This window comes from Mesorhizobium sp. WSM4816 (assembly GCF_055811535.1).
On the sequence record NZ_JBVVQR010000002.1, the window covers coordinates 283,529 to 394,753 of the forward strand.

Consider the following 111,225-nt stretch of genomic DNA (forward strand, 5'->3'; position numbering starts at 1 on the left):
CAAATACTTCGCCGGCCAGTCGGGCTCGGCCAAGGAATCGCTCGACGCCCTGAAAACCCAGGTCGACGATCTCGTCGCCAAGGGCTGAGTCTTCCCCCGGGCTGGCTGCCCGAAGGCCGCCAGCCCGGGGTATCTACAATTTCGATTGAGGAAAGCCATGGCTGGAAAACAGCTCGTAGCAGTGACAGGAGCCAGTTCTGGTATCGGCGAGGCGGTCGCCAAGGCGTTTTCGCGCGCCGGCCACCCTGTTCTGATGATGGCCCGCCGTCTGGAGCGCATGGAGGCACTGAACCTGCCCGACAGCATGGCCCGGCAGGTCGATGTCCGCGACCGCGCCGCGATCGCAGCCGCCGTGAAGGAGGCGGAAGCCGAGTACGGACCGGTCGACATGCTGTTTGCCAATGCCGGCATAGCGCGTCTCGCCGACATAGGCCGCCAGCCGCCCGAGGAATGGGACGAGATGATCGACATCAACACCAAAGGCGTGCTGAATTCGGTCCACGCCGTGATGTCGGGCATGATGGAGCGCCGTCATGGAACGCTGTTCATGATGAGTTCGATCGCCGGCCGAAAAATCTATCCGGATCATACGGTCTACTGCGGGACGAAATTCTTCGTTCACGCCGTGTCGGAATCGCTGCGCGACTATCTTTCCGACTACGACGTCCGCGTCGTCGTGCTTTCGCCCGGGGTGATCGAAACCGAGGTTCTGAGCGGCGTCCTCGATCCGCAGACGCTCGCCAACTACAAGGCCAACAAGCTCAAGATCGGCGGCGGCATCGGCCCGGAGCACGTCGCAGACCTCATGCTGCACACCTACCAGCTGCCACAAAACGCTCTCGTGCAGGAAATCGTCATCACGCCGACCAGGCAGAAATACTGACGACCCTGACCCGGGCGTCTGGAGACAGAGAATGGCCACCGTAGAATATAAGAACATCGCCAAGAGTTTCGGCCATGTCGAGGTGATGAAGGATATCTCCTTCGGCATTGCCGACCGCGAATTCGTCGTGCTTCTTGGGCCGTCGGGCTGCGGCAAGACCACGCTCCTGCGCATGACGGCCGGGCTCGAGCGTGTGACCAACGGTGACCTTTTGATCGGCGACAGGCGGGTCAATGACGTTCACCCGCGCGATCGCGACATCGCGATGGTGTTCCAGAACTACGCGCTCTACCCGACAATGAAGGTGTTCGACAATATCGGCTTCAGCCTCGAAGTGGCGAAAGTGCCAAAGGCGGAGATCAGGAAGAAGGTCGAATGGGCGGCGGAAATCCTGAACCTTACGCCCTACCTCGGGCGCTATCCCAAGGAACTGTCGGGTGGCCAGCGCCAGCGCGTCGCCATGGGCCGCGCCATGGTGCGCAATGCCGCCGTCTTCCTTTTCGACGAGCCGCTCTCCAATCTCGACGCCAAGCTGCGCACGCATATGCGCGTGGAAATCCGTCAACTCCACAATCGTCTCGGCACGACTACGATCTACGTCACCCATGACCAGATCGAGGCGATGACGATGGCCGACAAGATCGTGCTGATGCACGCCGGCAGGATCATGCAGATCGGCACGCCCGACGAGGTCTACGAGCGCCCGAACTCGAAATATGTCGCTGATTTCATCGGCTCGCCGTCGATGAACTTCATCGCCGGCGCTGTCGAGACCGCAGGCGGCAGCCCTTGCTTCGTCGCCGAAGGCGTGTCGATCGGCCTGTCACCGCAGATCAAGGCGAAGCCAGGCCAAAGGGTCATCATGGGGGTGCGGCCACACGATCTCGGCATTTCGGATACGGGTGAGATCAAGGGCGAGGTCGTGCTGTCCGAAACGACCGGCGCCGATGTCCAGATTCATTTGCGCGTGGCCGGATACGACGCCGTCGCCGTGGTGCCGCGTGACGAGCGCCGCAACGCCGGCGCCGCGATCAATCTTTCGGTGCTGCCGGGCAAGGTGCACCTCTTCGATGCGGCCACGGAACTGCGTGTCGCCTGAGATTAGCGCCGACGGCGTCGATGCGACCTCGGCAACGACTACGTGTTCGCTGGCACGAAGAAGGGTCAGGCGGTCGGCGAGACGGCGCTCAACGACATGATCACCAAGAACCGCTCGCGCGGCGGTCTGCTGGCCCTGCAGGGCATCGCCACCCAGCATGGGCATGCGCGCCTCGTTCCGCCCATGGGCGAAGGAGCACAAGTTCGATAACGATGCCGCCGAGCTTTGCCTTGCGCACGTCGTCGGCACCAAGACCCAGCAGTCCTATGACCGCGCCGAAATGTTTGGGGAGCGCATCAAGATCATGCGGGCTTGGGGCAATTACTGCACGGGCGTTTCGAACGTCGTGCCTCTGCAAGTGGCGGCATGATGAGCACCCCCAAGCGCGAAACGGTCGAGATGCTCGACGTCTACTCGGACGACAACTGGGCGACTGGTCCATCTAGGACCAGGTCGCAGAGAGGTCTGCCCAACAGCGGACGTTGTGTCGGCGGCCAAGTGAGGTATCGTCCAAATCCAACGTCCCGCAACACTGGAAATTCGATACTTAGATCAATGCTTTCATTACCTCGCGTTTGCCGGTTTCTCATCTTTGTCGCGCTGACAATCGTGACCCAGATCGGTGGCCTTGCCTATCTTCTGGCTTTGCTCGCAACCCACGCTTTGGGCACGCGGCGCCTCGCGGCAAAATTTGGGATGTTCATCCTTTTCTACGCCGCTACAGCATTTGCAGCGAGTTTTGTTGCACCGATATTCGGGCGGGTTCCTCTATCCTGCTTTCCAAACGAGAAGGTCCGTCTTGTCGTGAAGTCGCCGATCTATTGCTTGCTCAACCGCAACTACGTGGCGCCGCCGATGCATGATCTCGTCACGGCGCTTGCGGAAGATGTGGACCGCGAATTCCCTGGCACTGCCACAGTCGCACTGGATGGAAACTTCCCCTTTTGGGACGGTTTTCCGCTGCTTCCGCATCTTTCCCATGCCGATGGCAAGAAACTCGATCTCGCATTCTACTATAAGACCCCGCAAGGCAACTTCCTGAATGGCGTAGCGAGGTCCCCGATCGGGTATTTTGCCTTCGAGGAACCGGCGGCGGGCGACGAACAGCCCTGTGAAGGAAGGAACGACTTCATCACTGCGCGATGGGGTCTCGAGTGGCTGCAGCCATTCTTTCCCGGCTATCAAATCGAAAAGCGGCGCACGGCCTTTTCCCTCCATTGGCTTTCCACGAAAGGCGTCGAAAGGTTCGGGCTGGATAAGATCTTCCTGGAACCGCATATTAAGAATGCGCTGGGCACCACCGACAGCCATATCCGGTTTCAGGGATGCCGCGCCGCCCGCCACGACGACCATATTCATATACAGATCAGGTAGTGATGATGGCGGGCAGATGGCAGCGGCAGAGCGCGCTCTATTGGGCTGAGCTGAGCTGGTCTGGGGGAGCAACCAAATGTCGAAAAGAGAGCCAACTGAGTTGAGCCCGCAAAAAAGAATTGAACTCCAATTCCAAGAGGACTTCCGCATCGATCCACAGCGGGCATACGAGAAACACGGACTCACTCCAATTCTAAAACGTGGCGTCGCTATTGGTTTTGTTCTGTGGTTCGGGCTTCTCATTTGGACAGCCCTCCATCACTGAGCGCGACATGGCCGCATGCGCCTTTCCGTCGTCAAGGATGTCGACGAGCTTCGTTGCTGTTGTGTTACAGTTGCGGGTTTTGGCGGTGGCGCGGATGCAATGCTAGTCGGCTACAATCCACCCTTCACCTGCGGCGGCAATACCCCAAGGGTAGATCAAATCGAACGCGGTTAGCGCTCTCGCCAAGCTGGCATCAGGTGCGAAAAAATCAACGTAGGACCAGCCGGTTCCAGGATCACCGCGTCGCCAGACTCTCAGAGTGCCACCCTTCCAACGGCCCGCGTACTCATGTCCACCCACAGTCACATAATTGATCAAGCCATCGTTCCCAGGATGCCCACCGCTCCCAGAACTTCCGAGTTGGAATGCTGACTGCTGACCATCAGCAGTAAAACAACCGTGATTAGTCTTAAAATCGAACAGCCGGGTGCTATCCGCTGCACCCTTCAAGTCAGCGTTCGCCTGCGGTGGATGCCAGAGAGTTACATGCAAACCCTCGCTGACCAGGGATTTGACAAGGGGAACGAAATCGGAATCGCCTGCAATCAGTGTTGCTTTCGATATGTTGCCCCGAAAAGCGTGGGTCATCATATCAACCGCTAGTCGAACATCGACGCCCTTTTGTCGCCTATCAGCCCCCACAATTTGCCCGAGGGCAACGTGGACCCGATCGAGCGCCTGAATTTTCGCAAACCGATCATGGTCCGGCTGTACGCGGGCTTCATATGCGGCCTGGTTTTCTTCATGCTCCTTGCCTGGAACGGCATCGTAATAGAATATTTTAGAGTACCACCCAGTTGCCAACGCTGGGACGTGGGGTTGGTAGGCGCTCGCATCGCCAAATAAATCCAGACAAATCTTCCTGACGCTTGCTCGCAGGCAACCACCGTCAATGAAAAGGTATTCGCGGTCCCCCCTTGATATCATCGCCGCCTTTATTCCCCTGTGAGTTGCCTATTGTTTTGCCGGAAAGTGGCTCGTGCTCCGGCTGGGCATGATGAAACACCTGCCCCAGCTATGGAGCGAAGTTGCCGGTGATGATTAAGAGAAAGAGAGCAACACGTCGGAACACCTCCCAAGCTACCATCAGGCCGAGGCCGATCACCACAGCCCACGCAACCAGCTTACCCCAATTCTTTCCGGCAGTTTGGGCAGCAGACGGCTTTCTTTCCCCTTCGGTCATAGTCTCGCCCTTCGTTAAGTTTGCCAACGAATGCCTTTGTCCCGCCTGGCTGACTGACTGCGGCCGCTATCGAATCATAGATGGGAACACCCAGATAGGTTTCGCGCGGTGCTGACCTCTGCGACGTAAGAGTGATTGTTGGCAGCCAGATGATAAGTCATCCCGCACTCCCTAAAGATAGGCAGAGCGCGGTGCCTCAGCCCCTTAGGCTGAGATAATCAGCCAAAGCCACTGCGTTGTTGTGCAACTCGTCCTGGGCGCCGTAGAGCAGCGTCACCCGGCCGTTGTCGAGCAGGGCGCGCAACTGGCCGACCGCCTCGCTGTTCCGGTCGAGCTCGCCGCGATAGCGCTGCTGGAATTCCATCCAGCGCGTCGGCTCGTGGCCGAACCATTTGCGCAATTCATCGCTTGGCGCGACGGTCTTCAGCCATAGCGTCAGCGCGGCGTCTTCCTTGCGGCCGCCGCGCGGCCATAGGCGGTCTATGAGCACCCGCTGCCCATCGCCAGGCGAGGCCGGCTCGTAGATGCGCTTGACCCTGATATCGAGTTTCATTGCCAACTCCGGGGTTGGCCGCCATGTCGTCTTGCTGGCCATGTCGTCTTGCTGGCCATCACGGCTTTCTGGCGGCTGCTTACGCCCCCACTCGCCCTTACGCCCACTCGCCCTTGCGCATGACCGGCACGCGGCCGCCGTCCTTGCCGACGCCGTCGATGTCGATCTTGTCCGAACCGATCATCCAGTCGATATGGATGAAGCTCTTGTTGCCGCCACGCGCCGCGATCTCGTCCTGGGTGAGCGAGGCGCCGTCGACAAAGCACTTCGAATAGCACTGGCCGAGCGCGATATGGCAGGCGGCATTCTCGTCGAACAGCGTGTTGAAGAACAGCAGGCCGCTCGCCGCGATAGGCGAGGAATGCGGCACCAGGGCGACCTCGCCGAGCCGGCGTGCGCCTTCATCGGTGTCGAGAACTTTTTTCAGCACATCCTCGCCGCGGCTGGCCCTGGCCTCGACGATGCGACCCTGCTCGAAACGCACCGCAATACCGTCGATCAGCGTGCCCTGGTACGACAGCGGCTTGGTGCTCGTAACATGGCCTTCGACGCGCCTTGCATGCGGCGTGGTGAAAACCTCCTCGGTCGGGATGTTCGGGTTGCATGTGATGCCGTTCCTGGCGGTCGAGGCGCCGCCCATCCATTCATGGCCGTCGGCCAGACCGACGGTCAGGTCGGTGCCGGGTCCGGTGAAATGCAGCGCATGGAAATTATGGCCGTTCAGCCATTCGGTGCGGCTGCGAAGCGCCGCATTGTGCGCCTTCCAGTTGCCGATCGGGTCGTCCACATCGACCCGTGAGGCGGCAAAGATCGCGTCGGCGAGCTTCGCCACCGCGACGTCGTCGCTATCGCCCGGAAACACCTGCCTGGCCCAGGCCAGGTCGGGATAGGCGACGATGTTCCAGTTGATGTCGAAGCCGGTGATCTTTTCCAGTGCCGGCTGGTAGGCGATCGAGTTCGCCTTGTTGGCGCGCGCCACTTTCGCCGGATCCTGCGCCGACAGCAGCGACGGGTCCTCGCCGCGCACGGCAAGCCGCGCCGCGTTGTTGGCGAAGGCCTTCGCCATGCCCTCATAGAGCCAGCCGGCGGCGTGGTCGAAGCCGGCGTCAGCGCCATGGCGAAAACGTGCCAGCGTCATCTCGTCGTCGTTGAAGATCGGCGTCACCAGGCCGGCGCCGGCCTTGTAGGCTTGCTCGACGATCCGTCGCGTCAAAGGCAGCGCTGCGATCGACGATGTCAGCACCAGATCCTGTCCCGGCTGCAATTGCAGCCCGACCTTGATGGCGACTTCTGCCAGCCTGTCGAGCTTCACCGGGTCGATCGTTGCGGAAACGTCGCGCGAATGTGTGGTCATGATCCTGCCTGTCGCGATGTGGGAGTCCGGTTCTTACATAGACCGGTGCCATCGGTCTTTCCACCGTGATCGACCGGGGCCTGCTCAGGCCGCGCCGGCGAGCGCGCCGAACTGCGCCATCGTCGCCTCGATCTCCTCGCGGATCCAGATCTTGAAATCGCGCACCTTGCGGCTCTCGCTCTTGCTGGCCGAGGTCACCAGCCAGTAGCCCAGCCCGCTCTCGGCGCGGACGCCGAACGGCGCGACCAGCCGGCCGTCGGCGAGAGCGTCAGCCGTCAGCAATTGCCAGCCGAGCATGACGCCGTGGCCGGCGATCGCCGATTCCAGGCAAAGCATCGGGTCGGTGAAGCGCGCGCCCTTGAGGAAGCTGACCGGCTTCACCCCGGCCGCCTCGAACCAGCTTTCCCAGCTGATCATCGCTCTTTCGTCGGTGATCGCGCAGGTCGAGGCAAGATCTTCGATCGATTTCAGTTTGTCGGCGAGCGCCGGGGCGCAGACCGGGAAGACTTCCTGCGCCAGCAGCAGTTGCGCGCGCACGCCCGGCCATTTGCCGTCGCCGAGCCGGATGGCGATGTCGATGTCCGAGCGATCGAGATCGGCAATCCGCACCGAGGCGTCGATGCGCAAAAGCACGTTCGGATGCCGGGCGAAGTGACGTGACAGTCGAGGCAGCAGCCACTTCGAGGCAAAGGCCGGCGCCACCGAGACCACCAGCGTGCATTCGGAGGCCTCGTCGGCGAGCGCCACGGCTTGGGCGAGCTCGCGGAAACCTGCCCCGAGCCGGGCGGTGAAGACGGTGCCGAATTCGGTCGGTACCAGACCGCTTGCCGTTCGTTCGAACAGCGCCTGGCCAAGTTGCGCTTCCGTCCGCTTGACCTGCTGGCTGACGGCGCTGGCGGACACGTTGAGTTCGCTCGCCGCAGCCGAAAGCGATCCCAGGCGGGCGACGGTTTCCACGGCGCGCAGGCCGTTGAGGTGGACGCGGTTGAGCATGGCCATACAGTTTTTCTAAACCGGCACGGTTGAAATCTCAATTGAAATGCGGGGAGGAACGGCAAATTTTAAGGAACAAGCAGACCTGTGGAGGAAAAATACGATGAAGATTTTGTCACTACTCGGGGTCTTTTCCGCTGCCGGCGCGCGGCAAAGCCGGTCGCATGAAAGCGAGGCCACCCGATGGGCCACCGATCCGCTGTCGCATCCTGTGCTCGACACCATGTCGGAGCGCGAACTCGGCGACCTGCCGTTCCGGATGACAGCCCGGCACACGGCCTACGAGACTGCGGACGGTCGCTGCCGAAACGTTCGCGGGACAGCGCCCCCCTCTGTCCTGCCGGACATCTCCCCCACAAGGGGGGAGATTGGCCGTCATCTCCGCTTTCGCCAAATCTCCAGAAGTTGAAGAAGGAGAGCCGGCGCCGATGCTGCCGATCTCCCCCCTCGTGGGGGAGATGCCCGGCAGGGCAGAGGGGGGCGCGAAGGATCGCCGACGTTTGTTCTGTGCCGCCGCGGCGCTCGGACACGGTCCTTGCAACCCGTTCTGGCCCAACAAGAAGCGGATTGTTTCACCCGCTCGTGCACCTATTGTGCACCGCAATGAAAGCCGCTTCGCCGTCCCCTTTGCGCCTCGCCTTCGCCGGCATGATTGCCCTGGCCGTTGCCATGGGCATCGGCCGCTTCGTCTATACGCCGATCCTGCCCGGCATGATGGAGGAACTTGGCCTGACGCCGGCCGATGCCGGCTGGATCGCGTCCGCCAACTATCTCGGCTATCTCGTTGGCGCGCTCGCAGCCGTCGGCGGCTGGGCGCACGGTCGCGAGCGCCTGCTGATGCTTGCCGGTCTTGCCGCCACCGCAGTCCTCATCGGGCTGATGGGCCTGGCCGACACGATGGCGGCCTTTCTCGTCATCCGCTTTCTTGCCGGTGTGGCCAGCGCCTTCGTCCTGGTGTTCATGTCCAGCATCGTTTTCGGCCATCTCGCCGCGGTCGGCCGAAACGACCTGCAGGCGCTGCATTTCGGCGGCGTCGGCCTTGGCATAGCAGCGTCCTCGGCGCTGATGGCAATACTCGTCACCCAACAGGCCGGCTGGCCGGCGGGCTGGTTCTGGTCCGCCGCGATCTCGGCCTGCGCCATTGCCGTCGTGGCCTTGCTGCTCGGCAGCACTGCGACCGCCAACGGCGCCGATGGCCGCGAACCGGCGCTACCAAAGGACCGGTCACTGGTGAAGGTCATTGTCGCCTACGGGCTGTTCGGCTTCGGCTATATCGTGACGGCGACGTTCCTGGTCGCCATCGTCCGGCAGGGCGGCGGCGGCCGCGTCTTCGAGGCCGTGGTGTGGATGGTCACCGGCCTTGCCGGGATTCCCTCGGTCTGGCTTTGGCAGAAGATCGCGGCAAAGATCGGGCTCTACCGGGCTTATGCCTGGGGGTGCCTCGTCGAGGTGGTCGGCGTCAGCGCGAGCGTCACCATGGGCGGACACATTGGGCCGCTGCTCGGCGGGTTTCTGCTTGGCGGCACCTTCATCGCCATCACCGCGCTCGGCCTTCAGACCGGAAGGCAGCTTGCCCCGCAGGCGCCACGCCGGATCCTGGCATCGATGACGGCGTCCTTCGGCCTCGGCCAGATCATCGGTCCGATCGTCGCCGGCTTGCTTGCGCAAGCCTCCGGCGACTTCTTCCTCGCATCGATCGTGGCCGCCGCGGTGCTGCTGGTCTCTGGCGCGGTCATCTGGTCGGCTGCGCCAAAATCGCCATGATTGTGGTCTTGCTCGGTGCCGGGCATCACGCACCGGCCATTTTCATTCCGATCGATGTGTGACCTTATGCCCGCTGAACAGCAACGCCGCTGATTTGCGCATCGACCGAGGATTTCCTAACAGTGTTTGTATCCTTCTTCCCGCAGCCGAAGTTGTTTTTCACTTCGGCCGTCGCCTGGAGCCTTCTGCTCGTCCTCCTGTGGTTTTTCGGCGGCGAGCACCTTGGCACGATGCTCGGCATGCCGCCGGTCGACCCGCAGGCAGCACCAGTCATCAGCCCGATAAGATTCCTGACGCCGGCATTCCTCTGGTTTTACGGATATTTCTTCGCCGGTATGGGCGTATTCTACCTTTTCTGGGCGCTGTATTCCCCGCATCGCTGGCAGAACTGGTCGATCCTTGGCTCTGGTTTGATTATTTTCGTCACCAATTTCATCGTCCAGATCAGCGTGGCGCTCAATGACTGGCGCGGCATGTTTTACGATATGGTGCAGAAGGCGCTGACCACGCCGGGCTCCGTTTCCCCTGCCGAGCTTTACTACGGAGTATGGCAGTTTCTGTCCTTGGCCCTGGTCTATATGAGCATCGCCGTTCTGAACGTCTTTTTCGTCAGGCACTATGTGTTTCGCTGGCGCACCGCGATGAACGATTATTTTACCGCTTACTGGCCGAGGCTGCGCCATATCGAAGGGGCGTCGCAGCGCGTTCAGGACGACACGATGCGCTTCTCCGGCACAATGCAGGGCCTCGGCGTGAACTTCATCGACTCCATCATGACCCTGATTGCGTTCCTGCCCTTGCTGGCCTCCCTTTCTCTCCATGTCTCAACGCTCCCAATCGTCGGCGCAATCCCTTATCCGCTGGTCATTGCGGCGATCGCCTGGTCGCTGTTTGGCACCGGCTTGTTGGCAGTCGTCGGCGTCAGGCTGCCCGGGTTGGAATTTCGCAATCAGCGGGTTGAAGCCGCGCTGCGCAAGGAACTTGTCCTCGGTGAGGACGATACGGCGCGAGCGCAGCCACCAACTCTGGCCGAGCTTTTCAGAAATGTTCGCAAGAACTATTTCACCCTCTACGCGCACTATGTCTATTTCGACATGGTCCGCTATCTCTACCTTCAAGTCGACAACGTATTCGCTACGCTTATTCTTGTTCCGACCTTGGCAATCGGCAAGATAACATTTGGCGTTTTCCAGCAGATTGTTACCGCCTTTTCACAAGTCGCCACTTCGTTCCAATATCTCGTGAATTCCTGGCCGACCATCGTCGAGCTGATATCCATCTACAAGCGCCTGCGCGCCTTCGAGGCGACACTTGAAGGGGCGCCGCTGCCGGAAATCGACCAGGCCTATCTGGAGCGAGAGCGAGCCGGCTTGCGGCCTGAGGATCAGCCGGTAAGTTGAGAGTGACGGGGCGGCGAGCGCTTTCGGTTCAGCCGCCCACCGACGCCCACTTTTGCCGGCGTTGGCGCGAAACATAGTCGTGATAGCTGATGCACTCGACATCGGGCCTGGTGCAGACCTCGCCGGAAAAGCGCTCGAGCGCCTTCCAGTAGGCGCCGTCATTCATCAGTGTGAAATGGAAGCCGAGTTCCAGCGGAATGCGTTTGCCCTGATATTGCGCGTCGAAGGCGGCGCGAAAGGCGTCATAGGTCCGGTTGGCGAATTCGTCCGCCTGGCTCGGCCGCTCGAAGCCGCCGGAATGCCTGACATAGAGATTGTAGTCCATCGCGATCACCGGCCTTGTGTCAGGACCTTCCGGAATCTTCGGCAGTGAGAAGCGCGTGATGCCGTCGCTGGTCGGTGGCCGGGCAGGGCCGCGCGACACACCGCTCGCGTCGAACCAATAGCCCGCCTTTGGCAGCGCCTCGTAGAGCGCCTTGTTTGCCGACAGATAGGGTGCGCGAAAGCCAACCGCCTTACGTGCAATTTCGCGCCAGCCTGCGGGTTCGGAGGCAATAGCGTTGATCGAATAGGCATTTTCGAGAATGCGCTTGAACGAACCGAACTCGCTCAGCCAGTCGGCCTTGTTCCAGTCCTTGCCGTCGAAATGGCCGCAAGCGTGGCTGCCGATGTCATGGCCTTCCGAGGCGGCAAGGTTTATCTGCTCGAGCCGGTCAGCGATTTCCTGTTTCGAGGCGGCGAAGCCGATATTGGATTTGCCTGATGCCTTGCCGGGCGCCGTGTATTGCTTGCGGGTCTCCGGCGAGAGCAGGAAGACGCAGGACACGAAGTAGGTGAAATGGGCGCCGGTGCGCTGGGCCAGCGCCCGGCTGCGCTTCCATTGCAAAATATCGCGGGCGCTGTCGAACGAGATGAGGACGGCCTGCTTCGGCTTTGCCGGCGCTGGCGGGTCGGCGACAGCAGCGCCCGCTGCGGCAAGCGACGCGATCGAAAACGCAGCAGCGCGGGACAAACGAGGCATCAGTGTCTGATCTGGATTTTGAGGAGGGTTCGCGCACCGGCTATCGGCGAAATGTGGCGTGGGTGCGGTCGCCCTTTGCAGTCATCCTTTACATCGTCGTCCGGCGATTAGCCGATTTTCCGGTCGAACCCCTTCCATGCCGGCAAAATTTCGCTAAAACGCGGGCTACCACATCGGCCTGAAGTGCAGAATTGATTTTTTTTCAGGAAACACGATGCGCAAATTCAAAGTGTTAGAGCGTACTTTCCATGGACGCACGTCGCTCTAAACCGCCCTGAGGCGGGCAGGATGGTTTTGAGATGTCGGACGACAGTTTTATCCGCGAAGTCAACGAAGAGATGCGTCGCGATCAGGCGCATGCGCTGTGGGACCGTTTTGGTCCTGCCTTGCTTGCGCTCGCGATACTGGTGGTGGTCGGCACCGCCGCCTTCGTCGGCTATCGCTATTGGGACGAGACCCGCGCCAATCGCTCGGGCGATGCCTTCTCGCAGGCGCTGAAGCTTGCCAATGAGGGCAAGAGCGACGAAGCGCTGGCGGCCCTCGATGCGCTGGAAAAAGATGGCTACGGCGCTTATCCGCTGCTCGCCCGCATGCGGGCGGCAACCGTCAAGGCGGATAAGGGCGACGTCGCCGCCGCCGTCAAGGACTTCGACGAAGTCGCCGCCGACACGGACATTCCATCAGGCCTTCGCGATATGGCGCGCCTCAGGGCAGCGCTGCTGCTCGTCGACCACGGTTCGTTCGCCGATGTGTCGAGCCGCGTCGAGACGCTCACCGCCGACACCAATCCGCTGCGCCATACCGCGCGCGAGGCGCTCGGCCTTGCCGCCTGGAAGGAAGGTAAGGCAACGGACGCACTGAAACTGTTCGACCAGATCGCCTCGGATGACAGCGCCCCGCGCAACGCGCGCGAGCGGGCGACGTTGATGTCCGAGTTGATCCGTGGGTCGGGCAATGTGTCGTGACGGATGACGTTCAAAGTCGCCATCATCGGCCGGCCTAACGTCGGCAAATCGACCCTTTTCAATCGTCTGGTGGGAAGGAAGCTGGCGCTTGTCGACGACACGCCGGGCGTCACCCGCGACCGTCGCGTCCATGCCGCCAAGCTCTACGATCTGCAATTCGACGTTATCGACACCGCCGGCTTCGAGGATGCTGCTGCTTCGACGCTGCCGGGCCGCATGCGCGCCCAGACCGAGATCGCCATCCGCGAAGCCGACCTGATCTTTTTCACCATCGACGCCAAGTCCGGGCTGATGCCTGACGACAAGACTTTCGCCGAGATCGTGCGCAAGTCCGGCAAGCCGGTTGTCGTGGTCGCCAACAAGGCCGAAGCGCGCGGCGCCCAGGGCGGCATGCTGGAGGCTTGGGAACTCGGCCTTGGCGAGCCGATCCCGGTCTCGGCCGAACACGGCCAGGGCCTGCCCGATTTGCGCGATGCGGTGATATCAGCACTGGGCGAGGCGCGCGCCTTCGGCGAAGAAGAAGATGCCGACGAGGAGGCCGCCGCCAGCGAGGTGCTGATCGGCGAGGACATCACCGATCCGGACGCCGAGCCGAGCTATGACGATACCAAACCGATGCGCATCGCCGTCGTCGGCCGTCCGAACGCCGGCAAGTCGACGCTGATCAATGCCCTGATCGGCGAGGAGCGGCTCCTGACTGGGCCAGAAGCCGGCATCACCCGCGATTCCATCTCCGTCGACTGGGACTGGCATGGCCGTCGTCTCAAACTGTTCGACACCGCCGGCATGCGCCGCAAGGCCCGGATCCACGAAAAGCTGGAAGTCATGTCGGTGCAGGACGGCCTGCGCGCCATCCGCTTTGCCGAGATCGTCATCATCGTGCTCGACGCCACCATTCCCTTCGAGAAGCAGGATCTGCAGATCGCCGACCTGATCATCCGCGAGGGCCGTGCGCCGGTGATCGCCTTCAACAAATGGGATATGATCGACCATCCCCAGGAACTCCTGGCGGAACTGCGCGAGAAGACCGAGCGGCTGTTGCCGCAGGCGCGCGGCATCCAGGCGGTGCCGGTCTCGGCCGAGACCGGGCGCGGCCTCGACAAGCTGATGGATGCCGTCATCAAGACGCACAGAGTGTGGAACAGCCGCGTCTCGACCGGCAAGCTCAACCGCTGGCTGGAAGGCATCCTGGCGCATCATCCACCGCCCGCCGTCGCCGGTCGCCGGCTGAAGATCAAATATGTCACCCAGGCCAAGACGCGCCCGCCGGGCTTCGTCGTGTCCTGCTCACGGCCGGACGCGATGCCGCAATCCTATGTTCGCTATCTCTCCAACAGCCTGCGCGAAGCCTTCGACATGCCAGGCGTGCCGATCCGCATCGCCTTGCGCACCTCGGAAAATCCGTTCGCCGGCAAGGCGAAGAAACGCCGCTGAGCGCCGCGTCTTTTGGGCGCCAGCGTCAGCCACGACGCGCTAATGGGCGGTGTAAGCTCCGTCGACCAGATGGTAGCTGCCAGTGATAAAGCTGGCCTGATCGGACAGCAGGAAGCACACAAGAGCCGCTACCTCTTCCGGTTTGCCGCGCCTGCCCATCGGTTGAAGGGCTGCCATGCGCCTGGTATTGGCTAATGCCTCCGCTTGCTCCGATAGAAGCGGCGTTTCGATCCAGCCGGGGCCGACGGCATTGATCCGGATGCCCATCCTCGCATATTCAATCGCCGCAACTTTGGTGAGTCCAACGACCCCGTGTTTCGCTGCCGTGTATGCGGACGCAGTCGGCAAGCCGACGGAACCGAGAATCGAGGACATGTTCACGATGGCGCCTCCGCCTCGATCCAGCATGGCCGCGATTTCGTACTTCATGCTGTAGAAGACGCCATTCAGATTGACGTTCATCAGCCTGTGCCAGTTGTCGAGCGGATAGTCTGCCGTCGCTTTTCGAACGCCGTCGATGCCGGCATTGTTTACCGCCATATCCAGTCCGCCGCATTTCTGGACAGTGAACTCGATCAGCTTTTCGACGGCTGCCGCATCCGTGACATCGACCGCAAAGTCGTAGGCACTGCCTCCTTGCGCGCCTATTTCGGCGGCTGTGCAGCGCGCGGCCTCGGCATCAAGGTCGGCGACAACAACCTCGGCTCCTTCTTGCACGAGTTGCCGTGAAACAGCCGCTCCTATTCCGGAGCCCGCACCGGTCACAATCGCGACTTTACCATGGAAATCAGGCTTCATCGTCTCTGTCCTATGCCCATTGTGACCATAACCGAACAGAGGCGGCCGGTTATCGCAAGAAGTTTCGCTCCAATTCGCTTGTCAATCCTGTGAATTCATTTTGCCGCCACACAGCGAGACTTGGCCCGCAGGCCGTGGAATGGTAGAGACGAGCGGGGCGGTAGATCGACCAGTTTCCTAGCAGGTAGAAATGGAAGAACACCACATTGCGCGCCGGGGGCTCGTGCTGGGTACTCTGGCTCTAATGCTCTCCGGATGTACGTCGACGTTGCGACAGGTGACGGAGCCGATTTCATCCGCGTTCGGACCAGGGGATGGCATCAATCCTCGTTTCCGACGGAGGCAGGTGCGGTACGACGGAAACGAGCCGCCTGGAACGATCGTCGTCGATACTTCGCAACGTTTTCTCTATGCCGTCGAGACCGACGGGTGGGCGACGCGCTACGGCGTCGGCGTCGGCGAGCAGGGACTTTCGTTCAAGGGTACAGCGACCATCGCCCGCAAGGCGGACTGGCCGTCGTGGACACCCACCACCAGCATGATGAGGCGCAAGCCGCGCCTGGTGAAGTATGCCGGGGGGGTCCCTGGCGGACCAAACAACCCGCTTGGTGCGCGTGCCCTTTATCTCTATCGCAACGGGCGCGACACCTACTTCCGGATACATGGTACAAACGAGCCGTGGACGATAGGCACAGCGGTATCGAACGGGTGCATCCGTTTGACAAATGACGACATCATCGACCTCTACGAACGGACTCCTTTGGGCACGACGGTGGTGGTGGTTTGATGGTGGGCAGGCCTGATCTCCGTTGCATGGTGAGACCTGCCGGCACGTCACCGCAAGGATTTCGGCTGCAACCGAATGCCGACTGTGTCATTTCTGCACTAGGCTTTGGTGTAGATCGCAGCTAACTTGGTTGGGCTGCATGTAATTTTTTATTTGTGGCGATTCTATAGGCTGTTCCGCCCCTGGGGAAAGGATTGCTTGATGAGCAGAATGTTGATTGTAATGGTTGCTACCCTCGCCGTTACCAGCCTGAGCGGCTGCGCGAACGGGATCGGTAAAGGAAAGGGGAAGGCTCCTCCGCCGGAACCCGTTGCCGTAGAAGAGCCAGTGATTAAGTAAGCATCGGCTTTCGAAGATTTTGGGAAGGGCCGCCAGGCCCTTCCCTATCGATATGCAGGGGCCACCGGATTCGCAGCCTACCTGCGGTTAACGGGCATAGGCTGGCAGCAGGTCTGCGGTCCTCGGAGTTCTGGATGAGATGACGCTTGTAAGTGGCCGTTCAGCAATTGTGGCCCTGCTCGCGCTAGTCGCGGCGTCATGCCAGTCGCAAGACAACAAACCCCAGCCGACTTTTGTGTCCAATAATCGGGCACTGAGTACCGCGGCGATGCCGGCGCGCGCGGCCCAACGGCATTTCATCGAGTTCCGCTCCCGGTACGCCCTTACCTACGGCCATTCCTACGTGATTTTTGGACGACTGAACCAGGCGGGACGCATGGTCAACCCCGAAGTTGCGGGGCTCGCTCCGAAGTCCGATGATCCCAATGTCTATGTTCTCGGCCATTTGGCGCCTGTGCCAGCCACGACCGGGTGGACGGACGGCGACCTCGAAGATGCCTACCGGTCGGCAAGCTGGCGCGTTTTACTTTCCGAAGCCGAATACAGGAAAGTCGTCGCGAGCATACGAAAGCTGCAGGCCAGTTCTCCGCTTTGGCACGCCTCGCTCTACAACTGCAACGCATTCGTAGCGGACATCGCCAAATCGATGGGGTATAAGACCCCCGGTACCTGGCTCCGGCCGCAACAATTCATAACCAACCTTCGGGAGATGAACGGCGGTTGAAATGCGATTGGCAAACCGCTTTCGCCTCATTCGCCCGGTCAACTCCGAAAGGAGCGCGCTCTGAATGTCTATCGGTCGACATTTCGGACGCTGGCATCGTTGCGACGGTCTATCGTGGTCCCAGATCGAGAAAAGGCTCCGGTGACCTGAAGTGACCATTTCTGTAGCTTCACTTGGCGAGATCATATGGGTGATCGGCCTCGTTGCCTGGTATGTGATCCGGTATCCGTTCGAGCGCCGGGCAAGGCGCGTGCGGATTGTAGCTGGCGGCCGCTCGAGTTCCGACACCGTCGGGCTTGCCTCGGCTCTCCTTGGCCTGGCGATCCTGCCTGGCTTCTATGTCGCCACCGGCATCCCCGCAGCGGCTGACCATCCGTCCAGCGTGTGGTCGGTGGCGCTCGGAACCATCATCTTCTGCTCCGCGCTGTGGATTTTTCGCATGTCTCACAAGGTACTTGGCCGTAACTGGTCGATCACGCTCGAGATTCGCGAACGGCACGAACTGGTTAGCGCCGGGCCATACGCCCTGGTCCGTCACCCGATGTACACCTCGTTCCTGCTTATGGGGCTCGGCCAGCTCTTTCTGTTGCCGAACTGGGTTGCGGGCATATCCGGCTTGATTGGTTTCGCCGTGCTTTTCCTGCTGAGAGTGGATAAGGAAGAGCGTATGATGCTGGAGACTTTAGGCTTGCAATACCGTGCCTATATGGAAAGGACCAAGCGAATAATCCCTTATCTTTATTAGAGGTCGTTTGATGCGAGGCCGAGCCCTCAAGCTTTCGGCGCCCCGGCGCCTTGTTGGCGATCTGATGAGGTTTTCGATCGGCGTGCCACGGGTCGCGGTGCAGCGTCAGATGAACCTTGGCCCACTCGTAAGGGCCAGAATGGCGCAGCAGACCCGGCCCTCGTGGACCGCGATCTTCCTGAAAGGATATGCGCTTCTCGCCATCGAGATGCCGGAACTGCGGCGCGCCTATGTCAAGTTGCCCTGGCCGCAGCTTTACGAGTATCCGGCAAGCGTAGCCTCGATTGCCCACGAGCGCGAATATGAAGGCGAGCCGGCCGTTCTGCTGAGCTGCATCAAGTGCCCGGAGCGCTACTCCATCACGCAACTTGAGGCGGCCATCCACGCGGCTCGGTCACGGCCGGTCCTCGAGGTCCCGGAGTTCCGGCGTGCCTTGCGCATGGCAGCTGCGCCCGCGCCGGTCAGGTGGCTGCTTATGTGGCTGGGGTTGAACATCGCCCGGCAAAGGGCAAATTACTTCGGTACCTTCCAACTGTCCGTCTATTCTGGTCTCGGCGCGGAATCACTCAACCCGCTGACACCATTGACCACGCTTCTGAACTACGGTCCGATCGGCAACGACGGATCGGTGAATGTCCGCATCCACTACGATCACCGGGTCATGGATGGAGCGAACGTCGCACGAGCACTGGAGCGGTTCGAAAAGATCCTGAACGGCACTGTCGCCAATGAAGTGGTGCTGCTCGGTCAGGATGTTGTCGCTCCCGCAATACGAAGGAACGCGACGTGATTTCGCACCATGAATTGCGGCCGGCCGTCGTCGTGATTGGCGGCTCGGGTGGAATTGGCCGGGCAATTGCAGGCGTCGCTGCACGGGAGCGCGGCGCGATCGTGCTGGTTGCCCGCTCGCCCGAGGGCTTGGCCGCCGCGGCGTCTGAGGTTCGGGAGGCGGGTGGCGAGGCATTCACGCTCGAATTGGATCTCGTGGCAGGCGACGCGCCAACGCGCCTGGAGGGCTTTCTGTCCGCACATGGCCTGGTCTGCGATGTCCTGGTCAACAGCGCCGGCTATGGCTTGCGCGGCGCGACGACGGCGCTGCCTGTTGATGGTCAACTCGGCATCATCGATCTCAACATACATTCCCTCACAGAACTGACCCTCCATTTTCTGCCCGCAATGGTGGCGCGCCGACGGGGCGGGGTGCTCAATCTCAGTTCCGTGGCCGGGTTCCTCCCCGGGCCTTATATGGCTCTGTACTTCGCCAGCAAAGGTTTCGTGCGCTTCTTCTCAGAGGCGCTTCACCAGGAGGTGCGCCGAACCGGTGTGACGGTCACATGCGTGGCGCCTGGCCCGGTGTCGACGGAGTTTCTCGCAAGGTCAGGCGCCAATCAGACGGTGCTCTTCAACGTCTTGCCCAAGGTGGATGCGCAGTATGTGGCCGAACGGGCGTGGCGAGGGTTCAAATCGGGTCGTCGCTTGGTCGTGCCGGGAATCTCGGCCAAGTTGGTGGCCCTTGCGGCGACGCTCCTGCCTTCCGCAGCGATGCTGCCCCTGGTCGGCCGGCTGCAACGCAGCGGCAATGATCAATGTCCTTGCGGTTCAGGGTTGAAGTTCAAGAAATGCTGCGGTGCCCGCCAGATCCAGCTGCGCCGGGGCCCTCGGGGAATTACCCCCTGACCTGACCGGACCAGCACGCCACGGAAAAACCTCATTGAAGCAAGAGACCGCTCGCCGATGGCGGGCCGTTAAGCATGTACGTGGCATAGCCGTTAAGCATGTTGATGGCATGGAGGAGGCTCCTGCATCTCTCAACAGCGCTCTGCGGAGCAGTTATTGCGACCGTTGCAGCCGTTCTCCAACAACGCCTTTGAAATGATTGCCGCTGTCGAGTTCCGTTAACGCCCCATCAAGGTTAATGCATCATCGTGCCACTCCAGTGGGGTCCGTTGCGTTTCTGGAGAGTTCCGTGCATCGACGTGTTTTGAAGCGGCTTGTCGCTTTCGCCGGTGAGAAAAGACGTTCCTTTCTGTCTCCTCTGGTCATTGGACTTGGCATCTGGGTCGGCTTTCCCAATGTCATAGCCTATCAGGACATGACGAGCCTGGTCTCCGGCCTCAAGGGGCCGAGCGCCCGCTGGAACGCCTATGTCGAGAAGTCCGTAGCCGGCTCGGTCCATGCCGCCGAAATGCCTTTCCTCGATTCGGATGCCACCGGCTCGATCTCGGGTTCCGGCGTCCGCTTGCCCGGGATCGGCGCCGTATCGTTTCGCGGCAAGGGCAGCGTGGCCGGCACGACGCCCGACGAGGACCGCATCATGCGCGCCGACAAGAAGGGCCGCATCATCATCGTCTCGCCGGTCGCGCCGCCGAAGAATTTTAATGCCGGCTCGGTGTTTGAGCGCTCCTCCTCACTGCTTCGCCCGAGCATGGACAGCGGCCTGAAAATGGCTTTCGCCAGGCCCGAGATCAAAGGCAAGGAGATCCAGATTGCCGCCGCGTTTCATAGGCGCGTCGACAAGAAGCCGGATCCCGGCGTGCCGGCCATGCTGGCCGCACTGGTCAACAACGACCGACCCGACGTCCTGGCGACCGCCTACGCAGCGGCCGCGCCTGACTATGCCCAGGCTTCGCCCTTCGAGGCCTTGCTTCAGGACGAGAAGCCGAACGATGGCCGCTTCATTCCGCCGGTGGCCAAGGGCGATCATTCGTGGATGCAAACTCCGCTGCCGGCGAGCGTCTTCTCCAAAGCGGAACAGACTTGCCTCGCCAACGGCATCTATTTCGAGGCGCGCGGGGAATCGGTGCGCGGCCAGGCCGCCGTCGCCCAGGTCATCCTCAATCGCGTTCGCAATCCGGCCTATCCGAACTCGATCTGCGGCGTCGTCTATCAGAACGACAAATGGTTCAATCGTTGCCAGTTTTCCTTCGCCTGCGACGGCAGGAAGAAGCGCATCCAGAGTCCGGCCCATTACAAGACCGCGCAGGACATCGCCATGGCGGTCACTGCCGGCAAGATCTTCATCCCGGAAGTCGGATCGTCGACCCATTACTACGCCAACTACGTCAACCCGGGTTGGGCGCGGACGATGAAAAAAATGACCAGGATCGGCCTGCATATCTTTTACCGCACCTACGGCGGCGGCTGGAGCTGAGCGCCCCGGCAAGGGCCCGGGCGCGGCCGATCCAAGACCCGTCGCCGCAGGGATTCGGCTGCGGCACGCCAGCAGAGGTAGCGGGCACGATGTCGCACCCTGGCAAGCTTTTGATTTTCATGGGAAAAATACTTGACGCTGAAGTCCTGCCCGTGGCTTGACGGGCGGGGACCCTCTAACTATGTTGCCGGCGACTTAAGAGCGGACGGACGGTGACGATCTGACCGGGCAAGGGGGTTGCGATGGCCGACAAGAATGGGCCAGACGGAACCGGAGAAACCGGCCGCGGCAAACAGCGTCAAGCCGACATCCGCGACGACGATCTTGAGCGCCGCCGGCGCGACCTTGAAGCATCGCTTGCGACAAGGCGGCCGGACCGGCTCGAGGGGAAAGACGACGCGAAAGCGGGCAGTGCGGCCGGATATGGCCAGGCGCTCAAGCTATCCAGCGAGTTCATCGCCGGGATAGTGGTTGGTGCGGGTCTTGGCTGGATCATCGACCGTGTGGCGGGGACATCGCCATGGGGTCTGATTGTTTTTTTGCTGCTCGGTTTTGGCGCCGGCGTGCTCAATGTCCTGCGCTCCGCGGGACTTATGGCGGAATTCGGACAGGGCGACAAAGCCCGCGATCCGAAAGAATGACTTGAGGCGCCGCTTGCCGGCGCAGTGAACAGGACACTAAAGCCGCGCGCGGCTTTGATGGGGATTTAAAGTGGCTGCTGACAAGGTCGATCCGATCCACCAGTTCCATATCAACAAGCTGATTCCGATCGAGATCGGCGGCTACGACCTGTCGTTCACCAATTCGGCGCTTTTCATGGTCGCGACCGTCGCCGTTGCCTCGGCGTTCCTCTATCTCAGCACCTCGAGCCGCAGCCTCGTTCCCAGCCGTCTTCAGTCGGTCTCGGAAATGGCCTACGAATTCGTCGGCAACATGCTGAGGGACGCAGCCGGAACCCAAGGCATGAAGTTTTTTCCCTTGGTATTTTCGCTGTTCATGTTCGTTCTCGTTGCCAATCTGCTCGGTCTTTTTCCATATTTCTTCACCGTCACAAGCCATATCATCGTCACCTTCGGCCTTGCCGCGCTGGTGATCGGAACCGTCGTCGTCTACGGCTTCATGAAGCATGGCCTTGGTTTCCTGAAACTGTTCGTGCCGCATGGCGTGCCGGTTTACCTGCTGCCGCTGGTGGTGCTGATCGAGGTGATTTCCTTCGTATCGCGCCCGGTCAGCCTCTCGGTTCGTCTGTTCGCCAACATGCTGGCCGGCCACATCACGCTGAAGGTGTTCTCGGGCTTCGTGGTGAGCTTGAGCGCGCTTGGCACGCTCGGCATTGCCGGATCGGTCCTGCCGCTGGCGATGGCCGTGGCGCTGACGGCGCTGGAGCTGCTGGTCGCCTTCCTGCAGGCCTACGTCTTTGCCGTGCTGACCTGCATGTATCTGAACGACGCCCTGCATCCCGGGCACTGACCCAGTTGACCCAAGAGTTTCCGGCCCTGCTGCCGGGATAGAAATCGCAACGGAATTTTTAGATCCAAAGGAGTTGAACACATGGAAGCAGAAGCAGCAAAGTTCATCGGCGCCGGCATCGCATGCCTCGGCATGGGTGGCGCCGGTATTGGCCTTGGCAACATCTTCGGCAGCTATCTGGCGGGCGCGCTGCGCAACCCGTCGGCCGCGGATGGCCAGTTCGGCCGCCTGATCTTCGGCTTCGCCGTGACTGAAGCGCTGGGCATCTTCTCCCTGCTCATCGCGCTTTTGGCCCTGTTCGGCTGAGCCCCTGTTCGGCTAACATTGGGAATTGGAAGGGCCGGCCGCAAATCGGCGGCAGGCCTGACATCAGGGGATAGTCGATGTTCGTGACATCTGCCTTTGCGCAAGAGTCCGCGCCCGCCGTCGAAGGCGGCCATACCGGCACGGAAGGCGATACGCATTCCGGCACCGGTGTGCCTGCCGAGGCGCACGGCGTGTTCCCGCCATTCGATCCGGCGACATTCCCCTCGCAGCTTCTGTGGCTGGCGATCACCTTCGGGCTGTTCTACCTGTTCCTGAAGAAGGTGGTGATGCCGCGTGTTGGCGGCATCATCGATGTCCGCAACGACCGCATCACCCAGGACCTCGACCATGCCGCCAGGCTGAAGGGCGAGGCCGATGCCGCCGTTGCCGCCTATGAGCAGGAACTGGCGGAGGCCAAGACCAAGGCCAATGCGATCGGCCAGCAGGCCAACGATGCCGCCAAGGCGGAAGCCGAGGCCGCCCGCAAGAAGGTCGAGGCAGCGCTTGACCAGAAGCTTGGCGAAGCCGAGGCTCGCATTTCGACCATCAAGGCCAATGCCATGAAGGAGGTCGGCACGATCGCCGAGGACACGGCTTCGGCTATCGTCGAGGCGCTTGTCGGCGGCAAGGCCAGCAAGGCCGAGATCGCGGCAGCCGTCAAATCCGTGGCCAGGTGAGGAGCGCATCATGGACGCCACATCACTCGCGACGCTTTGGGCCACCGTTGCCCTCGTCATTTTTCTGGCCATTGCCGTCTACGTCAAGGTGCCGAAGCTGATCGCCAAGGCGCTCGACGCCCGCGCCGACAAGATCAGCAACGAGCTTGAAGAAGCCCGCCGGCTGCGCGAGGAGGCCCAGCAACTGCTCGGCCAATACCAGCGCAAGCGCAAGGAAGCCGAGCAGGAGGCCGCCGACATCGTCGCCGCCGCCAAGCGCGAGGCCGACATGCTGGCTGCCGAGGCGCACAAGAAGACCGAGGACTATGTCACCCGGCGCACCGCGCTTGCCGAACAGAAGATCGGTCAGGCAGAGCGCGAGGCGATCGGCGAAGTGCGCGCCAGTGCCGTCGATATCGCCGTCGAAGCCGCCCGCATGCTGCTCGCCGCCAAGATTGACGCCAAGGCGGGCGCCGACCTGTTCCAGGCCTCGCTTCAGGACGTCAAGTCCAGGCTGAATTAAGGAGAGAATCTCCCCCTTGAGGGGGAGATGCCAAGTTTTGGCAAAGAGGGCAGGCCAGAGGGGATAGCCGCGCGTGAAGCGCCAACCTTCTCTTTCGTCCAAGATGGCGTCGCGCCAGCCGAGGCGACCCCCTCTGTCGCCTTCGGCGACATCTCCCCCTCAAGGGGGGAGAAAGCGCTCAATCCAGACCGGAAAAACTCTCTTCGTCGAGCACTTCGGTTCCGCCAAGCCGGAACGGTGCGAAGGACGCGCGGTGCAGCCGCGCCACCGGTCCATGCGCCTCGATCGCCGTGCGGTGGCGGAGCGTGGCGTAGCCCATATGGAGCTCGAAACCGTAATGCGCGTGATGGCTGCCGCAGCCGCACATCATGCGGTCGCGCATCACCTTGGCTACGATCGAGGCGGCGGCGATCGACTGCGAGCGCTGGTCGCCCTTGATCAGCGCTCTGCCTTCGCATGGCAGTCCGGGCGGCACGTCGCGGCCGTCGGCCAGGGCCAGCTTTGGCTGCACCGAGAGCCCGACCAAGGCGCGGCGCATCGCCTCGAGGCTGGCCTTGAGAATATTGCTGCCATCGATGCCTTCCGCGCTGACCGAGGCCATCGACACGGCAAGAGCGGAGCCAAGGATTTTCAGGAACAGCGCCTCGCGCTGCAGGTGGCTGAGGCGCTTGGAATCGTCGAGACCGTCGGGAATGTTGGCGGGATCGAGCACTACCGCGGCCGCGACGACCGGCCCGGCCAGTGGGCCGCGCCCGGCCTCGTCCATTCCCGCCACCGGCCACAGGCCTTCGGCCATCGCCTTCGTCTCGAAGGAGAAATCGGGTCTCTCAACGATTTCGAAGAGAAGCGGAGAATCAGAACGCGCGCGAGCCATGTTGCGGCGAGGTTCGCATCGGCTCCGATTCTCCGCAAGCCCCTCCGGGTCGGGTGAGGCACCGGACCCGGAGGGCACCGTCTGCAAGCCCGGGGACAGGACAGGCCGGACGGGATTTTTTCATCTGCCGCCGCCGTCGGCGGCAGACGATGTCTTCAAAGCAGCATCAGTTGCTCGGTTGCCTTGGCTGCGGCGACGAACTGGTCGGTCCTGAGCGACCGCCGCTCGGCGTTGAGGCCAAGCCGTTTGGCGGCGATCTCGAAGCGCCGGCCGATCTGCCAGGCATAGGGGCCGGAGCCTTTCATGCGCTTGCCCCATTCCGAATCGTAATCCTTGCCGTCGCGCATCGAGCGGATCAGCGACATGACGTGACGGTAGCGGTCCGGATAATGACGCAGCAGCCAATCCTTGAAGATCGGCGCGACCTCCAGCGGCAGGCGCAGCAGGACGTAGCCGGCCTCGCGCGCTCCTGCCGCACGTGCCGAATCGAGGATTCGTTCCATCTCCTGATCGGTCAGGCCGGGGATGATCGGAGCGACCATGACCGAGGCCGGAATGCCGGCATCCGAAAGCTGCCTGATCGCCTCCAGCCGCTTGGTCGGCGTCGACGCGCGCGGCTCCATCGTTCTGGCCAGCATACGGTCGAGCGTCGTCACCGACAGCGCCACCTTGGCCAGCCCGCGTTCGGCCATGCGCGACAGAATGTCGATGTCGCGCGTCACCAGCGCGGATTGGTGACGATGCCGACCGGGTGGCCGCGCGCCTCCAGCACTTCGAGGATCTCGCGCATGATCCGGTACTGCTTCTCGATCGGCTGATAGGGATCGGTGTTGGTGCCGATGGCAATGGTGCGCGGCTGGTAGCCGTCCTTCGACAATTCCTTGTCGAGCAGCCGCGCCGCATCCGGCTTGGCGAACAGCTTCGATTCGAAATCAAGTCCCGGCGACAGGCCCATGAAGCTGTGCGTCGGCCGCGCGAAGCAATAGACGCAGCCATGTTCGCAGCCGCGATACGGATTGATCGAGCGGTCGAAGGAAATGTCGGGCGATTCGTTGCGGGTGACGATGGTGCGCGGCTTCTCGACCTGCACCTCGGTCTTGAACGGCGGCAGCTCCTCAAGCGAATTCCAGCCATCGTCGAACACATGCCGGCTGACCGGCTCGAACCGGCCGGACGGGTTGATGCCGGCGGACCGGCCGCGATTGCGCTCCGGACGGATACGGACGCCACTCTGCTCGATCATTGCATTGGCCATCTCGGCTCTTCCAGCCCCGAAGGCAGCAATATCGGCACGCACGATCTGTTCCATTTTCGCCCTCTCCCAGGGGCTGTCGGCTGGCTGTCGAATCGCTCTGTTCATGAAAATAATCCTATTTTATTCGATGGAACAAAGCAAGAACATTTTTATAGAGCGACGCAAAAACTGGCGCTGCGCCCGGCTTTCCGCTATTCGGCTAACGATGCTCAGCGTTCTCATCCAGACCCTGAATGACGAGGAAAGACTTGCCCGCACGCTCGCCTCGCTGATCGGCGGCGCGGTCGAGGGCGTGGTGCGCGACGTTATCGTCTGCGACACCGGCTCGACCGACCAGACGCACCGCGTTGCCGAACATGCCGGCTGCCTTTATGTGGCGAGCGGCGGCATTGCTGCCGGCATCAGGCAGGCCAAGGGCGACTGGCTGCTGTTGCTGGAGCCGGGCGCGCGGTTGGGCGAGGGCTGGATCGACGAGGTCGTCGCCCACACCGCCAGGCAAACCATGCCGGCGCGATTCTCGCGGGCGCGCGGCAGCCGCGTGCCGTTCCTGTCGCGAGTGTTTTCGGGAAACCGGGCACTGGCCGAAGGGCTGGTGATCAGCAAGCGTCAGGCCGCGGCTCTATCGAAAAATGCCCGCAGCGCCGAAGCCATCGCCCGCGGCCTTGCGACCAAGCGGCTCGACGCCGAGATATGGGTGGCGCCGGTGAAGTGACGGTCGTTTCTTTGCCGGCAAGCGGGCGAGGGACGGTCGCGTCGTTTGCTGCGGTAGTTCTCCGCCGAGGTCGTCTTCTACGAGACCGCAGTTTATCCGGCGTTAGGCGGGATGATGTGACGCTTGGATCGGGTTGCCGACCTCTGTGTATTGCGTAAAGCCCGTATATTCCGGAACAAAGGAGCCTCGCCGATGACCACCACCGTCACCGCCGCCGCCGTCTCGAAAAACTTCGGAGCCTACCAAGATGCCGCGGTCCGCGATCCGGTCATCATCACCAAGAACGGCCGCCCGCGCACCGTGTTGCTGGCTTACGAAGATTTTGTCCGGCTGTCGAAGCGCGATCGGCGGGTCGAGTTGACAGCAGAACTCAGCGCGGACGAAGATCGCCGCGGTCGAAGCCTCCGAAATGCCGGGTCTTGGGACAAAAGCCTCACAGCGAAAAATGTTACCGACTGAAATGAAGGTCGGTTAGGTCCCCCGTTATTTCTATCTCTGGCAGAGCTTCGGCCAACGAACTCCTGCATGCGGTGATGGCCGGACATGATGGAATCCGCATTGGCGCGATTAGTCGGAGGAATGCATATGCTTGTCGTCCTGCGAGAAACTCGCGATACTCGGCGACATTTCGGGGAGATCGCAGATGAATATATCCAAATTCGTTCGTATCGCCTTGCTGGCAGCCGCTTGCTCAGTGCCTGCGATCGCGGTGGCGCAGGAGTTGTCGCTTTGGTCGGTTTATGAGAACACGCTCAAATCGGCCAAGTACATCGATCTGACCCATGCCTTCGAGCCGGTGCAGCCGGTATGGCCGGGCTTCGCCAATGCCAGGTTCAAGCCGGCTGTCGCCGGGAAGGACATCGAGGGCTACGTCAAGGCCGGCGAAGAGTTCACTTACGACAAGCATGGCTTTGTCGCGAGCGCCTACGAGTTGACGACGGACCAATATGGCACGCAGCTCGATCCGCCCTCCCACTGGAATCCGCTCGGCGCAACGATCAGCGACCTGCCGGCCACCTATGCCGTGCGGCCGCTCGTCGTCATCGACATCAGCGGCAAGGTGCAGGCTGACGAAGGCTATCACCTCCAGGTCGCCGACATCGAAGAGTGGGAAAAGCGGCACGGCCGCATACCGGAAGGTTCAGTCGTCTTCGTGCGTTCGGATTGGTACAAGAAATGGTCCGATGCCGCGCGCTTCAACCAAAAACCTTTTCCAGGCGTCAGTTTGGACGCACTGAAATTCCTGCATCTGGAGCGGAAGATCCTGTTTCATGGTCATGAACCGCTCGACACCGACACCACGCCCAATCTCGAAGGCGAACACTGGCTGCTTCACAACGATTTCACGCAGGCAGAAGGCGTCGCAAATCTCGACAAGGTGCCAGAGGCCGGTGCGTTGGTCACAATCGGCTTCGCCAAGCCGCTCGGCGGGTCAGGCGGGTACGCGCGTTACATCGCGATTGCACCCGCCGACTGGACCGAGGGCGTCTCGGTCACCGAAGCGCCTGGTGCGCCGCTTTCCCGGCAAACCGCGCCGCTCAAGCGCGACGAGAACGGCGTCTTCCGTCCGACGCCCTGATAGTAGACGATATCATCGGGGCGGCAGGGCCGTGGCACGCCCCATCCCACGCGATTTGTGGCGCAAGTCGGGACAAAAGGTTCAGACGACCCGCCCTCCGGCGCTCGCGAAAACGTGACTGTCCCGATGATAGCCATCACAATTGCTGGCGCTATCGTGGCATGAGCGCCAATCCTGCCACGGGAGACAGCCTTGCTCCGCCTGTCCGCCGCCGTTCTACTGACTGTGGCTTTCTGGCCGTTCGCCGCTTCGGCCCAGGAAGAGCCGCCGCCGTCGAGATGCGTTGCGATCGCTGAAGCGCTGCCGTCGGCCACCTTTGCCAGCTTCACAGCGCCAAACGCGCAGACGTCTCGGCTGGCCGAGGCTTTCGTCGACGGCGACGTTACGATCACCTATGCCGGCCATTCGACCTATGTCATCGAGACACCCGCCGGCGTCAGGATCGCCACTGACTTTTCTGGCGTCTATGGCGCTGACCCGCTGCCGCGCGTCGTGACTATGAACAAGGCCCACCGCACCCACTATTCGGACCATGTCGATCCCGGCATCGAATATGTGCTGCGCGGCTGGAATCCGGACGGCGGTCCGGCGCGCCACGCGCTTGTCGTCGACGATGTCTATATCCGCAACGTGCCGACGGATATCCGCAATGGCGGCGATCTCGGCAAGGACGGCAATTCCATCTTCATTTTCGAAGTGGCTGGCCTCTGCATCGGCCATCTCGGCCATCTGCATCACCGGCTGGAGGACGCGCATTACGGCGCCATCGGCAGGCTCGATATCCTTATGGTGCCGATCGACGGCGGCATGACGCTGTCGCTCGACCGGATGACCGAAATCACCGCGCGGCTCTATTCCTCGATGATCCTGCCGATGCATCGCCATTCGACCCCGATCAGCGAGTTCACAGGCAGGATGGGCGACGATTTCGCAGTGGAATTCCTCTCCGGCCGATCGCTGACGGTCTCACTGAAGACGCTGCCCGACCGGCCCACGATCATCATTCTCGAAGGTGTATGATCGCTTCGGCTCGATCCAATCCGCCATGCGTGGCCTCTTGCTAACTTGTTTTGGTGCCGCCGCGCCGCAGATGCTCGTCCAGGCGCGGCATGATCTCGACGAAGTTGCAGGGCATGTGCCGGTAGTCGAGCTGCGGCTTCAAGATGCCGTCCCAGGCGTCCTTGCAGGCGCCGGGCGAACCCGGCAGCACGAAGACGAAGGTCGCGTTGACGACGCCGCCAGTCGCCCGGCTCTGGATCGTCGACGTGCCGATCTTGTCGTAGGAAATGCGGTGGAACACTTCGGAAAAGCCGTCCATGCGCTTTTCGAAGATCGGCTCCAGCGCCTCCGGCGTTACGTCGCGGCCGGTAAAGCCGGTGCCGCCGGTGGTGATGACGACATCGATCGCTTCGTCTTTCGACCAGGCCAGAACCTTGTCGCGGATTTTCTCGCGATCGTCGGTGACGATGTCGCGGCCGGCGAGAATATGGCCGGCCTCGACGATGCGGTCGGCCAGCACCTGGCCGGATTTGTCGTCGGCAGGGCTGCGCGTATCGGAAACGGTCAGCACCGCGATGCGCACGGGAATGAAGGAGCGGCCCTCGTCAATCCTGGCCATATGCGTCAGGCTCCGATGTCATGCTTCGCGTCGCGGCGACGAACCAGTCGGGATGGCGGCTGCGGATATCGACGGCGGCCCGCTTGGCGACATTGCCGGTCTCGAACAGCCCAAAACAGGTCGCACCGGAACCGGACATTCGCGCGAACCCCGCTCCGGCCTTGTTGAGCCCCGAAAGCGCCTTGCCGATGATCGGTTGGATCGCCCGTGCCGCAGGCTCGAGATCGTTGCGCGTGATCTCCAGCCAATTACGGATGCTGTGGAAGTCGAGGTCGCGCGGCAGCGGCGGCAGTCCCTCATTGTCGCGATCAGAAAGCGCATTGAACACCTCGGCCGTGGCGATGGCAGTGCCGGGATTGACGAGAACCAGCCCGAGCGCGGGAAAGCCCGGCACGGCCGACAATTCGTCACCGACGCCGCGCGCGATCAGCGGCCTTGCCATAAGGCACATGGGAACGTCGGCGCCCAGCGAGAGGCCGACCCGCGCCAGGTCGGCATCGTCGAGGTCCAGCCGCCATGTCTCAGCCAGCCCGCGCAGCACCGTTGCGGCGTCGCTCGAGCCGCCGCCGACGCCGGATGCGACCGGCAGGTTCTTTTCGAGCCTGATTGCGACCGGCGGCGTATGCCGCGCACCAGCCTGTTTTCGCAGCGCATCGCGCGCTTTCACGACCAGATTGCTGTCGTCGAGCGGGACTGCGGAGGCATATCGGCCCGACACGAAAAACCCGTCGCTGTCGGCGAGTTCGATGTCAACACGGTCGCCGAAGCGCGTGAACACCGCCAGGCTCTCGATCGTGTGATAGCCGTCGGCGCGCCTGCCGGTGACGTGCAGCGCGAGATTTATCTTGGCATGCGCATGCAATGCCCGGACCCTATTGCCGGAAGCTACTGTCTCAGCCACGAGGGGGATGATGTCAGTCCTTGGCCAGGCGGTATTCGCCGGTCTTCGGGTCCCTGACCAGCGTGCCCATTGTGCCGTTGCTAGCCTGCTTTTCGGTGCGCCGTATCTTGGCCGTCACGCGCTCGGCTTCCCTGACGAAGGAGCGATAGCCGAAATAGGCGAGCAGGCCGACTGCGATAAAGAAAATGATCTGTGGCATGTCAAACTCCTCCCTCGCAAGGCCGACTGCGGCGCCCGTCGGGCCGATCAAGCTTTAAGTTAAACGCTTTCGCCGGTTTTTCAAAGCCCGAAGCGCGCCCACAGCGCGCGCTCTTCCGCCGCATCGATCACGCCGCTTGCGGCAGCAGCGGCGATCTCGGGCGCCGAAAAGCCGCCTCTGTTTGAGCCGAACCAGCCGAAGCGGCCGAACAGGCCGCGCGGCGCCGTGATCAGCTTGAGCTGGGTTTTCGGCCCGAAGCGAGCCCTCAGCACGCTGCGCATATCGCCGAGCGCATCGACAAGGCCGAGCTCCAGTCCCTTCTTGCCGGTCCAGAACAGGCCGGTGAACAGGTCCGGGTCGTCCTTGAGCTTGGCCCCGCGCCGGTCCTTGACGAGGTCGATGAAGGTCTCGTGGACCTCGAGTTGCAGCGCCTTCAGCCGCTCGATGTCTTCCTTCTTCTCTGGCTTGAACGGATCGAGCACCGCCTTGTTCTGGCCGGCCGTATGGACGCGGCGCTCGACGCCGATCTTCTTCAACAGCTCGGGAAAGCCGAACGAGGCCGACACCACGCCGATCGAGCCGACGATGGACGACGGATCGGCAAAGATCTCGTCGCCGGCGACCGCGATCATGTAGCCGCCCGACGCCGCCACGTCCTCGACGAAGACCAAAACCTTTTTGTTCTTCTCGGTCGCCAGGTCGCGGATGCGTCTGAAGATCAGCCGCGACTGCACCGGCGAGCCGCCCGGCGAATTGATCGAAATGGCGACCGCGGGCGCGTCGAAGGAAAACGCCTTCTCGATGGGGCCGGCGGTGGATGCCAGCGACAGGCTCGGCCGGAACGCGCCGCCGCCGGGCATGATGGTGCCGTGCAGCCGGATGACGGGAATGGTGACGATGTCGGAGCGCCAGGATTTAGGCAGCAGGCGGTTCAGGAAGCGTTTCACGGGGTCTCCGGTCAAATTGGCTTGAAGGCATGTAGGGATTCGCCGGCCAACGGCAATGCCGCGACGCCGGGCCGGCCAAAAAGGCTCAGTCGCCGAAAAGCGAAGCCATCCCGTTGTTGATCATCTCGGTCCGCTCCGTGGGGCCGTCACCGGATTGCGCGTGCAGCATCAGCGGCGGGCGAATCGACAGTTTTCCGCGTGCGCCGAGGATTGCCCTGACGACGATGCGGATCGCCGCCGCCTCGGGGCGGGGGTGGACGGCCAGCATCTCGGCGTCGCCGAAGCGACCTGATATCGCATCGAGGATGGCGCCGAGCTGATCGGGCCTGGCAATCACGGCAAGACCGCCGCGCGGCCTGACCACAGCAGCCGCGCTTCGGATCCAGCTGTCGAACAGCCCGTCCTCCATCACATGCGCCGCCTTCCTGAGCGGGTCGGGCGTGGCGCGATCCTCGGCGGCGTTGAAGGGCGGGTTCATGATGACGAAATCGAAGGAATTGTCGGCAAGCCCGGTGGCGGTTCGCGCCTGGCCCGACAGCGCGACGTCGGCGGCGAGCACCGAGGCGCGGTCGTTGAGGTGCGCATTACCGGGGTGGGCAAGCGTCGTTGCGGCGAATGCCGCCATTTCCGGAGACCGTTCGATGAGCACGGCCTCGGCATCAGGACAGCGCGACAGCACGGCCAGGCCCGCGGCGCCAGCACCCGCGCCGAAATCGGCAATGCGCCCGGCGAAGGAGGACGGCACGGCAGCCGCCAGCATCATGGCGTCCATGCCGGCGCGATGGCCTGCCTGTTTCGGCTGCACCAGCCAGAACCGCCCGCGATGAAAAGCATCGACCGTATGGGCCGGCGTGTCCTGGACAAGGGTGGCGCGCGCCGCGGACATTACTTCTGGCGCATCTCGTTGGCGATGCCGGCATCCGTCAGGATGCGCCGCGCCGCATCGGCCTGGTCGGCTTCGACCATGATGCGCCTGGGCAGGATGCCGATCGAACCGTCGAGCACGCTCATGTTCTGGTCGGCGACGAAACAGCCGATGCCGGCATCGCGCATCAGCGATTCGACAAAGGAGATGATCACGGCGTCGTTGGTGCGGATAAGCTCTATCATAGGACGAAACTCGCAGGTTGCAGCGTCTATGTAAACGTGGCTGGCTTCCGTCGCCACCTCGACCGCGTCAAGACGGCGAGCCTGCCGTGGGGATCTCCTAAGAAGCGCCGGGTCAATTCGTTGGCAAAACTGATGTGGAGAGTTGAGCCGGCAAGTGGCTCGATCAGCGGAAAGCTGCCCGAAATTCAGCCGGAGCCTGTCCAACGATCGCTCGGAAGAATTTGGAAAAGTTGGTAGCCTCGTCATAGCCGAGGCCCTCAGCGATCAGGTAGACCGGCCGATCCGTATGCGCGAGAAGCCGCTTGGCCTCCAGTGCAATGCGCCGTGCAATGCAGTTTTTGGCGCTGAGCCCCGCCGCCTCTCTCGTCGCCCGATTGAGACTCTTTTGCGTGCAGCCGAGCGCGTCGGTATAAGGGCCGACCTGGTGCCAACCGGCAAAGTTCGCTTCCAGCAATTCCTGAAACCTCGCAAACCGCTTCAAGGCGGGTTTGTGGCGGGTGGCAGCGGCGCGCTGCCTGCCGCTGAGCAGGTCAAGTCGCAAGATAAGCATACATAGCTGGTGTCTGAGGAGTGTGTGAACGACCTCGACCGGCGTCGCATCGGCCCGAGCGTCGGCTGCCATGGTGACGATCGCCTCGGAAGTCGTCCGAAAATCCTGCTCGTCCAGCACAAGATGGTCCGGCATGCGGTCGAGCATGCGTCCAGGCAGGAGGTTCGCGGGGACGTCGGAGGCGGTCGGCGGGAAGTCCGAACGGAAGAGGATCAGCCAGCCTTCCCACTGTATTTCGTGGCCAAAACTGTGCACCTGGCCCGGGCGCAATACCAGGATCGACCCGGGCGAACAGCTCACCGGTTCGAAGTCAAAGATTTGCCTGGGCGCCCCCTCGGTCACCAGAAGGAGCATGTGGAAGTCGTAGCGATGCGTCGCCCGCACCTTTGCCGGGGGTGATCGGCGACGAATGTCGGAGAATGGGAAGATTTCTACGTCGAGCATGCGGCCGGAGGGTGTGTAGCCCATCCAGGTGAGATTCGCGGAAGACTTCCGCATGGCGAACTCCGGCGCGCGCAACTCCAAGAATGTCCAATATGTATCCGAAATGCGCCAGTTTTAACCGAGAGTCAGGCGTATTGTTCGCATAATTATCCGGCATCGGGTTTTCAGGAACGTGGAGACCGATCCCGAAACCGGAAAGTATCGGTTCGGTGGGCGCGGTTGGAGATGCCTGTCGCGTCAACGTCAAAGCAGCAGAGGTAAAAAAGATGAACAATATCGATATCGCGAAGGCGTATTTCAAAGCTGTCCAATCGGGCGATCAGGCCGCCCTCGGCGGGATTCTTGCGCCCGAAATCGTCTGGCATCAGCCTGGAACCAACCGATTTTCCGGTGCCAAGAACGGCATGGCCGAGCTTGGGGCGATGCTGGGGGGCATGATGGAGGCTTCGGGCGGCAGTTTCGCCATCACCAAGGTCAATCGGTACCTTACCAACGGCGATCTGGTGGCGGTTGAACTCGAGTTCGCCGGCGAGCATGGCGGCCTGAAACTGTCGCAGTCCGGCATCGACGTCCTGCGCATCAAGGACGGCAAGATCGTTGAAGTGTGGCTGTTCTCGTCCGACCCCGAGCAGGAAGACGCCTTCTGGGGGCGTTGATCCAGGGAACTTGGGCGGCAAGGGGCGCCTGGCAACGGCTGCATCAGGCGCTCCTGTAGCCAGGCTGCCCGTCTCATCCCCAGCCTCCGTTCGCTGCAGATCAAACCGGACAACTCGTCTGCTTAGGACACCGCGCCAAATCGCCTCTTGCCGTGCCTGTGGGTAGCGCCCTAGAGTCTGCGGCGGTATCGGGGTGCCGTCGTGCGCGTGACATAAGACGGGAGTTTGTCGTGGGTGTCGTTCTCAACATCGAAAACGGGAAGCGGGAAGCCGCCTCCATTAAGGATCTCATCGACCTGACTTCGGCCGATATGGGGCGCGTCAACAAATTGATCCTGTCGAAGGCCGGTTCCGACGTCGAGATGATCCCGGAGATTGCCAACCACCTGATCTCCTCAGGTGGCAAGCGGCTGAGGCCGATGCTGACGCTCGCCTCAGCGCAGATGTTCGGCTATTCCGGCGAGGGCCATGTCAAGCTCGCCACATCAGTCGAGTTCATGCACACCGCCACGCTCCTCCACGACGATGTCGTCGACGAGAGCGGCATGCGGCGCGGCAAAAAGACCGCCCGCATGATCTGGGGCAACCAGGCGAGTGTGCTGGTCGGCGATTTCCTGCTCGGCCAGGCTTTCCGCATGATGGTCGATGTCGGTTCGCTGGAAGCGCTCGACATCCTGTCCAGCGCCGCCTCGATCATTGCCGAGGGCGAGGTGATGCAGCTCGCCGCCGCCAAGAACCTCGAAACCACGGAGGATGAGCATTTCGCGGTGATCAAGGCCAAGACCGCTGCCCTGTTCTCGGCCGCCGCCGAGGTCGGTCCGGTCATCGCCCAGGCGACGCGAAACGATCGCGCGGCGCTGCGCTCCTATGGCATGAATCTCGGCCTTGCCTTCCAGCTGATCGACGATGCGCTGGATTATGGCGGCACCAGCAAGGATCTGGGCAAGAATGTCGGCGACGACTTTCGCGAAGGCAAGGTGACGCTGCCGGTGATCCTCGCCTACCGGCGCGGCACCAAGGCCGAACGCAGCTTCTGGAAGCGCGCCATCGAGGACAATGTCACCGATGACGCCGGGCTGGAAAAGGCGATCGGATTGATGACCCGCCACGGCGCGATCGCCGACACCATCGGGCGCGCCGGCCATTTCGGCGAGATCGCCCGCGACGCGCTGGCGCCGCTTGAAGCGACGCCGCAGAAATCGGCGCTGCTCGACGTCATCGATTTCTGCATCAGCCGGGTGAACTGAGAGACATCGCCGCCATTTGGCCGGCACGGCGCCGGCCCGTGATTTTGGTCTTCCCCGATGAACCATTGCGGCGGTGAAATCATGCACGTTCCGCAGCAGCATGGTTCTAGCAGCAGGGCAGGGCTCCGTGACGGTCAGCGCGCCCGGCAAACTGTCGGGGTCATGAAAATGACCACGCGCTCTTCAGCAGCGCCACGAGCTCGCTCTGACGGCTGCTTTCGGTTTTCCGGAAAATTCGCTCGAGATAGGTGCGGGCCGATTTGACGGCCATGCCGATTTCCATGGCCGCCTCCTGCACCGAATGGCCGGAGGCCAGCTCGACGGCGAGCCGGGCTTCCGCCGGCGTCAGGTCGAACAGGCCTGAAAGCACATTGGGCGACGGAACAGTGGCGCCGGTACCGACCGTGGTTGCGACAACCAATACATCTGCACCCGAAAAAATATCGTTTGCGGCGCGGCGCAGCGACAACAGCTGAATGACCAGCGCGGGCCGCCCTTTGATGGCCGCAACCGGGATGGACCGCACGACGCGGTTATCCCGGTTCTGCGCGATGGCCTGCTGGAAAAGCGCGTTTGCAGTTTGATCGGCAATCGCCATACCACCATGGGCTGTGGGAAGGAAGACGTCCGCCATGCCTTCGAAAAGCGGATTGGCCGTCAGCACACGGCCCGATCCACTCATGATTGCGGCCGGCAGTCCGATTTCCCGGAGAATGGATACGGCGGTCCTGGCCCGTTCCAGACCCAGGCGCCCGGCGACGAGGCCGGCCCGTGCGACGTGCGGACGCAGTCCGTTCAACAGATCGATTGCGGCCTGGTCATAACTCCCGTCTTTCAGCCAGCGCTGGAAGACAAAAAGGACAAGCTCGCCGCCAGGCATGGGGATGGCTGTGCATAGATGCGGCCCGATGCCAAATGCGGTGGCACTTTTGCGAACGGGATCGCGCTCGATCTCCTCGCAGGTGATGAAATTATCGACCCGCACAAAGCTTGCTGGCTGCGCGGCGCACATGCGCTTCACGCTCTCGGAAAACCGCCAAGTATCCCGCTTCATGAATTCGTCGAGCAAGGGCTGGAGATGCGTTTCGGTGATGGCGCGGACCGGCGAATGATCGCTGACTACAAAGATCGCGCCGTTTGCCGAGCGGGAGATCGCGTCTGCCGCCGCCAATACCTCCGGCCACAGCTCGGTCGCGAACGCCGCTTCGTAGATTCGATCGACAATGGCGAAGGCCTGCTGGCCCTGCGGCATTTCCAGCATCGGCATCTTCCTGGGCGAAGCAACGGCATCCATCTGCACGGTTCCACGCATCATTCCGCTGCGGAAACTATCGACGCCCGCCGCTTACGGATCGCTTACGGCATCGCGGCGCCGATGCTGCAGCAGGACAGGCCGGCAGCGCGTCAGGCCGGCAAATCGCGGTCGACGGTCGCAATTTGGCGCCTTTCCGCGTTGTTTTTGATAGCATTACCCGATTGTGAATTCGGGCCGGGTTGAAGCCTCACCCCAAAAAGGCCATGCTTAACGTGGAAAAGATCGAGTCAACGGCGATCCCGCTGACGCGGGTATGGCTTCGACTGAAAGGGATATGATGCGGCAAGGATGTGCGCGCTGGCTGACAGGGCTGGCAATTGTGACGGGCATGGCGGTCTCCGGTCTGCCCGCCTATGCCAAAGAGACCACCGAGCCAGTCAATATCACGTCGTTCTCGGGGGCCTATCTTGCCGCGCGGGTCGCCGAAGGCGACAATGATCTCGACAGCGCCATCGCCTACTACAAGCAGGCGCTCGCCTTCGCTCCCGGTGACACCTCGTTGCAGCAAAGCCTGATGCTGTCGCTGATCGCGCAGGGGCGCTTCGAAGAATCCCTGGTCTATGCCGACAAGCTCAAGACGGTTCCCGACGTCGAGCGGTTCTCGCGCCTGGCGCTGGCCGTCGGCTCCTTTCACAAGAAGGACTTTTCCAAGGCCGAATACTGGCTCAAGCTTTCGCTCGAATCCGATCTCGACCGGCTGATCTCCGGCGTCATGACCGGCTGGGCCAAGCAGGGCGCCGGCGACCCCGGCGAGGCCATGGCCTCGATCGAAAAGCTGCAGGGCCCGGACTGGTTCGGCCTGTTCAAATCCTTCCATCGCGGGCTTATCGCCGATGCCTCGGGCCTGCCCGAAAAGGCGGATGCGATCTACGCCGCCACCTTGCAGGACACCGCGACCGGCGCCGCCGCGCCCGAAACCTGGATGCGCAACGCGCAGGCCTATGCCTCCTTCCTTGCCCGCAAGGGTGACAAGGACAAGGCGCTGTCCGTGCTCGATCAGGCCGAGGCATTTGCACCCGGCAAGGTCGAGATATCGGCGCTTCGCGACAGGATCACCAAGGGCGAGAAGATCGAACCCTTCGTTGCCGGCCCGTCCGACGGCGCCTCGGAAATTCTGCTCGATCTCGCCACCGCGCTCAATCGCGGCGGCGGTGAGCCGTTCGTCCGCCTCTATCTGCAATACGCCCTGGCACTGAGGCCCGACAGCGACGCGGCCCTCGTCCAACTCGCCGCCGTCTCCGAGCAGTTGAAGGACGGCGAGGGCGCCATCGCCTTCTATCGCCGCATCCCGGCCGGTTCGCCGCTGAAGACGCTGTCGGAGCTGCAGCTCGGCCTCAACCTTGCAGATCTCGACCGCTATGACGAGGCCATCGCCCATCTGAAGGCCCTCGTCGAAGCGCGTCCCGACGACATGCGCGCTTATCAGGCGCTCGGTGGCGTCTATGCCTCGAAGGAGGATTTCCGCTCCGCGGCCGGTCTCTACGACAAGGCGGTGGCGATGCTGAAGGCCCCGACCCGCGCCGATTGGAACATTTTCTACCAGCGCGGCATCGCCTATGAGCGACTGAAGGAGTGGCCGAAGGCCGAGCCGAATTTCCGCAAGGCGCTGGAATTGTTCCCCGACCAGCCGCAGGTTCTGAACTATCTTGGCTATTCCTGGGTGGACATGAACACCAACCTCGAGGAAGGCCTTCAGATGATCCAGAAGGCCGTCGAGCTCAGGCCGAGCGACGGCTACATCGTCGATTCGCTGGGCTGGGCCTATTTCCGCCTTGGCCGATTCGACGATGCCGTGCGCGAATTGGAACGTGCCGTTTCGTTGAAGCCGGAAGATCCGGTGCTCAACGATCACCTTGGCGATGCCTATTGGCGCGTCGGCCGCAAATTGGAAGCCACCTTCCAGTGGAACCAGGCTCGCGACCTCAAGCCGGATCCCGGCGTGCTCGCCGCCTTGCAGCAGAAACTGCTGAAGGGCCTGCCGCCGATCGAATCCAACACGGCGCAGGAAACCCCGAAGGTCAAACCCGAACCGACGACTGCGCCAAAGGGCTGAATACTTCTGAATTCGATTATGCGGGGCTCGTCGCCGCTGTCGCTAAGGGTCTGGACTATAAGCCATGCTAATCGTGCGCGGTGCCGAGCACCGCTCGGAGCCCTGAGTCGTTCTGTTCCTCGATCCATCGGGTCGTACGGTCGTAGGCATCCGAAAACAACTCGGAATGCCGACTCCAATCCATGAAGCTGATCGTGTTGGAAACCTCCGGACAGACCAGGATATCCTCTTCGCCGACGGCAATGTCCTGCGGCCGGTGTGCCAGCATGCTCGAGGCAATGACCTGAAGCATGCTGGGAACCCGAGGCAAGCGGGCACGACCGAAAGGGTTCAGCAAGGCGAATGCCAGTTCGGAAGCTCCGGGGATACGGTCATAGTCTATGTCGTATTTCTGGGGTGCACTCGACCCGAAGGTAACGATGACATTGGGTCCGGTCTTGAGCTGCTTCATCTGCTCCAGCGGCAAATTGTTCATGATAGCGCCGTCCACCAGCATATCGCCGTCATCCGTAAAGAACGGCGGCAGGACGCCCGGGATGGAGCCGGACGCCCGAACGGCGTGCCAGAGCTTTCCACGACGGTGGACATGGGGCTGACGGCTGCTCAGATTGGTCGAAAGCGCAAAGAACGGAAGCCAAAGATCCTCGATCAGAACGTCGCCGTATTCCAGCCGAAGGGCCCGATCAAACGCTTTGTGATCCAGAAGCGCGAAATGCGGCAAGGTGGGACGGCGAAACGCCCGGCTCTTGATAAATATGTTGTGGGTGCCTCGGTCGATCTGGTCGGCATCCAAGCCTCTTGCGAAGCCGGCCATCATCGCCGCGCCGGAACTTGTCCCGCCGAGATAGTCGAAGCAAGCGCCCGCCTCAACGAAAGCCTTGTAGACGCCTAAATGAGCGCTGCCGAGGGACCCACCCCCTGCCGCCACGAAGCCCAGTGCCTTGCCCGAAATAAATCGGACCAGGCGCTGGAAATCGGACCCGTCGCCCAGCGCAACATGATGATGCTGGTCAACATAGGGTCGCTCATCGAGCCATGCAGTGGTACCGGAGACCGCAGCCGAGCGAGTGTCGTGAATTAGGACAAGCCGACTGGTCGATGGCGGATGGACCGATAGCGTCAGTTCCTCAGACGGGTTCAGGCGAGGCGAGCAGGACGCGTTGGCCAGCAACAGGACGGTATCGGCCTGGCGAATGCAGACTTGGGTCCATTCATTAGGTTCCTCATCGGCAACATAGACGATGAATTGGGCTTCCGCCTCCAGTTCGTTCAACCAGTTAAGGATCGGCTGGTCGTCGATCGGAAGACTTGGGAACTTCGCTTGGATGTCAAGCCGGGAAACGAACCGAGCGCGCGTGGCCGCGCCGAACGCTTGCCGCAGGTGCTGGATGAACACTGGTGAGATGCGACTTCCGCCGGCTGCAATGATCGCAAGCGTTCGGATCTTGGCAGGTTCCTTGAGACGCGACGAACTCGGAGATTGGATGGCAAACCGGCGCGCCAGAAATACCGTGACCGCCTCCCTCAGGCTCGGCAATGTCTCGGCCGCCTTCTCGAAATGATTGCGACCGATTTCAAGGACGATCGAATCGCGCGCTGCAAGGACAGTGGCCATGCGGGGTAGTCCCGCGAAGAAACCGATTTCACCGATGAGTTCACCCTGCGCGATCTCGGCGACCGATCCAGTCGAATCTCCTTTGTGTACCGTAAAGCGTCCAGATAGCACGATGAAAAACCTGTCCGACGCATCGCCTTCGCGAACCAGAACCTCACCGCGTCTCAGGACCCGACGGTCGGATTCGGCAGCTAAAGCCTCGAGCGCCAGCAACGACGCCCGATCGAACATCAATGTTGCCGACAATAAACTCGCTGCAAGAGAATCGACGGAGGACATCTGAGCCATCCCTTGGGAATCCATGACTTTGTCTCCTCAGGGTGCTGGACGCCCCGCCGGATGATACCACACATGAGAGCCGCCGACGGCTGAGCGCGGGACTGATCGCTGGGCGCTCTCATCTCTGGCTCCCAGGAAGGGCCACGATCAGGCCGCCACGTCCCTGCCGTTTCGCTGTATGTCACGCGTTAACTCACCCGATTGCCCTGGCTGCGGCCGGCCCCTTGCCTTGACGCTTGCCGGTGGGCCCTCTAGGGAGGGCCGCATCCCCGTCTTTCCCGTCGAGGCCGCCGTGACAGTTGATATCCCAGCCCATATGCATCCCAGCCGCTCGTTCCAGGGGCTGATCCTGACTTTGCATAACTACTGGGCGGACTATGGCTGCGTCGTTCTCCAGCCCTATGACATGGAAGTCGGTGCCGGCACGTTCCACCCGGCGACGACCTTGCGCGCGCTCGGGCCAAAGCGCTGGAACGCGGCCTATGTGCAGCCTTCGCGCCGGCCCAAGGACGGGCGCTACGGCGAGAACCCGAACCGGCTGCAGCACTATTACCAGTACCAGGTGATCCTGAAGCCGAACCCGCCCAACCTGCAGGAACTGTATCTCGGCTCGCTGGCGGCCATCGGTGTCGATCCGCTTCTGCATGACATCCGCTTCGTCGAGGACGACTGGGAAAGCCCGACGCTCGGCGCCTGGGGGCTGGGCTGGGAGTGCTGGTGCGACGGCATGGAAGTGTCGCAGTTCACCTATTTCCAGCAGGTCTGCGGCATCGAATGCGCGCCGGTGGCGGGCGAGCTCACCTACGGGCTGGAGCGGCTGGCCATGTATGTGCAGGGCGTCGACAATGTCTACGACCTCAACTTCAACGGCCGCGACGGCGCCGACAAGGTGACCTATGGCGAGGTCTTCCTGCAGGCCGAGCAGGAATATTCGCGGCACAATTTCGAATTCGCCAACACCGCGATGCTGCTTCGGCATTTCGAAGACGCCGAAGCCGAGTGCAAGGCGCTGCTCGATGCCGGCGCGCCCCTCTCTCCCCTCGAGGGGGAGATGCCCGCGGAGCGGGCAGAGGGGGTCGCCTCAGAAGGCACCGCAAGCAAGGTCCCAGCGACTCCTCCCGCGTCTGGCCACCCCCTCAAGGGGGAGGGGAACCACCGTCTGGTATTTCCCGCCTACGACCAGTGCATCAAGGCCAGCCACGTCTTCAACCTGCTCGACGCGCGCGGCGTGATTTCCGTCACCGAGCGGCAGAGCTACATCTTGCGGGTGCGCAATCTGGCGAAAGCCTGCGGCGAGGCGTTTTTGCTGACGCAGGCAGGTGGACTGGCGGCTTAGCGGCGACTTACAAGTCGAACGTGCCGCCGGGTCCGATGCTCTAGCTCCAGAGGCTGTTTGCGATTTCGACTGAAGCGCTGATTGGCAATACGCCTTGACCGCTGGAACCAGCCATTGTCCGCAGCGCTTGTCTAACGCCAGGCATCGTGAACGTGCCATGAGCCTGCGCCGCAAAACAGGCACTGAGCGCGAGGATCTGCAGGAATGTCGATGCCGTCTTCATAGTCGTTCAGCCAATAGTTCTCTGCCTGAGCGTTGGTCGCTTCAGCGCTGCGTTCGGTTCATGGAGATCTTTGACCCAAGGACGGACGACCCCGCTTCGACCCGACAGACAGCGGAACATTTTGGCAAACGGCCGTGGATGCGCCGATTGCATGGGGCCAGCCGAGTTGCTATGCCGCCTGGACCATTTCGCCGCGTGAGCACAATTTATGCCCGACCTGCTTTTAGAACTCCGTTCGGAAGAGATCCCCGCGCGCATGCAGCGCAAGGCGGCGGGCGACCTGAAGAAGATGATGACGGACGGTTTGGTCGAGGCCGGGCTGACCTATGAGGCGGCGCGCGAATATTGGACGCCGCGCCGGCTGGCGCTCGACATTCGCGGCGTGACCGCGCGCTCGAAGGACATAAGCGAGGAGATCAAGGGACCCTCGACCAAGGCGCCCGAACAGGCGGTCCAGGGTTTTCTGCGCAAGGCCGGTCTTTCCTCGATCGCCGAGGCGCATGTCCACGACGATCCGAAGAAGGGCGACTTCTATGTCGCCCATATCTCGAAGCCGGGCCGGGCGGCCGAGACGATAATCGGCGAACTGGTGCCGGGCATCATCCGCGACTTTCCATGGCCGAAATCCATGCGCTGGGGGCCGACCTCGGCGAAACCGGGATCGTTGCGCTGGGTGCGGCCGCTGCAGTCCATCCTCTGCACCTTCGGCCCGGAGACCGAGGAGCCGGTGGTCGTCGAGTTCGAGATCGACGGCATCCGCTCGGGCAACATCACCTACGGCCATCGTTTTCATGCGCCGGGCGCCATCGGCGTGCGCCGTTTTGACGACTATGCCGCCAAGCTGGAGGCGGCGAAGGTTGTGCTCGACGCCGACCGGCGCAAGCAGATCATCCTTGCCGACGCCAGGAATCTCGCTTTCGCCAACGGGCTCAACCTTGTCGAGGACGAGGGGCTGCTTGAGGAAGTGTCAGGCCTGGTCGAATGGCCGGTCGTGCTGATGGGCGAATTCGAGCAGGACTTTCTCGCCATTCCGGCCGAGGTGATCCGGCTGACGATCCGCGCCAACCAGAAGTGTTTTGTGACGCGGCCGCAGGGCGCCGGCGAGGAGCTTTCCAACCGCTTCATCCTGACCGCCAACATCGAGGCCAGCGACGGCGGCAAGGAGATCGCCCACGGCAACGGCAAGGTGGTGCGCGCCCGCCTTTCCGACGCGCTCTATTTCTGGAAGACCGACCAGGGCGATTTGCCCGACCTCGACCAGTTGCAGGCATCGGCGGAAAAGTTCGGGCTCGATCTCAAGAAGCCGCTCGACCAGCGCATGGCCCGCCTCGACCATCTCGGCGTCACCTTCCACGCCAAGCTCGGCACGCAGGGTGAGCGGGTGGAGCGGATCAAGAGGCTGGCTGGCGAGATCGCTGACACGTTGTCGAAGCAGCCGAATTTCTTCGATGGCAAGCTTCTGTCCGCCGACGATCTGGACGTCGAGCAGAAATATCTCCGCGAGCGCGCCGAGCGTGCTGCCGTCCTGGCCAAGGCCGACCTCACCACCGAGGTAGTCGGCGAGTTCCCGGAATTGCAGGGCGCCATGGGCAGCAAATATGCGCTGCTGCAGGGAGAGCATCCCTCGGTCGCCGCCGCCGTCGAGGAGCACTATAAGCCGCAGGGCCCGTCCGACCGCGTGCCGACCGATCCCGTATCGGTGGCCGTAGCGCTCGCCGACAAGCTCGACATGCTGGTCGGGTTCTGGGCGATTGACGAAAAACCGACCGGGTCAAAAGACCCCTATGCGCTTAGGAGGGCGGCGCTGGGAGTAATCAGGATTTTGGTCGAGAATCGTGTCCGGCTTGCGCTGACATCTCTCTTCGACCGCGCTTACCAGATGGCGAACTATCTTGCGTCCGGACGGCCCTTTAGCGCCGACCTCCTGTTCTTCTTCCACGACCGCCTAAAGGTCTATCTCCGCGACCAGGGCGCGCGGCATGATCTGATCGATGCGGTGTTGGCAGCGGGCTCGCGCCCGATCTCCCCCCTTGAGGGGGAGATGTCGCCGAAGGCGACAGAGGGGGGCGCTGTCCCGCCGACATCTCAGCGCGAGGCACCCCCCTCTGCCCTGCCGGGCATCTCCCCCTCAAGGGGGGAGATCGGCCAATCGTCCAACGACGATCTCCTGCAAATCGTCCGCCGTGTCAAAGCCCTTGGCACCTTCCTCGACACCGAGGACGGCAAGAACCTGCTTGCCGGCACCAAGCGCGCGGCCAACATTCTGGCCGCCGAAGAGAAGAAGAAAACGACGATCGCCGAACATGTTGAGCCGGCTCTATTCCGGGAAGATGCCGAGAAATCGCTGTTTGCCGCGGTGAACCAGGCCGAGAAGGAAGCCGGCCAAGCGATTCACAACGAAGACTTTTCCGCCGCCATGCTGGCGCTTAGCGCGTTGCGTGAACCGGTTGATTCATTCTTCGAACGTGTTCTTGTGAATGATGAGGACCAGGCCGTGCGCGCCAACCGCCTGGCGTTGCTGGCGCGCATCCGGGCAGCGACCGACCAGGTCGCGGATTTCTCGAAAATCGCCGGCTGAGGCTTGGCAATTTAGGCGAGCGTCGTCCTGGCTGCGAACTTCTATCTGGCCTGGTCGATCTCGGGGATGGGCGTTGGTTGCGGTGTTGCGGGCTCGGGCGGGCTGTTCGTTGCGGTAATTTTTTTGTCGGATTTCGTGGCCGCCGCAGGCGCTGCGGCAGCAGTTGCCGCAGCAGGTGCGGGGCTGGGCGCCGGCTTTGTGAAGGCGTCACCGACGATGCCGCCGCGAATGATCATCGGGCTTTGCGTGAAATCATGCTTGGGCTCGGGCTGGCTCGGGATCGCAGAAACTTTTTCATAGGTGACATCGGGCACTGGTTCGCCGAGCGCCACGATCGATGGCGTCGAGGAGTTGCCAGCCACCTTCGCCGGCTCAGGCGCGCCGAGCCTGATGACGGACGGGGTCGAGGATGGTGCACCGGGAACAACGAAGGACGAAGCCTGTGCTGTGCCCGCCGCCAGAGTGAGGCCAAGCGCCCCCAAAATACGCACCCAGACCATGATAGTTCCCCTTGCCCAACAGGCCGGCACCATAGCGTCCGGGAATTGATGCGGGCTTGCCAGGAAAGCTGGCATTTTAGCGATTGGCAATTCGCTTCCGCCCGGACTTGCCCCGTGAACGTCACCGTATTACGCACCGACATCCGTAAGGTCCCGCTTCTGTAAGGTGATGAGAGTGGCTGAGATACTTGCCGCCGGCGAGGCGATGGAGCGGGCGCTGGCGCTGCTCGAAGGCGGCGATGTCGTCGCCATTCCGACCGAAACCGTCTACGGGCTGGCCGCCGATGCCACCAATGGCGTTGGCGTGGCGCGCATCTTCGAGATCAAGGGCCGGCCGCGCTTCAATCCGCTGATCGCCCATGTCGCCGATCTGGCGATGGCTGAGCGCATCGCGCTGTTCGATCCCGTGTCGAAAAGCCTGGCGCAGACATTCTGGCCGGGACCGCTGACGCTGGTGCTGCCGCAGCGGCCCGGCAACGGCATTCATCCGCTGGTCACCGCCGGGCTCGATACGGTCGCGCTGCGCATGCCGAAAGGCTTTGGTGGCCAACTGATCGCCAGGCTCGGACGCCCGCTTGCAGCGCCCAGCGCCAATTCCTCAGGCAGGATCAGCGCAACAACGGCCGAGGCCGTGGCCGCCGATCTCGGTCCAAAAATCAAGCTGGTGGTCGATGGCGGCGCGACGTCGGTCGGGGTCGAATCGACAATCGTGAAGATAGAGGGCGGAAAGCTGCGGCTGCTGCGGCCGGGCGGCATTGCCGCCGAAGAGATCGAAGCGGCCGCTGGCATGAAGCTGCGGCGCGGCGCGGCGGGCATCGAGGCGCCGGGCATGCTCGCCTCGCATTACGCGCCGGGTGCTGCGGTGCGGGTCAACGCCGCAAAAGTCGCAAAGGGCGAAGCCTTGCTGGCGTTCGGCCCCCGCCGTGCCGAAGGCTGGCAAGGCGCCGCCGCCTTGCGCAACCTGTCCGCAACCGGCGACCTGCGCGAGGCCGCGGCCAACCTCTTTGCCCATATGCAGGATCTCGATCGCAGCGGCGCCAAGACAATCGCCGTCGAGCCGATCCCCTCCGACGGGCTGGGCGAGGCGATCAACGACCGGCTTTCGCGCGCCGCCGCCCCTCGTGACAAGATCGATGGAGCACCATAGTTTCCCATCCATGAACGACATCTCAAGGGATATCGACCCCGCCATCATCGACCGCTTTGCGGCAATCGTCGGCGACACATATGCGCTTCGCGACCAGCAGGATATCGCGCCTTACCTCACGGAGAGGCGCGGCCTGTGGCATGGCCGGACGGCGCTGGTGCTGAGGCCCGGCAGCGTCGACGAGGTCAGCCGCATCATGCAGCTGGCAACCGAGACGGGAACGCCGGTCGTGCCGCAAAGCGGCAACACCGGGCTGGTCGGCGCGCAGGTGCCGGACACGTCCGGCCGCCAGATCGTGCTGTCGCTGTCGCGGCTGAACCGCATCCGCGAGATCGACGTCCTGTCCAACACGGTCACCGTCGAGGCCGGAGTCATCCTGCAGACGCTGCAGGAAGCGGCCGATGCCGCCGACCGGCTGTTTCCGCTGTCGCTTGCCGCGCAAGGCTCCTGCCAGATCGGCGGCAATCTCTCTTCCAATGCCGGCGGCACCGGCGTTCTCGCCTATGGCAATGCGCGCGAGCTGTGCCTCGGCGTCGAGGTGGTGCTGCCGACCGGCGAGGTGTTCGACGATCTGCGCAAGCTGAAGAAGGACAACACCGGTTACGATCTAAAAAACCTGTTCATCGGTGCGGAAGGCACGCTCGGCGTCATCACCGCCGCCGTGCTCAAGCTTTTCCCAAAGCCCAAGGGGCGCGAGGTGGCTTTTGCCGGCCTGTCGTCACCTGAGGCGGCACTGTCCCTGTTCAGCCTGGCGATGGATCGCGCCGGTGCCGCACTCACTGCTTTCGAGCTGATCGGCCAGAGGCCCTACGATTTTACGCTGCTGCACGCGCCAGGCGTCGTGCGGCCGCTGTCCGGGGATTGGCCGTGGTATGTGCTGATGCAGATCTCTTCGGGCCGCTCGGCTGAGGATGCGAGGGCCCTGATCGAGGAGGTGCTCTCAGCCGGCCTCGAGCAGGAGATCGTCGGCGATGCCGTGATTGCGGCGAGCATCGCGCAGGGCGATGCCTTCTGGAATTTCCGCGAGCTGCTGCCCGAGGCGCAGAAGCCCGAAGGGGCCTCGATCAAGCACGACATCTCCGTGCCGGTGGCGGCCATCCCGCAATTCATAAAAAAGGCAGCCGGCGCCGTTCAATCGGTCAGCCCCGGTGCGCGCGAGGTGTGTTTCGGCCACATGGGCGACGGCAATCTCCACTACAACATCTCCCGGCCGATCGGCGGCGATGACGAAGCGTTTCTCCGGCTCTATCATGCCATGAACAAGGCCGTGCACGCTGTCGTGCGCAGCCTTCACGGCTCGATCTCGGCCGAGCACGGCATCGGCCAGCTGAAGCGGGATGAATTGATCGCGACGGCGCCGCCGATGGCGATCGAACTGATGCGCAGGGTGAAGACGGCCTTCGACCCGGCCGGCATCATGAATCCCGGTAAGGTTATCTGATCCTTTCGCCGTCTTGTGAATGGTTGCATTCCGATAACCATCGCCTCGAGATCAGCAAAATTTAACCGACTTTCTTAAGCGCTGCGATAAGAAGCCCGCGCTAATGTTTCCCCACAACGAGGCTGGAAAAACCGGCCCGGAGAACCGGAAGACCGGCTCTCAGGAGAGACAGGAAAGGCACGATATGAACACTGGACTGAAGCCAGTCTGGGCTGGGCGCAATATGCGCCTCGACCCACTCCGCCTGCCGCAGGTGGTGAGCTACGCGACGCGCGACGACTATGGCGACGTTACCTTCACCATCGACCATCGTGGCGCCGTCATTCGCCGCGTGCTGGAGATGAGCGGCCTGCCGGCGTTCATCGCTCTGCCCGCCAATGCGTTTCGTGGCGTGGCAGCCCGCGCAATGGAGGACCCGGACGGCAATGTCACGGTGACGCTGGAGCTTCTGCACAATGATCCGATGCTTTCGGTGCCGCTGCTGGTGGCCGACGATCTCGAGGATGTCGCCGCCGACTGGCGCGCCTGGGCCGATGCCTACCGTCTGCCGATGCTTCTGATCGAATCCGACGGCATCGCCCGCACCCTGGAGGAATCGCTTGGCGTCGCCATCAAGACATTACCCGCGCAGGACCGTCGCAGGGGTCGGCTTTCGACCATGCGTCGTCCGCGCTTCCTCGCCCGCCGCAGGGCCGGCGCCCTCGGCCTCAGGCTGGTGATCGGCGGCCAGGAAATTATTTCGCGCGACGAATAGAGCGAGCGCTTTCCCTTCTCCCACAAGGGGGCCACAGGGGAGAAGGTGGCCGCCCACGGGTCTTGCCTCCGGCAAGCCCGAGGACAGGCTCCGCGGCCGGATGAGGGGTGTTCCAGGAAACGCGAACGACTCATTTGTTCCAACAACCGTCTCGGCGCTACGCGCCGATCCACCGCCCGGGGCGAGTCACGGGCCTCGCCCGCCCTTCGGCCCCACAAGGGGAGAAGGAAAAAAGCCGCTACACCAGCGGCTTCAGCGCCACCCACAACGCACCGCCGATCAGGCCGAGGAAGACCAGCCAGCCGACCTGGTTGTTCGACCTGAACAGAAGCATGCACTGGTCGGGATCGTCGATGTCGAGCACGGTGATCTGCCGCGCCATATGGGCGCCGGCCGCGACCAGCCCGGCCAGCGCCGGCACCGGCGCCTGCGCCGCCGCAAAGGCGACGGCGAAGCAGACCAGCGCTCCGCCATAAAACCCGACGAGCCAGGTCTTGGTGTTGTCGCCGAACAGGCGTGCGGTCGAGCGCACGCCGACGATGGCGTCGTCTTCCTTGTCCTGATGCGCATAGATCGTGTCGTAGCCGATCACCCACAGGATCGAGCCGATATAGAGCATGACGGCCGGGCCATCGAGATCGCCGAACTCGACCGCCCATCCCATCAGAGCACCCCAGGAAAAGGCAAGGCCGAGAACCAGTTGCGGCCAATTGGTAAATCGCTTCATGAACGGGTAGATGGCGACGACGGCGAGCGAGCAGATGCCGAGCAGGACGGCAAAGCTGTTGAACTGCAGAAGCACGGCGAGTCCAATCAGTGCCTGGATCAAGAGAAACGCCCAGGCCTGCCGGCGCGTGACCTTTCCCGCCGGCAGCGGCCGCGAGCGCGTGCGTTCCACCTGGTTGTCGATGTCCTGGTCGACCAGGTCGTTGTAGGTGCAGCCGGCGCCGCGCATGGCGACGGCCCCGATCAGGAACAGCACGAGATACCATGGCGCCGGCAGCAGCGAGAGCAGGGGATCAGTAGGGCGTGGATAGGCACTCGCGGCAAGGGCTGCCGACCACCAGCATGGCCACAGCAGCAACTGCCAGCCGATCGGCCGGTCCCACCGGGCAAGCTGCGCATAGGGCCATGTCAGGCGTGGCAGGATGCGGTAGACCCAGTGGCCGCTCGGCGCATCGGCGACGCGGCCCTGGGCTGCTTTCGACTGGATGGGTTCCATTGTGCTGAAGTGGCAGCAGCGGCGAACGCCGTCAAGCGTCAAGCGGGCCGAACCATTCCACGTTCCCGTGTGGAATTGCGCTCAAAGTCTTCCAAATGTCTTGACCCATCGTACGGGGCGCAATAGCGCAGTTCTGATCGTGGAATGGCAAGGGACCTGGGCATGCGCGTATTGTTGATCGGCTCCGGCGGCCGCGAACATGCTTTGGCCTGGAAGATCGCGGCCTCGCCGCTGCTGACCAAGCTCTACGCGGCGCCCGGCAACCCCGGCATCGGCCGCGAAGCCGAACTGGTGACGCTCGACATTGCCGATCATGCGGCGGTGGCCCGGTTCTGCACGGAGAAAAAGATCGACCTCGTCGTGGTCGGGCCGGAAGGGCCGCTGGTCGCCGGCATTGCCGACGACCTCCGCGCTGAAAACATTCGCGTCTTCGGCCCGTCCAGGGCGGCGGCGCGGCTGGAAGGTTCTAAGGGTTTCACCAAGGATCTCTGTGCGAAATACGACATCCCGACCGCCGCATATGGCCGCTTCGGCGATCTGGCGTCGGCCAGGGCCCATGTCGAAAAGACGGGCGCGCCGATCGTCATCAAGGCCGACGGCCTCGCCGCCGGCAAGGGCGTTACCGTCGCCATGAATTTGGCCGAGGCGCTGGCAGCGCTCGATGCCTGTTTCGACGGGTCCTTCGGACAGGCCGGCGCGGAGGTGGTCGTCGAGGAGTTTCTCACCGGCGAGGAGGCGAGCTTCTTTTGCCTGTGCGACGGCGTCACCGCGCTGCCATTCGGCACCGCGCAGGACCACAAGCGCCTCGGTGACGGCGACGTCGGTCCGAACACCGGCGGCATGGGGGCCTATTCGCCGGCCCCGGTGATGACCCCGGAGATGATCGACCGCACCATGCGCGAGATCATCGAGCCGACCATGCGCGGCATGGCCGAGCTTGGCGCGCCGTTTTCCGGCGTGCTGTTTGCCGGGCTGATGATATCAGGCGATGGGCCGAAGCTGATCGAATACAACACCCGTTTCGGCGATCCGGAATGCCAGGTGCTGATGATGCGGCTGAAGGACGATCTCCTGGTCCTGCTCAACGCTGCCGCCGACGGCCAGCTTGCACATACCTCAGTGCGCTGGCGCAACGAGGCGGCGCTCACCGTGGTGATGGCGGCAAGGGGTTACCCCGGCACGCCGGAAAAGGGCTCGGTCATCCGCGGCGTCGAACAGGCCGCAGGCGAAGGCGTCGAGATCTTTCATGCCGGCACCGCCATCGACAGCGGCGCGCTGGTCGCCAATGGCGGCCGTGTGCTCGGTGTCACGGCGACCGGCGGCACGGTCGGCGAGGCGCAGCGACGAGTCTACGCGGCGCTCGATCGGATCGATTGGCCGCAAGGTTTTTGCCGCCGCGACATCGGCTGGCAGGCCGTGGCCCGCGAGCAGGCGCGCTGACGTACAAGATTTAGCGGGGGCAAGATTAGCGGGGGCAAGATCAGCGGGGCAAGATTAACGGGGGCGACGATCCAACTCGGTCGACGCAGTGCTGACCGGATCGGTGGGCGCGGCTTCAACGGCCGATGCGGAGGGCTTTTCCTTTCGCAGCCACCCCAGATAGTCGGCGATCCGGCGCGGAAGACGCAGCGCTGTCCCTACGGCAGGCATTTGCAAGCTGCCGCGGAACTTGGCCCAGCCCGCGCTGAACATGGCGACCATTTCGGTGAAGCTCGGCGGCGGCGCCACGGTCGCATAGGTAAGGGTGACATTGCCGGCAAGGCCGGCCGCCCGCGAGAGAGGCAGCGGTATCGAGGCGAGGTAATCCGGCTGCGCGTCGATCAGGCCGCCGAACGGCCATTGCGCGCGCAGGGCGGCGGCATCCATCGGTGCGACATTGACATCGATGTCGTTCGGCGTGCCAGCCACCCGATAGGGGCAGCGGAACCGGCCGCAATTGGCTTTTGCCGAAAACTGCCAGAGTGCGTAGCCTTGCCAGTTGCCCATCGGAAAATGCACGCCGATGTCGGGCTTGTAGCGCGCATACCAGAGCGGCAGCCGCGACAGCAGCCGGTATTTGTACCTGTTGTCGGCGATGTGCTTGGCGGTCTTGCCGTTGGTGTAGAGCACCGGAAAACGGCCAATCCGCCGATGCACATGTCGCACGAACTCCTCTGCATCCTCGAGCGACATCCATTTCGTCGGGTCGTCATCCTCGATGTCGAGGGCGAGCAGGTCGTCCGGACCAGGTCTCGCGAAATTGATGAAATTGTTGGCCTGTCCAACGGGGTTGCCCGGGCGGGCGAGATGGTAAGCACCCCATTTCAGGCCGAGCGCCTTGGCCACCACCTTGCGCGTCTGGAACAGTTCCTGTGCCACCGCATGGCGCTTCCACAGCGCCTTGCAGAGCCGCGTCGCGGTCTCGTCGCCGAAACAGAAATACGCTGGTGGCATCCCGTCGGAGGCCTTGTTGATGAAGCCGACGATGCGCTTGTCGGTGGCAAGCTCGGCCCAATCGATGGGATTGTATTCGTAGGCGTCGATCACCAGCGCCCGGTTGGTCTTCTTCCAGGGCGCGGAGAAGTCCGAGGCTTGTGCCGGCGCCAACGCCATTGCCATCACGGTCGCGACGGCGAGGAGTCCTGGGCGGCGAAGAGGGTGCGCCGGCGGCTTCAAACAGCAGATCCTTGGTGGCCAAAGCCTGATCCTGAACCGCCATGGTTAAGGAAATACTTTCGGCGGCCCGCGGCGACCGCCGCAATCGTGCCGGGGATGGCTTTGCTGGTCATCAACGGAGGGCGAGCGGGTGGAACGGGTCCGGCGCCGGCGCTTGCGGCAGCGTCCCCTCAGCCTGGCGCTTGCGGTGATGGGCCAGCGAGCATTGCGGCGAACACAGGATGCCGCGATCCGACCAATAGGCGGCGCCGTCCTCGATCTTGCCCCGATGGTGCCAAAAACCTGCCGCTCGATAGGGCAGGCCGCACTCGATGCAGCGATAAGCGTCAGGTCTGGCGAGCACGGGCGGTCCGATCCGGTATTCTTGAGCTGTCGCCGGTCGAGTTGTCCGGCTTTTTGCCGATTTTAGCGTGAACAGCTCCAATTGCAAAATCTGCGTGACAAAAATTGACGTTTACGTAAAAAGAAGGCGGGAGGCGACCCAAAAGCGAATGGTTTTGTGTCGGCACGGATATTAAGTTTCCCTGCCGGACGGAGGAGGAGCGGCATGTACCGGGCACCAGTCGAGGAAATCGCCTTCACGCTAAAGCATGTGGCGGGCCTGAAGCCGGCGCTTGACGCCGGCACCTTTGGCGACCTTGGCGAAGATCTCGTCGACGCCATTCTGGTGGAAGCCGGCCGCTTTGCCAGCGAAGAGGTCGCGCCGCTCTACAAGATCGGCGATGAACAAGGCGCGGTGCTGAGCGGCGCTGCCGTCACCATGCCGCCCGGCTGGAAGGAACTTTATGACCGCTGGATCGACGGCGGCTGGAACGCGCTGTCCGCGCCGGAGGAATTCGGCGGCCAGGCGCTGCCTACCATGCTGGGCGTCGCCGCGCTCGAAATGTGGAACTCCGCCGCCATGGCCTTCGGTATTGGCCCGACGCTGACCATGGGCGCGGTCGAAGCGCTCGACAAGCATGCTTCACCGGCGCTGAAGGCCAAATACCTGGAAAAGCTCGTCTCGGGCGAATGGACGGGCACGATGAACCTGACCGAGCCGCAGGCGGGCTCGGATCTGAATGCCTTGCGCGCCCGCGCCGAGCCGGCCGGCGACGGCACCTACCGCATCTTCGGCCAGAAGATTTTCATCACCTATGGCGAGCACGATCTTACCGACAACATCATCCATCTCGTGCTGGCGCGGCTGCCGGACGCGCCGGCCGGCACGCGCGGCCTTTCGCTGTTCCTGGTGCCGAAATTCCTGATCGGCGACGATGGCGCGCTTGGCGCACGCAACGACGTCTTCTGCTCCGGGCTGGAGCACAAACTGGGCATCCACGCCTCGCCGACCTGCACCATGATCTATGGCGACGGTTTCGAAGGGACCGCCCCCGGCGCGATCGGCTGGCTGATCGGCGAGGAAAACAAGGGCCTCGCCTGCATGTTCACCATGATGAACAATGCGCGGCTCGCCGTCGGGATGCAGGGTGTTGCGGTCGCCGAAACGGCCACGCAGAAGGCGCTCGCCTACGCCAATGACCGCCGGCAAGGCAAAGCCGCGAGCTATGATGGCAGCGGCATGGCGCCGATCGTCCATCACCCCGACGTGCAGCGCAATCTTCTGACCATGAAGGCGCTGACCCAGATTGCGCGCGCCATCAGCTATTGCTGCGCGCACGCCATCGACCATGCGCGCGTATCCGTCGGCGATGAAGCCGTCCATTGGCAGGAGCGCGCCAATCTGCTGACGCCGCTGGCCAAGGCCTTTTCCACCGATGTCGGCGTCGAGGTCGCCTCGCTCGGGCTGCAGGTTCATGGCGGCATGGGATACATCGAGGAGACCGGTTCGGCAGCACTTTATCGCGACGCGCGCATCGCGCCGATCTACGAAGGCACCAATGGCATCCAGGCGATAGACCTGGTGGCGCGCAAGCTGCCGCTTGGCGGCGGCGAGCATGTGCATGGCTACATCGCCGAACTGAAAGCCGTCGCCAATCAAGCGCGGACCTCGAACCTTCAAGGTTTTGGCCGCACCGCCGATGGCCTCGACCAGGCGCTCGATGATCTCAGCCAGGCGACGCGCTTCCTGCAGGGGCTGCTCGCCGACGGCCGCTCGGACGCGGCGCTGGCCGGCGCGACGCCGTATCTGCGGCTGATCTCGCTGGCGGCGGGCGGCGCCTATCTGGCGCGCGGCGCGCTTGCCGATCAAAGCCGCATCGCCGTTTGCCGTTTTTACGCCGAAAACCTGCTTGGCGAGGCGGGCGCGCTGAAGGAGCGTGTCATCGGCGGCGCCGACAGCCTTGCCACTGCCGGCCAGACACTGATTTCTGCCTGACAGCCACCAGGTTGACGTTTCACAAAAGCCCGGCGTTTCACAAAGGATCACCCGTGACAGACCACATCCTCGTCGAGCGCCAGGGCGCCATCCAGATCATCCGCATCAACCGTCCGGACAAGAAGAACGCCTTGACGCGGGCCATGTATGCAACAATGTCCAAAGCCCTTGCCGAGGGCGACGCCGATCCGGCGATCCGCGTCCATGTCTTCCTCGGTGTTCCAGGCGCCTTCTCGTCCGGCAATGACCTTGCCGATTTCATGGTCGTCGCCACCGGCGGCGAGGGCGGCACCGAAGTCTGGGATTTCCTGATGGCGCTTGCCAGGACGGAAAAGCCGATGATCTCCGGCGTCGACGGCATCGCGGTCGGCATCGGCACCACGCTCAACCTGCACTGCGACCTGACCTTCGCCACGCCGCGCACACTATTCCGCACGCCCTTCGTCGATCTCGGACTGGTCCCCGAGGCCGGGTCGAGCCTGCTTGCGCCGCAGATTCTCGGCCGGCAAGGCGCCTTCGCGCTGCTTGGCCTCGGCGAAGGCTTTTCGGCCGAGCGGGCGAAAGCCGCCGGACTGATCTACGCAGTGGTCGAGGAGAACGAACTCGAAGCCGCCGTGCTTGCCGCTGCCGGGCAGGTTGCGGCCAAGCCGCCGCAGGCGCTGAAGATCGCGCGTGACTTGATGCGCGGCTCGCGTGAAGACCTCGTTGCCCGCATCGGCCAGGAAAGCGAGCATTTTCGCGAGCGGCTCAAATCCGACGAGGCCCGCGCTGCCTTGATGGCCTTCATGACCAGGAAGAAGGGATAGCTGGACTATTAGTTCCCACCACGTCTTCGTCATCCCAGGGTCTGCGCCGCGTCGCTTCGCTCCTAGCTTTGCCCTGGGATGACGAAGGGAGGGATGTTTCAGCCAATCCTAGAGGTTTGCGATTGCCACTGAAATTGGCTGAGAGGAATTGTCGACGGTCGCTGCCGATCGGCGCAACCTGTCAAAACCACTGTGCAGAGGACCTAGACGCGCCGACCAAGAGCCTGGAATGTGTCATGCAAATGCATCACATTGTCTGCTAGAGAAGGAGACTGCCATGCCGTCTAACGCACTGGTCCAGACCCGAATTGACGCTGAGGTGAAGGAACGCGCCACGGCGGTTCTGGAAAACATGGGGCTCACGGTTCCGGTGCCGTCCGTATCTTGTTGACGCGCACCGCCAATGAGGGCGGCTTGCCGCTCGAACTTGTCAGCAACAGTGACGCCCATGATGCCTGGTTCCGGGCAAAAGTTCAGCAGGCGCTCGAGGATACGCGGCCGGACGTTGAAGACGCCGACGCCGAAACCCATTTTGCTGGACGGCGGGCGGCAGCGCTTCGCAAGGCGGAGGCAGGAGAGTCTTGAGGCTGGTCTGGGCGCGGTTTACCAAGGTGGTTCGGCAAGGATTGCCCCGGCCCCCTTGGTGAAGCCGCTTGATGGACCACCCGCTCAGGGATAAAGCCTTGTCTTGTCCCAGCCGCCCTCAGCGTTGCGCGAGAAGACAATGCGATCGTGCAGCCGGAAAGGCCGGTCGTGCCAGAACTCGATGGTCTGCGGCACGATGCGGAAACCCGACCAGTGTTTCGGCCGTGGGATCTCGCCGATCGCATGGCGCGCCGTGTATTCGGCAACGGCTTTTTCCAGTGCGAAACGGCTCTCCATCGGCCGCGACTGTTTCGACGCCCATGCCCCGATGCGGCTGCCGCGCGGACGCGTCGCGTAATACGCGTCCGCTTCCACATCGGTAACGATCTCCACCGGCCCCCGCGCACGCACCTGCCGGCGCAGCGATTTCCAGTGAAAGCACATCGCCGCCTTCATGCTGCCAAGAATCTCGCGGCCCTTGGCGCTCTCGAAATTCGTGTAGAACACAAATCCGCTTTCATCGAACCCCTTGAGCAGCACCATCCGCACGTTCGGCATGCCCTCGGCGTCGACGGTCGCCAGCGCCACGCTGTTGGGATCGTTGATCTCGCTCTTCGTCGCGTCGTCAAGCCATGCGGCAAACAGGCGGAATGGCTCGGCAGCCTCGGCAAAGTCACCGCTTGTTAACTCAGTTTCGCTCATAGTTTTTCCAAATTCTATTGCCGGCCGGGGGAGATTGCCGATTGTCGCGCATCGCGCAACTTTTTGACAGCAGGCAATGGCGCCTTATTGCTTCGGCCAGGGCCCAGGCTGCGGTCAAGTCGGCCGCGATTGTGCTGGTCGCCTCGCCGCTTGCCGCCTGCGGTGCCGGCGGCTTCAGTTTGGAGCAGGCGGAGGTCGACCGTACGATCCTGACCAGCAGCACGCCTGCCTCTGCCTTGCCGATCGACCAGGATCGCGCCTCGGACCAGGCGACGATCCGCAACGCGGTGTCTTCAGCCGATATCCAGGAACTTGGCGGGCAGGCCGTTCCGTGGGCGAATTCCGATACCGGTTCGCGCGGCTCGATCACCGAACTGGCGGAGTCCAGGGACAACGGCCAGCTTTGCCGCCGCTTCACCGCCTCACGCGAAAGCTTCGACGGCGTCGCCCTGTTCAAGGGTGAGGTGTGCCTGGCCGGCGCCGGCGCCTGGCGGATGCAGGACTTCAAAGCGCTCTGATTTTCCGCCATCATATGACCGCGCTACTGGAATTTCTTCCTATGCGAGCGCATATAGATGGCAATCGTGGACTCACTCCTTCTCCGGGACAGGAAGCATGCGCGACCCCTATGAGGTGCTGGGCGTTGCCAAGAACGCATCGGCCAAGGACATAAAATCGGCGTACCGCAAACTCGCCAAGGAGTATCATCCGGACCAGAATCCGGATCCCAAGGCGAAGGAGCGGTTTGCCGCGGCCAACCAGGCTTACGAGATCGTTGGCGACGAGAAGAACCGTGCGGCTTTCGATCGCGGCGAGATCGATGCCGAGGGCAAGCCGCGCTTTCAAGGCTTCGAGGGCGCCGCCGGCGGCGCCGATCCGTTCGCCGGTTTTCGCCGGCAGCAAGGGCCGGGCGGCTCGCGTTTCGAGTTTCGCTCAGGCCGTCCGAGCGGCGATCCGTTCGACGGCAGCAGCGACATCTTCAGCCAGATTTTCGGCGAGACTTTCTCTCGCGGCGCCGGCATGGGCGCCGGCCGGCAGGCGCCGTCCGGCGCCGACCTGAACGTGACGCTCGACATCACCATCGAAGAAGCGGCGACTGCCGAGAAGGTAACGGCGATGTTTCCCGACGGGCGCAAGGTCGCCGTCAAGCTTCCAGCCTATGTCGAGGACGGCCAGACCATCCGGCTGAAAGGACAGGGCGAGCAAGGGCCGGGGCAACCGGGCGATGCGCTGGTCAAGATCCGCTTCCGGCGGCATCCGCGCTACCGTGTCGAAGGCCGCGACCTCCACGCCGACCTGCCGATTGCGCTGGCGGATGCCGTGCTCGGTGCCAAGGTGGCGGTCGAAACGCCGACCGGCAAGGTTGCAGTCAATGTTCCCGCCTGGTCGAGCTCGGACAAGGTCCTGCGGCTGAAGGGCAGGGGCCTGCCGGAAAAAGTCGGCGGTCACGGCGATCTCTACGCGCATGTGCGGCTGATGCTGCCTGAGGGTGGCGACAGCGATCTCGAAGCGTTGATGCGCAACCACAAACGCTAGCCTGGCGCGTCAACAACGCGCGCCGCAAACGCTCCTGTCTCTCACCTGTCCGTCTTGTTCGACTGCAGGGCTCAGCCGCATTCCGCGACATCGCTCGATGGCGAACGCCCGCCCGCAACGTGGCCGGCTTGCGCCAGGCGGGTCAATCGCTCGTCGCCGAGAGCGTTTTCTTTTGCTCGGGCGGAATAAACCCGCGGCCGCCCCGTTTTCCATGCCATGCCGGACCGAACTCAGCCGGGCGGGCTGAACGTCGACGGGCGGTCCAGGAGCACGTCCCGCCGCAATCTGGACCTCTTGGTCGACTAACGAAATTGCCGTCAAACGAATAGCAACGAAGGAGCGCGTCGGATTGCTGGGTCATGCGTTATCGAGTTTGGAAAATGCGTTCGGGGAAATCCGGGCGATGTATCGAAACGACAGGCTCAGCAGGGTTTTCGCGCTGATAGTGATATGCCTGAATATCCTCGTCATCATCGTTCCATTCGCGATCGAGGCGCTTCGATCTGTTGGAATTTCACACTACGATCTGCCAGCGCGTCTCAACATCAGCAGGGATGGATCGCTGCCCGAGATGTTCAACTACGGGCAGGCCGCGCTTTGCGCCCTGTTTCTGTTCGGCGTCTGGCTTCGAACCAGGGAGCATATGTTTCTTGCCTGGTCCCTGATTTTCAGTTTTGTGACGCTCGACGACGCCACCCGTTTCCATGAGCGCGGCGGCCTGCTGCTGGCAGCGACATTCGACCTCGTTTCGCTGCCGGGCATGCGGGCTCGCGACACCGGGGAAATCATCACCTGGTCGGCGGTCGCGCTCGGCCTGCTGGCGCCGCTGTTGTGGTCATTCTGGCAAAGCAGACCGAGGCAACAAGCCCTCGGATCGGTGTTTTTGCTGCTGTTCGCGTGTCTTGTGGGTTATGCCGTGGTGGTTGACATGCTGCACTTCCTGACGGGCTCGAAGCTCGTTGGCTACGCGGAAGACGGCGGCGAGATGCTGTCGATTGCCGTCGCCTGTTGCTGTGCGTTCATCCTCTACCGCGGGCTGGGGCGTGATGCGGATCTTCACGCAATGGATCCGAGCCTGCCATTCTCAAAGCGGACATAACCGAATTGCGGAAACGGCCGCGCGAACAGGAGGAATAAGTTTGGCTCCGGCCCGTTACCCCCGGGATCATTCCGGGAGGAGCCAATGCTGTCGCACCTGTTTCCGTCCGTTCCAACGCGCTGGTTCCGGCGTCGTTCAGAACACCAGGGTGTGAAGTCGAAGCCTGCCATGCCGGCGAAACGTTGCCGCTGGCGCGCCCTTCACCTCGCCCTGCCACTGATGGTCTTCCTGTGCGGCGCTTCGCCAGCGGCCAACGCGGTCGTGCCGGGCACCGACGCCAATGTCGTCACAGCAATCGACGTATCGGACTCGATCGGCCGATATGAGGAATGGCTCCAGCAGGCCGGGCTCGTGCGGGCGCTCGTCCACCCCGACTTCCTGCGCGCCGCCACCGCCGGCCCGCGGCGTCGGATCGGGCTCGCCGTCTTCACATGGTCAAGCGATGGCAAGTTCGACCTGTTGGTGCCCTGGACCGTCATCGGCTCGGCCGAGGACGCCGCGCGCGTGTCTCAGGCGCTCGCTTCGGTGACGCTCATCGACCGAACCCATTACGGAGGCGGCGATATGGAGCAGGATCGCGACGGCGACGCTGATCCCGCTGCGATGCACGATCGTCTGACAGACATGTCGGAGGCGATCGACTTTGCTTCGCTCCTGTTGACGTCATCGCCGCACGCGACGGATCGCGCGGTCATGAACATCTGCGCCAACGGAACCGACAATTTCGCGGGCGGAACAGAATCCTCGCGAGACGCGGCGCTGGCGCAAGGTTTTACGATCAACGGATTGGTCCTGGGGCAGGATGCGGAACTTGCGCAATATTTCCGCTCCAACGTGATCGGCGGTCCGGGAGCGTTCGCCATGGACATCTCGGATGCGAAAGACGCCGGTGAATTCATGACAAGGAAACTTGTTCGCGACCTCTTGGCGTCGGCGCCGGCAGATGCGCCTCGTTTCAGGATCGAGTGACCGCTTCGACGCACAACTACGCTTGCAGAACTGCCGCATGGTATCCAGGTCGGAAGGTCAGCCGGGCGGGCACCGTCCGTTTTGAGCGCTTGAAGGGGCTCTGTGCCTGTGCGATAGCCACTTCACGAAGCAGCAAATCTTGCGGAGAGCGCTCACATGGCGGGTGGACAAGGCATTATGGCCGGCAAGCGCGGGCTTGTCCTTGGCGTCGCGAACAATCGGTCGATCGCCTATGGCATCGCCAAGGCCTGCGTCGACCATGGCGCCGAAATCGCGCTGACCTATCAGGGCGAGGCGTTCAAGAAGCGCGTCGAGCCGCTGGCGGCGGAACTCAACGCCCATGTCGCCGGCCATTGCGATGTGACCGATCCGACAACGCTCGATGCGGTATTCGACGACATCGCCAAGCGTTGGGGCAAGCTCGATTTCCTCGTCCACGCCATCGCCTTTTCCGACAAGGACGAGCTGACAGGCCGCTATGTCGAGACGACGCGCGACAATTTCCTGCGCACGATGGACATTTCGGTGTTTTCCTTCACCACCATCGCCAAGCGCGCCGAGGCGCTGATGACCGATGGCGGCTCGCTGCTGACGTTGACTTACTACGGTGCGGAAAAAGTGATGCCGCACTACAACGTCATGGGTGTTGCCAAGGCGGCGCTCGAAGCCAGCGTGCGCTATCTGGCGGTCGACCTTGGCGCCAGGAAAATCCGCGTCAACGCCATCTCCGCCGGTCCGATCAAGACGCTGGCAGCCTCCGGCATCGGCGATTTTCGCTACATCTTGAAGTGGAACGAATACAATTCGCCGCTAAAGCAGACGGTGACGCAAGAGGAGGTCGGCGATTCTGCGGTCTATTTCCTTTCAAACCTTTCACGCGGCGTCACCGGCGAGGTCCACCATGTCGATTCCGGCTACCATGTCGTCGGCATGAAGGCGGTCGACGCGCCTGATATTTCGACCGTCAAGGAATAGACCCGCCTCGAATATACTCTCCCGCACGCTCTCGACCGCTCTCCGGATGACCTGATGTATCCGCTCGTCTACATCGCGCGCCATGGCCAGACGGTATGGAACGCCGAGTCCCGGCTGCAAGGACAGGCCGACACCGATCTCAACCCGCTCGGCCGCGAGCAGGCGACCGGCAATGGCCGTCGACTGGCCGAACTCGTTGATAACCCCGAAGATTTCGATTTTGTCGCCAGCCCGATGCGGCGAACGCGTGAGACCATGGAACGCATTCGCATGGCGATGGGAATCGATCCCCAAGCTTACCGCTCCGATCCCCGCCTTGTCGAAATGAGCTTCGGCGACTGGCAGGGTTTCACCTTTCCCGAACTCGAGGCCCGGCATCTCGGCTCGGCCAGGGAGAGGCGCCTCGACAAGTGGAATTTCCTGCCGCCCGGCGAGGGCGCCGAAAGCTATCAAATGCTGCTCGAACGGGTAAAGCCGTGGTTCGACGCGCTGGACCGCCGGACGGTCTGCGTGACCCATGGCGGCGTCGTGCGCGTCCTGTTCCGCATGGTGCTGGGGATGCCCGAGAAAGAAGCCGCCAGGCTGAATGTGCCGCACGATCGCTTGCTCAGGCTGGAGGGCCGAAGCCTGGACTGGCTCTAATGCATGTCGCCCAAAAGCATGCCCACGGGCCCGCCTTCTACGGGCCCAACGATCTCAATGCCGCCGCCTCGTCTTCCCGTGACAGAGGCTCATGCGCTCCAGTTGCCGCGAGATAGGAATCGAGCGCTTCCGTAGACGAGGCCGGTGCATATCCGCCATCGCGTGCGGGCGCAACGACGGCAAAACTCACCGCCCAACCATGATCCGAGTGGCACGCCACGGATATGACGGTCGAGCGGTTGGCGGAATCGATTTCAAATTCGCGGCACAAGGAACCGGTTCCATCGCGAAACGTGGCTACGGCACGGATCCTGTCGGTGGAGCCTGCCAGCACGGTTTCTTCGCCGGACGCCACCTGCCCGAGCGCCTCTGAAAGAGGGCTGTCCTGCCCTGCCACCTCAAGTCCATGCGGCTGGTTTTGGCTGGCAAGCCCAAAAAAATATCCGCCGAACCCAAAAACGACTGCAACCAGCGAAGCAGCCAGCGGCATGATCCAGGATGCCTGGGGGCGCCGCATCGCCTGATTGTCCCTCGCCCTGAAGGCAACGACACGCGCGCCCTCGCTGGCGTGCGATGGAACGCTGCGCCGCTCGGCCTCGTCGATCATTCGCTGCACCGACTGGCTGAGCCGGTCGGGAACGGGTTCATCGAGAACCGGCATCAGTGCCTCTTTGACCTGAATGCGGGTTTCCAGGAACAGGGCGACCCGGCTGGCGATATCCGGCTGCATGGCTTTCTCGATGGCTGCGACAGTCGCGTCGTCAAGTTCGCCGTCTGCAAAGGCCATGAGCGTTTCGTCAGCAAACTCGCATCTTATCATTTCTGTTCTCGCCCTTCATGACCGGTGAACGTGGCAAGTCGGGATTTATTCCGACTGCCTCGGCGAGATTCTTTCTGGCGCGCGCCAGCCGGCTCATCACCGTTCCGATCGGGATCCCGAGAACGCCGGACGCCTCCCTGTAGGAAAGGTCCTCGACGCAGACCAGGAGAATGACTTCGCGCTGATCGTCCGGCAGGTCGGTGATCGCCTGGGCAACGCTGTTAAGGGTAAAGCGTGCTTCGACATCTCGCTCGCCACAGGCGCCGACGAGGTCCTGCCGTTGCTCGATGTCCTCCTGCGGCCCGGCCGTGCGCTGCCTTCTGATGTGGTCAATCCACAAATTTCGCAGGATCCGGAACAACCACGCATCAAAACGGGTTCCAGGTTCAAAGCGCCCGGTGTTGGCAAGCGCGCGTTCGCAGGCCGCCTGCACCAGATCGTCGGCAAGATCGCGGGAACGGCAAAGGGAAATCGCAAAACGGCGCAGGTTCGGAAGAAATGCAACAAGCTGCTTTCCGAATTGATCAGTCTCAATCACGTCGAAGTTTCCGGTTTCTTGAGGACCGAGCGAAGTCAACCGCCTCCGCACGCATTCGGGGTGGGTCGGTATCTTCATGTGGCAGCATATGACCACGGCGGCTAAACCAGCGTGGGAGTCCGGCTAGATTTCGGAAAGGCCAGGATTAGACTATGGCAAGCATCAGGTTAGAGCTTGGTGAGAGAACTGCCTATTTCCTGAAAACGAAGGTGACCCGCTGGCTTCAAGCCGATATCACGTAGCCGAAGCCCCGCACGGTTTTTATGAGCGGCTTTTCGTCCACGCTTTCGATCTTGCTGCGAAGGTAGCGGATGTAGACATCGACCACCTTCGTTTCCGGGTCGAAGCTCAGATCCCAAACATTGTTGAGCAGCCGGGTTCTGCTGATCACAGCGCCGGAGTGCGACATCAGATACGCGAGAAGCCTGAATTCCTTGGCCGTAAGGCTGATCTCGCGTTCGCCGCGCCAGACCTTCTTGCCGACCGGATCAAGCGCCAGATCGCCAACCCTGAGGACCGGGTCCGTGCCTGTGCTGGAGCCGCGGCGAAGCAGCGCCTCCATGCGCGCGATCAGCTCGTCGAAGGCGAAAGGTTTGGTCAGGTAGTCGTCGGCGCCCCCCTTCAGCCCTTCGACCTTGTCCTGCAGGCTGTCTCTGGCCGTGAGCATCAGGACAAGATGCTGGTGCTGCTCGCGCCGCAGCATGCGACATACTTCGAGGCCGTCGATTCCTGGAAGCATTCGGTCGAGAACGATCAGCGAATATGGCGTCTCCCGCACCATCGCCAGCGCATCCCCGCCACTGTCGGTCACGTCGACAACGTAACCCTCGGCTTCGAGCCCTCGCTTGATGAAGCCGACGATGCGATCGTCGTCCTCTACCAGCAGAATCCTTGACATTTACACCACCTTCTCCCCGGGTCGTATTGCGGGAGTCAGAGAATTCCCCGCCTCGCGGTGGGCGGGGTCATTCCGCCGAGCTCCCGCCTCAACTATCGTAATCCAGGAAACGAAGGAGGTCGTTGTTTATTCCGAGCCGGTTTTTGCACGCAGCCTCTTTTTCAGAACGACCACGGCGGCACCTGCGTTCGCATCCGCAGACGCGGTTGCGTCAGCATGTGGAAGCCTGACCACGACCTCAGTGAAAGACCCGACCTCGCTCGTGAGCGCAATCTCGCCACGATGCTTTTCGATGAGCCATTTCGCGATCGCCAGACCGAGGCCACTGCCAAGTTGGCGCGACGCCCTTGGGCTTCGGCCACGGTAAAATCGCTCGAACACCTTTGGTATTTCCTCGGCTGGAATGCCCAAACCCTTGTCGCGTATCGCAATCTCCGCATGCCCGTCCATAACGGTCATGCTCAAGTTCACCGAGCGATCGCGCGGAGAATATTTTATGGCATTGTCCAGAATTATCACGAGAGCCTGTTTGAGCCGCTGCGCGTCGGCTGTGATCCAGACCGGACGGGTGCTGTAGGTCGCCTTGATCGAGATGCCCTTGACGCGCCCCAGGATTTCGCCCTCGTGGACCGCATCGGCGACGATAGTAACGAGGTCCGTTCGGCGCGGCTCGAAACGTATTGTATCGGTTTCCGAACGAGAAAGGAAAACGCGATCGTCGACGAGGCGTCCCATCTCCAGGCTCTGAGTGACAATCCGTTCGAGCGCATCGCGGTACACTGCCTCTGGCTTTGAACCATGGCGCAGCGGAATTTCCGCTTCACCGCGAAGCGCCGTCAGTGGAGTGCGCAGTTCATGGCTGATGTCGGCGAGGAACTGGACGCGCAACCGGTCGAGCTCCGTCAACCGCTGGTTCGCCGCGGCAAGCTCTGCGGTCCGTGCGGCAACTTGCTGCTCGAGTTCTGCTTTGGCGTTGAGCAACCGGTCGCGCTGGTCTTGCTGGTGCGTGGCCATTTCGTTGAACCGCTTGGCGAGCGCACCAAGTTCGTCGCGGCCATCAAAGGCGATCCGGTGGTCGAGATCACCACGACTGATCGCCTCTGTGCCTTCGGTCAGCAGGCTGATCGGGCGCATCAATGATCGGGCGAGAAGGAAAGCGGCAACAAAGCAGAGAACCACAGCAGCCAATGCAAGCGCGGCCGTCATCCAGGTCAGGCGTCGCCACAGTGCTTCTGCCTGCAGTTCGGTTCGCACAACCTCTTCCTCTTCGTCGCGCCGCGCGGCTTCCAGGATGTTTTCGAACTCGGCGTCGAAACGATTCTCGATGTCCCGGCGAAAAATCCTGACCGCGTCCTCCTGGCGCCCCTGGTTGCGAAGATTGATTGCGTCCGACGTGGCTTTGGCGATTTCTCCGTAGAGCGTGCGCATCCGCGTGATGCGGAAGATCTCGTCACCGCTGTCCTCCTGTTCGCTGCTGCGTCCGAGAAACTCGGCTTCTCCCCTGGTCAGCTGCGCGAGCTTTTCGAATCCTGCCTCAAGCTCGGCGCGGGCGCTCTCGTAGTCGGGACGCTCCGGCTCGCCAATCAACAGGAACTCGGCGATCTGCTCGGAATATCGGTTGGCGTTGACCGTAAGCGCGGTGACGGCTTCCAGCTGGTTGTTGGCCCATTGCACGCGCTGCGTGTAGTAGGTTGTCGAGCGAATGGTGATGTAGACGATAGCCGCCATAATCACGACTGCCCCCACAACAATGAGCTGAAATACAAGAATGCGAGACCTGATGCCCATCGGTGTCCATCGGCGTTGAGAACCCGAAACCGATCGGATTCAAGAATACCCCCTTCGCGGCAGAGAAGGCCACCGTGCAGGATGGCTCGCGCAGATCGGCGCAACATTTCCGCGACGCCGTTTCAGCACGGAGCAACCATAGAGGACCCGCTATTAAGGATACGAGAGATTCAGGTTAGAAATTGGTGAGAATGCAGTCCTGCCGTCCGAATTTAGCGACTTCACCCCGTGAGAGGCTAAGTCCAGCCGGACGCCGCAAGCCGAGGCAAGACTGGCTTGCCGGGTTTGATCGGGCGCAGAGTTGAAGCTTTCGCGGGTGACTTGCAAGTCACTTGCGAAACCGCCAGGAACCGAGACCCATCGCGGAACTGGTCGCGTTGCTCGCGAGAATAGCCAGCACCGCCCAGACTGAATGAGTCTATTCGGTTGAATCGCTATCCGGCAATTGCATGTCGGTGATGATGTTCTCGCCGTTTGTCTCGTCGTAGGCGATCACGATGTCCATGCCGGGTTTCAGCGCTTCGAGATCGGTTTCGGCGTTCAGCTTGTAGGATTGGCCGTCGTCGAGTGTCAGCGTCAACGTCTCCTTGTCGATCTCTTTAATCAGGCCTTCGGTCTGGCCGGCAAAGGCGGCGGTGGAAATCAGCAACATGGCGGCAACGGCGCCGATCGGGATACGCATCATCGTCCTCTTATCATTGCGCCGGCACAGTGGCGGCGGGTGTTCAACAGACGGTGTTCAACAGACGGGTCGAGGGAAGCAGAAACCAACCGAATGTGTCAAAACTAAATCCGCCAGATCACAGTTTGACCGCTGCGGAAAACGCCAATAGAACGCAGCTACGGCGCCGCGCGTCCTAACGCAGAAACGACGCTGTGGCACTTTTGATTTTGCGCATGATCCTTCCCGAAAATCGCTCCGATTTTCAGGGTCATGCGCTAAGCCGGCTCGGTGCCGGCAGGGCTGGTTTTCATGTCTCACAATACGTTTGGCCATCTTTTCCGCGTCACCACCTGGGGCGAAAGCCATGGCCCAGCGCTCGGCTGCGTCGTCGACGGCTGTCCGCCCGGCCTCCGCTTCACGCGCGCCGAGGTCCAGGCCGAACTCGACAAGCGCCGCCCGGGTCAATCGCGTTTTGTGACGCAGCGTCGCGAACCAGACGAGGTCAAGATCCTGTCCGGCTTCATCCTGGATGACGACGGCGAGACCATGATCACCACCGGCACGCCGGTGTCGATGCTGATCGAGAATGTCGACCAGCGCTCCAAGGACTATGGCGAAATCGCCCGCCAGTACCGGCCTGGTCATGCCGATTACACCTACGATGCCAAATACGGCCTGCGCGACTATCGCGGCGGCGGCCGTTCTTCGGCGCGCGAGACAGCGGCGCGGGTGGCGGCCGGAGCCTTGGCCCGCAAGGTCGTGCCCGGCATGATCGTGCGCGGCGCAATGGTGTCGATGGGGGAAAAATCGATCGACCGCGCCAACTGGAACTGGAATTTCGTTGGCGACGCCGAAAATCCATTCTTCACGCCCGATCCGGCATCGGTCGCCGTCTTCACCGCATATCTTGACGGCATCCGCAAGGCGGGTTCCTCGGTCGGCGCGGTAATCGAGATCGTCGCCGACGGCGTTCCGGCAGGCCTGGGCGCACCGATCTACGCCAAGCTCGACCAGGACATTGCCTCGGGCTTGATGTCGATCAATGCCGTCAAGGGTGTCGAGATCGGCAACGGCTTCGAGGCCGCCCGCATCACCGGCGAAGAAAATGCCGACGAGATGCGTATCGGCAATGACGGCCAGCCGGTCTTCCTGTCCAACAATGCCGGCGGCATCCTCGGCGGCATCTCCACCGGCCAGGCGATCGTCGCGCGCTTCGCCGTCAAGCCGACCTCGTCGATCCTGACCCCGCGAAAGTCGATCGACAAGGACGGCAACGACGTTGAGATCATGACCAAGGGCCGGCACGATCCGTGCGTCGGCATCCGCGCCGTGCCGATCGGCGAGGCGATGGTTGCCTGCGCGATCGCCGATCACTATTTGCGTCATCGGGGACAGACAGGGAGAGGAGAGGGCAGTAAGGCAGTAGGGCAGTAGGGCAGTAGGGCAGTATGTTATCCCGCCTAAGCAGCCAATTTTATCCTTTTCCCTAATCCCTTACTGCCTTACTGCCTTACTGCCCTATTCCCTGCGAGAGCGAAGCGAGCGTCCATGCCTTACGACCAGAAGAAGATCGTCGAAGCCCTGCGCGCCTTCGAACGCGGCGAGATTGTCGTCGTCATGGATGATGACGGGCGCGAGAACGAGGGCGACCTGATCGTCGCCGCCGTCCATTGCACGCCGGAAAAGATGGCGTTCATCGTCCGCAATACCTCTGGTATCGTCTGCACGCCGATGCCGCGCGACGAGGCCAAGCGCCTCAACCTGTCGCCGATGGTCGCCGACAATGACTCGGCCCACACCACCGCCTTCACCGTCAGCGTCGATTTCAAGCACGGCACCACGACGGGCATTTCGGCCGACGACCGCACATTGACCGTGCGCAACCTTGCCAACGGCAATGTCGGCGCCTCCGATTTCGTCCGCCCCGGCCACATCTTTCCGCTGATTGCGCGCGAAGGCGGTGTGCTGATGCGTTCGGGCCATACAGAGGCTGCGGTCGATTTGTGCAAGCTTGCCGGCCTGCCGCCGGTCGGTGTCATTTCTGAGCTGGTCAATGATGACGGCACCGTGATGCGCGGCCCGCAGGTGCAGGCCTTCGCCGAAAGGAACGGTTTGAAGCAGATTTCGGTCGCCGACCTCATCGCCTATCGCCAGCGTAAGGAAACGCTGGTCGAGCGTGTCGCCTGTTCGGAGATCGATACGCCCGGCGGCAAGGCGCAGGTGTTCACCTACACGCTGCCCTGGGATTCCATGCACCATGTGGCGATCGTCTTCGGCGACATCCGCGACGGCGAGGAGGTGCCCGTGCGACTGCATTCCGAGGATGTTGTGACTGACGTTTTCGGCACCGGCCACAGGCTGGACGGCATCATGAAATCGATGGGCGAGCGCCGGCGCGGCGTCATCGTCTATCTGCGCGAAGGTTCCGTCGGCGTCGCCCATCAGGAGCGCAACCGGCCGGCTGCCGGCGACCGCGAGGACCATGAAGAGGCGCGCCGCCGCGAAAGCGAATGGCGCGAGATCGGCCTGGGCGCGCAAATCTTGAAGGATCTGGGCATTTCCTCGATCAACCTGATCGCCTCGCGCGAACGCCACTATGTCGGCCTCGAAGGCTTTGGCATCCATATCGCCAAGACCGAAATTCTTTAGGGCTGGTTTAGCGGATCGCCGGCATGCGTCCGGTCCCGCTTGGCACCGGACGCATGGAGACTATTCGGCAGGAACCGCGGCGGCGTTGCGCGCGGGGATGTCAGAATTCGTGGCAAGGCTGCGCTGGCCGGCGAGCACGGTGACCAGCGCGACAGTGCCCGCCGCCACCGACACCAGGAAGCCGCTCTGTGCACCGAAGGCGTCCACCACCCATCCGGCGGCAAAGGAGCCGAGCGCCATGCCGATGCCAATGCCGGTCATGACCCAGGTCACGCCCTCGGTAAGCATCGCCTCCGGCACGCGCCGCTCGATCAGGCCGAATGCCGTGATGAAGGTCGGCGAGATCGCCACACCGCTAACGAAGACAGCCAGCGCCAGAAGCGGCACCGTGTCTGCGACAAGCAACGGCAGCGTGGTGAGCGCGATGATGCCGATCGCGATGGCAAGCTGAATTTGCAGCGGTGTTTTCAGGTTCAGAGCGCCAAGGACGATGCCGACGACGAACGATCCGAGGGCATAGACGCCGATGACGAGGCTGGCGGCGCCCGGCTGGCCGAGCTCCTTGGTGATCGCCACGGTGCTCACCTCGGTGGTCGCGAAGGTCGCGCCGATGAAGATCAGGGCCAAGGTGATGATTTGGACCGGCCGCAGGCGGATTGCCGATCCGCGCGAACCCTGGTCGACCGGTCGCACGCGCGGCTCGGTCGAGCGCTGCAGGATGAGGGCTGTCGAGCCGAAGGCGAGGAACAATGTGCTCGCCAGCATTCCCGCTTCCGGGAAAAGCGCGACACTCAGGCCGACCGACAGCGAAGCCCCGGCGATGTAGACCAGCTCGTCCGCCGCCGATTCGAAGGCGAACGCCGTGTTCATCTCGGGGCGATCCCGGAAGAGCTCTGTCCAGCGCGCGCGCACCATCGCTGGGATGCTGGGCATAGCGGCGGCCAGCAGCGCTGATACGAACAGTGTCCATATCGGCAAGTCCTGATTGGCCGCCGCAATCAGCACCACGAAAGCGAGCACGGAAATGACAGTGGTGGGCGCCACAATCCGCGCCTGGCCGAGGCGGTCCACCAGTCGCGATATCTGCGGCGCGACAAAAGCATTGGCCAGCGCATATGTCGCGGAGACGGCGCCGGCCAGCCAGTACTCGCCGTGCGTCTGCGACAGCATCGCGACGATTCCGATCGGAGCCATGGCCATCGGCATCCGGGCGACGAAGCCGGCTGCAGCGAAGCCCTTGGCTCCCCTTGCCTTGAATATTTCGCGATAAGGATTGGGCATGGGAACACTCCTGGATTTTTGAGGCCGAGCCACTTATATACGTGGCGTATGCAAATCAGATAATGACATACGACGCGTATGTCAAATAATATACGAGACGTATGTGAAGGAATGGGCGAATGGGGCACAAACCACGCAGGGAGATGATCGCCGAAACCCGCGCCAAACTGGTCGCGGCGGCGCGCCATGCCTTTGGCACTGTCGGCTATGCCGAGGCCTCGATGGACGACTTCACCGCATCGGCCGGGCTGACGCGCGGCGCGCTTTATCATCACTTCGGCGACAAGAAGGGCCTTCTCCAGGCGGTCATCGCCGAGATCGACGCGGAGATGTTGGCCCGGTTGAAGATCGTCTCAGTCAGGGCGGACACTCTCTGGCAGGGCTTTGTCGACGAATGCACCGCCTATATCGAGATGGCGCTGGAGCCGGAGATCCAGCGTATTGTCCTTCGCGACGGACCGGCGGTGCTCGGCGATCCTTCGCAATGGCCGAGCCAGAACGAATGCATCCGCTCGATGAGCGAGAACCTTCAAAAGCTGAGGGACGAGGGAACCATCGTTGCCGTTGATCCCGAAGCCGCAGCAAGGCTGGTCAGCGGCGCCTCGCTACATGCCGCGCAGTGGATCGCAAATTCGGAAAATCCAGAAGCGACGTCGAAAAAGGCGGTGAAGGCGTTCAACGTGCTTTTGGAGGGACTGCTCAGGCAAGGCCGCAGCACTGGTCGTCCACAAGCACCGGCTGAGGTGGACAAATCGCCGGCCTGAGCCTGTCTCAAGACCACCAAAGGCAAGGCGCGACCTCGGATGGGACGGGCGAAGCGCGCCTCAAGATTCGGGCAGCTCGCGCCGGACCCAACCAGCACCCAACGCCTAAACCCTGTTGAACGTCTGCCTTTGCCGGTTGCAAAACATGGTCAAAGCCGCCGGGCGCGCCTATATCGAGGGCATGGTCACAAGGCTTTATACCCACCCGATCTTCCTCGAGCATATAACGCCGCCCGGTCATCCGGAGCGGCCGGACCGCCTGCGCGCCATCGAGCGCGTGCTCGACGACGAGGCCTTTGCGGCCCTTGATCGTGCCGAGGCGCCGGAAGGCGACGAGGCCACCATCCTCTACGCACACCCGCAGGAATTCGTCGAACGAGTCCGCGCTTTGATGCCGGACACCGGTATCGCTCGTGTCGACGCCGACACCACCGCCAGCCCGAAAAGCTGGCAGGCGGCCGTCACGGCGATCGGCGCTGCCAACGCCGCCGTCGACGATGTCTTTCGGGGCGACGTAGCCAATGTCTTTGTCGCCGCCCGGCCGCCCGGCCACCACGCCGAAAAGACCACGTCCATGGGCTTCTGCCTGTTCAACACCGCGGCGATCGCAGCGCGCTACGCGCAAAGGCAGCACCAGGCCGAGCGTGTTGCCATCGTCGACTGGGACGTCCACCACGGCAATGGCACGCAGGATATTTTCTGGGACGATCCGTCGGTGCTCTATTGCTCGACGCACCAGATGCCGCTTTACCCGGGGACCGGGGCGGTGAGCGAAACCGGCGCCGGCAACATCGTCAACGCGCCGCTGGCGCCACGGACCGGCAGCGAGGTTTTCCGCGACGCTTTCCTGTCGCGGATCTTGCCGGCGCTCGACAATTTCGCGCCCGACCTCATCATCATTTCCGCCGGCTTCGACGCGCACCACCGCGATCCGCTGGCCGAGATCAACCTGACCGAGGACGATTTCGACTGGGCAACCGGCCAGTTGATGCAGCGCGCCGGTCGCCACAGCGACAACCGGCTCGTCAGCCTGCTCGAGGGCGGCTACGATCTGCAGGGATTGGCATTTTCGGTCGCCGCCCATGTCGGGCGACTGATGAAAGGATAGACGATGGCTGGTGAGAGCAACGAAGACGTCAAGGCGATGAGCTTCGAGCAGGCGCTCGACGCGCTGGAGAAAATCGTCGATGATCTGGAGCGCGGCGACGTGCCGCTCGACCAGTCGATCCGCATCTATGAGCGCGGCGAGGCGCTAAAACTCCATTGCGACCGGCTGCTCAAGGCGGCCGAGGACAAGGTCGAGAAGATCAGGCTTTCGCGCGACGGCAAGCCGGTGGGGACCGAGCCGCTGGATGCGGAGTAAGGCACGGTCCCGGACGATAATTTCGCCGGGCGGCTTTTCGACATGATCATGATTGAGGATAATACTCATCCCGCTTGAAACGTCTCCAGGACGAGAGGAGATTGCGAACGATGTGCAGAAACATCAAGACCCTGTTCAATTTCGATCCGCCGGCAACCGATGACGAGGTCCGCGATGCCGCACTTCAGTTTGTCCGCAAGCTGAGCGGAACGACACGGCCGTCGAAACAGAACCAGCATGCGTTCGATCACGCCGTCGAGGCCATAGCCGCGTCTGCGCGCGAATTGCTGGACAGCCTCGAGACGACACAGCATCCGCGCAATCGCGACGAGGTGGCGGCCAAGGCGAAAGCCAGGTCTGCACTCCGCTTCGCCTGAGGAAGGCCGCATGAGCTTCTTCCCCGGAAACGACCCTCTGCCCGGTGACGCCTTCGCCAGCGACCAGATCGAACTGATGGTTATTCCGAACGCCAAGGACATTGGCGGCTTTCAGGTTCGCCGTGCCTTGCCGACCGCCAGGCGTCGGCTGGTCGGTCCCTTCATCTTCTTCGATCGCATGGGACCGGCGATTTTGCGGGCCGGTCAGGCACTCGATGTCCGCCCGCATCCCCATATCGGCCTGTCGACGGTCACTTACCTGTTCGACGGCAAGATCAGGCATCGCGATTCGCTCGGCACCGAAATGGTCATCCAGCCCGGCGACGTGAATTTGATGACCGCCGGTCGCGGCATCGTTCATTCCGAGCGTACGCCGCAGGAGCTGCGCGGTGCGCCGATGTCGGTTTCCGGCCTGCAGACATGGCTGGCGCTGCCGGACGATAAGGAGGAGGTCGACCCGATCTTCGAGAATACGGCGGCCATGCGTCTGCCCGAGATCGACGCTGAAGGCGTCAGCGGACGCGTTGTCATTGGCGCGTTTTCCGGGTTGCGGTCACCGGTCGTGACCGCTTCGGACACGCTCTATGCAGACCTCAGCCTGGCGCCCGGCGCCAGCGTGAAAATCCCAGCCGATGCCGAGGAGCGCGCCATCTATGCGTTGGAAGGCGAGGTTTCGATCTCCGGTGACCGCTTTCCGGCAGAGCGGCTGCTGGTGTTCCGGCCCGGCGACGAGATCGTCGTGTCGTCGGAGGGTGGGGCGCATTTCATGCTGTTCGGCGGCGCCTCGCTCGGCTCCAAGCGCTACATCTGGTGGAATTTCGTGTCATCGTCGAAGGAACGCATCGAACAGGCGAAAGAAGAATGGAAGACAGGCCGTTTCGATATCGTTCCGGGAGATGAAGAAGAGTTCATTCCGCTGCCGGACAATTAGAGCGACGCGCCGTTTTTGACGCGTAAACGAAACCCTAACAGTTTGAAGCTATGCCGCGTCACTCGCACGCATTTACATTCGCCGGCCGGCAGCCTATTTCGCAGATGAATCAAAAGCAGGCCCCAGCACCAGTGAACGCAAAGCTCCATACGCCACTTCTCGACAAGGTCCGCATCCCGGCCGACCTCAGGATGCTTGACGAACGTCATCTGCCGCAATTGGCATCGGAGCTTCGCACCGAGTTGATCGACGCCGTGTCGCACACCGGCGGACATCTCGGTGCCGGGCTTGGTGTGGTCGAACTGACGGTGGCGTTGCACTATGTCTTCAACACGCCAGACGACCGGTTGATCTGGGACGTCGGCCACCAGGCCTATCCGCACAAGATCCTGACCGGCCGCCGCGACCGTATCCGCACGCTGCGGCAAGAGGGCGGCCTGTCCGGTTTCACCCAGCGCGCCGAGAGCGAATACGATCCGTTCGGCGCCGCCCACTCCTCGACCTCGATTTCCGCCGGCCTCGGCATGGCAATGGCACGCGATCTCTCCGGGGGCCGCAACAATGTCATTGCCGTTATCGGCGACGGCGCCATGTCGGCCGGCATGGCCTATGAGGCGATGAACAATGCCGGCGCGCTCGATGCCCGGCTGATCGTTATTCTTAACGACAACGACATGTCGATCGCGCCGCCGACCGGCGCGATGAGCGCCTATCTGGCCCGCCTGGCGTCGGGCAAGGCCTATCTGGGGCTGCGCGATTTCGGCAAGAAGCTGACCTCCTATCTCGGCGAGCGCGCCGATCGCGCCATCAAGCGGGCGGTCGAGCATGCGCGCGGTTACGTCACCGGCGGCACGCTGTTCGAGGAAATGGGTTTTTATCACATCGGCCCGATCGACGGCCACAATCTCGAGCACCTGATCCCGGTGCTGAAGAACGTCCGCGACAATGCCGACGGCCCGGTGCTGATCCACGTCGTGACCCAGAAGGGCAAGGGCTATGGACCGGCCGAGGCGGCCGCCGACAAATATCATGGCGTCAACAAATTCGACGTCATCACCGGCGCGCAGGCCAAGGCGCCGGCCAACGCGCCGAGCTACACGAAAGTCTTTGCCGACAGCCTGATCCAAGAAGGCCGCGAAGATGATCGCATCGTCGCCATCACCGCCGCCATGCCGAACGGCACCGGCCTCGACCTCTTCGGCGAGGCGTTCCCGGCGAGGACTTTTGACGTCGGTATCGCCGAGCAACATGCGGTGACTTTTGCCGCCGGCCTTGCCACCGAAGGCTTCAAGCCTTTCGCGGCGATCTATTCGACCTTCCTGCAGCGTGCCTACGACCAGGTCGTCCACGACGTGGCGATCCAGAAACTGCCGGTGCGCTTCCCGATCGATCGCGCCGGCTTCGTCGGGGCCGACGGGGCGACCCATTGCGGCGCCTTCGACACGACTTTTTTGGCGACGCTGCCCGGTTTCGTCGTCATGGCCGCGGCGGATGAGGCGGAACTGCGACACATGGTGCGCACGGCGGCAAGCTATGATGAAGGCCCCATCGCCTTCCGCTACCCGCGCGGCAACGGCGTCGGCGTCGACCTGCCGGAGCGTGGCTCGGTTCTCGAAATCGGCAAGGGCCGTGTCGTCAGGGAGGGCACCAAGGTTGCGCTGCTTTCCTTCGGCACGCGGCTGCAGGATTGCCTGGCTGCGGCCGAGGAGCTTGGCGCGGCCGGGCTTTCCACCACGGTCGCCGATGCTCGTTTCGCCAAGCCGCTCGACGAGGATTTGATCCGGCGGCTGGCGCGCTCGCACGAAGTGCTGGTAACAGTCGAAGAGGGCGCGGTCGGTGGCTTCGCCAGCCATGTGCTGCAATTCCTGGCCCATGAAGGGCTGCTGGAAAACGGCCTGAAGGTACGCCCGCTTGTGTTGCCCGACAGCTTCGTCGATCACGCCAAGCCCGAAAAGATGTATGCCGACGCCGGGCTTGATGCCGCCGGCATCGTGCGCACCGTCTTCGTGGCGCTGGGACGCACCGCCAGCGCGCAAAGCGCCTGAATCAAAATCTCAACGGCTTGCATCAGTTTGCCGACCGGCGGTCGTAACTGACTGTTTGCGTTGTCATTTGGCATCCGCGCGCGGTGAATGCCTCGTTGTCCTGCCGCAAATTCCTCTTTCTAAGCGAGCGCAGCGAAGATCAGGCCGACATAGGTAAGCTGGTGCAAGAATTGGTCAGCCCCATGCATGGCCCAGTATGTCCGCGTGTCGGGGCCAGCATGGCTGCGCCCCGACAGCCCGGCTTTGGTGTAGTCTGTCGCGTAGTGGACCGTGAATTCCGCGGCAGAAAGCAGGACGATTGCGGTGGGTTCGAGCCCGGCGATGAGGAGGGCCGGCAAAGAGCCTAGCGCATGCAAGCCCGCGTGGACATAGCCGCCGACGCGACGCAGATCGCCCTTTCCGCCCAACATCCAGCCGGGCTGGAGCAGATAGTCGGCAATGAAGTGCTTTAGCTGGAGGCAGAAAAGCATTGCGAGCGTCAAAATCGTCATTTCCATGACCATACTCCATGGCCGCAGCGGTTGTTCAGGTTGCGAGCGTGTGTATCAGGACCGGGACTGCCTTCCCGCGAACATTCGTGATGCCAAGTGGCTGCGCGGCGGTCTGGCCGCTTGTCTGCGCAAGCGTCATGTCGCTAAGCACGATTTCGACGCCGTGTTCCTTGGCGACGCCAACAAGACGGCTTGCCAAGTTGACCGTATCGCCGATGGCCGTATAGCTCAGCCGTTCGGCCGATCCGACATTGCCGACAATCGCGGTGCCGGTATTGATGCCAATTCGCACCCGTATGTCGCTGTGGTCCGGCGAAACGGCGGGCAGCGCATGCATCGCGGCCCGGATCGCGGCTGCGGCGCTGCATGCGCGGCGTGCGTGATCCGGCACGGCTGTCGGTGCGTTCCAGATGGCCATAACGGCGTCGCCAATGAACTTGTCGACGGTGCCTCCTTCGGAATGAATGGCTTCGACTGCAAGCGTGAGAAAATTGGTGAGATGCGGCTGGACATCGGGCCCGAGCCGCTCGGTGAGTTCGGTGAAGCCCGGCAGATCGGCAAACATCACGGTCACTTCCACGAGCTTGCCGCCGGGCGCAGGCTCAAGCCCGCCCGCGACGAGGGGCCGGACGACGTCGAGCGGCATGTATTTGGCAAAAGCCGACAAGCCGCCCGCCATGCGCTTCAGCGCCTCCGAGAAATCATTGAGTTCGGCCAGGAATGTCGGAACATGCCGCACCTGGTCGAGCGAGAACCGTTCGATTTCACGGAGCTGCGCGGCAAGCTGGCGGATTGGCCTGGCGAAAAGCAGGTTCGAAAACAGCACGGCAGTGGCCGCTGCCAGCACGACGAGCCCGGCGACCACCAGCAGCACCCGACGCGTGTTACGGTCGATCTCTTCCGCGAAGGAGGAGCGCGGTATCGCGGTCAGGAGCCGCCATTGTTCGAAGGGGAGCGCAAACGACGAGACGTAAACCGGGCCGATCTCGCCACCATCAACCAGCGTGCGAAATTCGTTCCCTTTCATCATCGAAATGGCGTCGCCCACCGCGGCGGCAAGCGCATCGCTCTTGGGAAAATCGCGAAGATGAGCAGGCATAGGACCGCCGGGCGCATCCGATGCAGCCAGTACTTTGTCGCCACCGCCCAGCATGAACGTCTTGCCGTGACCTGATACTTGCAGACCACCCAGCGCCTGCGACAAATTGGCGAAACTCACGGCAACCATGACCACGCCCTGGTACCTGCCATAGAGCTCGACCCGCTTTGAAACAACCACCGAGGGCTCGAAGCCATTGGGCAGGACGTCGATCACGCTCCAGACAGGTTCCGTCGAGTCCATCGCCCGGCGATACCAGGGCGCACCGAGCGCTAGGTAAGCGGTCTCGCCATGGATGCGTTCTTCGAACATCACATCGCCGGGGATGGGATGATAGATATCACGACGCAACGGGCGCGGCTTCCCCGGCATGCCCGGGCCGATTTCAACCATCTCGATCTTGCCGCCGGCCGCCGCGTGCGAGCCGAAAAACCGTCCGTCGGGGAAGCCAAATCCGATCCAGCCGATCGCGCGCTGTTCACGCAGCAGCGACAGGAACAGGAATTCGCGTCTGACCTCGTCATCGGCCTTGATCGTGCCTTGGAACAGGATCGAGCGGATGATCTCGGCCGTGCCTGCCACGACGGCCAGCGTTGATGTCAATTCGCCGCGGACAGAATCGGCACTCTGGGCGCCAAGGCTGGCGACGATCTTCTCGACATTGCGGGTTGCCGTGCGCTCCCAGATGACATGTACCGATGCAGCCGTCGACATGACCGCCATGAGCAGCAGCGCCGTCATCGCCCGCCCAAGCGCTATGCGCGGCAGGCGGCGCCTACCGGTCGCGGCGTTCGGTGATGAGGCGAGCGCTGCGGTCAAATGTTGCATAGGCCCAAGCCCAATCGAGGAAGACAACGGTGCGGTTGCGGAAACCGACAAGGAACCAAAGATGCGCGAAGCTCCAGAGCAGCCAGGCTAGGAAACCGCTCAGTTGGATGGGTCCCAGGTCCGCGACGGCGGCCTTGCGGCCGATTGTGGCGAGATTTCCGTAGTCGGCGTAGCGGAAAGGTTCTGCCGTCCGCCCCGCAAGTCGCGCCTTGATGAGGCCAGCCACATAGCGGCCCATTTGCTTCGCGGCAGGGGCGACGCCCGGAACCGGACGGTCGTCCTTGCCCTTTACCGAAGCGGTATCACCGATGACATAGACGCCTTCGCGGCCGGGCACACGCAGATGTCCGTCGACAACGACGCGGCCGGCGCGATCGGCCGCGACGTCCAGCCATTTCGCCGCCCTCGAGGCCATGACGCCGGCAGCCCAGAGCACACAGGCTGAAGCAACGCGTTGCCCATCCGCGAGTGCGACGCCATTGTCGTCGCACTGCGTAACCGCGGCGCCGAGCCTGACCTCGACGCCAAGCTTTTTGAGCTGCGATTTGGCCGATTGCGAGAGCTTCTCCGGAAATGCGGTGAGCAGCCGTTCGTCGGCCTCGACAAGTACAACCCTTGCAGTCGAGGAATCGATGTTGCGGAAATCGCGAACGATCGCTTGGCGCGCGAGTTCGATGATAGCGCCCGCGAGTTCGACGCCGGTCGGTCCGCCGCCGACAACCACAAAGGTAAGGAGTTTTTCTCGAAGAGCCGGATCGTCGGTCACCTCTGCCTTTTCGAACGCGGTCAATATGCGGGCGCGAATTTCGGTGGCGTCGCCTATGGTCTTGAGGCCGGGAGCATTCGCTTCCCAGGCGTCGTGACCGAAATAGGCGTGGCGGGCGCCGGTGGCGATGATCAGGTAATCGTAGGGAATTCGCCGGCTGCCGGTCAGCACAGTCCGCGCAGCGGTGTCGACGCCCTCCACCTTTTCCATCAGGACGGTTGCATTCTTCTGGCTGGCGAGGACGCGCCGGATCGGCATGGCGATCTGCGCCGGAGATAGCCCGGCCGTCGCCACCTGATATAGCAGCGGCTGGAACAGATGATAATTGCGGCGGTCGACGACAGTGATATCGACCGGCGCGTTGCGCAACCGGAGCGCTGCGTTGAGGCCGCCGAAGCCCGCGCCGAGAATGACGACCTGCGGCCGGCGCGGTGGAAGCGTATCTGTTTTGGCCGGCGTCGCTTCCAACTCTGCCAAGATCATCGCTTCTTCGCTTGATTGCTGCAGCATTGTTCACGCTCCGCGACGGAAATAGCCGTCGACCAGATAGTCCAACGATACGACGCCTGCGCCGCGAGCCAAAATGAGCAGCAGCAGCGAACTCCACATGAGGTGTTCGCCCCAGTGTCCCGGATAGACGAAGATCTGGATCACCGCGACTACCCCGAGCAGCATCAGCGCGCCGAGGCGCGAGAGCAGGCCGAGGAAAAGCAATGCGGCGCCGATGATTTCGGCGGCTGTCGCGAGCGGGGCCGCCAGCGCCGGGTCGATCAGCGGCAGATTATATTCAAACGCGAAAAGCTGTAGCGTTACCGGCCAGGAAGCGAGCTTGGTCTGCGCCGATTGCCAGAACACGTGGGCGACGGCGACGCGACCCGCCAGCTGAACAAGAGAAAGGGGTATGCTGCCCGCCAGGTTCAGAGGCCTGCGGTAGGCGGCGGCTAGGCTGCGGCCACTGGTTGAAGGCATTTCGCGGGTCACGCTCATTGGTCTCTCCATTTCGTTTACTGCGGGTGGTCGAAGCCGATGCCGGTCACCAAGCCTTCGCCGAACAGGCTGACGAGGGCGCCGAGGACATCGAACGTCGGTTCGTGCGTGAGGGCGCGTGAAACGGCCCTCTCCAGGCCGAGGCCGTTTTTCAGGGAATGGCGGAACGAGAACTGGGCGCTCGTGAGGCGCGCGAAGCGTACATTGTCGCCGTGCCTAGAGAGCGCGATGCGCTCGGCTTTTCGCTGCCAGACATCAGCTTGATCCGGAACGCCTCCGTTCTGATGCGCCGACCAGATCGACAGTACCGGCCAATGCGACATAACGAGGCGCAGGGATGGCTGGAGCATCAGTTCGGGGGTCGAGCTCGAGGCTTCACCATCCAGTGCCGCCAGGTTCAGGGCCGGCAGTGATGCCGCATCAAGCGCCTCGGCGATCGCCCATTCAAGCCGCGCCGTTTCCGCTACGAAGGGCATTTCAGCCAGACCTTCGAAGGTCCCGAGGAAGCGCGGGAAGTCGGAGCCGTAGCGCACCAGCCTTGGCTCGCCGGGCGGATGCTGACGAATGAACTCGCTTGCGGCATAGCGGAAGAACCGCTCGTCGACCATGCGAACGACGACTGGGAATACGGCCATCAGCGTCGCTGTCAGCGAGGCGCGGGTATTGTTCTCATAGATGCGCAGCCTTCGGCATGGATCGGCGCGGCCCGCTGAAACAAGCGACGAAAGGCCGAATTGCGGGTTGCCAAGCACGGACTGCGCGATGATGTTCTGCAGATGTTCAAGCGGCAGCATGGCGGTTCCTCCTGACGTCACGGTCTGCAGCGAGGCGCGCGGGCTTGATTGCATTGAAAGCGGCAAGCACCGGCATCTGGCCGCGCGGTGCATAGCGTTCGAACGGAACGACAATGCCCGGAGCGGACTGCTTCGGCGCGGAAACAGGAAGGGAATCCTGCCGCTTGCGGAAGGCGATCGAAGCGGCAAGCATATCCGCCCACATTGCTTCGCCCAGCAGCACGTCGAGCACGGGCACGTCGGTATCCCATTCGATCAGGGTGGGACGTGGGCCGAATTTCTCGATCGCGCCGGCATAGAGTGACCACACGGCGGGCGGCACGCGCGAGCCGTGGTCGTCGATCAGGACCGTGTCATCGCCAACCTCGTTGACGGCATGGCCTGCCAGATGGATTTCGCCGATCGCCTCGGCAGGCAGCACTTCGATGAACGCAGCCGCGTCGAAGCCAAGATTGTGGGCGGAAACGTAGACGTTGTTCACGTCGAGAAGCAGGCCGCATCCCGTGCGCTTCACAAGCTCGGCCAAGAACTCGGCCTCCGTCATCGTCGAACCGCTGAACTCGATATAGGCAGAGAGATTTTCAATCAGGATGCGGCGCTTCAGAGTGTCCTGAACGAGCTTGATATTGTTGGCGACGATAGCGAGCGCTGCTTCGTCGTAACGGAGCGGCAAAAGGTCGTTGAGGTAGGCGCCATCGGCGCCGCTCCAGGCGAGGTGTTCGGAAACAAGATCGGGCTCGAAGCGCACGCATACCTTGCGCATGCGTTCCAGATGGTCGCGGTCGACGCCGGAAGCGCTGCCGAGAGACAGCCCTACGCCGTGAACAGAAAGGGGGTAGGTCTCACGCAGGTTTTCGAGCGCGGCGACGGCAGCAGAACCGCCCATGTAGTTTTCGGCATGAACCTCCAGCCAACCCGCCGACGGGCGGCGGCTAAGCATTTCAGCAATGTGCGGCGAGCGAAGACCGATGCCCGCGGCTTGCGGAATTGGGAGGGTGGGAAGCTTATTGGGCATCAGTCGTCTCCATTGGGTTGCGTGGGAGTGGATCAGGCCTTGGGTTCGGTGCTGCCGCTGGCAAGCTTTCCGCAAGTGCCGGCCGGCACGTAGATCCATGCGTCGGACTGGTTGTCGGCCGTAGATGTCCCGGCGCAAGAATGCGTGGCGGTCTGGCAATCGTTCTGGCCGGCCTTGACGACGCCGTAGCACTTTTCGAACGAGAACTCCGGCTGGGCGGCCGGACCGGCGAAGGCTGCGCTGGCGGCGAGCGTGGTAGCAGCGGCGAAAGCCGAGCCGATGAGCGATTTGGTATTGATCATGATTTTCCGTCTCCTGGGTTTGTGTTTGGTTCAGACCGGCGATCAGCCCGTCTGAAACCACTCTCTTCGATCGCAGCCATCAACTGAAATGCTGTCTCGGCATGGTTTCGATAGACGCGCTGTAGGTGCCGGCTGCATGAAAAGAGCCCTCCGGGAGGGTGCCGGAGGGCTCAGCAAACCGGCATCCAGAGGGGGATAATGCCGGCCGGGAGTTGTTGTCAGAGATAGCGTTCGTGGATGTCCACCGTCGAACGCTCTCCGATGTGGCTATAGTTGGCTTCGAGCCATTCCTCGGCGCGTTCACGGCCGCGGTCGCGAAGATCCGTAAGCAGGCCCCAATCGGCATTGAGCTTGCTGGAGACGCCAAGCTTTTTCATGGTCTCGTCATCCGAAATGCCGTGGACGAAGATGCGCTTGAGGTCGAGCGCCTGGCCGGCCTCCGAGTCGACTAGTTGCGTGACGAAGGCGATCGCCCGCATTTCCCGCAAAAGCGAAGAGTTGAAGCTTATCTCGTTGATGCGATTCAGGATGTCCGTCGCCGAGCGCGGCAGTTCGGCGCGTTCTATAGGATTGATGTGTACGATCAGCACGTCCGGCGTGTCGCAGGAATAGATCAGCGGGAAGATTGCCGGATTTCCCATGTAACCGCCGTCCCAATAGGCCTCGCCGTCGATCTCGACGGCTTGGAACAGGAACGGCAGGCATGCCGACGCCATGATGGCGTCGATCGACAGCTCGTCATTGGAGAAAACCTTGACCTTCCCGGTCCGCACATTGGTCGCGCAGATGCTGAGTTTCAGAGGACAGCGCGACATGCGGACGGCATCGAGATCGATAGACTGCTCGAGAACGTTTTTCAGCGGATTGAAGTTCAAGGGATTGAACTGATAGGGCGACATCAAACGCGTCACCATATCGAGCATCAGGAAGGCCGGGGAGTATTCGAGCGAACGCGACCCGGTCATCTTGTCAAGCAGGCTCGGCTGCAGAGGGCTGAAGGCCGCCGCGTGGCTGACGCGGCGCCAGAAATTCGCAAGCGCCTTCTGCGCGCCGCGCCGTCCGCCTTCGGCAAGCCCGTAGGCAAGCACCGCCGCGTTCATGGCCCCGGCGCTGGTGGCGACTGCCCCCTCGAAGGACAAGTTTTCCTCGTCAAGGAGCCGATCGATGACACCCCATGTGAAGGCGCCGTGCGCGCCTCCGCCCTGAAGCGCGAGGTTGATCGTCCGCTTCCCGCGGACCACGCTGGGCGCGGCCGGTTCCGATTGGCTGGAGGCAAGCTTCACAACGTCGGCATGAGTGTTCATCGGGTACCCTCCTCGCGTAAAATTGCAGAAATTTTGACGATGACGATGCGCTCAGTGCGCAGTCCAGCCGCCGTCGATCGGCAAGGCTGTGCCGGTGATCGAAGCTGCGCAGTCGCTGCAGAGAAACACCGCAAGCGCTCCCATCTCTTCCACAGTCGCAAAGCGCCTGGTCGGCTGGTTCTTCAGAAAGATGTCGCGGATAACGGCGTCGCGGGCGATGTTGTGCGACTTCGCCTGATCCTCGATTTGCTTCTCGACGAGCGGCGTCCAGACATAGCCTGGACAGATCGCGTTCGAAGTCACGCCGTACTCGGCGCCCTCGAGAGCGACCACCTTCGTCAACCCGACCATGCCGTGCTTGGCGGCGACATAGGCTGATTTGAACGGCGAGGCGATCAGCCCATGGGCGGAAGCGATATTGATGATGCGGCCATAGCCGCGACCCTTCATCGGCTCGAAGGTCGCCTGGATCAGATGGAAAGCCGAACTCAGGTTGATCGCCAGGATCGAGTCCCATTTAGCGACGGGAAATTCGCTGACTGGCGCAACATGCTGTATGCCCGCGTTGTTGATCACGATGTCGATCTGGCCGAAGCGTGCAACGGCCCGCTCCACCATCATGTGGATAGCGTCGCGGTTCGACATGTCGGCGTTGTCGTAAGCGACGTCGACGTCATTTTCCTCGGCCAAGGCGGCACGCTGCGTCTCGATTTCCACCGGATCCCCGAACCCGTTCAGCATGACGGCAGCACCGCTCTTCGCCAGGGCGCGGGCGATGCCGAGGCCGATGCCGCTGGTCGAGCCGGTCACGATCGCCGTCCGGCCTTCCAGGGGGCGGCGCATCGCAAGCGTATCGGTTTCAGGTTTGCTGACGTTGAGCATTTCGGTCTCCGTTGATGTGCCGCAACGCTGCGGCTGTTCTGCGGGACCTTGAGCGATGCGCGCTCAACAATAAAATGCCGCTGTGCTATCAAATCCATGCGTTCATTGCATTGGCTGGAGAAGGCTCGGGCGCGCTAGGGGATTGGCATGGACATTCACCACATCCGATATTTCCTCGCCGTCTGCGATACGCGGAACTTCACGCGCGCCGCCGAGAAATGCAACGTCACCCAGCCGGCGCTCAGCCGCGCGATCCAGCAGCTCGAGGACGAGGTCGGCGGCCTTTTGTTCCGACGCGAGCGCAATCTGACCCACATCACCGACCTTGGCGCGCTGCTTCGGCCGCGTTTCCAACAGATATCAGATGAACTGAGCGGCGTGCGTCAGGAAGCCTCGCGCTTCCTTTGCCTCAAGGACGCGCATCTGAAGGTCGGCATCATGTGCACGATCGGCCCGCGCCGCTTCACCGGTTTGCTTACGGATTTCAACATGCGCCACAAGGGAATTCAGTTGCAGTTGGTTGAAGGGGTACCAAGCCGGCTCTCACAACTGCTCGAGGCGGGCGAGATCGACGTCGCAATCATGTCGTCGAGCGAAAAGTTCCCGGAACGCTTCGACGTGACGCCACTCTTTCGCGAACGCTTCATGCTGGCGTTCCCGACCGGCCATCGGCTGACGCAGCACGAGACCGTGCCAATCAGCGCGATCGATGGCGAGATCTATCTGAGACGCGTCAACTGCGAGTATTGGGACCATCTCTCTCATCTTTGCGTCGAGCGCGGAGTGAAGCTTCGCATCTCCTATTCCAGCGAGCGAGAGGACTGGATCCAAAACATGGTTGCCGGAGGGCTCGGCATCTGTTTCCTCCCCGAATACACAGCCGTGATTCCAGGGCTGCAGGTGCGGCCTGTGACAGAGCCGGAGGTGACCCGCGATGTGTGCCTCGTCACCGTCGCCGGCCGCCGCTTCTCGCCCGCGGTGTCGACATTTGTCGGTGCGGTCAAATCCTATGGCTGGGCAGAGGGCGCATCACCGGTTTCGATGCGCCGTTCCGCCGCGTAATCGAAACTCCGTCGACTACGCAGGATTACGCCTGCGGTTCGGGTGCGAGCCGGTACGACTGCGCCCAGGCTCACGCGATAGCTTCAGGCTATGGAATTCAGAAGTACCCGGCATTTCTCTTGGCAGCCGTGCTCGCCCAATCTCCTCATCACGCCCCGCATGAATTCCCATTGCCGGGCTCGATAAAAGGAGAACCGCAAAATGTTTTTGAAAGTCATAGCACCTCGCAACCCGATCAAACTTGTTCTTGCGTTCGGCCTGCTCGCTTCGGCCGCGGCTTTCGCTGCAGCACCTGCCCACGCCGGCGAATGCCCGGTCGACCAGGTCGCCACCAATGCCGTGCAGTCGATGCCGAGCGCGCCGGAAGGTGTCACCGACGAGGTCATCAGCACGATCGACCTCAGCACGAAGGGCGACGCCTGGAAGGGCAATAGGTTCCGTCTGCGCAAGCTCGTCGTGCAGCCCGGCGGCGTCGTGCCGTGGCACGACCACTCCACGCGTCCGGCAAATATCCTGGTCGTCGAGGGCGCGATCAGCGAATACAGCAACACCTGCAAGGTGGCGATCGAGCACAAGGCCGGCGAAGCCACCGCCGAGTTCGGCCAACTCGCGCATTGGTGGAAGAACAACGGTTCGGTTCCTGCCGTGCTCTATTCGGCCGACATCCTGCCGCCGGACATGGACGCCCACGGCGCGATGTAACCGGACCGCAGCGTCCCGCTTATTGACCCTCAACCTCCATCGACGTTCCCGGTCCCCTTCGGGAGCGTCGAACCATGCACGGATAAATTCCGATGGCCAGCTATGACGAAGCCGTTGCCTCGAAGCTCCGCAGGGTGTCGACGGACAGCCTGCGCTTCGGCATCATTGCCTTGATCGCATTTCTGACGCTCGTCGACCTTTTCGCCGCGCAGGCGATCCTTCCCTCGCTCGTCGTCAAATTCAGCGTCAGCCGCGCGACGATGGGTTTCGCGGTGAACGCCAGCACCTTTGGAATGGCGATCGCCGGCATCGCGGTGGCGCTACTTGGCCGCAACGTCGACCGGCGCAACGGGATATGGTTCAGCCTTGTCGTGCTCGCCATACCGACCGCGCTACTTTCCATCACCGACAGCATCGCAATGTTTGCCTTCCTGCGCGTTCTGCAGGGCCTGTGCATGTCGGCGGCCTTCACGTTGACGATCGCCTACCTCGCCGAGCATTTCTCACCCGGCCAGGCGGCAGGCGCGCTCGCCGCCTACGTCACCGGAAACGTGGCCAGCAACTTCTTCGGCCGCATCCTTTCGGCGGCTGTTGCGGACGGCTTTGGCATCTCCATTAACTTCCTGACCTTCGCTGCCCTAAATATTGCCGGCGCGTTGCTGGTCTGGCTGACTCTGAAGAAGACCGACCGCATGATGCGAATCGACGCCGACCACCCTCCCGCAGGTCGCGCCTGGAAAGCCCACTTTAAGAACCGAGAACTGCGCGGCAGCTTCGCGATCGGCTTCCTGATCCTGTTCGTCTTCATCGGCACGTTTACCTATGTGAATTTCCAGCTGGCCGCAGCACCGCTGGCCCTGTCGCCGATGGCGCTCGGTCTCGTTTATTTCGTATTTCTGCCGTCGATGCTGACAACCCCGCTCGCCGGCCGCGTGGCAAGGCGGTTCGGCCCGGCCAGCGGCATCGTCCTGACGCTCGGGATTGCCATCGCCGGCCTTCTGGCGCTGCTCACTCCAAATCTGCCGATCGTTCTTGCGGGCATGGCGCTGATTGCCATCGGAACATTCTTGGCGCAGGCGATCACGACCGGCCATGTCAGCCGCGTCGCCGCCCGCGACAAGGCCGCTGCGAGCGGTATCTATCTTGCTTCATACTATTCCGGCGGGTTGGTCGGCAGCTTCGTCCTCGGCCAGGTCTATGACCGGCTCGGCTGGACCACTTGTGTTGTTGTTCTCGTCGCCGCCCTGATCGCGGCAACGATAGTCGCCCGCCCGCTGACGGCGCCACGCGTCTGATCCCGCTTCACCTCGACGTTTACCGCCGCTCATGAGCGGCGGCATTTCCATGGAACCTGCCAGCCATACGCCGCACTCATCAATTCAGGCAGCAAACGGCATTATCAATCCGCCGAGCCTTTCCGCATCCTTTCTTCCAGCCTGTCATCGGACCGGCTTCACTCACGGAGAAAGAAAAATGATCAATTCAGTCAAATCGACCCTCGCGTCGACGGCGCTTGTCCTGACGCTTGCCACCCCGGGGTTTCTGGCCCAGGCCAATGCTGAGACGGCGTCCGACGGCGTCGTTACAGTCAAGAGCGGCTATTCGGTTGCAGAGACCGTGTCGCGGATCAAGAAGGATGTCGCCGACAAGGGCATCACGTTGTTCGGTGTCATCGACCAAGCCAAGCTCGGCAACGCCGCCGGCAACGTCGTCAGGCCGTCGCGGCTCATCATGTTCGGCAACCCGGCACTCGGCACGACCTTCATCACCGCGAACCCGAAAGCCGGCCTCGACTGGCCGGTGCGCGTCGTCGTTTACCAGACGGCTGATGGCTCGGTCTACGCGGCCTACACCGACTTCGACTACATCGCCAGGCGCCACGGTATCGAAAGCCGCACCAGGGAATTCAAGATGGCGACCGAAGTGATCCAGTCCGTCACCTCCAGCATCGAGAAATAACCCTTAAAGCGGGGCCGGCTGCCGGCTAGACGTCCGGCCCCGAAAGTTTTGCGCTGCCACGGCATTAGTTCCTATGAGACGTGACACCCTCATACCAAGCATCAGACATGACCGGAACGACAGCTTCCCCTGAATTGCGGGCAACGGAGAGACTAGGACAGAAGGTCAGCTCAGGGTCATGAACGAACCTCCGCGAAGGGGTCATCTTCCGCCCTTCCGCACCGGAACTGAGTGTCAGATTTTCCACTAGAACCACATATCGCGCACGCAGCGACCATCGCCAGGCAGGTCCTCGAACGTGTGGAGACCATCGAAATGGTCGATTGGCAAGTCGGCGACGGTGTCAGGCGGCGCAAGCCTCACATTGACGGCGATCCGAGTGCGACCGGCGGCACTGGCGCGCAAACCACGCCAGGCCAGCACACAGGCGCATGTCGGACAGAACAGGATCTCGAGCGACGGGGCATCCGTTCCGGAGCGGGTATAAGCACTTGTCGGTCCGGCAAGACGGATGCGTTCGTCGACATAATCGTAAGCCCACAGCGCGCCATAGCGGCGGCAAAGCGTGCAGTTGCAGGCTGTGATCGAGCCGGGATCGCCTTCCAAAATCCAGTGGGCCGCGCCACAATGGCAGGTTCCGGTCAGCATTTGTCCTCCTCACGTTCTGGCAGCAACACGAGCGTTGTTCCCAACATTGTGCCGGACCCAGTGCGATATTCAACAGTTTGTGGCGCGGCCCGATGCGCTCGCCGCTTTGGCAAGATGTTCGTTGTCTTCCCCAATATCCTTGCCTTCGTGACAGGCTTTCGCCATGAAGGCCGATGAACTCCCGTTTGCCAGCCAGCACACGCCAGCGGCTCGACGAACTCCTCGTCGCGCGCGGCCTGTTTGCCAGCCGCTCTCGCGCCCGCGACGCGATCGAGCGCGGCACCGTGATGGTTGACGGCGTCATCGCCCGCAAGCCCGGCCAGACCGTCCGGGCTGATTGCCTCATAGAAGTCGATGATCCGGCGCAGGGCTATGTGTCCCGTGCTGCGCTGAAGCTGATCGCCGGGCTCGACTATTTCGACCTCGATCCAGCCGGCAGCGAAGCGCTCGACGTCGGCGCCTCGACCGGAGGCTTCACTCAAGTGCTGCTCGGACGTGGCGCGGCGCATGTCACGGCGATCGATGTTGGGCATGGCCAGATACATCCGGATATCGCCGGCGATCCACGTGTGACTGTTATCGAGGGATTGAACGCCCGTGATCTTTCGACCGCCGATCTTGCCGATCGAATTCCAGATTTTATCGTCTCCGACGTCAGCTTCATCTCGTTGAAACTGGCGCTGCCGCGGGCGCTCGCCATTGCCAGGAGCGGCGCCAAAGCAATATTTCTGGTCAAGCCGCAATTCGAGGCGGGCCGCGAGGCGATCGGCAAGGGCGGCTTGCTGAAAGATCCATACGATGCCGCGCGGGTTGCCGGTCTGCTGCAGGATTGGCTGGACGGCGTCCCCGGCTGGCGCTCGCTCGGACTGCATCTGTCGCCGATCGAAGGCGGCGACGGCAACCGCGAGTTCCTGCTCGCCGGGATCAAGGACGCCGGTATCGAGAACAGGGGGATCGGAGGCCGATGAATGCGCGCTTCACGATCACAAGGCTGGGCTCCCAGGGCGACGGCGTCGCCGAGACCGAAACCGGCGAGCTTTTCATTCCGTTCACGCTGCCCGGTGAAACCGTCACCGCCGCGCGCGAAAAGGACCGTGCCACGCTGATGTCGGTGCTGGAGGCTTCGCCGCTTCGCATCGACCCTGCCTGTCGGCATTTCACCGAATGCGGCGGCTGCGCCATCCAGCATCTCGAGGCCGAAGCCTATCATCGGTGGAAGCGTGACAAGGTTGCGCATGCGCTCAACAGCAGGGGCATCAGTTGCGACATTGACGCGCTGGTGCCGTGCGCGCCGCAGACGCGCCGGCGCGTCGTGTTCACCGCCCGGCGCAGCGAGACCGGCATGCTGCTCGGCTTCGTTCGGGCGCTGTCGTCCGAAATAATTTCCATTGAGGAATGCCCGATCTCGCTGCCCGAGATCGTCACAAAGCTCGATCGTCTGAGAGCACTTGCCGAACTGGTTTGCGCCACGACGAAATCGTTCCGCATGACGGTCACGGCGACCGGTTCCGGCCTCGATGTCGCGGTTCACGAGTCCGGCAAGCTCGGCGAGAACCAGCGCCGCGTCGCCTCCAATTTCGTCATCGCCCAGGGGCTGGCCAGGCTTTCGATCGATGGCGAGATCATCATCGAGCCAAAAAAGCCGGTTGTCACGTTCGGCAGCGTCGCCGTCGCGGTGCCGCCGGGCGCCTTCCTGCAGGCGACCGAGGCCGCCGAGCAGGCGATGGCCGACATCGTCGGCCGGCACCTCGCGCGCGCCAAAAAGGTCGCCGACCTCTTCGCCGGCTGCGGCAGCTTCGCGCTGCGCCTCGCCGCCAGGTCGGAGGTCCATGCGGTGGAGGGGGATGCGGCAGCGCTTTCGGCGCTCGACCGGGCATTCCGTTTCGCCAGCGGTCTGAAGGGGGTGACCAGCGAACGCCGCGACCTGTTCCGGCGGCCGCTCACTTCGAGGGAACTGAATGCCTTCGACGGCGTCGTCTTCGATCCGCCCCGCGCCGGCGCCGAAGACCAGTCGAAGCAGATTGCCCGCTCCGACGTGCCGCTGGTCGCCGCGGTTTCCTGCAATCCGGTTACGCTGGCGCGCGACTTGCGCATCCTCCTCGATGGCGGCTACGCCCTGAAAAGCGTGACGCCGATCGACCAGTTCCTGTGGTCGCCGCATGTCGAGGCCGTCGCGCTTCTGGAGAAGCCGAAGCGAAGGCGGTAGCGGATCCGCACTTGTTGAGCTTGAATTTCGCGTAAAATGAGCATACTTTGAACGTGTTCTGTTCAAAATGTGCTAGGAACCTGTTATGAATACCGCAGCTCTCGATATCAGAGCATCGCGCTTTGGCGACGAGCGGACGCCATTTCTTTCGGCAAGACGGGTGGCTGAACTGCTGGGCGTCAATCTGACCGAACTGGCGGGCCTGATCGGCGTCGCGCGCAACACGCTTGCCGCCAAGACCGGCGCGCGCAAGGTCGACGCCGCATTGAGTCCGATTGTCCGTATCCTTGCGATGGCAGGCGAGATGGCCGGCGATGAACAGCGTGCGGCGATCTGGTTCAAGCATCAGCCGATCCCCGGCTGGGCGGGAAAGACCGCCTACGATCTCGTTCAAGAGGGCAAGACGGACAAGGTGCTTGCCTATCTGGAGGCAGTCCGCTCCGGCATCTATGCCTGAAAGCAGACTGAGCCTATGGCGCGCCTTCGTGCCGCGTTGGGCGCATCTGCCGCTTTCCGGCGAAGGAGCAGCCCGCTTTGGCGGTCGCTGGAATCCAGTGGACGCCCCGACGATCTATGCCGCGGGCGAATTGTCCACGGCTTGGGCGGAGTACAATCAGGGCTTTGTCCAGCATCCGGCGCTGATTGCGCAGCTCGCACTTTCAGGCGCGCGACTGGCAGACCTTACGGACGCTGATGAGTTGACCAGGCTCGGCGTGACGGCGGACATTCACCGATGTGAATGGCGCGATGTCATGGATCAAGGCCTGGTACCTGAGACGCACACGCTGAGAGATCGCCTGATTGCCGATGGGCAGCATGGCGTGATCTACCCCTCCTTCATGTCGCCCGGCGGCACATGCGTCGCGCTGTGGCTATGGAACGAGAGCAACGCACCCCGCCTGAAGGTTATCGACCCCGACCATCGCTTGCCGAAAACGGCGGCTTCATGGCTGTAATGCGTGTCGCGCAAAAGCATGCCCTTGGGCCTGGACCCGAGGGTGTGCAGCGGTTTTGCGATAACGACATGCATAAAACAACACCCTAAAGCGCGTCGCATGAGGCCGGTCAAACGCGACGCGCTTTAGGGCAGTTCGAACCGGCCGCGCCGCCGCGCTTCGGCCAGCACACCCGCGTCCATTTCTTCCAACGTCTTCGGCCTGTCTCTACGGGGCAGGGATCCAAACACGTCTTCTGGCCGTGTCTCGGCGAAGACTGGTGCAGGCTTCAGTAGCACGCCCTCTGGAGTATCTTCGACCAGAAGACGTGTGCCGGCGTCCCATTCCCTCCGCTTGCGGATAGCGCTGGGCAGGGTGACCTTCCCCTTGGTCGAGACAGTGGTTACGAGTCTTTCCGGGTTGGCCATCGCGGCGCATCCTCTGAATGTAAGATAAAACCGCAGCTTCTATCAAACCCGCGTTCCGCCAACCGTCATCTGGTTCATCCTGAGGTGCGGCTGGCCGACGCCGACCGGCACGCCCTGGCCGGCCTTGCCGCACATGCCGATGCCGGTGTCGAGCTTCATGTCGTTGCCGATCATCGCAACCCGATGCATGGCATCCGGCCCATTGCCGATCAGCATGGCGCCCTTGATCGGCTGCCTCACCTTGCCGTTCTCGATCATGTAGGCCTCGGTGCAGCCGAACACGAATTTTCCCGAGGTGATGTCGACTTGGCCGCCGCCGAAGGAGACGGCATAGATGCCGTTCTTGACCGAGGCGATGATTTCGTCCGGCTCCATGTCTCCTGAAGTCATATAGGTGTTGGTCATGCGCGGCATCGGCTGGTGCGCGTAGCCTTCGCGCCGTCCGTTGCCGGTGGCGTTCATGCCCATCAGCCGGGCGTTCTGGCGATCCTGCATATAGCCGACAAGCTTGCCGTCGTCGATCAGCACATTGCGGGCCGACGGCGTGCCTTCATCGTCGACGGTCAGCGAGCCGCGCCGCTCGGCCATGGTGCCGTCGTCGACGACGGTGACACCTTTTGCTGCCACCTGCTGGCCCATCAGCCCGGCGAAGGCCGATGTCTTCTTGCGGTTGAAGTCGCCTTCCAGCCCGTGGCCGACGGCCTCGTGCAGCATGACGCCCGGCCAGCCGCTGGACAGCACGATGTCAAAGGTGCCGGCGGGGGCCGGAATGGCCTCGAGGTTGACCAGCGCTTGCCGCAGCGCCTCCTTGGCGGCGTGTTTCCAGCTGTCCTCGACCAGGAATTCGCCAAACCCTTTGCGTCCGCCCATGCCGAAGGAGCCGCTCTCCTGGCGGTCGCCGTTGCCGACCACCACCGACACGTTGATCCTGACCAGCGGGCGGATGTCGCGCACCATCTGGCCGTCGGCACGCACGATCTCGACATGCTGCCAGGAGGCGGCGAGCGACGCCGTCACCTGCCGCACGCGCGGATCCTCGGCTCGCAGCCACGCATCGATTTCCTGAAGGAGCTTGGCCTTGGCCTCGAAGGAGGGCGAGGGAATCGGGTTGTCGTCGCCATAGAGATGGCGGTTGGTGCGGGCGGGAGCCGCAGCAAGCGTGCCGGAATAGCCGCTCTTGACGGTTGACACAGCGTCGGCCGCGCGCAGCAGCGATGCTTCCGAAAGATCGCTGGAATGCGCGTAGCCGCTCGCTTCGCCGGCGACCGCGCGCAGGCCAAAGCCTTGGTCTGTGTTGAAATTGGCGGTCTTCAGCCGGCCATTGTCGAACATCAGCGCTTCGCTCTCGCTGTATTCGAGGAACAACTCGCCGTCGTCGGCGCCGTTGATGGTCTCGGCGACGATCTGCTTGATGCGATCGTCGGAAATGTCGAATTGGCCGATCAGGCTGTTCATGGCGCGGTCCGTCCGTGGAAAGAGATTGTCCTCACGATGTAGGCGCGAAGGTGCGCCCAGACAATCGGCAATGACCATTGTCTGTACATGACCCCGAAAATCGGAATCGATTTTCGGGGTCATGCGCAAAATCGAAGCGCTGCAGCGTTCTTTGCGCGTCCTTGGATGCGCGGCGCTGTAGCCAAAGGCGGTCACAATCCCATTTTCGTCAGCAGGGTTTTGGGCCTCTCGCCCCGTCTCAAGGCAGCGCGGCGAAACCGTCGGCGAAACCCTTGAGCTCGACCGGGATGCCAATGCCTTCCTCCGGCGTCTGGAAGACGATGAAGGTGGCTGACGTTCCGGTCTTCAGCGTATCGAGCAGTGGCTTTTCGAGAATGACCTCGGCATAGCAGCCGTCCTGGAAGCAGCGCACGAAATAGGCCCGGCCGATATCCTTGCCGTCGACGTTGAGGCCGAGCCCGTTGGGCAGCAGCACGCCGAGCGGCGCCAGCACGCGCAGGATTTCGGCCTTGTTGTCGGCGGTGCGCAGCACGACGACGGAAAGCCCCATCTCGGGACGGTCTTCGGCGACGACGTTCTGCATCATCACGCATTGTTCCGATGTGGCGCCAGCCGGCGTGTCGCAGATGATCGACCATGCGCCATGCGTCGTCCGCACCTTGCCGCTTGGCTGCGCGGCATTGGCCTGGCTGACGCCGAACGAGCCAACATAGGACAGGCCGATCCCGGACAGACCAACGCCAGATAGGCCAACGCTACACACGGCAGCGAGAAGGATGGCCTTTGCCAAGCTTCTAGAAAGCCCAAGTCCCCAAAGCCAAGAGTTCATGACGGCTCCATTGCGAATCACGGCACTTTAAGCCGCGCCAAGGGCAAGTAAAGGATGAGACCACTGCCGGCCTGCCTCGACCAAGGCAATTGTGCGCTTTTCCGTGCCAAATTCGCCCGAATTGCGACGGCCCGGCGCATTTTGCCGGGACACTCCGCCGCTCGGGCATTCGCGGGTCCGACACCGCCGCGGCCGCCGCCACAAGGCGCAGCCGCGCTTGCGCGCAAAAATGCCGCACGGTTTCCCCCGCTCCTTTCTTGCAGAGGCAAATAGAGTATGGTTTGAACCAGCCTCGAGACTCTCCGGGATTCCCGTCCCGGCGTTGTTCGATATTCTTGCGGTCCGATCGCGAGGAACTGGGAGATAATGACGGCAATGAGAAAATTCCTAGCAGGCGCCAAACTCCTGGCAAGCGCTGCCGCCACACTGTTCACCGGCGCATCCGCCCATGCGGCCCAGCCTGCGCCGTGGGAGATGACCTTCCAGCCCGCAGCCACCGACATGATGCGGCAGATCGCCCGGTTCGAGCACTATACGCTGTGGTTCATCGTGCCGATCACCCTCTTCGTGCTCTTTCTCATCGCCTATTGCATCCTGAAGTTTCGCGCGAGCGTCAATCCGACCCCGTCGCGCACCAGCCATAACACGCTGATTGAGGTAATCTGGACGGTCGGGCCGGTCGTCGTCCTGCTCTTGCTCGCCATCCCCTCGTTCCAGCTCTTGACTGCGCAATACACGCCGCCGGAGGAAGCCAAGCTGACCGTCAAGGCGACGGGAAACCAGTGGAACTGGGACTACGAATACCAGACCGAAAACACGCTTTCCTTCAACTCGGCGATCCTGGCGGATTCTGACCGCGCCGCGGCCGGCAAGGAGGACCGCGGCGCTTATCCGCGCCTGCTCGCCGTCGACAATGAGATGGTGGTGCCGGTCAACACCATGACCCGGGTGCTGGTGACGGCGGCAGACGTGATCCACGCCTTTGCCATGCCGTCCTTCGGCATCAAGACCGACGCGGTTCCGGGTCGCATCAACGAGGTCTGGTTCAAGGCGGAAAAGGAAGGCCTCTATTACGGCCAGTGCTCGGAGCTCTGCGGCAAGGACCACGCCTTCATGCCGATCGCGATCCGCGTCGTCTCCGACGCCCAGTACAAGACCTGGCTGGCAGCAGCCGGCACCGACCTTCCCGGCGCCAACAAGGCGCTGATGGCCGAGGTCGACGGCAAAGACAAGGTAGCGGCCGCCGGCAACTGATGCCGCGACCAGAAAAGATCAGGGAACGGAGCCGAACATGGCAGACGCTGCAGCTCACGACCACGACCACAAGCCGTATCATGGCTGGGTGCGGTGGGTGTATTCGACCAACCACAAGGATATCGGCACACTCTACCTGATCTTCGCGATCATGGCGGGCTGCGTCGGCGGTGCCCTTTCGGTCGTCATGCGTATGGAACTGCAGGAGCCTGGGATCCAGATTTTCACCGGCCTGGCGCAGATGGTCTACGGCTTGAACGCCGACGCTGCGCTCGACGGCGGCAAGAACATGTACAATGCCTTCACCACCGCCCATGCGCTGATCATGATCTTCTTCATGGTCATGCCGGCGTTGATCGGCGGCTTCGCCAACTGGATGGTGCCGATCATGATCGGCGCGCCGGACATGGCATTCCCGCGCATGAATAACGTCTCGTTCTGGTTGCTGCCACCGGCTTTCATCCTTCTGATCATCTCGGCCTTCGTGCCGAGCGCGCCTGGCGCCTACGGCGTCGGCGGCGGCTGGACGATCTATCCGCCGCTATCGACCTCGGGCCAGCCCGGACCGGCGATGGATCTTGCGATCCTGTCGCTGCACATCGCCGGCGCCTCATCGATCCTCGGCGCCATCAATTTCATCACCACCATCTTCAACATGCGCGCGCCTGGCATGACGCTGCACAAGATGCCGCTGTTCGCCTGGTCGGTGCTGATCACCGCTTTCCTGCTGCTGCTGTCGCTTCCGGTTCTGGCCGGCGGCATCACCATGCTTTTGACCGATCGCAATTTTGGCACCACCTTCTTCGCGCCCGACGGCGGCGGCGACCCGATCCTGTTCCAGCACCTGTTCTGGTTCTTCGGGCACCCGGAAGTCTACATCCTGATCCTGCCGGGCTTCGGCATCGTCAGCCACATCGTCTCGACCTTCTCCAGGAAGCCTATCTTCGGCTATCTCGGCATGGCCTATGCCATGGTCGCGATCGGGGCGGTCGGCTTCATCGTCTGGGCGCACCACATGTACACGACCGGCCTGTCGCTCGACACGCAGCGCTATTTCGTCTTCGCCACGATGGTTATCGCCGTGCCGACGGGCGTGAAGATATTCTCGTGGATCGCCACCATGTGGGGCGGGTCGATTTCGCTCAAGACCCCGATGCTGTGGGCGATTGGCTTCATCTTCCTGTTCACCGTCGGCGGCGTTACCGGCGTCCAGCTTGCCAATGCCGGTCTCGACCGTCCGCTGCACGACACCTATTACGTGGTCGCGCATTTCCATTATGTGCTGTCGCTGGGCGCGGTCTTTGCCATCTTCGCCGGCTGGTACTACTGGTTCCCGAAGATGACCGGCTACATGTATTCGCCTGTCATCGCCAATACCCACTTCTGGGTCACCTTCGTCGGCGTCAACCTCGTCTTCTTCCCGCAGCATTTCCTCGGTCTTTCAGGCATGCCGCGCCGCTACATCGACTATCCGGATGCGTTTGCCGGCTGGAACATGGTGTCGTCCTACGGCTCGTATATTTCGGCCGTCGGCGTGGTCATCTTCCTCTATGGCGTGTTCGAGGCCTTCCAGAAGAAGCGGGTGGCTGGCGCCAACCCATGGGGCGAGGGTGCGACGACGCTTGAATGGCAGCTGCCTTCGCCGCCGCCCTTCCACCAGTGGGAACAACTGCCGAAGATCAAATAGGCTTCTGCCTGGGGGAAATACGGAACCGCCGGTTCGCCGGCGGTTTTGGCCAACGGAATGATGGACTTTAAGTACGCATGGCCCTTGTCGACGACACATTGACTGACGAACCGGGCTTTCGCATGTCGGAAGCGACGGCGGGCGATTTCTTCGCCCTGTTGAAGCCGCGCGTCATGTCGCTGGTGGTGTTCACCGCCTTTGTCGGCCTGGTCGCAGCACCCGTGACCATCAATCCGCTTCTGGCGGTGATCGCGATCCTGGCCATTGCCATTGGGGCTGGCGCGTCCGGCGCGCTCAACATGTGGTACGACGCCGACATCGATGCGGTGATGACCAGGACCGCCGGCCGTCCGGTGCCGGCCGGCCGCATCCGGCCCGGCGAGGCGCTGAGTTTCGGCCTGGTGCTGTCGGTGCTGTCGGTAATGACGCTCGGCGTGCTGGTCAACTGGCTGTCGGCGACGCTGCTGGCCTTCACCATCTTCTTCTATGCCGTCGTCTACACGATGTGGCTGAAGCGCTGGACGCCGCAGAACATTGTCATCGGCGGTGCTGCCGGCGCCATTCCGCCGGTGATCGGCTGGGCCGCGGTGACCGGAACCGTCAGCCTGGAAAGCGTCGTCCTGTTCCTCATCATCTTTTTATGGACGCCGCCGCATTTCTGGGCGCTCGCCCTCTTCAAGTCCGAGGACTATGCCAGGGCCGGCATCCCGATGATGCCGAATGTCGCCGGCCAGGCTTCGACCCGACGCCAGATCTTCGCCTATGCGCTGATCCTTGCGCCGGTTGGCGTGCTGCCATGGGCGCTCGGCTTCACCACACCCGTCTATGGCGTCTTTGCGGTGCTGCTTGGTGCCGGCTTCGTCTGGTATGCGTGGCAGGTGCTGCGGATGGCAGACGACGACCATGTGATGAAGCCGGCCAAGGCATTGTTCGGCTATTCGCTGCTCTACCTCTTTGCCATTTTCGCCGTCTACCTTGCCGACTGCGTTGTCGGGCGCGTGCTGACCATGGGCGGAGCATGACCATGGCCGACAAGAAGCTTGAACTCGTCACGCTGACGGAGCGCCAGCAGAAGGCCCGGCGCAACCGCTCGGTGGCCATTGGCCTGGCGCTGGCGGTGCTTGTCGTCATCTTCTACATCGCGACCGTCGTGAAATTCGGTCACAACCTCACCGGAACGATGTGAGGCTCAGATGAACCGTCAAACGGTGACCCATCCTCAAAACAGGAACACCAACCGCATCGTCGCCGGGGTCTGCATCGCCTTTTTCGGCGGCATGATCGGCATGGCCTATGCTGCGGTGCCGCTCTACGCGATGTTCTGCCAGGCGACCGGTTACGGCGGCACCGTGAAACGCGCAACGCAGCAATATGCCGACCGGGTGCTCGACCGCGATATCACCATCCGTTTCGACGCCAACACGGCCGGCGTGCCCTGGCAGTTCGAGCCGGTCGCCCGCTCCGTCACCATCAAGATAGGCGAGACGGCCCAGGCGCATTATAGCGCCACCAACAAGTTCGTCCGCGCCACCACGGCCCGCGCGACCTTTAATGTGCAGCCGGAATTTGCGGGATCTTACTTCAACAAGGTCGAGTGTTTCTGCTTTACCGATACGACGCTGAAGCCTGGCGAGACGCTGGACATGCCGGTCGTGTTCTATGTAGATCCCGACATCGTCAACGCGCCGGAATTGAAGGACCTGAAGACGATTACCCTGTCGTACACGATGTTCCCGGTCGAGAAGAACGAGAAGACCAAGCCGGTGGCGTCGACAGTGCCGGCCGAAGGCACAAGCAACAAAGTTTCACATACCGAACGAAGCCTCGGGGGTTGATATGGCAGACGCGCACGCAAAACCACAACATGACTACCACCTCGTCGACCCGAGCCCGTGGCCATTCCTCGGCTCGGTCGGCGCGTTGGTCACCGCGATCGGCGGCGTCTGTTACATGCAGTATCTCAAGGGCGGCGATTTCCCGATCTTCGGCTTCAACATCGCCAATCCGTGGCTGTTCTTCATCGGCCTCTTGATCGTTATCTACACCATGTACGCCTGGTGGTCGGATACCATCAGGGAAGCGCATGAAGGCCACCACACGCGTGTTGTGTCGCTGCATCTGCGCTACGGCATGATCATGTTCATCGCTTCCGAGGTGATGTTCTTCGTCGCCTGGTTCTGGGCTTTCTTCGACGCCAGCCTGTTTCCCGGCGAGGCACAGCAATATGCCCGCGCCACCTTCACCGGCGGTGTCTGGCCGCCGAAGGGCGTTGAGGTCCTCGACCCCTTCCACCTGCCGCTCTACAACACCGTCATCCTGCTTCTGTCGGGCACTACGGTGACCTGGGCACACCACGCGCTGCTTCATGGCGACCGCAAGGGGCTGATCAACGGCCTGGTGCTGACCGTCGGACTCGGCATCCTGTTCACCATGGTGCAGGCTTACGAATACATGCACGCGCCGTTCGGCTTCAGGGATTCGATCTACGGCGCCACTTTCTTCATGGCGACCGGCTTCCACGGCTTCCATGTCATCATCGGCACCATCTTCCTGCTCGTCTGCCTGGTCCGCGCGATGAAGGGCGACTTCACGCCCAAGCACCATTTCGGCTTCGAGGCTGCCGCCTGGTACTGGCACTTCGTCGACGTGGTCTGGCTGTTCCTGTTCGCATCGATCTATGTCTGGGCCTCGAGCGGCGCGGTCATCGAAGGCCACTGAAATCTACCTGAGGAAATCGATGAGGCGGCTGCGGCGACGTGGCCGCCTTACCTTTTGGGGTGAAGGGCATTAAAGCGCGTCGCGGCTGAATGCATTCATGCGACGCGCTTTAAGTTCTTGTTTTTATGCATGTCGTTATCGCAAAACCGCTGCGCACTTTTGCGCGACATGCATTAAGGTATCGGAATGAGCGACGACAAGGCGATCTGGCCAGCAATCGATCCGATTTCGGCTGGCCTGCGCGGCCGCTGCCCGCGCTGCGGCGAGGGCCGGCTGTTTTCCGGCTTCCTCACCGTTGGCGAACGCTGCGCCAATTGCGGCCTCGACTATTCCTACGCCGATGCCGGCGACGGTCCGGCGGTGTTCGTCATCCTGATCATCGGCTTCATCGTCGTCGGGCTGGCGCTGTGGATGGAGGTGACGCTCAGCCCGCCGCTCTGGCTGCATTTTCTGCTGTGGATACCGCTGACGCTGGTGCTTTGCCTGGGCGCGCTCAGGCTGATCAAGGGTGTGCTCCTGACGCTGCAATACCGCAACAAGGCGGCAGAGGGCAGGCTGGACCTCGGCGAATGAGCACGACATCCGCTTCGATTGCAGGCCGTTCGCGGCCGAAGACGGCATTGCTGCTTGGACTTGGCCTCGTGCTGTTCTTCATCCTGCTGGCGCTCGGCACCTGGCAGGTCCAGCGCCTGTACTGGAAAGAGGGTCTTCTCCAGACCATCGACCGGCGCACGCACTCAGCGCCCTTGCCGTTGGCCGAGGTCGAAAAGCGGTTTGCCGCCAGCGGCGATGTGGATTACACGCCGGTGACGGCATCAGGCACGTTCCTGCATCAAGGCGAGCGACATTTCTTCGCGACCTGGGAAGGCCAGTCCGGTTTCGATGTCTTCACGCCATTGCATCTGGAGGACGGCCGCTTCGTCCTGATCAATCGCGGCTTCGTGCCGTACGATCTCAAGGACGCTGCCAAGCGCCCGCAAAGCCATGGTGCGGGCCAGGTAACGGTGACGGGGCTCGCCCGCAATCCGCTGCCGACAAAGCCCTCGATGATGCTTCCCGACAATGATCCGCAGAAAAACATCTTCTACTGGAAGGATCGCGACGCCATGGCGGCCAGCGCCGGTCTGCCGGCCGGCGCGGGGCTGGTGCCATTCTTTATCGACGCGGACGCCACGCCGAACCCGGGTGGGCTGCCGGTCGGCGGCGTGACAATCATCGACCTGCCGAACAGCCATTTGCAATATGCCGTAACCTGGTACGGCCTTGCCGCTGCCCTTGCCGGCGTCCTCATCTTTAGGCTTCGCCGCCCGGCGAAAGAAGAATGATCAGCACTGGTGCCCTTGACAGGGCAGGGGTGCGCACCTCATTTCGCGCCTTGAGTTCAAGACTTGAGTTCACGCTACGACCAACCGGCCGGGAATCATGCTTCACACGACGACAAAGCCACCGCTGACGATAAGGCTCTGCCAGCCGCGCGGCTTCTGCGCCGGCGTCGACCGCGCCATCCAGATCGTCGTGCTGGCGCTGAAGAAATATGGCGCGCCGGTCTATGTTCGCCACGAGATCGTCCACAATCGCTACGTCGTCGAGGGGCTGCAAAGCCTCGGTGCGGTGTTCATCGAGGAGCTCTCCGAGATACCGGCTGAGCATCGTCAGAGCCCGGTCGTCTTTTCGGCGCATGGCGTGCCGAAGTCGGTGCCGGCGGACGCCCAGGCGCGCAACCTCTTCTATCTCGACGCCACCTGCCCGCTGGTGTCGAAGGTCCACAAGCAGGCAATGCGCCATCAGCGGCTCGGCCGTCATGTGCTTCTGATCGGCCATGCCGGCCACCCGGAAGTGATCGGCACGATGGGGCAGTTGCCGGACGGCGCCGTCACCTTGATCGAGACCGAAGCCGACGCCGCGAATTTGGTGCCCGCCGACCCGCAGGCGCTCGGGTTCGTCACCCAGACGACGCTGTCGGTCGAGGACACCGCCGGCATCATTCGGGTGCTTAAGGATCGTTTTCCCGATTTGCATGCGGCGGCAGCGGAATCGATCTGCTACGCCACCACCAATCGCCAGGAAGCGGTCAAGGAGACCGCCGCGGGTGCCGATCTCTTCCTGATCGTCGGCGCTCCCAACTCCTCAAATTCGCGGCGTCTCGTCGAAGTGGCCGAACGCGCCGGCGCCTCGATGTCGCTTCTGGTGCAGCGCGCCTCCGAAATTCCATGGACCGAGATCGCCGGCATCTCGACGCTCGGTCTTTCGGCAGGTGCCTCGGCACCGGAAATCATCGTCGACGAGATCATCGATGCGTTCCGGCAGCGCTTCGACGTAACCATCGAGCTGGCGGTGACGGCGACGGAAACCGAGGATTTTCCGGTGATGCGGGTGCTGCGCGACGTCGAGCTGACGGCCGCCGACATGGCTTTCGTCAACGGGGCCGCGTAAGGTTCATGGCGGTCTACACCGACGTCAACGAAGGCGAGCTCGGCGCGTTCCTCAAGGCCTATCCAGTCGGCGATCTCCTGTCCTACAAGGGCATAGCCGAAGGCACCGAGAACTCGAACTTCCTGCTGCACACGACCAGCGGCTCCTACATCCTGACGCTCTACGAAAAGCGCGTCGACAAGGCCGACCTGCCGTTCTTCCTCGGCCTCATGAGCCATCTCGCCAGGAAGGGCATTTCCTGCCCGCTCCCGGTGACCGCGCATGATGGCGACGTCATCGGAACGCTAGCCGGCCGGCCGGCGGTCATCATCACCTTCCTCGAAGGCGTTTCGCTGCGGCGGCCGACATCAGCGCACTGCGGCGAGGTCGGCAAGGCGCTGGCGGCGCTGCATCTGGCCGGCGCCGACTTTCCGATGACCCGTCCGAATGCCCTTGCCATCGATGGCTGGCGCAAGCTGTGGAGCGCCTCTCGTCTTCGCGCCGACGAGGTCGAGCCGGGACTGGCGGCCGAGGTCGATGCCGATTTCGGCGATTTCGAGCGGAATTGGCCGAACGGCCTGCCGGAAGGCATCATCCATGCCGATCTTTTCCCCGACAACGTCTTCTTCCTCGGCGAGAAACTGTCGGGGCTGATCGACTTCTATTTCGCCTGCAACGATCTCTACGCCTATGATGTCGCTACCTGCCTCAATGCCTGGTGCTTCGAGAACGATTTTTCCTTCAACCTGACCAAGGGCACGGCGCTGCTTGCCGGCTACCAAAGCGTGCGGCCCTTGAGCGGCGAAGAGAAAGCTGCGCTGCCGATGCTGGCGCGCGGCTCGGCACTGCGCTTCATGCTGACCCGGCTTTACGACTGGCTGATCATTGCCAACGGCGGGCTGGTCGTGAAACGCGATCCGACCGAATATATCAGGCGTATGCGTTTCCACCGGGCGATCAAATCTCCTTCCGAATACGGACTGACATGACCAAGCGCGTCGAAATCTTCACCGATGGTGCCTGTTCGGGCAATCCGGGGCCTGGCGGCTGGGGGGCTGTCCTGCGCTTCAAGGGCGTCACGAAGGAACTGTCGGGCGGCGAGGCTGCTACCACCAACAACCGCATGGAACTTTTGGCCGCCATCTCGGCGCTCAATGCGCTGAAAGAACCCTGTTCGGTCGATCTTTATACCGACAGCAACTATGTCAAGGACGGCATTTTCAGCTGGATCGACGGCTGGAAGCGCAACGGCTGGAAGACCGCTGCCAGGCAACCGGTGAAGAATGCCGAACTGTGGCAGGCGCTCGACGAGGCGCGCAACCGTCATCAGGTGATCTGGCATTGGGTCAAGGGCCATGCCGGCCATCCGGAGAACGAGCGTGCCGACGAATTGGCGCGGCTCGGCATGGCGCCGTTCAAGAACAAGACGGCCAGGCCCGCGCCCGTTTCGGCTGGGGAAAACACCCAAGCCAAACAGCCGGCAGCCAGGAAACTGCGCCGCTCGACCCAAAGCTACTGACCAATCTGGACTACTGACCAGTCTGGTCCGCCATATTCAGCGGATCAGCAGCGCTGTGCCGAAAAGTCCGAGCGCGAACACAGTATGCGATACGAGGTTGAGGGCGCGGATCTGCATAGGGTTGGGGCGCTTTGACGCGGCCCAGCCGGCGCCCATGCCGGGCGCCAGCAGGAACCAGCCGGCGCCTACGGTAACGATGCCGAGGAAGAAGGCCGGCAGGAAGGTCGGCGCGGCCAGCCACGCCGCTCCCGCCAAAACGGCCAGGATGATGCCGTAGACGATGCCGACAAAATAGTGGAAGGCCCAGCCCAGCGCCGATTCATGCGCATAGGGTGCTGCCTCGCCGATATCGTCATGGAAGACCTTGCCGTCCCTCAGGTGCCAGACCCAGCGACCAACCAGTCCCCAGTTCGGCCGTGGCTGAGCAAACACCGTGTTCAGGAAAATCGCCCAGAGGTCCATGAGCGCCGTGGCGCCGATGCCGATCGCCACAGCGCGCCAGAAGTGGTCAAACATCATTGAGGTCCCTTAAAAGCAGGCAATTCCCAAACAGCATTCTTTGCACGCCCAATTGGACGCGCGGCTGCCGAAACGAGCGCGATCGTCAGGCCAAAGGAGCGTGAAAACCTCGGCCTATGCTGTCGCCAAAACGGAAAGCTGTCCGAGAATGTGAGCAGCACCGGATTCATCAACGCCAGGCTTTGTCTCGACATTGAGCGCGGCGACCTTGCCGTCGTCGACGATCATCGAAAACCGCTTCGAGCGCAGCCCCATGCCACCGCCGGAAAGGTCGGCGTCGAGACCGATCGACTTGACGAAATCGCCATTGCCGTCGGCAAGATAGAGAATCCTGCCTTCACCGCCGCTGAAGCGGGCCCAGGCGCCCATCACGTGGACATCGTTGACGGCGACGACGGCGATGGTGTCGACGCCGCGCGCCAGGATGGCGTCGTAATTATCCAGAAAGCCGGGCAGATGGTTGTTGGAGCAGGTCGGCGTGAAGGCGCCGGGAACAGCGAACAGCACCACCTTCTTTCCCGAGAAAATCTCGGCCGTCGTGATCGCTTTTGCGCCGTCGGCAGTCATCGTCTTGAAGGTCGCTTGGGGCAGCTTGTCGCCAACGGCAATCATCATCGTGGTCCTCGTTTTGACAAATGGAAGGGAGTGTCCTTGCGATAGCGAATTCAGCCGTTTCCCGCAACTGTCGGGGTGGCCGGAGCAAGAGATGTTCGATCTGAACATCCTTTGCTGGGGATCAAGGGAACGGCAGCAGGCCTTCGACGGCGCCGGCCGCAGTTGTCAGCGTGTAGTAAAGTCCGCCATCCGTCGGCGTCGTCGTCGGCCTGTCGAGGATCGGCACGGTAAACACCAGCTTGCCGTCCTTTTCGCTGCGGGCCGGCACGCCGAACATGTAGTCGCGCTCACCGGCGACGAAGAAATCCGCTGCTTTGGGATTGCCCGGAAAGCTCGCCTCGACAATCAGTGTCTCGCGGTCGCCCGGCAGGATATTGACGCCGAAATCAGGTCTTGCGGGAGCAGGCAGCGTTGCAAGCGCCGCCTTCACCAAAGCGGCGTCTTCGACGTTGTCCGGATCGGAGCCTGGATCGATGGTCAGCTTTGTTTGCACCGGGATGCAGATCGTCTCACAAATTCCGAGAAAGATATCGGCAACGATGACGGCCGGCTCGTTCGGCGTCGACAGCGTGAACGTTACCGGCAGCGAAACCGGATGGTCGTAGCCGGCCCATTTGCCGGAGCCGTCGTCGTGGCGCTGGGGTGGTGGAAACGAAAACGTCGCGTTGGCAATGTTGGTGCTGGCCGAGATATCGATTTGCGGCGGCACGCCCGCGTCGCCCGGATCGCGCCAGTAGGTTTTCCAGCCAGGCTTGAGCGAAATATCGAGGACGCCATAGATGCGTCCGGCTGTGTCGGGCTTGCCGCTGGTCACAAGGCGTACTTTGCCGCCTTCGCTTTCGTACCAGACCGACGAGGAGGCTGCGGCGGGAAGACCGGTTCCACATCCGACAGCGGCGCTGAGCAGCAGGACTTTCAAGCTTTGCATGGCGGTGATTTGAGCGTCCGTTCATGGCTGCGCAATGACTTCATGGCGTCGCTGCTATCATATTTGCGTGACCTCGGGCACAGCTTTGCGTGACCTCGGGCACAGCTTTGCGTGCCTTGGATGCACATCTGCGACCAAATCGCGCGCGGCGCATCTTTTCGGCGCTCCAGAAACGCGTTACGCTCCCCTCATGGACTTGTTGCGCCACAAGAAGATGGCTGCGGGACGCGGCTTTCTCGACGACCAGTTCCTGATTGCCATGCCCGGCATGAAGGACGACCGCTTCACGCGCTCCGTCATCTATATTTGCGCGCACAGCGACGAAGGCGCGATGGGCCTGGTCATCAACCAGACGCAGCAGATGCTGTTTCCGGATCTGCTCGTGCAGCTCGGCATCATGAACGAACAGGAGGCGATCCGCTTGCCCGCGCAGGCCCGCGACTTCGTCGTCCGCAACGGCGGACCGGTGGACCGCAGCCGCGGCTTCGTCCTGCATTCGGGCGACTACCGGGTGGAATCGTCGCTGGCCGTCTCCGACGACATTTGCCTGACCGCGACCGTCGACATATTGCGCGCCATTTCGTCGGGCCGCGGGCCTCGGCACGCGCTGATGGCGCTCGGCTATTCGGGCTGGGGCGCCGGTCAGCTGGAAAGCGAAATCGCCGAGAACGGTTGGCTGACCTGCCCGGCAAATGCGGAGCTTCTGTTCGATACCGACATCGAACGCAAATACGACCGGATACTCGCTTCGATCGGTATCGACCTCGCGCATCTCAGCCTGGCCGCCGGTCACGCCTAATGCATGTCGCGCAAATGCATCCCCTCGGGCTTGACCCGTGGGTGTGTAGCGGTTTTGCGATAGCGACATGCATAAAACGACAACCTAAAGCGCGTCGCGTGAGGCCGATCAACGCGACGCGCTTTAGAAGTGAAAACCCGATACCTGGCTGGTTACCGCCGCATTGCCATCGCCAGCCGTTTGCCCAGATCGTAGACGAGATTCTCGAAACCCGACGTCCAGGACAGGTCAGCCTGTTTCACGCGCGTTTCGACATCGCTGTATTTGCCGATGCGGGCTTCCAGGAAGGAGCGCAGGCGCTGGTGAAACTGCCCGACGGTGAGCTGTTTTCCCTCGGCCTTGAAGATCGCAATATTGAAGCGTGCCGCCTTGGGGAAGATTGTGCTGGCCGTGGCATTGGGCTTCTCATCGGCATTCGACAGGAGCGCTGCTGCCCCGTTGGTGCCAAGGAAATGGGGGAGGTAGAGATCCCTTTCATCCATGGCCTTCTCAAGACGAGCTTCGATGCGTTGCTTGGCCGCAAGAAGGTTCTTGGCCGCAAGTGCCGCCGACAGATAGGGATCGCGCCTGAATTCAAGGATGCGCTGTTCTTCGGCCTTGTCCTCGACGAAATGGTATTCGCGTTTGCCCTCAGGGCGGGTCCGTATCAGTTCCGCTTCGTCGCCCAGGCCGAATTCTGCACCGTACCTCTTCACCGCCTCGAGCCATGTCTGGTCGAGGAATTGCATAAGACCAAGCGCCGACCCTTTAGACGGGCGATTGTTGATGTCGAAGGAGGATTCCTTCTCGGCGATCGCAAAAAGCGTATCGGCAGGAAATTGGGTGTCCTTGGCTGCACGAAGGATTTCGCTGGCGATGTGCTGCGACACCCTGTACTCGCCGAACTCGTGCATCGACATGCCGAGGACGATCTGTTCCGCGCCTTGGGAAAGGATGGAGACGGTGCCCTTCAATGCCTGGGCCAGCGTGCGTTCTCCCTCGCGTCCAGAGGTCGATATGGTGTCTGGATCGATGATGTCGAACTCGGGCGCGGCCGAGGGAAAACTCAGAGCCGAGAACGGAACAGCAGTGGCAACCGCGGCTTCGGTCACGCCGTTGACCAGGACTCCCGAATAGACCGGCCATGGCATGGCTGCCACGGTCACCGCCAGGCCAAGCCCCGCCATCCTTTTCGACAAAGGCCGTCCGCCCGAAAGGACGAAGGCTCCGCAAGCAAAGAATTCAAATGTTCTTTGGAGTGACGCCAGGTCCCCCTCCGTTCCTTGTCTAGCCGCCCAGATATTTTGGGACAGGTCTATTTCCAACGTTGAGCCGTCAACGTCGAAAAAGACAAGAAGAACGGTCAGTGCTTCATTCAACTAGTCATGGATAATGGCGGCACAATGGCCACAGTGCGGCAAAATAATTCGAAATGTAAAACAAGCTGGTTTTAACCGAGGGCTGCGTAGCCGATGCGTTGCTTGTGAAGCCTCTCGATTGGCGAGCAGAAATTTCCCTGAGGTGGTCTGCCCTCGACCGGCAGATTGTGAATGAGCAGCCATTCTCGGCACAATACTCGATCGAACGAGTCCGCAGCTGGTGAGAGATCATTTAGCCTTTGGCTGTCGCCAGATTGGTGCTGAGCTCGAAGGCCAGTCCCGATCCGATGGAGTATGGCTGCAGCACGGGCGCACTCTCGCTCACGATCGCCTCCACGACGCGCTTGCGTTCCTGATCACCCAATTCCTTGGCTAAGGAACTCATCCCGACCAGCGCCATCGTATTCAAATGCAGGAAAGGTACGCCTTCCCCGAAATGGATGGTGCGCGAAACAATCCTCGATCGGACCTCGTGGAAGCCGGCGTCTCGCAGCAGCGCCTCAAGCGGAGCCGCTTCCCCGAAGCTGTACCGCTGATCGGCGATGGCGCCCAGATGACGCTCCGCGACGCGGCGCAGGTCGCGAAAGAACGGGATTTCGTCGTCCGGGCGCCACGTGGCGATTGCCAGCCTACCACCCATCGTCAGCGCGCGACGCATCTGCGCCGCCGCCGCGGGTTTGTCAGGAAAGAACTGCAGTCCTTGCTGGCAGACGACCACGTCGAACGTCTCACCGCTACGCAGAGGCAACTCGCCGGCATTGCCCTGGCGCCAGTCGACGGCTGGTTCTACAGCGCGCGCCACGGCAAGCATGTCCGCGCTGACGTCGACACCGACGATAAATCCGGCTCCACCGAGCCGCTCTCTTGCAACGCGCGCCACTATTCCTGTTCCACAAGCAATATCGAGTACGCGATCGCCCGAAGACAATTCCAACTCGTCAAGAGCCATCTCGGCCCATGGACGGAAGAGAGGGCCGACGAGCCACCGCTCGTACATCTCCGGGAAACTTACCTGTTTCATTGCGTAGCTGGGCAAGGTCATGATCGTCCTCCCTCAGGGTGCATGACTATGGCGGATCTACTCCACCGGCATCAGCAGGTGCTCGCAAGGCGCGTCGGGCCACATCTGGCGCCATAGAATGACGTTCTGCGTCGACGAGAAGCGAAAACCCTTCAGCGGGCTTTGGACCTTCAGCCAGAGCGCTCCGCCGGGATGGCGACACTCTTCGCATCACGCGGCTTCGCCGCGTGCAAGGGCCGCCGCCTGCTCCAGGCGCACGCCCTTGACCAGGGGGTCTGCGTGCCGATGCACCAGGCGCCATTCCGCCTCTTCGCGGCGATAGACCAAGGTAACCCGCAGCGGCCAATCCTGTGCTGGCAGACCGCCGACCTCGACATGCGGGCGTTCAATGATCGCGAGGACCACCATGTCGGCGGAACCATAGGCTTGAAGAAGTTCGTGCTCGAAGGTCCCGTTCTTGAAAAAGCGGCCCATCGCTTCGATCCGCTCTGCAGTCAGTTCAGAAGCCCGCGTCGGCTTTCCTCCGAATGGAGACATCAGCAGGAAGTCCTTGGTATGTGGGATCACCTCGTAGTATTTCGTTATCTCCCCGCGCATCAGCGCCGAATTTGCTTCCGCAGAACGCTCGACGAGATCGGCAACCGTCTGGTCCATGGCAGTCTCCTCAAGAGCCTGTGCCGAGGCTTTCGTTAATTTTGCAGTTTGTGACAATGCCACGCCAGCGCTTGCTGCGGCGAGAAGGGAACGTCGTGATACCGGCATGCGGGTGCTCCTGCATCTGTTTCCGATGCGAAGCGCGCCTTGCGCTGCTCCGCTTGCTCAGGAGATCGCACTTCGATGATGCTGAATCCAGTGATATAATTTCATCGACATGCTGAACAGGATTGATCCCAATCTCCTCGTTGGAGACCGTGTACGACGAGTGCCACGTGGGCCGAGCGGCCGAGAAGTTGAATC

The 111,225-nt window shown here is 62.4% G+C and carries 117 protein-coding genes and 3 pseudogenes (1 of these 120 running past the window's edge); 72 read left to right on the top strand and 48 right to left on the bottom strand.

Annotation, left to right across the window (positions count from 1 at the left end):
* The 6 genes from AC0L3H_RS03420 to AC0L3H_RS03445 all read left to right on the top strand — a co-directional run.
* Positions 1–88, top strand: partial view of an ABC transporter substrate-binding protein gene (locus tag AC0L3H_RS03420; protein WP_473584508.1) — the end only. 1,418 nt of this gene lie to the left of the window's left edge; the window shows 88 of its 1,506 coding nt (coding positions 1,419–1,506); the start codon falls outside the window, past its left edge; its stop codon occupies positions 86–88.
* A 69-nt stretch (positions 89–157) separates the two neighbouring features.
* On the top strand, positions 158–883 hold the full coding sequence (locus AC0L3H_RS03425) for an SDR family oxidoreductase (RefSeq protein WP_091596091.1): 726 nt from the start codon (positions 158–160) through the stop codon (positions 881–883).
* A gap of 31 nt (positions 884–914) precedes the next feature.
* A complete protein-coding gene (locus AC0L3H_RS03430; protein WP_473584509.1) occupies positions 915–1,982 on the top strand; it encodes an ABC transporter ATP-binding protein in 1,068 nt (355 codons plus the stop codon).
* Positions 1,983–2,024: 42 nt separating this feature from the next.
* Positions 2,025–2,192 (top strand): hypothetical protein, encoded by a 168-nt coding sequence (locus AC0L3H_RS03435; RefSeq protein WP_473584510.1) that lies wholly within the window; start codon positions 2,025–2,027, stop codon positions 2,190–2,192.
* Entirely contained in the window at positions 2,146–2,352 is a 207-nt protein-coding gene (locus AC0L3H_RS03440) for a hypothetical protein (protein ID WP_473584511.1), read from the top strand. Before AC0L3H_RS03435 ends, AC0L3H_RS03440 begins: the two co-directional genes overlap by 47 nt.
* Before the next feature lie 185 nt (positions 2,353–2,537).
* The gene (locus AC0L3H_RS03445) at positions 2,538–3,356 is read left to right on the top strand and encodes a hypothetical protein (protein ID WP_473584512.1); all 819 of its coding nucleotides are present in this window, start codon (positions 2,538–2,540) and stop codon (positions 3,354–3,356) included.
* Between the two features lie 367 nt (positions 3,357–3,723).
* On the opposite strand, the gene AC0L3H_RS03450 is transcribed toward AC0L3H_RS03445, so the two are convergent.
* The 5 genes from AC0L3H_RS03450 to AC0L3H_RS03470 all read right to left on the bottom strand — a co-directional run bounded on the left by AC0L3H_RS03450 (position 3,724) and on the right by AC0L3H_RS03470 (position 7,710).
* Positions 3,724–4,548, bottom strand: coding sequence for an NYN domain-containing protein (locus AC0L3H_RS03450; RefSeq protein ID WP_473584513.1), 825 nt, complete (start codon positions 4,546–4,548; stop codon positions 3,724–3,726).
* Positions 4,549–4,636: 88 nt separating this feature from the next.
* Complete coding sequence (locus tag AC0L3H_RS03455; protein ID WP_473584514.1) at positions 4,637–4,804, bottom strand: hypothetical protein; 168 nt, start codon at positions 4,802–4,804, stop codon at positions 4,637–4,639.
* 196 nt (positions 4,805–5,000) lie between these two features.
* A complete protein-coding gene (locus tag AC0L3H_RS03460; RefSeq protein WP_473584515.1) occupies positions 5,001–5,357 on the bottom strand; it encodes a DUF488 domain-containing protein in 357 nt (118 codons plus the stop codon).
* Positions 5,358–5,454: 97 nt separating this feature from the next.
* Positions 5,455–6,711, bottom strand: a complete 1,257-nt coding sequence (locus AC0L3H_RS03465) for an aminopeptidase (protein WP_473584516.1) — start codon at positions 6,709–6,711, stop codon at positions 5,455–5,457.
* Between the two features lie 84 nt (positions 6,712–6,795).
* Positions 6,796–7,710: a LysR substrate-binding domain-containing protein gene (locus AC0L3H_RS03470; protein ID WP_473584517.1), complete on the bottom strand. Its 915-nt coding sequence runs from the start codon at positions 7,708–7,710 to the stop codon at positions 6,796–6,798.
* Between the two features lie 597 nt (positions 7,711–8,307).
* Here AC0L3H_RS03470 and AC0L3H_RS03475 point away from each other — a divergent pair.
* Both AC0L3H_RS03475 and sbmA read left to right on the top strand, forming a co-directional pair.
* Positions 8,308–9,468 (top strand): YbfB/YjiJ family MFS transporter, encoded by a 1,161-nt coding sequence (locus AC0L3H_RS03475; protein ID WP_473584518.1) that lies wholly within the window; start codon positions 8,308–8,310, stop codon positions 9,466–9,468.
* Between the two features lie 122 nt (positions 9,469–9,590).
* A complete protein-coding gene (gene sbmA, locus AC0L3H_RS03480) occupies positions 9,591–10,868 on the top strand; it encodes a peptide antibiotic transporter SbmA (RefSeq protein ID WP_023799410.1) in 1,278 nt (425 codons plus the stop codon).
* Between the two features lie 28 nt (positions 10,869–10,896).
* On the opposite strand, the gene AC0L3H_RS03485 is transcribed toward sbmA, so the two are convergent.
* Complete coding sequence (locus AC0L3H_RS03485; protein WP_473584519.1) at positions 10,897–11,889, bottom strand: polysaccharide deacetylase family protein; 993 nt, start codon at positions 11,887–11,889, stop codon at positions 10,897–10,899.
* Positions 11,890–12,188: 299 nt separating this feature from the next.
* Between AC0L3H_RS03485 and AC0L3H_RS03490 the strand changes: the two genes are divergently transcribed.
* Positions 12,189–12,854 (top strand): tetratricopeptide repeat protein, encoded by a 666-nt coding sequence (locus AC0L3H_RS03490; protein WP_027152289.1) that lies wholly within the window; start codon positions 12,189–12,191, stop codon positions 12,852–12,854.
* A 3-nt stretch (positions 12,855–12,857) separates the two neighbouring features.
* Positions 12,858–14,288, top strand: coding sequence for a ribosome biogenesis GTPase Der (gene der / locus AC0L3H_RS03495; protein ID WP_473584520.1), 1,431 nt, complete (start codon positions 12,858–12,860; stop codon positions 14,286–14,288).
* Between the two features lie 39 nt (positions 14,289–14,327).
* Here der and AC0L3H_RS03500 read toward each other — a convergent pair whose 3' ends face one another.
* The gene (locus AC0L3H_RS03500) at positions 14,328–15,086 is read right to left on the bottom strand and encodes an SDR family NAD(P)-dependent oxidoreductase (RefSeq protein WP_473584521.1); all 759 of its coding nucleotides are present in this window, start codon (positions 15,084–15,086) and stop codon (positions 14,328–14,330) included.
* A 190-nt stretch (positions 15,087–15,276) separates the two neighbouring features.
* On the opposite strand from AC0L3H_RS03500, the gene AC0L3H_RS03505 reads away from it, so the two are divergent.
* The 12 genes from AC0L3H_RS03505 (at position 15,277) to AC0L3H_RS03560 (ending at position 23,787) form a co-directional block, all read left to right on the top strand.
* Entirely contained in the window at positions 15,277–15,873 is a 597-nt protein-coding gene (locus tag AC0L3H_RS03505) for a L,D-transpeptidase (RefSeq protein WP_473584522.1), read from the top strand.
* A gap of 201 nt (positions 15,874–16,074) precedes the next feature.
* Positions 16,075–16,212: an ABC transporter gene (locus tag AC0L3H_RS03510; RefSeq protein WP_084646669.1), complete on the top strand. Its 138-nt coding sequence runs from the start codon at positions 16,075–16,077 to the stop codon at positions 16,210–16,212.
* A gap of 139 nt (positions 16,213–16,351) precedes the next feature.
* Positions 16,352–16,936 carry a hypothetical protein gene (locus tag AC0L3H_RS03515; RefSeq protein WP_091596064.1) on the top strand — a complete coding sequence of 195 codons (585 nt, stop codon included), beginning with the start codon at positions 16,352–16,354 and terminating at the stop codon, positions 16,934–16,936.
* 157 nt (positions 16,937–17,093) lie between these two features.
* The gene (locus AC0L3H_RS03520) at positions 17,094–17,681 is read left to right on the top strand and encodes a protein-S-isoprenylcysteine O-methyltransferase (protein WP_091596205.1); all 588 of its coding nucleotides are present in this window, start codon (positions 17,094–17,096) and stop codon (positions 17,679–17,681) included.
* Positions 17,682–17,691: 10 nt separating this feature from the next.
* On the top strand, positions 17,692–18,471 hold the full coding sequence (locus AC0L3H_RS03525; RefSeq protein ID WP_473494403.1) for a hypothetical protein: 780 nt from the start codon (positions 17,692–17,694) through the stop codon (positions 18,469–18,471).
* Positions 18,468–19,358, top strand: a complete 891-nt coding sequence (locus tag AC0L3H_RS03530; protein ID WP_473494402.1) for an SDR family NAD(P)-dependent oxidoreductase — start codon at positions 18,468–18,470, stop codon at positions 19,356–19,358. Before AC0L3H_RS03525 ends, AC0L3H_RS03530 begins: the two co-directional genes overlap by 4 nt.
* Before the next feature lie 289 nt (positions 19,359–19,647).
* Positions 19,648–20,832: a cell wall hydrolase gene (locus AC0L3H_RS03535; protein ID WP_473494401.1), complete on the top strand. Its 1,185-nt coding sequence runs from the start codon at positions 19,648–19,650 to the stop codon at positions 20,830–20,832.
* A gap of 242 nt (positions 20,833–21,074) precedes the next feature.
* On the top strand, positions 21,075–21,473 hold the full coding sequence (locus AC0L3H_RS03540) for an AtpZ/AtpI family protein (RefSeq protein ID WP_023799399.1): 399 nt from the start codon (positions 21,075–21,077) through the stop codon (positions 21,471–21,473).
* 70 nt (positions 21,474–21,543) lie between these two features.
* The gene (locus AC0L3H_RS03545) at positions 21,544–22,302 is read left to right on the top strand and encodes a F0F1 ATP synthase subunit A (protein ID WP_077381387.1); all 759 of its coding nucleotides are present in this window, start codon (positions 21,544–21,546) and stop codon (positions 22,300–22,302) included.
* Positions 22,303–22,383: 81 nt separating this feature from the next.
* Positions 22,384–22,608 (top strand): F0F1 ATP synthase subunit C, encoded by a 225-nt coding sequence (locus tag AC0L3H_RS03550; RefSeq protein ID WP_023799397.1) that lies wholly within the window; start codon positions 22,384–22,386, stop codon positions 22,606–22,608.
* 77 nt (positions 22,609–22,685) lie between these two features.
* On the top strand, positions 22,686–23,285 hold the full coding sequence (locus AC0L3H_RS03555) for a F0F1 ATP synthase subunit B (protein WP_023799396.1): 600 nt from the start codon (positions 22,686–22,688) through the stop codon (positions 23,283–23,285).
* 10 nt (positions 23,286–23,295) lie between these two features.
* Entirely contained in the window at positions 23,296–23,787 is a 492-nt protein-coding gene (locus AC0L3H_RS03560; RefSeq protein WP_473584523.1) for a F0F1 ATP synthase subunit B, read from the top strand.
* 178 nt (positions 23,788–23,965) lie between these two features.
* Here the strand turns inward: AC0L3H_RS03560 and AC0L3H_RS03565 are convergent, their stop codons facing one another.
* Both AC0L3H_RS03565 and AC0L3H_RS03570 read right to left on the bottom strand, forming a co-directional pair.
* Positions 23,966–24,661, bottom strand: a complete 696-nt coding sequence (locus AC0L3H_RS03565; RefSeq protein WP_473491831.1) for a ribonuclease HII — start codon at positions 24,659–24,661, stop codon at positions 23,966–23,968.
* A gap of 155 nt (positions 24,662–24,816) precedes the next feature.
* Positions 24,817–25,970 (bottom strand): annotated as a pseudogene (locus AC0L3H_RS03570) (PA0069 family radical SAM protein).
* Positions 25,971–26,121: 151 nt separating this feature from the next.
* Between AC0L3H_RS03570 and AC0L3H_RS03575 the strand changes: the two are divergent.
* From AC0L3H_RS03575 to AC0L3H_RS03590, 4 genes and pseudogenes are all read left to right on the top strand, one after another.
* Complete coding sequence (locus AC0L3H_RS03575; RefSeq protein WP_128172258.1) at positions 26,122–26,628, top strand: glycosyltransferase; 507 nt, start codon at positions 26,122–26,124, stop codon at positions 26,626–26,628.
* Positions 26,629–26,820: 192 nt separating this feature from the next.
* A pseudogene (locus AC0L3H_RS03580) lies at positions 26,821–27,103 on the top strand (type II toxin-antitoxin system Phd/YefM family antitoxin).
* A gap of 168 nt (positions 27,104–27,271) precedes the next feature.
* Positions 27,272–28,207, top strand: a complete 936-nt coding sequence (locus AC0L3H_RS03585; RefSeq protein ID WP_473584524.1) for a cyclase family protein — start codon at positions 27,272–27,274, stop codon at positions 28,205–28,207.
* 192 nt (positions 28,208–28,399) lie between these two features.
* The gene (locus tag AC0L3H_RS03590; RefSeq protein WP_473584525.1) at positions 28,400–29,227 is read left to right on the top strand and encodes an MBL fold metallo-hydrolase; all 828 of its coding nucleotides are present in this window, start codon (positions 28,400–28,402) and stop codon (positions 29,225–29,227) included.
* A gap of 40 nt (positions 29,228–29,267) precedes the next feature.
* Here AC0L3H_RS03590 and moaB read toward each other — a convergent pair whose 3' ends face one another.
* The 7 genes from moaB to AC0L3H_RS03625 all read right to left on the bottom strand — a co-directional run bounded on the left by moaB (position 29,268) and on the right by AC0L3H_RS03625 (position 34,057).
* Positions 29,268–29,825 carry a molybdenum cofactor biosynthesis protein B gene (gene moaB / locus AC0L3H_RS03595; RefSeq protein ID WP_473584526.1) on the bottom strand — a complete coding sequence of 186 codons (558 nt, stop codon included), beginning with the start codon at positions 29,823–29,825 and terminating at the stop codon, positions 29,268–29,270.
* On the bottom strand, positions 29,812–30,735 hold the full coding sequence (locus AC0L3H_RS03600) for a 4-(cytidine 5'-diphospho)-2-C-methyl-D-erythritol kinase (RefSeq protein WP_473584616.1): 924 nt from the start codon (positions 30,733–30,735) through the stop codon (positions 29,812–29,814). The genes moaB and AC0L3H_RS03600 overlap by 14 nt, the downstream gene beginning before the upstream one ends.
* Before the next feature lie 4 nt (positions 30,736–30,739).
* The gene (locus AC0L3H_RS03605; RefSeq protein WP_027152312.1) at positions 30,740–30,925 is read right to left on the bottom strand and encodes a membrane protein; all 186 of its coding nucleotides are present in this window, start codon (positions 30,923–30,925) and stop codon (positions 30,740–30,742) included.
* Positions 30,926–31,005: 80 nt separating this feature from the next.
* On the bottom strand, positions 31,006–31,872 hold the full coding sequence (locus tag AC0L3H_RS03610) for a S49 family peptidase (RefSeq protein WP_473584527.1): 867 nt from the start codon (positions 31,870–31,872) through the stop codon (positions 31,006–31,008).
* A gap of 85 nt (positions 31,873–31,957) precedes the next feature.
* Positions 31,958–32,758 (bottom strand): tRNA1(Val) (adenine(37)-N6)-methyltransferase, encoded by an 801-nt coding sequence (locus tag AC0L3H_RS03615; RefSeq protein WP_473584528.1) that lies wholly within the window; start codon positions 32,756–32,758, stop codon positions 31,958–31,960.
* Positions 32,758–32,982, bottom strand: coding sequence for a putative signal transducing protein (locus AC0L3H_RS03620; RefSeq protein ID WP_023799382.1), 225 nt, complete (start codon positions 32,980–32,982; stop codon positions 32,758–32,760). The genes AC0L3H_RS03615 and AC0L3H_RS03620 overlap by 1 nt, the downstream gene beginning before the upstream one ends.
* Before the next feature lie 163 nt (positions 32,983–33,145).
* Entirely contained in the window at positions 33,146–34,057 is a 912-nt protein-coding gene (locus AC0L3H_RS03625; RefSeq protein ID WP_473584529.1) for an AraC family transcriptional regulator, read from the bottom strand.
* Between the two features lie 185 nt (positions 34,058–34,242).
* Here AC0L3H_RS03625 and AC0L3H_RS03630 point away from each other — a divergent pair, with 185 nt between their 5' ends.
* Both AC0L3H_RS03630 and AC0L3H_RS03635 read left to right on the top strand, forming a co-directional pair.
* Complete coding sequence (locus AC0L3H_RS03630) at positions 34,243–34,632, top strand: nuclear transport factor 2 family protein (protein WP_473584530.1); 390 nt, start codon at positions 34,243–34,245, stop codon at positions 34,630–34,632.
* Between the two features lie 230 nt (positions 34,633–34,862).
* Positions 34,863–35,879 carry a polyprenyl synthetase family protein gene (locus AC0L3H_RS03635; RefSeq protein WP_077381375.1) on the top strand — a complete coding sequence of 339 codons (1,017 nt, stop codon included), beginning with the start codon at positions 34,863–34,865 and terminating at the stop codon, positions 35,877–35,879.
* A 160-nt stretch (positions 35,880–36,039) separates the two neighbouring features.
* On the opposite strand, the gene AC0L3H_RS03640 is transcribed toward AC0L3H_RS03635, so the two are convergent.
* On the bottom strand, positions 36,040–37,140 hold the full coding sequence (locus AC0L3H_RS03640; protein WP_473584531.1) for a helix-turn-helix transcriptional regulator: 1,101 nt from the start codon (positions 37,138–37,140) through the stop codon (positions 36,040–36,042).
* A gap of 331 nt (positions 37,141–37,471) precedes the next feature.
* Between AC0L3H_RS03640 and AC0L3H_RS03645 the strand changes: the two genes are divergently transcribed.
* Complete coding sequence (locus AC0L3H_RS03645) at positions 37,472–39,247, top strand: tetratricopeptide repeat protein (RefSeq protein WP_473584617.1); 1,776 nt, start codon at positions 37,472–37,474, stop codon at positions 39,245–39,247.
* Positions 39,248–39,314: 67 nt separating this feature from the next.
* On the opposite strand, the gene AC0L3H_RS03650 is transcribed toward AC0L3H_RS03645, so the two are convergent.
* Entirely contained in the window at positions 39,315–41,141 is a 1,827-nt protein-coding gene (locus AC0L3H_RS03650; protein WP_473584532.1) for a patatin-like phospholipase family protein, read from the bottom strand.
* A 292-nt stretch (positions 41,142–41,433) separates the two neighbouring features.
* Between AC0L3H_RS03650 and AC0L3H_RS03655 the strand changes: the two genes are divergently transcribed.
* Positions 41,434–42,477 (top strand): glycine--tRNA ligase subunit alpha, encoded by a 1,044-nt coding sequence (locus tag AC0L3H_RS03655; RefSeq protein ID WP_473584533.1) that lies wholly within the window; start codon positions 41,434–41,436, stop codon positions 42,475–42,477.
* Positions 42,478–42,908: 431 nt separating this feature from the next.
* A complete protein-coding gene (gene glyS, locus AC0L3H_RS03660; protein WP_473584534.1) occupies positions 42,909–45,278 on the top strand; it encodes a glycine--tRNA ligase subunit beta in 2,370 nt (789 codons plus the stop codon).
* 41 nt (positions 45,279–45,319) lie between these two features.
* Here glyS and AC0L3H_RS03665 read toward each other — a convergent pair whose 3' ends face one another.
* Entirely contained in the window at positions 45,320–45,778 is a 459-nt protein-coding gene (locus AC0L3H_RS03665) for a hypothetical protein (RefSeq protein ID WP_473584535.1), read from the bottom strand.
* Positions 45,779–45,953: 175 nt separating this feature from the next.
* Between AC0L3H_RS03665 and AC0L3H_RS03670 the strand changes: the two genes are divergently transcribed.
* The 3 genes from AC0L3H_RS03670 (at position 45,954) to AC0L3H_RS03680 (ending at position 49,120) form a co-directional block, all read left to right on the top strand.
* Positions 45,954–46,925, top strand: a complete 972-nt coding sequence (locus tag AC0L3H_RS03670; RefSeq protein ID WP_473584536.1) for an L-threonylcarbamoyladenylate synthase — start codon at positions 45,954–45,956, stop codon at positions 46,923–46,925.
* Between the two features lie 10 nt (positions 46,926–46,935).
* A complete protein-coding gene (locus AC0L3H_RS03675) occupies positions 46,936–48,366 on the top strand; it encodes an FAD-binding oxidoreductase (RefSeq protein ID WP_473584537.1) in 1,431 nt (476 codons plus the stop codon).
* 184 nt (positions 48,367–48,550) lie between these two features.
* Complete coding sequence (locus tag AC0L3H_RS03680; protein ID WP_023799370.1) at positions 48,551–49,120, top strand: DUF6101 family protein; 570 nt, start codon at positions 48,551–48,553, stop codon at positions 49,118–49,120.
* Between the two features lie 238 nt (positions 49,121–49,358).
* Here the strand turns inward: AC0L3H_RS03680 and ubiA are convergent, their stop codons facing one another.
* Positions 49,359–50,342: a 4-hydroxybenzoate octaprenyltransferase gene (ubiA, locus tag AC0L3H_RS03685; RefSeq protein ID WP_473584538.1), complete on the bottom strand. Its 984-nt coding sequence runs from the start codon at positions 50,340–50,342 to the stop codon at positions 49,359–49,361.
* Positions 50,343–50,504: 162 nt separating this feature from the next.
* Between ubiA and purD the strand changes: the two genes are divergently transcribed.
* On the top strand, positions 50,505–51,782 hold the full coding sequence (purD, locus tag AC0L3H_RS03690; RefSeq protein WP_473584539.1) for a phosphoribosylamine--glycine ligase: 1,278 nt from the start codon (positions 50,505–50,507) through the stop codon (positions 51,780–51,782).
* Positions 51,783–51,836: 54 nt separating this feature from the next.
* Here the strand turns inward: purD and AC0L3H_RS03695 are convergent, their stop codons facing one another.
* Complete coding sequence (locus AC0L3H_RS03695) at positions 51,837–52,940, bottom strand: glycoside hydrolase family 25 protein (RefSeq protein WP_473584540.1); 1,104 nt, start codon at positions 52,938–52,940, stop codon at positions 51,837–51,839.
* A gap of 169 nt (positions 52,941–53,109) precedes the next feature.
* Positions 53,110–53,340, bottom strand: coding sequence for a hypothetical protein (locus AC0L3H_RS03700; protein ID WP_128179850.1), 231 nt, complete (start codon positions 53,338–53,340; stop codon positions 53,110–53,112).
* Positions 53,341–53,544: 204 nt separating this feature from the next.
* Here AC0L3H_RS03700 and AC0L3H_RS03705 point away from each other — a divergent pair, with 204 nt between their 5' ends.
* From AC0L3H_RS03705 to AC0L3H_RS03715, 3 genes and pseudogenes are all read left to right on the top strand, one after another.
* Positions 53,545–55,314: an acyl-CoA dehydrogenase gene (locus tag AC0L3H_RS03705; RefSeq protein WP_473584541.1), complete on the top strand. Its 1,770-nt coding sequence runs from the start codon at positions 53,545–53,547 to the stop codon at positions 55,312–55,314.
* Between the two features lie 53 nt (positions 55,315–55,367).
* On the top strand, positions 55,368–56,120 hold the full coding sequence (locus tag AC0L3H_RS03710; RefSeq protein WP_473584542.1) for a crotonase/enoyl-CoA hydratase family protein: 753 nt from the start codon (positions 55,368–55,370) through the stop codon (positions 56,118–56,120).
* A gap of 277 nt (positions 56,121–56,397) precedes the next feature.
* Positions 56,398–56,705, top strand: a pseudogene (locus AC0L3H_RS03715) (type II toxin-antitoxin system RelB/DinJ family antitoxin).
* Between the two features lie 84 nt (positions 56,706–56,789).
* Here the strand turns inward: AC0L3H_RS03715 and pdxH are convergent.
* Positions 56,790–57,407, bottom strand: coding sequence for a pyridoxamine 5'-phosphate oxidase (pdxH, locus tag AC0L3H_RS03720; protein WP_473491802.1), 618 nt, complete (start codon positions 57,405–57,407; stop codon positions 56,790–56,792).
* Between the two features lie 41 nt (positions 57,408–57,448).
* Here pdxH and AC0L3H_RS03725 point away from each other — a divergent pair, with 41 nt between their 5' ends.
* The 6 genes from AC0L3H_RS03725 to AC0L3H_RS03750 all read left to right on the top strand — a co-directional run bounded on the left by AC0L3H_RS03725 (position 57,449) and on the right by AC0L3H_RS03750 (position 62,628).
* Positions 57,449–57,925, top strand: a complete 477-nt coding sequence (locus AC0L3H_RS03725; protein ID WP_473584543.1) for an RT0821/Lpp0805 family surface protein — start codon at positions 57,449–57,451, stop codon at positions 57,923–57,925.
* 97 nt (positions 57,926–58,022) lie between these two features.
* On the top strand, positions 58,023–58,943 hold the full coding sequence (locus AC0L3H_RS03730) for a DnaJ C-terminal domain-containing protein (protein ID WP_473491799.1): 921 nt from the start codon (positions 58,023–58,025) through the stop codon (positions 58,941–58,943).
* A gap of 349 nt (positions 58,944–59,292) precedes the next feature.
* The gene (locus AC0L3H_RS03735; protein ID WP_473584544.1) at positions 59,293–60,042 is read left to right on the top strand and encodes a hypothetical protein; all 750 of its coding nucleotides are present in this window, start codon (positions 59,293–59,295) and stop codon (positions 60,040–60,042) included.
* A gap of 168 nt (positions 60,043–60,210) precedes the next feature.
* A complete protein-coding gene (locus AC0L3H_RS03740) occupies positions 60,211–61,011 on the top strand; it encodes a DUF1194 domain-containing protein (RefSeq protein ID WP_473584545.1) in 801 nt (266 codons plus the stop codon).
* A 156-nt stretch (positions 61,012–61,167) separates the two neighbouring features.
* On the top strand, positions 61,168–61,986 hold the full coding sequence (fabI, locus tag AC0L3H_RS03745; RefSeq protein ID WP_473514711.1) for an enoyl-ACP reductase FabI: 819 nt from the start codon (positions 61,168–61,170) through the stop codon (positions 61,984–61,986).
* 54 nt (positions 61,987–62,040) lie between these two features.
* Positions 62,041–62,628 (top strand): histidine phosphatase family protein, encoded by a 588-nt coding sequence (locus tag AC0L3H_RS03750; RefSeq protein ID WP_473584546.1) that lies wholly within the window; start codon positions 62,041–62,043, stop codon positions 62,626–62,628.
* A 37-nt stretch (positions 62,629–62,665) separates the two neighbouring features.
* On the opposite strand, the gene AC0L3H_RS03755 is transcribed toward AC0L3H_RS03750, so the two are convergent.
* The 5 genes from AC0L3H_RS03755 to AC0L3H_RS03775 all read right to left on the bottom strand — a co-directional run bounded on the left by AC0L3H_RS03755 (position 62,666) and on the right by AC0L3H_RS03775 (position 67,354).
* Positions 62,666–63,415: an anti-sigma factor family protein gene (locus AC0L3H_RS03755; RefSeq protein ID WP_473584547.1), complete on the bottom strand. Its 750-nt coding sequence runs from the start codon at positions 63,413–63,415 to the stop codon at positions 62,666–62,668.
* 10 nt (positions 63,416–63,425) lie between these two features.
* Positions 63,426–63,986 (bottom strand): RNA polymerase sigma factor, encoded by a 561-nt coding sequence (locus tag AC0L3H_RS03760; protein ID WP_473584548.1) that lies wholly within the window; start codon positions 63,984–63,986, stop codon positions 63,426–63,428.
* A gap of 223 nt (positions 63,987–64,209) precedes the next feature.
* Positions 64,210–64,884 (bottom strand): response regulator transcription factor, encoded by a 675-nt coding sequence (locus AC0L3H_RS03765; RefSeq protein ID WP_473584549.1) that lies wholly within the window; start codon positions 64,882–64,884, stop codon positions 64,210–64,212.
* Positions 64,885–65,010: 126 nt separating this feature from the next.
* Positions 65,011–66,612, bottom strand: coding sequence for a sensor histidine kinase (locus tag AC0L3H_RS03770; RefSeq protein ID WP_473584550.1), 1,602 nt, complete (start codon positions 66,610–66,612; stop codon positions 65,011–65,013).
* Between the two features lie 478 nt (positions 66,613–67,090).
* The gene (locus AC0L3H_RS03775) at positions 67,091–67,354 is read right to left on the bottom strand and encodes a DUF1344 domain-containing protein (protein WP_473584618.1); all 264 of its coding nucleotides are present in this window, start codon (positions 67,352–67,354) and stop codon (positions 67,091–67,093) included.
* Positions 67,355–67,645: 291 nt separating this feature from the next.
* On the opposite strand from AC0L3H_RS03775, the gene aroC reads away from it, so the two are divergent.
* A complete protein-coding gene (aroC, locus tag AC0L3H_RS03780) occupies positions 67,646–68,770 on the top strand; it encodes a chorismate synthase (RefSeq protein ID WP_473584551.1) in 1,125 nt (374 codons plus the stop codon).
* Positions 68,771–68,884: 114 nt separating this feature from the next.
* Positions 68,885–69,985 carry a 3,4-dihydroxy-2-butanone-4-phosphate synthase gene (gene ribB, locus AC0L3H_RS03785; protein ID WP_473584552.1) on the top strand — a complete coding sequence of 367 codons (1,101 nt, stop codon included), beginning with the start codon at positions 68,885–68,887 and terminating at the stop codon, positions 69,983–69,985.
* A 60-nt stretch (positions 69,986–70,045) separates the two neighbouring features.
* Here ribB and AC0L3H_RS03790 read toward each other — a convergent pair whose 3' ends face one another.
* A complete protein-coding gene (locus AC0L3H_RS03790) occupies positions 70,046–71,266 on the bottom strand; it encodes an MFS transporter (protein WP_473584553.1) in 1,221 nt (406 codons plus the stop codon).
* 119 nt (positions 71,267–71,385) lie between these two features.
* On the opposite strand from AC0L3H_RS03790, the gene AC0L3H_RS03795 reads away from it, so the two are divergent.
* From AC0L3H_RS03795 to dxs, 6 genes are all read left to right on the top strand, one after another.
* Positions 71,386–72,030 carry a TetR/AcrR family transcriptional regulator gene (locus tag AC0L3H_RS03795; protein ID WP_473491780.1) on the top strand — a complete coding sequence of 215 codons (645 nt, stop codon included), beginning with the start codon at positions 71,386–71,388 and terminating at the stop codon, positions 72,028–72,030.
* A gap of 181 nt (positions 72,031–72,211) precedes the next feature.
* The gene (locus AC0L3H_RS03800) at positions 72,212–73,138 is read left to right on the top strand and encodes a histone deacetylase family protein (RefSeq protein ID WP_473584619.1); all 927 of its coding nucleotides are present in this window, start codon (positions 72,212–72,214) and stop codon (positions 73,136–73,138) included.
* Positions 73,139–73,141: 3 nt separating this feature from the next.
* Entirely contained in the window at positions 73,142–73,393 is a 252-nt protein-coding gene (locus AC0L3H_RS03805; RefSeq protein WP_023799340.1) for an exodeoxyribonuclease VII small subunit, read from the top strand.
* Between the two features lie 110 nt (positions 73,394–73,503).
* Positions 73,504–73,770: a DUF2277 domain-containing protein gene (locus AC0L3H_RS03810; RefSeq protein WP_023799339.1), complete on the top strand. Its 267-nt coding sequence runs from the start codon at positions 73,504–73,506 to the stop codon at positions 73,768–73,770.
* Positions 73,771–73,780: 10 nt separating this feature from the next.
* Positions 73,781–74,701 carry a pirin family protein gene (locus AC0L3H_RS03815; RefSeq protein WP_473584554.1) on the top strand — a complete coding sequence of 307 codons (921 nt, stop codon included), beginning with the start codon at positions 73,781–73,783 and terminating at the stop codon, positions 74,699–74,701.
* 104 nt (positions 74,702–74,805) lie between these two features.
* Entirely contained in the window at positions 74,806–76,746 is a 1,941-nt protein-coding gene (dxs, locus tag AC0L3H_RS03820; RefSeq protein ID WP_473584555.1) for a 1-deoxy-D-xylulose-5-phosphate synthase, read from the top strand.
* A gap of 119 nt (positions 76,747–76,865) precedes the next feature.
* On the opposite strand, the gene AC0L3H_RS03825 is transcribed toward dxs, so the two are convergent.
* The 9 genes from AC0L3H_RS03825 to AC0L3H_RS03865 form a co-directional block, all read right to left on the bottom strand.
* Positions 76,866–77,243, bottom strand: coding sequence for a DUF3307 domain-containing protein (locus AC0L3H_RS03825; RefSeq protein ID WP_473584556.1), 378 nt, complete (start codon positions 77,241–77,243; stop codon positions 76,866–76,868).
* A gap of 28 nt (positions 77,244–77,271) precedes the next feature.
* Positions 77,272–79,164 (bottom strand): adenylate/guanylate cyclase domain-containing protein, encoded by a 1,893-nt coding sequence (locus tag AC0L3H_RS03830; RefSeq protein WP_473584557.1) that lies wholly within the window; start codon positions 79,162–79,164, stop codon positions 77,272–77,274.
* Positions 79,112–80,413 (bottom strand): NAD(P)/FAD-dependent oxidoreductase, encoded by a 1,302-nt coding sequence (locus tag AC0L3H_RS03835; protein WP_473584620.1) that lies wholly within the window; start codon positions 80,411–80,413, stop codon positions 79,112–79,114. Before AC0L3H_RS03835 ends, AC0L3H_RS03830 begins: the two co-directional genes overlap by 53 nt.
* Positions 80,414–80,443: 30 nt before the next feature.
* Positions 80,444–80,899 (bottom strand): DoxX family membrane protein, encoded by a 456-nt coding sequence (locus tag AC0L3H_RS03840; RefSeq protein WP_473491851.1) that lies wholly within the window; start codon positions 80,897–80,899, stop codon positions 80,444–80,446.
* Between the two features lie 35 nt (positions 80,900–80,934).
* A complete protein-coding gene (locus AC0L3H_RS03845) occupies positions 80,935–81,711 on the bottom strand; it encodes an HvfC/BufC family peptide modification chaperone (protein WP_473584558.1) in 777 nt (258 codons plus the stop codon).
* Complete coding sequence (gene bufB, locus AC0L3H_RS03850; RefSeq protein WP_473584559.1) at positions 81,698–82,726, bottom strand: MNIO family bufferin maturase; 1,029 nt, start codon at positions 82,724–82,726, stop codon at positions 81,698–81,700. The genes AC0L3H_RS03845 and bufB overlap by 14 nt, the downstream gene beginning before the upstream one ends.
* Before the next feature lie 32 nt (positions 82,727–82,758).
* Positions 82,759–83,028 carry a BufA1 family periplasmic bufferin-type metallophore gene (locus tag AC0L3H_RS03855; RefSeq protein WP_292543980.1) on the bottom strand — a complete coding sequence of 90 codons (270 nt, stop codon included), beginning with the start codon at positions 83,026–83,028 and terminating at the stop codon, positions 82,759–82,761.
* A 218-nt stretch (positions 83,029–83,246) separates the two neighbouring features.
* Positions 83,247–84,332: a patatin-like phospholipase family protein gene (locus AC0L3H_RS03860; protein WP_473584560.1), complete on the bottom strand. Its 1,086-nt coding sequence runs from the start codon at positions 84,330–84,332 to the stop codon at positions 83,247–83,249.
* Between the two features lie 51 nt (positions 84,333–84,383).
* Positions 84,384–85,214 carry a 3-hydroxybutyrate dehydrogenase gene (locus tag AC0L3H_RS03865; protein ID WP_473584561.1) on the bottom strand — a complete coding sequence of 277 codons (831 nt, stop codon included), beginning with the start codon at positions 85,212–85,214 and terminating at the stop codon, positions 84,384–84,386.
* Positions 85,215–85,361: 147 nt separating this feature from the next.
* Between AC0L3H_RS03865 and AC0L3H_RS03870 the strand changes: the two genes are divergently transcribed.
* From AC0L3H_RS03870 to AC0L3H_RS03885, 4 genes are all read left to right on the top strand, one after another.
* Complete coding sequence (locus AC0L3H_RS03870) at positions 85,362–86,276, top strand: LysR family transcriptional regulator (protein ID WP_473584562.1); 915 nt, start codon at positions 85,362–85,364, stop codon at positions 86,274–86,276.
* A gap of 201 nt (positions 86,277–86,477) precedes the next feature.
* Entirely contained in the window at positions 86,478–86,978 is a 501-nt protein-coding gene (locus tag AC0L3H_RS03875; RefSeq protein ID WP_128183692.1) for a cupin domain-containing protein, read from the top strand.
* A 92-nt stretch (positions 86,979–87,070) separates the two neighbouring features.
* The gene (locus tag AC0L3H_RS03880; RefSeq protein WP_473584563.1) at positions 87,071–88,273 is read left to right on the top strand and encodes an MFS transporter; all 1,203 of its coding nucleotides are present in this window, start codon (positions 87,071–87,073) and stop codon (positions 88,271–88,273) included.
* A 178-nt stretch (positions 88,274–88,451) separates the two neighbouring features.
* Entirely contained in the window at positions 88,452–88,937 is a 486-nt protein-coding gene (locus tag AC0L3H_RS03885; protein WP_128245629.1) for a DUF302 domain-containing protein, read from the top strand.
* 246 nt (positions 88,938–89,183) lie between these two features.
* On the opposite strand, the gene AC0L3H_RS03890 is transcribed toward AC0L3H_RS03885, so the two are convergent.
* Positions 89,184–89,585 carry a GFA family protein gene (locus AC0L3H_RS03890; protein WP_473584564.1) on the bottom strand — a complete coding sequence of 134 codons (402 nt, stop codon included), beginning with the start codon at positions 89,583–89,585 and terminating at the stop codon, positions 89,184–89,186.
* A gap of 173 nt (positions 89,586–89,758) precedes the next feature.
* On the opposite strand from AC0L3H_RS03890, the gene AC0L3H_RS03895 reads away from it, so the two are divergent.
* The 4 genes from AC0L3H_RS03895 (at position 89,759) to AC0L3H_RS03910 (ending at position 92,747) form a co-directional block, all read left to right on the top strand.
* Positions 89,759–90,553: a TlyA family RNA methyltransferase gene (locus AC0L3H_RS03895; RefSeq protein ID WP_473584565.1), complete on the top strand. Its 795-nt coding sequence runs from the start codon at positions 89,759–89,761 to the stop codon at positions 90,551–90,553.
* On the top strand, positions 90,550–91,791 hold the full coding sequence (locus tag AC0L3H_RS03900; RefSeq protein ID WP_473584566.1) for a class I SAM-dependent RNA methyltransferase: 1,242 nt from the start codon (positions 90,550–90,552) through the stop codon (positions 91,789–91,791). The genes AC0L3H_RS03895 and AC0L3H_RS03900 overlap by 4 nt, the downstream gene beginning before the upstream one ends.
* Positions 91,792–91,876: 85 nt before the next feature.
* A complete protein-coding gene (locus AC0L3H_RS03905) occupies positions 91,877–92,248 on the top strand; it encodes an antitoxin Xre/MbcA/ParS toxin-binding domain-containing protein (protein ID WP_473584567.1) in 372 nt (123 codons plus the stop codon).
* Positions 92,241–92,747 (top strand): RES family NAD+ phosphorylase, encoded by a 507-nt coding sequence (locus AC0L3H_RS03910; RefSeq protein WP_473584568.1) that lies wholly within the window; start codon positions 92,241–92,243, stop codon positions 92,745–92,747. The genes AC0L3H_RS03905 and AC0L3H_RS03910 overlap by 8 nt, the downstream gene beginning before the upstream one ends.
* A 125-nt stretch (positions 92,748–92,872) precedes the next feature.
* Here the strand turns inward: AC0L3H_RS03910 and AC0L3H_RS03915 are convergent, their stop codons facing one another.
* The 3 genes from AC0L3H_RS03915 to AC0L3H_RS03925 form a co-directional block, all read right to left on the bottom strand.
* Positions 92,873–93,154, bottom strand: coding sequence for an AbrB/MazE/SpoVT family DNA-binding domain-containing protein (locus AC0L3H_RS03915; RefSeq protein WP_473584569.1), 282 nt, complete (start codon positions 93,152–93,154; stop codon positions 92,873–92,875).
* Positions 93,155–93,196: 42 nt separating this feature from the next.
* Positions 93,197–94,609: a metalloprotease TldD gene (tldD, locus tag AC0L3H_RS03920; protein ID WP_473584570.1), complete on the bottom strand. Its 1,413-nt coding sequence runs from the start codon at positions 94,607–94,609 to the stop codon at positions 93,197–93,199.
* 238 nt (positions 94,610–94,847) lie between these two features.
* Positions 94,848–95,438: an invasion associated locus B family protein gene (locus AC0L3H_RS03925; protein WP_031254969.1), complete on the bottom strand. Its 591-nt coding sequence runs from the start codon at positions 95,436–95,438 to the stop codon at positions 94,848–94,850.
* A gap of 375 nt (positions 95,439–95,813) precedes the next feature.
* Here AC0L3H_RS03925 and coxB point away from each other — a divergent pair, with 375 nt between their 5' ends.
* The 11 genes from coxB (at position 95,814) to rnhA (ending at position 105,028) form a co-directional block, all read left to right on the top strand.
* Positions 95,814–96,692, top strand: a complete 879-nt coding sequence (coxB, locus tag AC0L3H_RS03930) for a cytochrome c oxidase subunit II (RefSeq protein ID WP_236387989.1) — start codon at positions 95,814–95,816, stop codon at positions 96,690–96,692.
* A gap of 37 nt (positions 96,693–96,729) precedes the next feature.
* Complete coding sequence (gene ctaD / locus AC0L3H_RS03935) at positions 96,730–98,379, top strand: cytochrome c oxidase subunit I (RefSeq protein ID WP_023799325.1); 1,650 nt, start codon at positions 96,730–96,732, stop codon at positions 98,377–98,379.
* Positions 98,380–98,456: 77 nt separating this feature from the next.
* Complete coding sequence (locus AC0L3H_RS03940; protein ID WP_473584571.1) at positions 98,457–99,401, top strand: heme o synthase; 945 nt, start codon at positions 98,457–98,459, stop codon at positions 99,399–99,401.
* A gap of 2 nt (positions 99,402–99,403) precedes the next feature.
* Positions 99,404–99,565 carry a hypothetical protein gene (locus AC0L3H_RS03945; protein WP_077381685.1) on the top strand — a complete coding sequence of 54 codons (162 nt, stop codon included), beginning with the start codon at positions 99,404–99,406 and terminating at the stop codon, positions 99,563–99,565.
* Between the two features lie 7 nt (positions 99,566–99,572).
* On the top strand, positions 99,573–100,214 hold the full coding sequence (locus tag AC0L3H_RS03950; RefSeq protein ID WP_287236990.1) for a cytochrome c oxidase assembly protein: 642 nt from the start codon (positions 99,573–99,575) through the stop codon (positions 100,212–100,214).
* A 1-nt stretch (position 100,215) separates the two neighbouring features.
* Positions 100,216–101,097 carry a cytochrome c oxidase subunit 3 gene (locus AC0L3H_RS03955; RefSeq protein ID WP_027152361.1) on the top strand — a complete coding sequence of 294 codons (882 nt, stop codon included), beginning with the start codon at positions 100,216–100,218 and terminating at the stop codon, positions 101,095–101,097.
* Between the two features lie 186 nt (positions 101,098–101,283).
* Positions 101,284–101,670 carry a DUF983 domain-containing protein gene (locus AC0L3H_RS03960; RefSeq protein ID WP_287236991.1) on the top strand — a complete coding sequence of 129 codons (387 nt, stop codon included), beginning with the start codon at positions 101,284–101,286 and terminating at the stop codon, positions 101,668–101,670.
* Positions 101,667–102,422 (top strand): SURF1 family protein, encoded by a 756-nt coding sequence (locus AC0L3H_RS03965; protein WP_473584572.1) that lies wholly within the window; start codon positions 101,667–101,669, stop codon positions 102,420–102,422. Before AC0L3H_RS03960 ends, AC0L3H_RS03965 begins: the two co-directional genes overlap by 4 nt.
* A 97-nt stretch (positions 102,423–102,519) precedes the next feature.
* Positions 102,520–103,530, top strand: coding sequence for a 4-hydroxy-3-methylbut-2-enyl diphosphate reductase (gene ispH / locus AC0L3H_RS03970; RefSeq protein ID WP_027152363.1), 1,011 nt, complete (start codon positions 102,520–102,522; stop codon positions 103,528–103,530).
* A gap of 5 nt (positions 103,531–103,535) precedes the next feature.
* On the top strand, positions 103,536–104,498 hold the full coding sequence (locus tag AC0L3H_RS03975; RefSeq protein ID WP_473584573.1) for a homoserine kinase: 963 nt from the start codon (positions 103,536–103,538) through the stop codon (positions 104,496–104,498).
* Positions 104,495–105,028, top strand: coding sequence for a ribonuclease HI (gene rnhA, locus AC0L3H_RS03980; RefSeq protein ID WP_473491746.1), 534 nt, complete (start codon positions 104,495–104,497; stop codon positions 105,026–105,028). Before AC0L3H_RS03975 ends, rnhA begins: the two co-directional genes overlap by 4 nt.
* Before the next feature lie 36 nt (positions 105,029–105,064).
* Here the strand turns inward: rnhA and AC0L3H_RS03985 are convergent, their stop codons facing one another.
* The 3 genes from AC0L3H_RS03985 to AC0L3H_RS03995 all read right to left on the bottom strand — a co-directional run bounded on the left by AC0L3H_RS03985 (position 105,065) and on the right by AC0L3H_RS03995 (position 107,090).
* Complete coding sequence (locus AC0L3H_RS03985; protein ID WP_473584574.1) at positions 105,065–105,544, bottom strand: DUF2938 domain-containing protein; 480 nt, start codon at positions 105,542–105,544, stop codon at positions 105,065–105,067.
* A 117-nt stretch (positions 105,545–105,661) separates the two neighbouring features.
* Positions 105,662–106,162: a redoxin family protein gene (locus AC0L3H_RS03990; protein ID WP_473584575.1), complete on the bottom strand. Its 501-nt coding sequence runs from the start codon at positions 106,160–106,162 to the stop codon at positions 105,662–105,664.
* A 121-nt stretch (positions 106,163–106,283) separates the two neighbouring features.
* A complete protein-coding gene (locus tag AC0L3H_RS03995; protein ID WP_473584576.1) occupies positions 106,284–107,090 on the bottom strand; it encodes a protein-disulfide reductase DsbD domain-containing protein in 807 nt (268 codons plus the stop codon).
* 190 nt (positions 107,091–107,280) lie between these two features.
* On the opposite strand from AC0L3H_RS03995, the gene AC0L3H_RS04000 reads away from it, so the two are divergent.
* Positions 107,281–107,889: a YqgE/AlgH family protein gene (locus tag AC0L3H_RS04000; protein ID WP_023799312.1), complete on the top strand. Its 609-nt coding sequence runs from the start codon at positions 107,281–107,283 to the stop codon at positions 107,887–107,889.
* 152 nt (positions 107,890–108,041) lie between these two features.
* Here the strand turns inward: AC0L3H_RS04000 and AC0L3H_RS04005 are convergent, their stop codons facing one another.
* From AC0L3H_RS04005 to AC0L3H_RS04015, 3 genes are all read right to left on the bottom strand, one after another.
* A complete protein-coding gene (locus AC0L3H_RS04005) occupies positions 108,042–109,067 on the bottom strand; it encodes a transglycosylase SLT domain-containing protein (RefSeq protein ID WP_473584577.1) in 1,026 nt (341 codons plus the stop codon).
* A 412-nt stretch (positions 109,068–109,479) separates the two neighbouring features.
* Complete coding sequence (locus tag AC0L3H_RS04010; RefSeq protein WP_473584578.1) at positions 109,480–110,289, bottom strand: class I SAM-dependent methyltransferase; 810 nt, start codon at positions 110,287–110,289, stop codon at positions 109,480–109,482.
* A 189-nt stretch (positions 110,290–110,478) separates the two neighbouring features.
* Complete coding sequence (locus AC0L3H_RS04015; RefSeq protein WP_473584579.1) at positions 110,479–110,922, bottom strand: nuclear transport factor 2 family protein; 444 nt, start codon at positions 110,920–110,922, stop codon at positions 110,479–110,481.
* Positions 110,923–111,225 lie beyond the last annotated feature (303 nt).

Coding starts and splice junctions, on each gene's coding strand:
- AC0L3H_RS03460 (WP_473584515.1), bottom strand. CDS start 5,357: ATGAAACTCGATATCAGGGTCAAGCGCATCTACGAGCCGGCCTCGCCT.
- AC0L3H_RS04015 (WP_473584579.1), bottom strand. CDS start 110,922: ATGGACCAGACGGTTGCCGATCTCGTCGAGCGTTCTGCGGAAGCAAAT.
- fabI (WP_473514711.1), top strand. CDS start 61,168: ATGGCGGGTGGACAAGGCATTATGGCCGGCAAGCGCGGGCTTGTCCTT.
- AC0L3H_RS03885 (WP_128245629.1), top strand. CDS start 88,452: ATGATCAATTCAGTCAAATCGACCCTCGCGTCGACGGCGCTTGTCCTG.
- AC0L3H_RS03485 (WP_473584519.1), bottom strand. CDS start 11,889: ATGCCTCGTTTGTCCCGCGCTGCTGCGTTTTCGATCGCGTCGCTTGCC.
- AC0L3H_RS03470 (WP_473584517.1), bottom strand. CDS start 7,710: ATGGCCATGCTCAACCGCGTCCACCTCAACGGCCTGCGCGCCGTGGAA.
- AC0L3H_RS03995 (WP_473584576.1), bottom strand. CDS start 107,090: ATGCAAAGCTTGAAAGTCCTGCTGCTCAGCGCCGCTGTCGGATGTGGA.
- AC0L3H_RS03695 (WP_473584540.1), bottom strand. CDS start 52,940: ATGGCAATGGCGTTGGCGCCGGCACAAGCCTCGGACTTCTCCGCGCCC.
- AC0L3H_RS03585 (WP_473584524.1), top strand. CDS start 27,272: ATGAATATATCCAAATTCGTTCGTATCGCCTTGCTGGCAGCCGCTTGC.
- AC0L3H_RS03525 (WP_473494403.1), top strand. CDS start 17,692: ATGCGAGGCCGAGCCCTCAAGCTTTCGGCGCCCCGGCGCCTTGTTGGC.
- AC0L3H_RS03445 (WP_473584512.1), top strand. CDS start 2,538: ATGCTTTCATTACCTCGCGTTTGCCGGTTTCTCATCTTTGTCGCGCTG.
- AC0L3H_RS03755 (WP_473584547.1), bottom strand. CDS start 63,415: ATGGCCTTTGCAGACGGCGAACTTGACGACGCGACTGTCGCAGCCATC.
- AC0L3H_RS03965 (WP_473584572.1), top strand. CDS start 101,667: ATGAGCACGACATCCGCTTCGATTGCAGGCCGTTCGCGGCCGAAGACG.
- AC0L3H_RS03560 (WP_473584523.1), top strand. CDS start 23,296: ATGGACGCCACATCACTCGCGACGCTTTGGGCCACCGTTGCCCTCGTC.
- dxs (WP_473584555.1), top strand. CDS start 74,806: ATGAATCAAAAGCAGGCCCCAGCACCAGTGAACGCAAAGCTCCATACG.
- AC0L3H_RS03740 (WP_473584545.1), top strand. CDS start 60,211: ATGCCGGCGAAACGTTGCCGCTGGCGCGCCCTTCACCTCGCCCTGCCA.
- AC0L3H_RS03605 (WP_027152312.1), bottom strand. CDS start 30,925: ATGCCACAGATCATTTTCTTTATCGCAGTCGGCCTGCTCGCCTATTTC.
- AC0L3H_RS03790 (WP_473584553.1), bottom strand. CDS start 71,266: ATGCCCAATCCTTATCGCGAAATATTCAAGGCAAGGGGAGCCAAGGGC.
- aroC (WP_473584551.1), top strand. CDS start 67,646: ATGTCTCACAATACGTTTGGCCATCTTTTCCGCGTCACCACCTGGGGC.
- AC0L3H_RS03515 (WP_091596064.1), top strand. CDS start 16,352: ATGACGCTTGTAAGTGGCCGTTCAGCAATTGTGGCCCTGCTCGCGCTA.
- AC0L3H_RS03430 (WP_473584509.1), top strand. CDS start 915: ATGGCCACCGTAGAATATAAGAACATCGCCAAGAGTTTCGGCCATGTC.
- AC0L3H_RS03805 (WP_023799340.1), top strand. CDS start 73,142: ATGGCTGGTGAGAGCAACGAAGACGTCAAGGCGATGAGCTTCGAGCAG.
- AC0L3H_RS03940 (WP_473584571.1), top strand. CDS start 98,457: ATGGCCCTTGTCGACGACACATTGACTGACGAACCGGGCTTTCGCATG.
- ribB (WP_473584552.1), top strand. CDS start 68,885: ATGCCTTACGACCAGAAGAAGATCGTCGAAGCCCTGCGCGCCTTCGAA.
- AC0L3H_RS03910 (WP_473584568.1), top strand. CDS start 92,241: ATGCCTGAAAGCAGACTGAGCCTATGGCGCGCCTTCGTGCCGCGTTGG.
- AC0L3H_RS03675 (WP_473584537.1), top strand. CDS start 46,936: ATGAACGACATCTCAAGGGATATCGACCCCGCCATCATCGACCGCTTT.
- AC0L3H_RS03645 (WP_473584617.1), top strand. CDS start 37,472: ATGCGGCAAGGATGTGCGCGCTGGCTGACAGGGCTGGCAATTGTGACG.
- AC0L3H_RS03500 (WP_473584521.1), bottom strand. CDS start 15,086: ATGAAGCCTGATTTCCATGGTAAAGTCGCGATTGTGACCGGTGCGGGC.
- AC0L3H_RS03860 (WP_473584560.1), bottom strand. CDS start 84,332: ATGAACACTCATGCCGACGTTGTGAAGCTTGCCTCCAGCCAATCGGAA.
- AC0L3H_RS03915 (WP_473584569.1), bottom strand. CDS start 93,154: ATGGCCAACCCGGAAAGACTCGTAACCACTGTCTCGACCAAGGGGAAG.
- AC0L3H_RS03465 (WP_473584516.1), bottom strand. CDS start 6,711: ATGACCACACATTCGCGCGACGTTTCCGCAACGATCGACCCGGTGAAG.
- der (WP_473584520.1), top strand. CDS start 12,858: ATGACGTTCAAAGTCGCCATCATCGGCCGGCCTAACGTCGGCAAATCG.
- AC0L3H_RS03425 (WP_091596091.1), top strand. CDS start 158: ATGGCTGGAAAACAGCTCGTAGCAGTGACAGGAGCCAGTTCTGGTATC.
- AC0L3H_RS03730 (WP_473491799.1), top strand. CDS start 58,023: ATGCGCGACCCCTATGAGGTGCTGGGCGTTGCCAAGAACGCATCGGCC.
- AC0L3H_RS03810 (WP_023799339.1), top strand. CDS start 73,504: ATGTGCAGAAACATCAAGACCCTGTTCAATTTCGATCCGCCGGCAACC.
- AC0L3H_RS03565 (WP_473491831.1), bottom strand. CDS start 24,661: ATGGCTCGCGCGCGTTCTGATTCTCCGCTTCTCTTCGAAATCGTTGAG.
- AC0L3H_RS03900 (WP_473584566.1), top strand. CDS start 90,550: ATGAATGCGCGCTTCACGATCACAAGGCTGGGCTCCCAGGGCGACGGC.
- coxB (WP_236387989.1), top strand. CDS start 95,814: ATGAGAAAATTCCTAGCAGGCGCCAAACTCCTGGCAAGCGCTGCCGCC.
- AC0L3H_RS03845 (WP_473584558.1), bottom strand. CDS start 81,711: ATGCTGCCGCTTGAACATCTGCAGAACATCATCGCGCAGTCCGTGCTT.
- AC0L3H_RS04000 (WP_023799312.1), top strand. CDS start 107,281: ATGGACTTGTTGCGCCACAAGAAGATGGCTGCGGGACGCGGCTTTCTC.
- AC0L3H_RS03870 (WP_473584562.1), top strand. CDS start 85,362: ATGGACATTCACCACATCCGATATTTCCTCGCCGTCTGCGATACGCGG.
- AC0L3H_RS03505 (WP_473584522.1), top strand. CDS start 15,277: ATGGAAGAACACCACATTGCGCGCCGGGGGCTCGTGCTGGGTACTCTG.
- AC0L3H_RS03800 (WP_473584619.1), top strand. CDS start 72,212: ATGGTCACAAGGCTTTATACCCACCCGATCTTCCTCGAGCATATAACG.
- AC0L3H_RS03475 (WP_473584518.1), top strand. CDS start 8,308: ATGAAAGCCGCTTCGCCGTCCCCTTTGCGCCTCGCCTTCGCCGGCATG.
- purD (WP_473584539.1), top strand. CDS start 50,505: ATGCGCGTATTGTTGATCGGCTCCGGCGGCCGCGAACATGCTTTGGCC.
- AC0L3H_RS03665 (WP_473584535.1), bottom strand. CDS start 45,778: ATGGTCTGGGTGCGTATTTTGGGGGCGCTTGGCCTCACTCTGGCGGCG.
- glyS (WP_473584534.1), top strand. CDS start 42,909: ATGCCCGACCTGCTTTTAGAACTCCGTTCGGAAGAGATCCCCGCGCGC.
- AC0L3H_RS03795 (WP_473491780.1), top strand. CDS start 71,386: ATGGGGCACAAACCACGCAGGGAGATGATCGCCGAAACCCGCGCCAAA.
- AC0L3H_RS03880 (WP_473584563.1), top strand. CDS start 87,071: ATGGCCAGCTATGACGAAGCCGTTGCCTCGAAGCTCCGCAGGGTGTCG.
- AC0L3H_RS03975 (WP_473584573.1), top strand. CDS start 103,536: ATGGCGGTCTACACCGACGTCAACGAAGGCGAGCTCGGCGCGTTCCTC.
- moaB (WP_473584526.1), bottom strand. CDS start 29,825: ATGGCCAGGATTGACGAGGGCCGCTCCTTCATTCCCGTGCGCATCGCG.
- AC0L3H_RS03620 (WP_023799382.1), bottom strand. CDS start 32,982: ATGATAGAGCTTATCCGCACCAACGACGCCGTGATCATCTCCTTTGTC.
- AC0L3H_RS03705 (WP_473584541.1), top strand. CDS start 53,545: ATGTACCGGGCACCAGTCGAGGAAATCGCCTTCACGCTAAAGCATGTG.
- ctaD (WP_023799325.1), top strand. CDS start 96,730: ATGGCAGACGCTGCAGCTCACGACCACGACCACAAGCCGTATCATGGC.
- AC0L3H_RS03750 (WP_473584546.1), top strand. CDS start 62,041: ATGTATCCGCTCGTCTACATCGCGCGCCATGGCCAGACGGTATGGAAC.
- AC0L3H_RS03955 (WP_027152361.1), top strand. CDS start 100,216: ATGGCAGACGCGCACGCAAAACCACAACATGACTACCACCTCGTCGAC.
- AC0L3H_RS03650 (WP_473584532.1), bottom strand. CDS start 41,141: ATGTCCTCCGTCGATTCTCTTGCAGCGAGTTTATTGTCGGCAACATTG.
- AC0L3H_RS03895 (WP_473584565.1), top strand. CDS start 89,759: ATGAACTCCCGTTTGCCAGCCAGCACACGCCAGCGGCTCGACGAACTC.
- AC0L3H_RS03575 (WP_128172258.1), top strand. CDS start 26,122: ATGCTCAGCGTTCTCATCCAGACCCTGAATGACGAGGAAAGACTTGCC.
- AC0L3H_RS03440 (WP_473584511.1), top strand. CDS start 2,146: ATGCGCGCCTCGTTCCGCCCATGGGCGAAGGAGCACAAGTTCGATAAC.
- tldD (WP_473584570.1), bottom strand. CDS start 94,609: ATGAACAGCCTGATCGGCCAATTCGACATTTCCGACGATCGCATCAAG.
- AC0L3H_RS03890 (WP_473584564.1), bottom strand. CDS start 89,585: ATGCTGACCGGAACCTGCCATTGTGGCGCGGCCCACTGGATTTTGGAA.
- AC0L3H_RS03630 (WP_473584530.1), top strand. CDS start 34,243: ATGAACAATATCGATATCGCGAAGGCGTATTTCAAAGCTGTCCAATCG.
- rnhA (WP_473491746.1), top strand. CDS start 104,495: ATGACCAAGCGCGTCGAAATCTTCACCGATGGTGCCTGTTCGGGCAAT.
- AC0L3H_RS03510 (WP_084646669.1), top strand. CDS start 16,075: ATGAGCAGAATGTTGATTGTAATGGTTGCTACCCTCGCCGTTACCAGC.
- ubiA (WP_473584538.1), bottom strand. CDS start 50,342: ATGGAACCCATCCAGTCGAAAGCAGCCCAGGGCCGCGTCGCCGATGCG.
- AC0L3H_RS03540 (WP_023799399.1), top strand. CDS start 21,075: ATGGCCGACAAGAATGGGCCAGACGGAACCGGAGAAACCGGCCGCGGC.
- AC0L3H_RS03640 (WP_473584531.1), bottom strand. CDS start 37,140: ATGCTGGAAATGCCGCAGGGCCAGCAGGCCTTCGCCATTGTCGATCGA.
- AC0L3H_RS03765 (WP_473584549.1), bottom strand. CDS start 64,884: ATGTCAAGGATTCTGCTGGTAGAGGACGACGATCGCATCGTCGGCTTC.
- AC0L3H_RS03775 (WP_473584618.1), bottom strand. CDS start 67,354: ATGCGTATCCCGATCGGCGCCGTTGCCGCCATGTTGCTGATTTCCACC.
- AC0L3H_RS03835 (WP_473584620.1), bottom strand. CDS start 80,413: ATGATCTTGGCAGAGTTGGAAGCGACGCCGGCCAAAACAGATACGCTT.
- AC0L3H_RS03490 (WP_027152289.1), top strand. CDS start 12,189: ATGTCGGACGACAGTTTTATCCGCGAAGTCAACGAAGAGATGCGTCGC.
- AC0L3H_RS03455 (WP_473584514.1), bottom strand. CDS start 4,804: ATGACCGAAGGGGAAAGAAAGCCGTCTGCTGCCCAAACTGCCGGAAAG.
- AC0L3H_RS03875 (WP_128183692.1), top strand. CDS start 86,478: ATGTTTTTGAAAGTCATAGCACCTCGCAACCCGATCAAACTTGTTCTT.
- AC0L3H_RS03925 (WP_031254969.1), bottom strand. CDS start 95,438: ATGAACTCTTGGCTTTGGGGACTTGGGCTTTCTAGAAGCTTGGCAAAG.
- AC0L3H_RS03855 (WP_292543980.1), bottom strand. CDS start 83,028: ATGATCAATACCAAATCGCTCATCGGCTCGGCTTTCGCCGCTGCTACC.
- AC0L3H_RS03680 (WP_023799370.1), top strand. CDS start 48,551: ATGAACACTGGACTGAAGCCAGTCTGGGCTGGGCGCAATATGCGCCTC.
- AC0L3H_RS03985 (WP_473584574.1), bottom strand. CDS start 105,544: ATGTTTGACCACTTCTGGCGCGCTGTGGCGATCGGCATCGGCGCCACG.
- AC0L3H_RS03990 (WP_473584575.1), bottom strand. CDS start 106,162: ATGATGATTGCCGTTGGCGACAAGCTGCCCCAAGCGACCTTCAAGACG.
- AC0L3H_RS03865 (WP_473584561.1), bottom strand. CDS start 85,214: ATGCTCAACGTCAGCAAACCTGAAACCGATACGCTTGCGATGCGCCGC.
- AC0L3H_RS03945 (WP_077381685.1), top strand. CDS start 99,404: ATGGCCGACAAGAAGCTTGAACTCGTCACGCTGACGGAGCGCCAGCAG.
- AC0L3H_RS03825 (WP_473584556.1), bottom strand. CDS start 77,243: ATGGAAATGACGATTTTGACGCTCGCAATGCTTTTCTGCCTCCAGCTA.
- AC0L3H_RS04010 (WP_473584578.1), bottom strand. CDS start 110,289: ATGACCTTGCCCAGCTACGCAATGAAACAGGTAAGTTTCCCGGAGATG.
- AC0L3H_RS03615 (WP_473584528.1), bottom strand. CDS start 32,758: ATGTCCGCGGCGCGCGCCACCCTTGTCCAGGACACGCCGGCCCATACG.
- AC0L3H_RS03450 (WP_473584513.1), bottom strand. CDS start 4,548: ATGATATCAAGGGGGGACCGCGAATACCTTTTCATTGACGGTGGTTGC.
- AC0L3H_RS03830 (WP_473584557.1), bottom strand. CDS start 79,164: ATGCAACATTTGACCGCAGCGCTCGCCTCATCACCGAACGCCGCGACC.
- bufB (WP_473584559.1), bottom strand. CDS start 82,726: ATGCCCAATAAGCTTCCCACCCTCCCAATTCCGCAAGCCGCGGGCATC.
- AC0L3H_RS03555 (WP_023799396.1), top strand. CDS start 22,686: ATGTTCGTGACATCTGCCTTTGCGCAAGAGTCCGCGCCCGCCGTCGAA.
- AC0L3H_RS03960 (WP_287236991.1), top strand. CDS start 101,284: ATGAGCGACGACAAGGCGATCTGGCCAGCAATCGATCCGATTTCGGCT.
- AC0L3H_RS03550 (WP_023799397.1), top strand. CDS start 22,384: ATGGAAGCAGAAGCAGCAAAGTTCATCGGCGCCGGCATCGCATGCCTC.
- pdxH (WP_473491802.1), bottom strand. CDS start 57,407: ATGAGCGAAACTGAGTTAACAAGCGGTGACTTTGCCGAGGCTGCCGAG.
- AC0L3H_RS03840 (WP_473491851.1), bottom strand. CDS start 80,899: ATGCCTTCAACCAGTGGCCGCAGCCTAGCCGCCGCCTACCGCAGGCCT.
- AC0L3H_RS03950 (WP_287236990.1), top strand. CDS start 99,573: ATGAACCGTCAAACGGTGACCCATCCTCAAAACAGGAACACCAACCGC.
- AC0L3H_RS03770 (WP_473584550.1), bottom strand. CDS start 66,612: ATGGCGGCTATCGTCTACATCACCATTCGCTCGACAACCTACTACACG.
- AC0L3H_RS03905 (WP_473584567.1), top strand. CDS start 91,877: ATGAATACCGCAGCTCTCGATATCAGAGCATCGCGCTTTGGCGACGAG.
- AC0L3H_RS03815 (WP_473584554.1), top strand. CDS start 73,781: ATGAGCTTCTTCCCCGGAAACGACCCTCTGCCCGGTGACGCCTTCGCC.
- ispH (WP_027152363.1), top strand. CDS start 102,520: ATGCTTCACACGACGACAAAGCCACCGCTGACGATAAGGCTCTGCCAG.